We start from the raw sequence: 109,129 nt of genomic DNA on the forward strand, positions 1-109,129 counted from the left end.
GGTGCTGCAGTACACGGTCGCCCACCGCGCCCTGTGGTACAACGCCAAGCTGTTCGACCAGCGTGGCTGGCAGGCGCCGAAGACGTGGGCGGAGTTCAACGCCCTCGGCGAGGAGGCCAAGAAGGCGGGCATCGCGCTGTTCGCCTACCCGGGCCAGGTCGGCCCGTTCTACCAGCTCTGGAACCTGGTCTACAGCGCTGCCAAGATCGGCGGCAACAAGGTGATCGTCGACATCGACAACCTCGCCGACGGCGCCTGGCAGGCCGAGCCCGTCCGGCAGGCCGTCGCGGCGTGGGCCCAGGTGCAGCGCGACTTCGGCGACAAGGCGTACTTCGGGCTCGACCACACCCAGACGCAGGTCAAGCACCTGCAGGACAAGGTGCTGTTCTACCCCTGCGGCTCCTGGCTGGAGAACGAGATGGCCAAGGACCGGCCGGCCTCGTTCGAGTACGCGATCGCCCCGGTGCCCAGCATCACCGCCGCCGACGCGATGCCGTACGAGGCGATCATGATCGGGGTGAGCGAGGCGTTCTTCGTGGCGGCCAAGGGCAAGAACCCGCAGGGCGGCCTGGAGTACCTGCGCCTGATGTTGTCGCGGGAGGGCGCGCGCGGCTACACCGAGCTGACCAAGAACCTCACCGTCGTCAACGGCGTGGTGGACGGCCTGGACCTGACCTCGGCCGTGCGCAGCGCGGCCAAGGCCCAGGAGGCGGCCGGGACGAACATCATCACCGACGCCCGCTTCGAGGGCTGGTACAAGGAGCTGTTCGACCACGGGCAGGTCCAGACCAACTCGGTGATGTCCGGACGCATCACCCCCGAGCAGTTCTGCGCGAACATGCAGAAGAAGGCCGACGAGCTCAAGGCGGACTCCGCGATCGCCAAGCAGACCAGGAGCGTCTGAGCGATGCGGCGGCACGGCTTCGTCGCGGGCTTCCTCGCCCTGCCCGTGGTCCTCTACGCGGTCTTCGTGATCAGCCCGTACGTCCAGGCGTTCCAGATCGCGCTGACCGACTGGCGCGGGGTGTCGGCGAACCTGAACTTCGTCGGCCTGGACAACTTCCGGCGGATGCTCGGCAACGACACGTTCTGGCAGGCGGTCCGCAACCACGCGGTCCTGCTGGTCACGCTGCCGTTGGCGACCATCGCGCTGGCGCTGGTCTTCGCGTACCTGCTCGGCGACTCGGCGGGCACGCCGGGGGCCCGGTTCTACCGGGTGATCTTCTTCCTGCCGCAGGTGCTGGCCGTCGCGGTGGTCGGCGTGCTGTTCAAGGCCGTCTACCGGCCGGACGCGAGCGGCGTGCTGAACGGCGCGCTGGCGAAGCTGGGCGTCGAGCCGGTCGGCTGGCTGACGGACCAGAACCTGGCGCTGTGGTCGATCATCGCGGTGATGGTGTGGCAGGCGGTCGGCTTCTACGTCGTGCTGTTCTCGGCCGGGATGGCGGCCATTCCGAAGGACGTGTTCGAGGCGGCCGCCCTCGACGGCGCCGGGCGGCTGCGCACGTTCTTCTCCATCACGCTGCCCCTGGTGTGGGACACCGTCCAGGTGGCCTGGGTCTATCTGGGGATCGCCGCGTTCGACGGGTTCGCGCTGGTCAACGTCCTGTCGGTGGAGCAGGGCGGGCCGGACGGCGCGACCACCGTGCTGGCCACGGAGATCTACAAAAACGCCTTCTCCTACTCCCGGTTCGGCTACGCCTCGGCCATGGGCGTGGCGCTGTTCTTCCTGACCCTCACCTTCGCCGCGCTGACGTTGCGCGTGACCCGCCGCCAGAAGGTCGTCTACTGAAATGTTCCGAAAAATCAGCATCCAGGCCGTCCTTGGCCTCTGGGCGCTGCTCATCATCGCCCCGCTGCTGTGGACCCTGCTGGCCTCGTTCAAGAGCAACGCCGAGATCTTCGGCGACGCCCTGCAACTGCCCGGCGAGCTGCGCTGGGACAACTGGGCGCGGGCCTGGGAGCGGGCCAACATCGGCCGCTACCTGCTCAACACGGTCATCGTGGTCTTCTTCGGCGTGGCCGGGACGATGCTGCTCAGCTCGATGGCCGCGTACGTGCTGGCCCGCTACCGCTTCCCGGGCAACCGGCTGGTCTACTTCCTGTTCGTCTCCGGCATGGCCTTCCCGGTCTTCCTGGCGCTCGTGCCGCTGTTCTTCGTGGTGGACGGGCTGGGGCTGCTCAACAGCCACGTCGGCCTGGTCCTGGTCTACATCGCCTACTCGCTGCCGTTCACGGTGTTCTTCCTGACGTCCTTCTTCAGGGCGCTGCCGGACGCGGTGGCCGAGGCGGCGATGATCGACGGGGCCTCGCACACCCGCACGTTCTTCCAGGTCATGCTGCCCATGGCCCGCCCGGCGCTGGTCAGCCTGACCATCTTCAACGTGCTCGGCCAGTGGAACCAGTACCTCATCCCGCTGGTCCTGCTGCCCGGCGACAAGAGCCTGTGGGTCATCACCCAGGGCGTGGCCGACATCTCCACCATCGCCGGCTACGAGGCCGACTGGCCCGGACTGTTCGCCGCGCTCAGCATGACGGTGCTTCCCGTCGTGCTGATCTATATCGTCTTCCAGCGACATATCCAGTCCGGGCTGACCTCAGGAGCGCTGAAGTAGGAATGTCTTCAGGAAACCCCACCGTCTTCCGCACGCTCAACGAGCGCGCCGCGCTCACCCTGCTCCTCGAGCACGGCGGCCTCACCCGCGCCGAGCTGGAACTGCACACCGGCCTGTCCAAGGCGTCGGCGGCCGAGGTGCTGCGCCGGCTGGAGAACAGCGGGCTGGCCAGGAAGGCCGGCCTCAAGCCGGGCAACGCCGGGCCGGCCGCGCAGATGTGGCAGCTCGACGGCTCGGCCGCGCGCGTCGCGGGGGTCGATCTCACCACGAGCTCGATCGAGGTGTCGGTCGCCGACCTGACCGGCCGGGTGCTCGGCACCCATCGCACCGAGGCGACCGGCGACGCCCGGCGGCTGCTGGCCGAGACGGTCGCCGCGGCCGGCTTCGAGCTGGACCGGCTCGACCAGGTCGTGGTGGGCGTGCCGGGAGTGGTGGAGGCCGACGGCCGGCGGCTGCGGCAGGCCGTGCAGCTGTCGGGCTGGTCCGGCCTGGACGACCTGCCGGCCAACGTGCGCCTGGAGAACGACGTCAACCTGGTCGCCATCCGCGAGCTCCAGGAGCACGACGACAGCAGTTTCGTGCTGTTCTGGGTGGGCGGCGGGGTGGGCGCGGGGGTCGTGCTCGACGGCGCGCTCTGGCGGGGCGTCACCGGGCGCGGCGGCGAGGTCGGCTCGGTCATCGTGCCCGACCCGGTCACCACCGGCCGCCGCTACGGTCAGGACGGCGGCCCGCTCGGCGCGCTGCTCGGCGCCGAGCCGCTGGCCGCGCTGGCGCAGGCGCACGGCCTGCCCGGCGACCCCACGCTCGCCGCCGTGAGCCGGACGCTGGCCGAGGCCCCCCAGAACTTCCTCGACGACGCCGCCGCGCGGGTGGCGCTCGGCGTGACGGCGGCGATCGGGGTGCTCGACCCGGGCCTGGTCGTGCTGGCCGGGCCGCTGTGCGTCGCGGGAGGCGAGCCGCTCAGGGCGCGGGTCGCCGACCGTCTGGCCTCGACGCCGCTGGTGCCGGTGACCGTCGCCCTCAGCGCCGTGTGCGGCAACGCCGTGCTCGGCGGCGCTCTCAGCTACGCCCTGGACCTGACCCGCGAGCGGGTCTTCCAAGCCGGTACGGCCGGTCGTACCGGTGAATCCAACCCCTAAGGACGCACATGTTGAGAACCCTCGTGATCGCCGCTCATCCCGACGAGCCCGAGATCTACGCGGGCGGCACGGCCGCGCTGCTGGCACAGGCCGGCCACGCGGTGAAGTTCCTGACGCTCACCAACGGCGACGCCGGGCACCACGAGCTGGAGCGCGGCCCGCTGGCGCGCCGCCGCGCCGAGGAGGCGTGGCGCGCGGCCGACGCGCTGGGCGTGGTGGACTACGAGATCTTCGACGTGCACGACGGCATGCTGGAACCCACCGTCGAGCTGCGGTTGCGGGTGCTGGCGCAGATCCGCGCCTGGCGGCCCGACCTGGTGATCGCCCTGCACGCCGACGGCGGCGGCCACCCCGACAACCGGGCCGCCGGGCAACTGGCCGCGCACGCGGTGGAGTTCGCGATGACGCGCAACCTGGAGGTGGGCAAGCCGGCCCTGCGGCGCATGCCGGTGTGCCTGCTGATGACGGACTACGCCTCCGCCCCCGTCCACCGGCCCGACGTGGTGGTGGACGTCTCCTCGGTGCTGACGGCCAAGCTCGACGCGTGCCTGGCCCACGCCTCCCAGTTCCTGGAGTTCGCGCCGTGGCAGCGGGGCTTCCTGGACCAGGCTCCCCCGCCCGGCGACGTGGCCGCCGGACGGGCGTTCGTGCTCGAACACTGGGCGGAGTTCCTGAAGGAGGAGACCTTCCAGTTCGCCGGTTACGGCAGGACGGCCGACCGGGAAGAGGTCGGCCGCCTGCTGGCCGGGACCGCCGCCCCGGCCGCGTAGCCGCCCGGCGTCAGCCGGTGCAGTTCTTGCCGGTGTAGTTCTTGCCGGGGGGCCTGCCGGGGATCGGCTTGGCTATGACGGCGACGGGGATGAAGAAGCAGATCTGGCTGATCGCCAGGACGAGCGTCCACAGAGCCTTGTCGTCGTAGTGGGCGGCCGCCCTGGTGAACAGCTCGTCGGGGACGCGTTCCCCGGCCGGGTTCGCGGTGAGGACGGCCTCCACCAGCTCCAGCGCCACCCGCTCGGCGCCGGAGAAGTAGGGGCGTCCCGCCACGACGCCACGGCGGCCAGGCGCTCGTCCGGCTCCCCCGCCCGGCGCAGCAGGTCGGCCTGCCGGACCGTGTGGTACGTGCTGCCGACGATCTGCCCGGCGCGCAGCTGCACCAGGCCGACGGTGCTCCCCGGGATCGCGCCGTTGCGGGTGGCCTTGGTCATGGCCACGGCGATCTCCCCCAGCTCGGGGAAGAACTGGGCGGGATCGGGCAGACGCGACTGGAGGTTCTCCTGCTCGGTCGTCGTGGACATCGGCTTCCCTTCTTCTGCGATCGGGTCTCGGCGGTCCGACGACACAGCGTCCGGGAATGTGAGGGTCAGACCGCCGTCCAGGGGTGCAGCTTGTCGGGGTTGCGCACCGCCCACAGCCGCTTGATCCGGCCGTCCGCCACGTCGAAGGCCACGACCATCACGGTCACGCCGTCGCGCTGGGCCACCAGGCCGGGGCGGCCGTTGACGGTGCGCTCCAGCAGCGTCATGGCCGGCGCCCAGGTGGCGATCTCGACGGCGTAGCGGGCCACCCGTCCGGCGCCCTCGATCGGCCGCAGCACGGCGCTGACCACGCCGCCGCCGTCGGCGACGCCGACCACGCCGGGGTCGAGCAGGGCGATGAGGGCGTCGATGTCCTTGGCCTCCCACGCCTGCTTGAACTCGCGGACGATGCCGGCCTGCCGGGCCGCCGGCGTCACCGAGGTCCGCGCGGCGTCGATGCGGTGCCGGGCGGAGGAGGCCAGCTTGCGGCAGGCCGCCGGGGTGCGGCCGACGATCTCGGCCACCTCGGCGAAGGGGTAGCGGAAGACGTCGTGCAGGACGAACGCCACCCGCTCGGCCGGCGTCATCGACTCCAGCACGACGAGGAAGGCCATGTTGACCGACTCGTCCAGGGTGACCCGGTCGGCCGGGTCGTCGCCGGCCCATTCCGTGCGGTCGGGCAGCGGCTCGGGGATCCATTCGCCCACGTAGCGCTCGCGGCGGGCGCGGGCCGAGCCGAGCACGTCCAGGCAGATGCGGCCGGCGACCCTGGTCAGCCAGGCGCCCGGCGACCCGATGGCCTCCTGCTGCCCCGGTGACATGGCGTACCAGCGGGTGTAGGTCTCCTGGACGACGTCCTCGGCGTCGGCCAGCGAGCCGAGCAGGCGGTAGGCGAGGTTGATGAGCTGCCGGCGCTCGCTCATGATCGCGTCCAGGCCGGGGTCGGGTGCGGTGGTCATGTTGTGGACGACTCCCTTAGTCGCTTTTGCCCTAGTGTGTCCGACGAGACAGCGCTCCCGGATGTGAGGTCACCGCGCCACCTCACATTTCCGGCGGTCACGTCGTCGGACCTTTCGAAGGCAAGCCCCAGAAGCGGACCGCCGTCAGACGGCGGTCGAGGAGTTCCCCATGTTGCTACGTGTCGCGATCATCCTGCAGACCCTGGCCCTGTTCGCCGCGCCGGTCACCGCCGGGCTGCTGCTGTCGGTGCCCAACGGGCAGCCGCTGCACAGCGCCGCCGCGTACACGGTGTTCGTCGTGGCGGTGCTGCACCTGGTGGCCGCGATCCTGGCGTGGCGGCCGGGCGGCGGGTCACCGAAGCCGATCATGCACGCGGCCGGGTTCCTGGTGCTGGTCAGCGCCCAGGTCGCACTGGGCATCGCGCACGTGACGACCCTGCACGTGCCGCTGGGCGTGCTGCTGTTCGCCGGCAGCGTGCTTCAGCTCAGCCGGGTCTGGACGGCGCGATCCAGCGACCGGGCCAGGCGCACGCTCTCCTCCGTGTAACCGAGAGCGGCGTAGAACCGGCGGGCGGTGGTGTTGAGACGACCCCGACGACCCGGGAGCCTCGCACGGCGACGAAGACCGCCCCCGCCGTTCCCCCGCCGCGGCAACGGACCCGGCGAGCCATCCCTCCGCCGCCCCGGCGGCTCAGCGGGGGTCGCCGGTGAGGATCCACAGGTGGCCGTACGGGTCGCGGAGGCGGCCCGAGCGCAGGCCGTAGGGCCGGTTCTCGATCGGCACGACCGTCCGCGCGCCCTGGGCGGTCATGCGCTCGCCGACGGCGTCCGGGTCGTCGACGACGATCTCCAGGAGCACCGGGGAGCCGCCCAGATCGTCCGGCGAGAGCCAGCCCCAGTCGGCGACGGCGGGCGAGACCCGGAACGCGGCGCCGCCGAGGCGGTGCTCGATGACGGTGGGCCGCCCGTCGTCGCCCGGCGCGGCGCGGAACACCTCCTCGGCGTCCAGGGTGTCCCGGTAGAAGGCGGACGCCCGGTCGGGGTCGGGCACGATGAGGCGGGGAACGAAGTGCAGGTCCATGCGGCCATCGTGGCGGCGCGCGGCGGCCGGGGTCTTGAACATATGGGCACGGACCACGGCAGGTGCCCGGAGGCCCGGGCGTCAGCGTGGGGCGGGAGGCGGCGGGGCCGGCGGGCCTTCGGCGCGTAGCCATTCCGTCGGTGTGCAGCCCGCCATGGCCCGCCACTCCCTGGTCAGGTGCGCCTGGTCGGCGAAGCCCGAGGCGGCGGCCACCTCCGCGAGCGCCGTCCGTCCGGAGCGCGCGGCGGCCACGAGCCGGCGCCGGGCGGCCTCGAAGCGGACCAGCCGCTGGTACTCCTTCGGCGTCACCCCGAACTCGCCGCGCACCGCGCCGCTCAGGTGCCGCCGCGAGCACCCGAGGAGCCGGGCGGCCTCCTCGACCCGGGCGGTCCCGGACAGGGCCGCGAGCGTGGCGCGCGAGCTGCGGCGGCCGGCGCGGTCGCCGTGGCGGGCCAGCCCCGCGAGCAGGCGCTGCTCGACCAGGGCGCGGCGCTGGGCCCAGGACCGGCAGCCCGCCAGCCGCTCCGGCAGGTCGGCCAGCGCCGGGACGACGTCGGCGAGGTCGGCCACTTCCCCGGCCAGCGCCGCGGCGGGCACCCCGAGCAGGGCGGCGGCGCCCGGCGGGGTGAGCGTCAGCCACACCCCGCGCGTGCCTGCCGGCTGCCGCAGCTCGGCCGCGTCGAGGTGCAGCCCGGCCACGGCGGCCCGCAGCCGCCGACCCGGCCCCGGCCGCCCGATCCAGGCGATGTCGACCGGGCCGTCCTCGGGGATCGTGACCGACAGCGTGGACGACGGCAGCCCGCGATGAACCCCGCCCGAACCGGGCCCGAGGTCGTAGGCGGCCAGCGTCGTCACGTACGGCGACAGCGCGGCGGACATTCCATCGGCGCTCACCCTGCCACGGTACGGCCCGCCGGCCGGGCGCAGGTCCCCAGATCCGGCGCGCGGGTGACGGGCGGGCAGGTCGGGGTAGCGGCCAGGGCATGCACACACTCGTCAAGGGACTGATCGCGGGGGCGGCGGGCACCACGGCGCTCAACACCGTCTCCTACCTGGACATGCTCGTCCGGGCGCGGGCCGCCAGCAGCACGCCGCGGCAGGCCGTGGCGAAGTTGTCCGACCTGACGCACACCGACCTCGGCGACGGCGACCGGGCCGCCAACCGCACGGAGGCGCTGGGCTCGCTCATGGGGTACGCGACCGGCGTCGCCTCGGCCATCGCTTACGGCTTCCTGTCCGGACGCCGCAGGTCGTGGCCGGTCGGGGTGCTGGCGCTCACCGCTCTGGCCATGTCCGGCTCGAACGTGCCGCTGACGTTGCTCGACGTCACCCATCCGAGCGAGTGGCCGGCGGGCGCGTGGGTGTCCGACGTCGTCCCGCACCTCGCGTACGGGATCACGGCGTACGCGGCGTACGAGCTGATGCGCTGACCTGGGCGCACCGGGCGGATTCTGTCGGTGGCGGCGGGCATGATCGAGCCGTCCGACCGCGTCCGCACGGAAATGGAGATCCAGGGTTGTCCCCCACGCATCCGCAGGTGATCGGCCACGCCTTTCTCAAGGCCCTCTACGACGACGGCTACTACCCCGACCATGTCGTGGACAAGGGCAGGGCCGTCCTGCTGCGGCTGTGCGAGCGCGTCGAGACCGAGCGGCCCGGCGACCTGGCCGCCCTCTACGCGCTGACGCATGCCGCCACGGAGGAGTTCAACGCGCTCGACGAGGAGTTCCACGAGGCCGGCAGCGAGATCGAGACCGTCGCGCGCGAGGCGATCGCCGAGGAGTTCTGGTTCGTGGCCACCACCTACGGCTTCCCGGAGGCCGACGTCGAGGAGCTGATCGCCACCCGCGAATGGTGAGGCGTCAGGCGTGGGCGTTGAGCCGGGCGTAGGCGGCGGGCGGCATGCCGACGGCGGCCGTGAAGTCGCGGGTCAGGTGCGCCTGGTCGGTGTAGCCCAGCTCGGCGGCGAGCGCGGCCAGGTCGAGGCCCTGCCGCACGCGTTCGGCGGCCTCGTGCAGCCGGAAGCGGCGGATCACCCATTTGGGGCCGATGCCGACATAGTCCCGGAACAGCCGTTGCAGGGAGCGCACCGACCGGCCGGCTCGGGCGGCCAGCTCGTCGACCCTGGTCACGGTCACGTCGTCCTCGGCCAGCCCCACCAGGGCCGCGGCCTCCTCGGCCAGCGGGTCCGGCGCCGGCCCGAGGGCCGACAGGAACGCCTCCACCAGCGCGATGGCGGCGGCCGGGTCCGGCTCGGCCAGCACGCCTTCGACCAGCGCCGGGCCGGCGGCCGGGAACATCTCGCCGATCTTCACGAACCGGCCGGTGAGCTCGGACACCGGGCCGCCGAGGAACGTCCGGAAGCCGCCGGGGCGGAAGCGGGTGCCGAGCGCGCGGCCGGTGCCCCGCATCGTGTACGAGAACCCGCCGTCGATCACCCCCGCGACCCGGTGGAAGTCCTGGGCGATCGTCATGTTCACGGTCGGGTGCGACAGGATGCGCTGCTCGTACGGCTCGGCGAGGTCGGTCCAGGTGACCACCCAGAAGTGGTCGACGTACGCCGCCAGCTCCGGCGACGGCGCCTGGCGCGCGAAGTCGAAGGCGGCCAGCCCCGCGTAGGGGTTGACCCAGCCGCGTTGTCGCGTTTCTACAAGCCGCGCCCGAGGCAGGCGGGACATCATGTCTGCCATGGAAGACATGATGCCGCTGATGACCCGGGCCACCCACCGGACCGCCGGGCTGGTGGCCGCCGTGCGGCCCGAGCAGTTCGGGTCCCCGACGCCGTGCGCGGAGTTCGACGTCAAGGCGCTGATCAACCACATGGAGTGGGTGGCGGAGATGTTCGTGTCGCTGGCGCACGGCGGCGAGCGCACCGAGCAGGGCCCGTACGCGGGCGACTTCCCCGAGCGGGCCGAGCGCATGCTGGCCGCCTGGTCGCGGCCGCAGGCGTGGGAGGGCACGTGCGCCGCGCTGGGCGGCCTGCCGATGACCATGGTGGCCCACCTGTGGCTGGTCGACATGGTCGTGCACGGCTGGGACCTGGCCAGGGCCACCGATCAGGCGTACGAGCCGGACGCCGAGGCGGTCGCCCGTGGGCTGGAGTTCACGGAGCAGACGGTGGAGATGGGCCGGCGGAACGGGGCGTTCGGGCCGCCGGTGGCGGTGCCGGACGACGCCCCGCCGTTCGACCGGCTGCTCGGCCTGATCGGCCGCGACCCGGCCTGGAAGCCCTGACCGGCCCGCCCGCGAAGGAGACGACGGGTCAGCGGGCGGCGGGAACGGGCCGCGCGCCCTCCCGGACGGGCACGGCACGCCGCCCGGCGGCGAAGAGCGCCGCGGCGAGGTACAGCACCTGCTCCGGGATGCGCTCCCACAGCGGCGTGGCCGCCCCGCCCGCGAAGGGCACGTCGGAGACCGCCGCGTAGACGTTCGCCGGGAGCAGGCCGACGAACAGCAGGGCCAGGCAGATCCCGGCCGCCCGGCGGGTGGCGGGCAGCACCAGCCCGATCGCCCCGGCCAGCTCCAGCACGCCGGTCAGGTAGACCACGGCGGCGGGGAACGGCACGAAGGGCGGCACCATGCGCACGAGGTCGCCGTGGTTCGGCATGAAGGTCACCCCTTCAGGGACGAAGTGCGCGCTTCCCGTCATCACCACCATGACGGCCAGCCCGTGCGCCACGGCCGCCTGCCACGTGCCGAACCGCCGCACACCGAGCGCGCCCAGCAGCCGGAAGGCGAGCGTGGCCACCACTAGAACGATCACCGTCACCGGAACACACTCCATTGGATAGTACCGTTATCCGTACTTGGATAACGGTACTATCCAATGACTGTGGAAGCAAGCGCACAACGAAAAGCCGTGCGGGTCAGGACGACCCGCACGGCTTGACGTGCGTCGAACAGGGACGGCTAGATGCCGATGGCGGCCTCGGGCTGCATGAGACGGCGGGCCGCCTCGGTGATCGAGCCCGACAACGACGGGTAGACCGCGAACGAGTGGGCGACCTGGTCGACCGTCAGCCGCTGCTGCACGGCCAGCGACACCGCCAGGATCAGCTCCGAGGCGCGCGGGGCCACGACCACGCCGCCGAGCACGATGCCGGTGTGGGGGCGGCAGAACAGCTTGACGAAACCGTCGTTGAAGCCCTGCATCTTGGCCCGCGCGTTGGTGGCCAGCGGCAGCTTGACCACGTTCGCGTCGATCTCGCCCGCCTCGATCGAGCGCTGCGCCACGCCGACGGCCGCGATCTCGGGGTCGGTGAAGATGTTGGAGGCCACCGTGGCCAGCCGCAGCGGCTGGACGGCCTCGCCCAGCGCGTGCCACACGGCGATGCGGCCCTGCATGGCGGCGACCGAGGCCAGCATGAGCACGCCGGTGCAGTCGCCGGCCGCGTAGACGCCGGGCGCGGACGTGCGCGAGACCTTGTCGACCTTGACGAAGCCGTTGCGGTCGAGCTGCACGCCGGCCTCCTCCAGGCCGATGCCGCCGGTGTTGGGGACCATGCCGACCGTCATCAGCGCGTGGGAGCCCTCGGCCGTGCGGCCGTCCTCCAGGGTCACCACCACGCCGTCGGCCGTGCGCTTGACGGAGGAGGCGCGCGAGCGGCCCATGACGTTCATGCCGCGCCGCCGGTAGACCTCTTCCAGGACCTCGGCGCCGTCGGCGTCCTCGTTGGGCATCATCCGGTCGCGGCTGGAGACCAGCGTGACCTCCGCGCCGAGCGAGCGGTAGGCGCCGGCGAACTCCGCGCCGGTCACGCCGGAGCCGACCACGATCAGGTGCTCGGGCAGCTCCTCCAGGTCGTAGAGCTGCCGCCAGGTGAGGATGCGCTCGCCGTCGGGCTCGGCCCCGGGCAGCACGCGCGGCGTCGCGCCGGTGGCCACGAGCACCACGTCGGCCCTGATCGTACGGTCGCCCGCGCGCACGACCTGCGGATCGACCAGCCGCCCCCGCGCCTTGATGATCTCGACGCCCTCGGCCTCGACCCGGGTCGCGATGTCGGCCGACTGGGCCTGGGCCAGCTCCTTGACCCGCTTGTTGACCAGCGGCAGGTCGACGCCGACCACGCCGGCGTCGCCGTCGGGGCCGCCCGAGAACGACACGCCGAGCGAGGGCGCGTCGAGAAGGGCCTGCTTGCGGACGGAGGTGGCGATCAGCGTCTTGGACGGCACGCAGTCGGTGAGCACGCAGGCCCCGCCCGGCCCGTCCTGCTCGACCATCGTGACCTGTGCGCCTAGTTGGGCGGCCACCAGCGCCGCTTCGTAGCCGCCCGGCCCGCCACCAATGATCACGATCCTCGTCACGTGTCCCATTCTCCCGCACGTGCCCCCGGAAGCCGCAACCGGCCCATGACGGGATCACGCTCCGGCGGACATGGGGGACACATGGGCCTTCCGTGCCCGGCTTGATGGACCGACACGCCGGGTCAGCGTGGCAGGATGGCGCGGTAGCTGGATGACGAGCGGCACCCGGCGAGAGGGGTGGATCGTGGCGTGGCTTTCGGATCAATCAGGGAAGCCGACTGATCTACGGCTTTACGGCTCCTACGGGATGAACATGGACCCCGAGCAGATGGCCATGCGCGCCCCGCACTCCCCGATCTGGGGGGTGGGCTGGCTGACGGGGTGGCGGCTGACCTTCGGCCGCACCGACAGCAAGTGGGAGAGCTCGCTCGCCACCATCGTGGAGGACCCCGACGAGCATGTCTTCGTCGTGCTCTACGACGTGCCGGAGTGGGAGGAGACCTCGCTCGACCAGTGGGAGGGCGCGGTCCGCGGGGCCTACCACAAGGTACGGCTGCGGGTGCAGACCCTCGACGGCGAGGTCGTCGCCTGGTTCTACGTGCTCGACGGCTACGAGGGCGGCCTGCCCTCGGCCCGCTACCTGTGCAACCTGGCCGACGCGGCCGAGCGCGCGGGCGCCCCCGACGACTACGTCAAGGAGCTTCGGGAGCGCCCCTGCACCTCGGCGCCCTAGCGGAGCGGCTCGTCCTTGGTCTCGCGCAGCACAAAGACGTACACGAGCGTGGAGATCAGCGCCAGGGCGGACATGTACCACGGGAACATCCCGGGGTTGCCGGCCTTCTGCAGCGCGGTGCCGATCAGCGGCGCGGTGCCGCCGAAGATCGCCACGGTCAGCGAGTACGGGAACCCGGCCCCCGCCGCCCGCACCCGGGTCGGGAACAGCTCCGAGTTCACCGCGGCCGAGACCGAGGTGAAGCAGCCCAGGAACACCATGCCGATCATCTGCACGACGAGCAGGCTGGCGAAGGAGTCGGTGAGCAGGCCGAGCAGCGGCACCGGAAGAATCAGGAAGCCCAGCCCGAACGCGATCAGCATCGGCTTGCGCCCGATCTTGTCCGACAGCAGGCCGAGCAGCGGCTGCAGCAGCATGAAGAACACCAGCGAGATCGTGCCGACCTGGAGCGACTCCGCCTTGTCGAACGAGACCGTGATCTGCGCGTAGGTGGGCAGGAAGCTGGTCCAGGTGTAGTAGGCGACGGTGCCCGCGATCGTGATGCCGACGATGGTGAGCGCGGACTTCGGGTGGTGCTTGAGGAACTCGAACATGCCCGGCCGCGTGGCCTCGCCGCGCTGGATCTCCTCGGCGACCGCCGAGGTCTCGTCGGCGCCCTTGCGGATCCACAGGCCGACCAGGCTGAGCAGCGCGCCCACCAGGAACGGGATGCGCCAGCCGTAGGAGCTCATGTCCTCCTTGACCAGCGTCGAGGCGAGCACCGCGGCCAGGCCGGAGGCGATGAGCTGGCCGATGGTGGTGCTGACGTACTGGAAGGAGGAGAACAGGCCGCGGCGGCGCGGCGGGGCCGACTCGACCAGGAACGTGGTGGCGGCGGCGAACTCACCGCCCACGGACAGGCCCTGGATCAGCCGGGCCAGCGTCAGGATGACCGGCGACAGCAGGCCCACGGCCTCGTAGGTGGGGGTCAGGCCGAGCAGCAGCGAGCCGCCGCCCATCAGGACGATGGTGAAGGTCATCGCGGACTTGCGGCCGTACCGGTCGGCGAACGCGCCCACCAGCAGGCCGCCCAGGGGCCGCATGAAGAAGCCCACCGCGAACACCGCGAACGAGCTCAGCAGCGGCACCAGGCTGTTGCCGGAGCTGTCGGGGAAGATCTGCGCCGAGAAGACCGTGGCCAGGAACGTGTAGGCGTACCAGTCGTACCACTCGACCACGTTGCCGATGCTGGCCGCCATGAGCTGACGGACCCTGCTCTTCGGTATGCCGAGCGGCGATTGCGCGACGGGGGAGGTCGACACGGCATGTGCTCCTTTTGCTGACACGTGCGAGATGGCTTACTGTGCATTCGGAAGACCGAAACAGTCAAATGTCTGGGCAATTATTTACAAACCCGACACGGAAGCGGTTGCAGGTGGACGTTCTCGACCGGCGGCTCGTGGCCGCGCTGCAGGTGAGCCCGCGCGCCTCGTGGGGCGAGATCGGCAGGGCGGTCGGCGAGCACGAGCGCACGGTCGCCCGCCGGCTCCAGCGGCTGATCGCCGACGGCGTCGTCCGCGTCACCGCGATCTACGACGACCTGCGCACCGGCCACGGCCGCCCCGCGCACCTGCACGTCCAGGTGCGGCCCGGCACGGCGGCCCAGGTGGCCAGATCGCTCACCGACCGGCGCGACACGCGCTCGGTATACGCGCTGACCGGGGCCGCCGACCTGGCCTGCGAGCTGGTGCCGCCGTCCCGGCAGGACCTGCACACCATCCTGTCCCACGACATCAGCGAGATCGACGGCGTGCTCCAGACGCAGACCCAGGTCGTGCTGCACACGTTCACCACCGTGGCCGAGTGGCACGCGCCCTTCCTCACCGAGCAGGAGGTCGCCGAGCTGCGACCCGCGCCGCCGCCCCCCGACCTGCCCGACGAGGACGGCCTGTCGCCGCTGGAGAAGGAGATCGCCGAGCTGCTGGCGGCCGACGGCCGGGCCGCCTTCACCACGATCGCCGAACGGCTCGACCTGTCCGTGCCGACCGCGCGCCGGCGGGTCGGCTCGCTCATCGACCGGCGGTTACTCCTGCCGCGCGCCGAGGTGGAGCCCGCGCTGCTCGGCCTGGAGGTCGAGGCCATGTTGTGGCTGAAGGTGCGGCCGTACGGGCTGGGCGAGACCGGCCGGCGCCTGGCCGAGCACCCCAACGTGCGTTACTGCGCCGCCACCTCGGGCACCCACTCCCTCATCGTGCAGGTGGCGGTGGCCCACGAGGCGGACCTCTATCGTTTCATGACCGACGTGCTCGGCCGGCTCGACGAGATCACCGACAGCGACCTGACCCTCATCACCCGCGCGTACAAGCGCGGTCACCTGCACAAGTCCGGACTGCTCACCCTGGAGAAGACGCCATGACACCAGCCGAGAACGAAGTCGCCGACCTGTGCGTGGAGCTGATCCGCGTCGACAGCAGCAACTACGGGGACGGCAGCGGCCCCGGCGAGCGGGCCGCGGCCGAGGTCGTCATGGCCAGGCTGGACGAGGTCGGCATCGAGGCGACGTACGTCGAGAGCGAGCCGGGCCGCGGCAACGTCGTCACCCGCGTCGAGGGCACCGACCCGTCGCTGCCCGCGCTGCTCGTCCACGGCCACCTCGACGTGGTGCCCGCCAACGCCGCCGACTGGTCGGTCGACCCGTTCGCCGGCGAGGTCAAGGACGGCTACATCTGGGGCCGCGGCGCCGTGGACATGAAGGACATGGACGCGATGATGCTGGCCGTGCTGCGCCAGATGAAGCGCGAGGGACGCCGTCCGCGCCGCGACATCGTCTTCGCCTGGGTCGCCGACGAGGAGGCCGGCGGCGTGTACGGCGCCAAGTACCTCACGGCCAACAACCCCGAGCTGTTCGAGGGCGTGACCGAGTCCATCAGCGAGGTCGGCGGCTACTCGCTGGAGGTCGACCCGTCGCTGCGCCTGTACCTGATCGAGACCGCTCAGAAGGGCCTGGCCTGGATGAAGCTGGTCGCCGACGGCACCGCCGGGCACGGCTCGATGCTCAACTCCGACAACGCGGTCACCGAGGTCGCCAAGGCCGTGGCCCGGCTGGGCGGGCACGAGTGGCCGCTCACCTACACGCCGACCGTGCGCCAGTTCCTCACCGAGGTCGCCGACGCCTTCGGCCTGCCGTTCGACGAGGACGACCCGGCCCCGCTGCTGGACAAGCTCGGCCCGCTGGTGCGGTTCGTCGGCGCGACGCTGCGCCACACCACCAACCCGACCCAGCTCGACGCCGGCTACAAGTCGAACGTCATCCCCGGCCAGGCCACCGCCGTCGTGGACGGGCGGTTCCTGCCCGGCTTCGAGGAGGAGTTCTTCAAGACCGTCGACTCGCTCATCGGGCCGAACGTGCGCCGCGAGTTCGTGCACCACGACATCGCGCTGGAGACGACGTTCGACGGCGCGCTGGTCGAGTCGATGATCGCGGCGCTGAAGGCCGAGGACCCGACCGCGCGGGCGGTGCCGTACTGCATGTCGGGCGGCACCGACAACAAGACCTTCTTCGCCGACCTCGGCGTGCGCGGGTTCGGGTTCGTGCCGCTGCGGCTGCCCGGCGACATGGACTTCGCCTCGATGTTCCACGGCGTGGACGAGCGGGTGCCGGTGGACGCGCTGCAGTTCGGGGTGCGGGTTCTGGACAGGCTGCTCCTAAACTACTGAGATGTGAGCAACGACGCATACACCCTGGCCGTAGAGGCCGCCGCCGCCCTGACCGGCGCGGCCGGCCTCGACACCTTCGACGTGGCCCTCGTCATGGGGTCGGGGTGGGTCCCCGCCGCCGACGCGATCGGCCAGACCGTGGCCGAGATCCCGTTCACCGATCTGCCCGGCTTCCGCGCCCCCGCCGTGGCCGGGCACGGCGGCAAGATCCGCGTCGTGCGCACACCGTCCGGGCGGCACGCGCTGGTCTTCCTCGGCCGCACGCACCTGTACGAGGGCCTCGGCGTCGACGCGGTCGTCCACGGCGTGCGCACGGCGGCCGCGGCGGGGGTGCGCACGATCGTGCTGACCAACGCGGCGGGCGGCCTGCGGCCGGAGACCCAGAACGTCGGCGACCCGGTGCTGATCAGCGACCACATCAACCTGACCGGCGCCAACCCGATCACCGGCACCACCTTCATCGACCTCACCGAGGTCTACTCGCGCCGCCTGCGCGCCCTGGTCCGCGAGATCGACCCCACCCTGGCCGACGGCGTCTACGTGGCCTTCCGCGGCCCGACGTACGAGACGCCGGCGGAGATCCGGATGCTGCGCACGCTCGGCGGCGACCTGGTGGGCATGTCCACCGTGCTGGAGGCCATCGCCGCCCGCGAGGCGAACCTGGAGGTGCTCGGCGTCTCCCTGGTCACCAACCCGGGGGCGGGCCTGTCCGGCGAGCCGCTCAACCACGAGGAGGTCCTGGAGGTGGGCCGCGCCACGGCCGCCCGCATGGGCGTGCTGCTGGCCAAGGTGGTGGACCGCCTGTGACCGCCGGCGACGACCGGGTCCCGCCGGAGGCCGAGGGGGACGTCCCGCTCCCGCCCGTGGACGCCGACCTGCTGCGCCGCGCCCGCCAGTGGCTGGCCCAGGACCCCGACCCCGACACCCGGGCCGAGCTGTCCGGCCTGCTGGAGGACGACGACCTGCCCGCCCTTCGCGAGCGGTTCCAGGCCAAGCTGGAGTTCGGCACCGCCGGCCTGCGCGGCGAGCTGGGCGCGGGCCCCAACCGGATGAACCGGGTCACCGTCATGCGCGCCGCCGCCGGTCTGGCCGGCGTGCTCGGCGCCGGCAAGCACGTCGTGATCGGCTACGACGCCCGGCACAAGTCCGACGTGTTCGCCAGGGACACCGCCGCCGTCCTGACCGGCGCGGGGTTGCACGTCTCGTTGCTGCCGCGGCCGCTGCCCACGCCGGTGCTGGCCTTCGCCGTCCGCCATCTCGGGGCCGACGCGGGCGTGACGGTCACCGCCAGCCACAACCCGCCCAGGGACAACGGCTACAAGGTCTACTGGGGTGACGGCTCGCAGATCGTGCCGCCGGTCGACCGGGAGATCTCGGCCGCCATCGACGCGGTGGGCCGGGTCGACCAGCTTCCCCTCGACGGCCCCGGCACGCTCACCGAGCTGGGCGAGGACATCGTCGACGACTACATCGACGCGGTGACCGCCCTGCCGCTGGGCCAGGCGCGCGAGTTGCGGGTGGCGTACACGCCGCTGCACGGCGTGGGCTCGGGGACGCTGACGGGGGCCTTCCTCGCGGCGGGCTTCGAGACGCCGATGGCCGTGGAGGAGCAGCGCAACCCCGACCCCGACTTCCCGACGGTGGCCTTCCCCAACCCGGAGGAGCCCGGCGCGATGGACCTGGCCGTCGCGCTGGCCGCCAAGCTCGGCTCCGACCTGGTGCTCGCCAACGACCCCGACGCCGACCGGTGCGCGGTCGGCGTGCCGCTGCCCGACGGCACGTGCCGCATGCTGACCGGCGACGAGGTCGGCGGCCTGCTGGCCGAGCACGTGATCACGCACACCACCGGCGACCGGCTGGTGGCCACCACGATCGTCTCCTCGACGCTGCTGAGCAAGATCGCGAAGGCCCACGGCGTGCGCTACGGCGAGACGCTGACCGGGTTCAAGTGGATCGTCAAGGCGGGCGAGGGCCTGGTCTTCGGCTACGAGGAGGCCATCGGCTACTGCGTCGGCTCCGACGCGGGCCTGCCGGTGCACGACAAGGACGGCATCGGCGCGGCCCTGACCGTGGCCGCCGTCGCCGCGGCCGCCAAGCGCGCCGGGCGCACGCTGCTCGACCTGCTCGACGAGCAGGCCGTCCGGTACGGCCTGCACGCGACGTCCCAGCTCAGCTTCCGGGTCGCCGACCTGTCGCTGATCTCCGGCGCGATGGACCGCCTGCGCGCCGCCCCGCCCGCCACGCTGGGCGACCACACCGTCGAGGCCGTGGACGACCTGAGCCGCGGCGACGGCGGCCTGCCCCCGACCGAGGGCCTGCGCTTCCACCTGTCGGACGGCGGGCGCGTCGTGGTCCGCCCGTCGGGCACCGAGCCCAAGCTCAAGTGCTACCTGGAGGTCGTGGTGCCGGTGACCGGCGAGGTGGCGCAGGCGCGCGCGTCGGCCGCCCGCGACCTCGACGGCCTCAAGGCCGACCTGACCGCCCGCCTGGGCCTGTGAACCGGCCTGTGGACCGGTGGGCCCGCGCCGCGGGCCCACCGCCCGGTCACATGTCGGCGCCCGCCGAGAACATGATCGGCCGGACCTCGATCGCCAGGCCCTCGATCTGGCTGTCGGGGATCATCCCGGCCAGCTCGATCGCGCGCTCGCGGCTCTCGCAGTCGACGATGTAGTAGCCGCCCATGTACTCCTTGGCCTCCAGGAAGGGGCCGTCGGTCACGGCCGGCAGGCCGTTGCGGGTGCGGACGACGGCGCTGGTGGACGGGTCGCCGAGCGCCTGCGTGCCGATCATCTCGCCCGACTCCTGGATCGTCTTCATGAACGCGCCGTGGCCGCTCATGATCAGCTCGCGCTGCTCCTCGCTCAGGGTGTCCATGACCTGCTGGTTCACCTGCATGATCAACAGAAACTTCATCGTCTCTCCTCGTGGTCCGGCGGGTTCCGTCGTGCTGGGGTCGGAGCCGGTGCGTCCCTCTCGACATGCCCAGCGAAACTTTTCCGGAAAGCACGTCGAGCGCGCGAGCCGGGCTCCGACCTCCTGGTGAAACGGACGACACCAGGAGGCTCCCGACATGCCGCATCTCACCGAGACCGCCGCCGAGCCCAGGGCCGGGCGGCGCGAATGGGCCGGGCTGGCGGTGCTCGCCCTGCCCACTCTGCTCGTCGCGGTCGACATCAACGCGCTGTTCCTGGCGCTGCCCCGGCTGAGCGTGGAGCTGGGGGCGAGCGCCGTCCAGCAGTTGTGGATCATCGACATCTACGGGTTCATGGTCGCCGGGCTGGTGATCACGATGGGCGGGCTCGGCGACCGCATCGGCCGCCGCCGGCTCCTGCTGACCGGCGCGGCGGCCTTCGGCGTCGCCTCCCTCGTGGCGGCGTACGCGGTCAGCCCGGCCATGCTGATCGCCGCCCGTACGGTGCTGGGCGTCGCCGGCGCCACGCTCATGCCCTCCACGCTCGCGCTCATCACCAACATGTTCCGCGACGCCCGGCAGCGCGGCACGGCCATCGCCGTCTGGGCCACCTGCCAGTTCGCCGGGGCGGCGCTCGGGCCGGTCGTCGGCGGGCTGCTGCTGGAGCACTTCTGGTGGGGGTCGGTGTTCCTGATGGCCGTCCCCGTGATCGCGGTGCTGCTCGTGGGCGGCGTGCTGCTGCTGCCGGAGTTCCGCGACCCGGACGGCGGGCGCATGGACCTGGCCAGCGTCGCGCTGTCGTTGCTGGCGATCCTGCCGGTGGTCTGGGGCGTCAAGGAGCTGGCCGCCTCGTCGGCGTCGGCCGGGCCGGGCGTGCCGCTCGCGGCGATCGCGGTCGGTCTCGCGTTCGGGGCGGCGTTCGTACGGCGGCAGCTCACGCTCGACGCTCCCCTGCTCAACCTGCGCCTGTTCGCCCAGCGTCCGCTCACCCTGATCCTGACCGCGCTCGTGCTGGCGGGCATCGCCATGGCGGGCGCCGGGCTCCTGGTCACCCAGTACCTGCAGTCGGTGCTGGGGTACACCCCGGCGCAGTCGGCGCTGTGGTTCGCGCCCATGGGGCTCGGCGTCGCGCTGGGGACCACGCTGACCCCGGCCCTGACCCGCCGCGTCGCCCCCCGCGCCGCCGTCATGGGCGGCCTGGCGCTGTCGGCCGCCGGGGCGGCGCTGCTCACGCAGGCCGAGGCCGGGCTGCCGGTGGTGATCACCGCCATCACCGTGCTGGCGCTGGGCACCGGCCCGCTGTTCGCCCTGGGGACGGGGATCGTAGTCGGTTCGGTGCCGCCGGAGAAGGCCGGGTCGGCGGCCTCGCTGGCCGAGTCGGGCAACTTCCTGGGCGGGACGCTCGGCCTGGCCCTGCTCGGCACGGTCGCCGCGGCCGTCTACCACCACGCCCTGCCCGCGCACGTGCCCGACGCGGCCAGGGAGACCCTGGCGGGCGCGGCGGCCGTGGCCGGAAGGCTCGCCCCGGCGCAGGCCGCCGAGCTGCTGGCGGCCAGTCACGCCGCGTTCTACAACGGGATCGTGGCGATCGGCCTGGCGGGCGCGGCCCTGTTCGTGCTGGCCGCGCTGCTGACCTCGCTGCTGCCCCGCGCGAACGCGGCGTGAGGGCCGGCTCAGGCCAGGCGGAACTGCAGGTCGATGTCCCAGTTGTTGAGGTCGGGCTCGACCCGCGGGTCCGTCTGGTAGAGCTCCAGCCGGCAGCCCCAGTGCTCGGTGCCGTCCTTCTCGGTCATGTCCCAGGTCAGGCCCTGTTCGGCGGCCCACGTCAGCACCGACTCGATGACGCCGGAGAGCTGGTCGGGGTGGCCGTGGTGGGACTCGGTGACGAAACGGCCCGCGGGCAGCGTGCCCGCGTGGAACTCGCCCTCGCCTTCCACCGGCTCGGTGACGGGCACGCCCGCCTCCACCACCAGCCGGTCCTGCGGCAGGTCGATGCTGTGGTACCGGAAGAACGGGGCGCCGGCCATCGTGTGCCCGCGCTCGGCGAGCCAGCCGATCATCTCGGCGATCCGGTCTCCGACGAGACCGAAACTGGTCATCGTGATGGTCCTGGTGATCCCGAGGTAGGGACGCTCGGGCAGTTCGACGATCTGTGGCATGTGTCTGTCCTCCTTCACCCGTCAGTACGGAGCGGCTGCCCGAAACTCATCGGCAGGCCGAAAGCGGGCACGAGCCGGGGATCGAGAAAAGTGGTCACGCCGGTGACGACCCCGCCGCCGACCTCCAGGACTACCAGGGCGAACGCCTCCCCGTCCCGGTACTGGGCGAAGGCGGGCGAGCCGTTCGCCCAGGCCGGCAACACGCGCCCGTCGGGCGCCGGCCACACCCAGGCGTCCCCGGGCAGCGGATCGCCGAGCGGATCACCGGGACGCGCCGCCGGCCCGAGGTCCATCGCCCGCGCCCGCCGCTGCGGCCCGCGCAACATGTCGAGGCAGACGGACGTGGCGAGCCGGAACAACCACGGACGCAACGGCCCCCGCCCGGGCTCGTACGTGCGCCACGCCCTGACGAACGTCTCCTGCACCGCGTCCTCGGCCTCGAAGCCCGAGCCGAGCATCCGGTAGCAGTAGCCGGTCAGCTCGACCCGGTGGTGTTCCAGCTCGCTCGCCTCCACTAGACCGGGGCCACCTCGATCTGCAGCTCGTGCACCCATTCCGCGCGGTCCTGCGGGCAGTGCAGCGACACCTCTCTCGCCAGGGCGAGCGAGCGGTGGCCGTTCTCCTCGATCCAGTGGGCCAGGGCCTGGAAGGTCGGCCCGGCGGCCTCCATCGGGCCGTGGTGGATGATCGTGGCCGCCGTGCCGATCGCGGGCAGGTCCCTGATCTCGAAGTCGTGGCGGGGGTCCGGGTCCACGTTGACCGGCAGGCAGGCGTGGACCATGACCGAGCCGTCGTCCTCCTGGCGGTAGTAGGCCAGGCCGGGGCCGACCACCCGGACGTCCGCCCGCTCCACGCGGGCGCAGATCTCCTCGAACAGCGGCCCGATCACCGGGCCGACGTCCTTGCTCTCGTAGCTGGCCGCCCTGGCGCTGAGCTGCGCGACCCGGACCGGGTCGACCTTCTTCAGCACGACTTCCGCGGTTCTCATGTGCCCCTCCGTCTCGATGCTGCGGAGTCTCGCCTCGACGCCGCGCAGCCGGGCCAGGTCGGCGCTGATCCGGGCCTCCAGCTGGGCGCGGCGCAGCCGTACCATGCCGTGCAGTTCCTCGGTGCTGACCTTCTCGTCCAGGATCGTCCGGACCTGTTCCAGCGTGAAGCCGAGGTCCTTGATGGCGACGATCCGGTTGAGCCTGGCCAGTTGCGCGGCCTGGTAGGACCGGTAGCCGGTGAGCGGGTCCACGTGCGCGGGGCGCAGCAGGCCGATGGCGTCGTAGTGGCGGAGCATGCGTACGGACACGAGCCCCAGCCGGGCGAAATCTCCGATGCTGAACATGTCCGGTCCAGAAGTAGGGGCTCACACGGTGTCAGAGTCAACCTATGGCGATTTCTAGGGACATGGGGTATTTTCCAGCGTAAGAAGCAACCGAACGTTCGTTAGGTCGCCATGGACGTGGACCCACTGCTCCGGATCAGGACGGCCGCGGTGCGGCTCTTCGCCCAGCAGGGTTACGCCGCCACCGGCATCAGGGACCTGGCCAGGGCGGTGAACCTGACCAACGCCGGCGTCTACCACCACGTCCACAGCAAGGAAGCCCTGCTGGCCGACCTCATGCGGACCGGCCTGCAAGGACTGATCGACTCGACCGCCCGCGTCCTGGCCGGGGCCACGCGTCCCGCCGACCGCCTCGCCCTGCTGATCACCTCGCTCACCGCCCTGCACGCGCTCACCCCCCTGACCAGCCGCGTCATGGACGGCGAGCTCCGCTCCCTGACCCCCGGCTCGCCCGCCCACACCGAGGTCATCGCCCTGCGTGACGCCTACGAGAGCCACTGGAAGAGCGCCCTGGCCGACGGCGTCGCCGAGGGCGTCTTCCACGTCGCCGACCAGAAGCTGACCCGTCTCGCCCTCATGTCCATGTGCACCGGCACCAGCGAGTGGTACCGCCCCGACGGGGACTCGACGCTGGAGCAGGTGTGCGCGGAGTTCGTCACGATCGGCCTGGCCGCCGTACGCGCCGCCGGCCCGGTCGTGGCGCCCCTCGATCGACGCCTGCTGCCCGTCTTCCCGTGGGAGCCGCCGGATGCACACCACGATCCCCGACCTGCTGAGGCACGCCGCTAGCACGTACGGCGAGCGCGAGTTCCTCCGTTTCCCCGCTTCCTCACCCGCCCTCCCGGCGACCTCGCTGAGCTTCGCCGAGGCCGACGCCGTCTCGGGCCGCCTGGCCCGTGCGCTGGCCGCCCAGGGGGTGCGCCCCGGCGACCGGGTGGCCGTCATGCTGGACAACGAGCCGTGGTGGCCGTTGAGCTGGTTCGCCGTCCTGAAGGCGGGGGCGGTCACCGTCCCCGTGAACGTGCGGTACCAGGCGGCCGACCTGGAGCACGTCCTGCGCGACTCCGGCGCGGTCGCCACCCTGACCGGCGCGGAGCACGCCGCGCGCGTGCCGGGCGTGGTGCACCTCGTGGACGAGCTAACGGACGGCCCACCTCTCGACATATCCCTCAGCGCGGACAATGTCGCCAATTTTCAGTACACGTCGGGGACGACCGGCTTCCCCAAAGCCTGCCTGCTCACCCACGACTACTGGGTCAGGACCGCCCGCATCGTCGCCGACCTCGTCCGCCTGCGCGACGACGACGTCCTGCTGATCGCCCAGGCGTACTCGTACATGGACCCGCAGTGGACCACCCTGGTCTGCCTGCTCGGCGGCATCCCGCAGGTGGTGCTCCCCCGCTTCTCCGCCTCCGGCTTCTGGCCCGCCGTCCGGGAGCACGGCGCGACCCTCACGTACGTGCTGGGCACCATGCCCCTGCTGATGCACAAGCAGCCGCCGAGCCCCCTCGACCGCGACAACCGGATGCGGCTCGTGCTCTGCTCGGGCATCGCCCCCGGCCTGCACCGGGCGTTCGAGGAGCGCTGGGGCGCGCCCTGGCGCGAGCTGTACGGCTCCACCGAGAGCGGCTGCGACCTGATGGCCGACCCGGACGCCGACGACACCGTCGGCACCGGCGCGCTGGGCACACCGCCGCCCGGCAAGGAGGTCCGGCTCGACGAGGAGACAGGCGAGATCCTGGTCCGCGGCACACCCATGATGACCCGCTACTGGAACCACCCCGAGGCCACCGCGCACGCCTTCCGCGGCGGCTGGTACCACACCGGCGACCTCGGCATCCGGGACGCGCGAGGCCGCATCCGGCACGCCGGGCGGCTGAAGGACATGGTCCGCAGGGGCGGTGAGAACATCTCGTGCGCCGAGGTCGAGAGCGTGCTCGCCGGGCATCCCGCGGTCCTGGCCGCGGCCCTGGTGCCCATCCCCGACGACCTCTTCGGCGAGCTGCCCAAGGCGTTCCTCCAGCTCCGCCCCGGTCACGCCGCCGACGCCCGCACGGCCGCCGCCGTCATCGCCCACGCCAGGGAACGCCTGGCCCGCTTCAAGGTCCCGGCGTACGTGGAGTTCGTGGAGTCGTTCACGCTCACCCCGTCCGCCCGCATCGAGAAGCGTCACCTGCTCCGCCCCGGCCGCGACCAGCGCGCCGCCCCCGCCATCCCCACGGAGGACCCGGCATGATCGACGTGACCGTACGCGACGAGGTGGCCCTGATCACCCTCGCCCGTCCCGAGAAGCTGAACGCCCTGACCGCGGGCATGCGCAAGGACCTGGCCGCGGCCGTCCGCGAGCACGGCCGCACCGCCAGGGGCATCGTGGTGACCGGCGCCGGCCGGGCGTTCTCGGCGGGCGAGGACATCGCCGAGGCGGCGGGCCGGCCGCTGGAGGCGGAGGTCGAGCTGTTCCACGACATGACCAGGGCCGTGCTGGAGACCCGGGTGCCGGTGGTGGCCGCGGTCAACGGCCTGGCCGTCGGCGGCGCCGCCGAGTGGACGCTCTGCTTCGACACCCGCATCGGCACGCCGGCCGCCGAGTACTTCTTCCCCGAGAACCACCTCGGCCTGTCGATCTCGAACGCCGCCAGCCACCTGCTGCCCCGGCTGGCCGGCGGCCGGGCGCTGCGGCTGGTGCTGGACTCGGCCCGGCTGAGCGCCGCCGACGCGCTGGCGGCCGGGCTGCTGGACGAGCTCGTGCCCGCCGAGGAGCTGGTGGAGGCGGCGATCGCGCGGGTGCGCCACTGGACCCGGCCGGGCACCGCCACCGCCGTGCACCTGGAGCTGCTGCGCCCGCCACTGGCCGAGGTCGAGCGCGCCTTCGAGGCCGAGACCGTGGCCGCCCGGCAGGTGGAGCAGGCGGGCCTGGCCCAGGCCGGCATGACCCGCTTCCTGACCCGCCGAACCCCCTGACCCACCGGCCCTGTCGTCTGCCGGCCCCTGCCCGCGGCCCTCGCCTTCGGGCCGGGGGGCGGTCAGGCGATGACGATGGCGGCGATGATCAGGGCGATCGCGACCACGAGGACGGCGATCGAGTCGTAGGACCAGGTGACCTTGACCGGTGCCGCCGGGGCCGCCGGGGCCGCGCGGCGGTGGGCGGCCTCGGCGCGGTCGCGGATCTGGTCGCCCACGAAGTCGGCGTGGGTCTTGCCGGTGAACGCCTCGGCGGCGGCCTGCTCGGCCTTGCTGACCGTGGCCTCGACCCGGAACCGGCCACCCCGCTGGGGCTTGGGCACCCCGCGCCGCTGCGCCTTGGACCGCTCTCTGGCGCTGCTCATGGGCGTCCACAACCGCAGCACCCGCTCGTCGCCGCCCTCGCCGCCGTAACGGACGGCGATGGAGTGGGTGACCGTCACCTCGCCCACGGACGCCCACGGCAGGAACGTCGTGCGCAGCGGGTTGCGGGCCAGCAGCCCCTCCTCGCCGACCACGGTGGCGGGCCGGACCGCGATGGCGTACACGAGCGCCGTCATCGCCCCGAGCACGGCCAGCGCCACCATGGACGGCTTGCCGTTGTAGTGGGCCGTCAGGTCCCACACGTTGAACGCCACGAAGACCAGCCAGGCGCAGCCCAGCACGAACCCGGTCTTGGACCGGTAGGTGTGTTTCACGGCTGCCACTTGATCTGCGCGAACCCCGGCTTGATCACGCCGTTGATCAGCGCCAGCCGCTCGTCGAACGGGAGGAAGGCCGACTTCATCGCGTTGACCGTGAACCACTGCAGGTCGTCCCAGCCGTAGCCGAACGCCTCGACCAGCTTGGCGAACTCGGCGGACACGCTCGTCGAGCTCATCAGCCGGTTGTCGGTGTTGACGGTGACCCGGAAGTGCAGCCTGCGCAGCAGCCCGATGGGGTGCTCGGCGATCGAGTCGGCGGCCCCGGTCTGGAGGTTGGACGTGGGGCACATCTCCAGCGGGATGCGCTTGTCGCGCACGTACGCCGCCAGCCGCCCCAGCTTGGCCGACCCGTCGCCGGCCACGGTGATGTCGTCGATGATCCGGACGCCGTGGCCCAGCCGGTCGGCGCCGCACCACTGGATGGCCTGCCAGATCGACGGCAGCCCGAACGCCTCGCCGGCATGGATCGTGAAGTGCGCGTTCTCCCGCTGGAGGTATTCGAAGGCGTCGAGGTGCCGGGTGGGCGGGTAGCCGGCCTCGGCCCCGGCGATGTCGAACCCCACGACGCCGACGTCGCGATAGCGCACGGCCAGCTCGGCGATCTCCATCGAGCGCGCCATGTGGCGCATCGCGGTCAGCAGCGTGCCGACCCGGATGCCGCGCCCCTGCGAACCCAGCGTGAACCCTTCGAGCACCGCCTCCACCACCTGGTCGAGGCTCAGCCCCATGGTGGTGTGCTGCTCGGGCGCGAAGCGCACCTCGGCGTAGACCACGCCGTCGTCGGCGAGGTCGCGGGCGCACTCGGCGGCCACCCGGACCAGGGACTCGCGGGTCTGCATGACCGCGACCGTGTGGTCGAAGGTCTCCAGGTAGCGCTCCAGCGAGCCGGAGTCGGCGGCCTCCTCGAACCAGAGGCGCAGATTGTCGGGGTCGGTGGAGGGCAGCCGCCCGTAGTCGATCTCCCGTGCCAGCTCGACGATCGTCTCGGCGCGCAGCCCGCCGTCGAGGTGATCGTGCAACAACACCTTGGGAGCCTGCCGGATCTTGTCAAGCGTGGGGCTCATCTGGCCATGATATGAGCACACTCCTCCGCCGCCGCACACGTCGCGCCCGCCTGTGGACAACCCTCCCGGCACACCCGTGAGGCACGCCACGTCAGTTGGGGCCGGTCAGTCGCGACCGGTCAGTCGGGGCCGGTCAGTCGCGGCCGGCGCTCTCCGGCGTGAAGGCGGGCAGGCACACGGCGACGTACTCGGCGCCGTCGGGGCCCACGCTGTAGCGCACCTTCTCCCCCGGCGACGTCACCACCGACTGGCCGGCGCCGACCTCGACCGTGCCGCCGTCGTGCTCGACGAGCAGGCTGCCGCGCAGGACCACGGTGTACTCGGTGAACGACGGGGTCTGGGCGGGCTCGGCCCAGCCGGGCGGGGCGGTCATGTGGGCGATCGAGACCTGCTCGTCGCCGCTGTTGACGCGCCCCACGTGCTCATCGATGATCTTGCCGCCGGGGACGGGGATGCGGGTAGGGCCCTCGATCTTTCTCACCACGGGCTTCAGTGTGCCACGTCGAGCACCAGCCGGCTCGGCGCGGACTGCTCCTTCACCCGGAAGCCGGCCCGGCGGGCCAGCGCCAGGCCGACGCCCACGCGCCCCTCGAAGTCGCCGGTCCTGACGACGTGGGAGACGTTCCTGAGACCGGCCCGGTAGACGGGCCCGCCCTTCCAGGTGGGGTAGCCGTCGTCGTCGTGGGCGTTGGCGGGGAAGAGGGTGAGCTGCAGGTACGCGCCGCCCTGGACGCCCATGGGCTCGCCGGAGCCGTCCTGGAGGAATTCGTCGACCCATTTCACCTTGTATCCGGGGATGTCGCCCTTGAGGTCGATCACCACCCGGTCGTAGCCGTCGTGGGTCGCGTACCGGACGCCGGTCACCACGGCCGGGTCGAGGCCGTCGCGCTCGACGTCCACCTCGGCGGTGCTGGTGGGGACGTCCGAGGGGGCGCTGCGGGGCGTGGCGGTGCCGGGGCCGGTGTCCGCGGGGGTGTCCAGCCGGGCGGTCTGCGAGGAGGTGCCGCACGCGGTCAGGACGGCGAGGCAGGCGAGCGGGACGGCGAGCCGAAGGCGCGACGACCGGTCGCCGGCCGGGGATGACGGGCGCATGCCCGGTAGATGCCCAGCCCACGGGCCTGCAAGCGGCTCGGCGGCGGATCGGAGCGGGTTTCCCCGGCACTTCCGCGGAGCCGGGACTGCCTCTACGCTGATCAACCTCCAAGGAGTCATACAAGTGAGCAAATCCCACGACTTATCGGCATTTCTGACGTCTTATGGGCCTTCTTTCGCTCGCACGGCCTACCTGCTGACGGGCGACGCGGACAAGGCGCGCGAGCTGGCCACCGCGGCCCTCGTCGCGTCCTGCCGCCGGTGGTCCGCGATCCGCTACCACCGCCCGGCCGACGCGGTGCTGCGCGACCTCTACGGGCGGTTCCTGGGCGCGACGGGCGCGCCCTGGCCGCTCCCGGAGGGCCATCTCCTCGCCGGGCTCGCCCCGCGGACCCGCGCGGCCGTCGTCGCCACCTTCCACGACGGGCTCAGCCTGCCGCACGCGGCCCAGGTCACCGGCCTGTGGACCGGCGCGCTGGACGACGAGCTGCGACGGGCCCGCACCCAGCTCCGCGCCACCCACCCGACCCTGTTCGAGAACCCCCCGGACTTGCCGAAGGACCTCGCGACCCCGTCCGAGGACGGCGACCAGCCGGGGAACGGCGCGATGTCCCTCTTCCCCTGGACGCTCGGCCCCGCTCCCGAACCCACCTCCCCCTGGGCGCTCGGCCCCGCTCCCGAGCCGCCCGCCCCGACGGCGGGCATTCACGACGCCGCCCCCGGGGATCCGGCCCTGCGGGCCGCCCTGCTCGGGCTGGCCGCCGGGATGCCGCGCGCCGACGTCGCCGGCCTCGCCGAGACCGTCCTGCGCCGGGTCGCGGCGCGGCGCAGGATCCGGGCGTCGGTGTGGACGCTCGCCTCCCTCGGCCTGGTCGCCACGATGGTCACGGCGATCGTCGCGGGGCTGTCCGCGGTGGCCGACCGCATGGACGAGGCGACGGACCGCTCCCCCTTCGCTCCCGGGACGCGGGCCCCCGCCCAGGAGATCCGCGACCCGCTGCCCGCCGCGCTCCCCGACCCGGTCCGCTTCGCCTACACGGGTTACTGCCGCGACGCCGAGGCCGACGTCCACGACCCGCAACCCTGCGGCCAATGGGTGCTCACGACCAGGTCGGGCGCGGAGTGGCGGCTGCCGGACGCGCGGGCCGGCTACGACCCGGCCACCGGCGAGTCCATGCCGCTGGCCCTCAGCCAGGACGGACACCGGCTCGTCTACCAGAACCCGCAGGGCCGTTACCTGGTCCACGACCTGCCCACGGGCGTGGTCAAGCGCATCGACGCCACGGCCGGGGACGGCGAGGCGCACATCAGCTCGTCCCGGGACGGCCGCTACTTCGCGCTGTCCTTCGGCGACGCGGACGACAGCGCGGTGCTCGACTTCCGCACGGGCGCGACCCGCACGGTACGCGGCGCGCACGTCGAGATCCTGGCCGTCCACGACGACGGCACCCGCGTGGTCGCCGAACGCCGGGACACCGGCAGCGTCCCCGGCCACGCCTCCGTCAGCACGCTGCGGCTGGACGGCGCGGGCACCCGTACGAAGGGCTTCCGGATCGACCCCGCCCTCATCGAGCACGGCGCCGCGCTCGCCCCGGACGGCCGCTCCCTGGCCCTGGTGACGGCCGACGACCGGCTGGTCACCATGGACGCCCGCACCGGCCGCGTCACCGGCCCGCGCCCCCGCCTGGACGCCGACGGCCTCGAAGTGATCAGGGTGGAGCGCTGGCTGAGCCGCGACAAGGTCCTCGTGCGCCTGTGGGACGAGGAGGACGTCCACCTGGTCCAGGTGGACGTCCGCACCGGCGAGAGCGCCGACCTCGGCGACTCGGCGACGGAGTGGATCGACTACTCCGACCCGCTCGGCGCCCTGGAGAAATGAGGAACCTGGAGAAACGAGGAAGAGGGCCCCGCCCCCGGCGGAACCCTCTTCCCGATCACAGGCGGGTCAGACGGTCTCGAAGACCTTCGCGTCCGCCGCCTCGACCGCGGCGGCCTTGCGCGAGCGCAGCCCGGTGGCCGAGATCACCAGCCCGACCAGGGCCAGCACCAGCGCGACCACGATCGCCGAGCGCAGCGCGCCGATCGACAGCGTCTCGCCGCCGGAGGTCAGCACGGCGGTCACCACGGCCAGCACGATCGCGCCGCCGACCTGGCCGGAGGTGTTGAGCAGCCCGGAGGCCAGGCCCTGCTCGTCGTCGTCCACGCCGGTGGTGGCCTGGATGTTCAGCGAGGGGAAGGACAGGGCGAACGCGATGCCCAGCAGGACCATGCCGGGGAGCACCATGCCGCCCAGGCTCGGCGTCTCGTCGATGCCCAGGAAGATCGCGTAACCGCCGGCCAGGGCCGCGGCGCCGATGACGATCAGCTTGCCGGTGCCGAACCTGTCGGCGAAGTCGCCCATCTTGGTCGAGCTGACCGCGACGAGCAGGCCGGCGGGCAGGAACGCCAGGGCGGTGCCGAGCGCCGACCAGTGGAGCAGGTTCTGGAAGTACTGCATGGCCACGAACTGGAAGGCCACGTACGAGCCCATCAGGATGAGCAGCCCCAGGTTGGCCCGGACGATGTGCCCCGAGCGCAGGATGCCGAGCCGCACCAGCGGGTGCTTCATCCGCAGCTCGGTGAAGACGAACAGGCCGAGCAGCACCGCGACGGCCACCAGCGAGCCGATCGTCTGGAACGAGGCCCAACCGGCCTCGGGAGCCTGCACGACGGTGAAGACCAGCAGCAGCATCGAGGCGGTGATCAGCACGGCGCCGACGAGGTCGTGGCCGCCCTCGGCCCGCTCCTCCCGGCCCTTCGGCAGCACCGCCAACGCGGCGACCAGCGCGATGACCGCGACCGGCACCGGCATGAGGAGCGTCCACCGCCAGCCGATCTCGGTCAGCAGGCCGGAGAGCACGAGGCCGAGCGAGTAGCCGCTCGCGCCGCAGGCGGTGAAGATGCTCAACGCCTTGTTGCGCTCCGGGCCCTCGGGAAACGTGGTGGTGATGATCGACAAAGCGGCGGGCGCGGTGAACGCGGCGGCCACACCCTTGACGAACCGGGCGGCGATCAGCAGGCCCCCGTCGTCCACGACACCACCCAGCAACGACGCGACGGCGAAGACGCCCAGAGCGACCAGGAAGACCCTGCGCCGCCCGAGCAGGTCGGCGGTCCTGCCCCCGAGCAACAGAAGACCGCCGTAGCCGAGCACGTAGCCGCTGACCACCCACTGCAGGGAAGACGTGCTGAGGCCCAGATCGTGCTGGATGGCCGGCAGGGCGACACCGACCATGGAGACGTCAAGGGCGTCAAGGAAGATCACTGCACAGAGCACGGCGAGCGCGCCCCAACGGGATGAGGAAGAGGACATGGGTCAGAACAATACATGCACCAGCATCTAATGCAAGCGCATTTAATGCCGTTGCATGAATCTTCTCGAGATGGTAACCTCCGCGACATGGACGAGGAGTTCGTGGTCGAGACCTGGCATTACGTCCTGGCCAAACACGCGAAGGCCATGTGCGCGCTGGAACGGGAGCTGGGCGAGCAGCACGGGCTCGGGCCCAGCGAGTTCGAGGTGCTCGACCGGATCGTCCACCACGACAGGAAGCTGCGCATCCAGGAGCTCTGCGAAGAGGTCCACCTGAGCCAGAGCGCCCTGTCCAGGGTCGTGGCCAGGCTGGAGAAGAGCGGGCTCGTCACCCGCGGCACGTGCGACTCCGACCGCCGGGGCGTGTTCGTCTGCATCACCGACGAGGGGCGCGCCCGGTACACCGAGGCGCTGCCCACGCAGCGCGCCGTGCTCGCGGGCGTCTTCACCGACGTGCCCGAGGTCCCCGCCGTCACCACCTAGCCGGTACGCGGCCGGGGAGAAGCGGCGGCGGCCGTCCCCGGGCAGGGGTCCGGCCGCCGCGCAGAAGTGCTTCCGGTGGTCAGCCGATGCGGTCGATGACCAGGGGCAGCAGCTCGCGCCCCGACTCGGCGACCTCGTAGCCGCCGTCCAGCGCGTCCAGCGCCCGCTCGAACCTGGCCGTCTCGTCGGCGTGCAACGTCAGCAGCGGCTGGCCCTCGCGCACCAGGTCGCCGGGCTTGGCGTGCAGCACGATCCCGGCCCCGAACGACACCGGGTCCTCCTTGCGCGCCCGTCCGGCGCCGAGCCGCCAGGCGGCCAGCCCCACTGCGTACGCGTCGAGGTGGGCCAGCACACCGGACGACGGCGCCGCCACCGTCATGCTCTCGGCCGCCCGCGGCAGGACCGCATCGGGATTGCCGCCCTGGGCGGAGATCATCCGCCGCCACGCGTCCATGGCCGAGCCGTCGCGCAGCGCGTCGGCCGGGTCCTTGCCGGAGACCCCGGCCGCCGCCAGCATCTCGCGCGCCAGCCGTACGGTCAGCTCGACCACGTCGGACGGCCCGCCGCCGGCCAGCACCTCGATCGACTCCTCGACCTCCAGCGCGTTGCCCACCGCCCGGCCGAGCGGCCGGTCCATGGCCGTCAGCAGGGCGACCGTGCGCACGCCCGCGTCGCTCCCGAGCGCGACCATGGTCTCGGCCAGCTCGCGGGCGCTCTCGGTCGTCTTCATGAACGCCCCGGAGCCCACCTTCACGTCGAGCACCAGCGAGCCGGTGCCCTCGGCGATCTTCTTCGACATGATCGACGAGGCGATCAGCGGGATCGACTCGACCGTGCCGGTGACGTCGCGCAGCGCGTAGAGCTTCTTGTCGGCCGGGGCCAGCCCGGAGCCCGCCGCGCAGACCACCGCGCCCGCCGTGCGCAGGACGTGCAGCATCTGGTCGTTGGAGAGCGAGGCCAGCCAGCCCGGGACGGACTCCAGCTTGTCCAGGGTGCCGCCGGTGTGCCCGAGCCCGCGCCCGGACAGCTGCGGCACGTACGCCCCGCACGCGGCCACCAGGGGCGCCAGCGGCAGCGTGATCTTGTCGCCGACGCCGCCCGTGGAGTGCTTGTCGGCCGTGGGCCGGTCGAGCATCGACCAGTCCATGCGCTCGCCTGACCGGATCATGGCCTGCGTCCAGTCGGCGATCTCGCGCCGGTTCATGCCGTTGAGCAGGATGGCCATGGCCAGGGCGGACATCTGCTCGTCGGCCACGTCACCGCGGGTGTAGGCGGCGATCACCCAGTCGATCTGGGCGGTGGTGAGCTCGCCGCCGTCGCGCTTGGCGCGGATGACCTCGATGGCGTCCATGGTCACGAGCTCCTGCTGAGGTCGTCGGGGCCGAACGCGTACGGCAGGATCTGCGCCATGCGCTTGGGGCCGTCGACGGTCTCGACCAGCAGGTTCTCCCCGCCGAACTCGTACAGGAGCTGACGGCAGCGCCCGCACGGCATGAGCAGCTCGCCGTGGCCGTCCACGCAGGTGAAGGCCACCAGCCGGCCGCCGCCCGACATCTGCAGCGCCGACACCAGGCCGCACTCGGCGCACAGGCCGAGCCCGTACGAGGCGTTCTCGACGTTGCAGCCGGTGACGATCCGGCCGTCGTCGACGACCGCCGCCGCCCCCACCGGGAACTTGGAGTACGGCGCGTAGGCGTTGCGCATGGCCGTCGCGGCCTCGGCGCGCAGGCCGTCCCAATCGATGTTCAATGTTGATCCCCCCGACGGAAGCGTACGCCGTCGGCCTTCGGCATCCGCAGACGCTGCGAGGCGACCAGGAGCACGAGCAGCGTGAGCACGTGTGGCGTGATGAAGACGAACTCGCCCGGCAGCGTCTCCACGGTCCGCCAGAGCCAGAACAGCAGGAGCGCGCCCACCGCCGCGGCGGCGATCACGGTGTAGTCCTTGACGCCCCTGGCCACGATCTCGGCCGGCTGGCTCGGCGCGACCAGCCTGCGGATCTGCAGCGCGAGGTAGACCACCAGCAGCAGCGCGCCGAACAGGAAGAACGTGGTGACCGCGTTGGTCTCGCCGGAGCTGCGCAGCTGCAGGCCGCTGGCGTAGCCGAACAGGGACGAGCCGGCCGCGAGCCCGCCGGGCCGCCAGTTGCCGAAGATCATGGCCGCCAGGCCGATGAAGCCGCGTCCCTGGGTCTGGCCCTCGACGTACTTGTTGGAGACGAACACCAGGAACACGCCGCCGAGCCCGGCGAACGCGCCGGAGATGACGACCGCCAGATACTTGATCCGGTAGACGTTCACGCCCAGCGACTCGGCCGCCCACGGGTTCTCCCCCGCCGACCGCAGCCGCAGCCCGAACGACGTGCGCCAGAGCACCAGGTACGTCACCGGCAGCAGCAGCACGGCCAGGATGACCAGCGCGTTCACGTCGTGGGTGAGCCCGCGCAGGATGCCGGCCAGGTCGGAGAGCAGGAACCAGTGGGTGCTCTCCAGCTTGCCGAGCAGGTCGGGACCGGACGACAACACGGGCAGGCTCACCTCGGGCGCACCCGAGCTGATCGCCGGCGAGGTGGTGATGCCGGCGCCCTTCGCACTGGCCGAGGTGCCCTCGCCGTAGAGGACCTCGGACAGGAAGCGGGTGATGCCGGGGCCGAGCAGGTTGATGGCGACGCCGCTGATGATGTGGTCGACGCCGAACGTGACGGTCGCGATCGCGTGGATCAGCCCGCCGAGCGCGCCGCCGAGCAGCCCGGCGACCAGCGCGGCCACGGCGCCCCACTGGTATCCGGCCCAGCCGGCGAACCAGGTGCCGAGCACCATCATGCCTTCGAGGCCGATGTTGACCACGCCGGCCCGCTCGGCCCACAGGCCGCCCAGACCGGCCAGGCCGATCGGCACCGCGAGCAGCAGCGCCGCGTTGAACGTGCCGGAGGAGGTCAGGTCGTCCTGGCCGGAGATGATCCGCACCAGCGACAGCAGCAGGATGAGCGCGGCGACGCCGAGCAGCGCCAGATGGTATTTGCCGACCCTGCTCATGCTGCCACCTCAACCGGTCTGTTCGTGTCGAGCTGCCGGGCGGCCCGCTGCTCCTCAAGCCGCATGGCGATGCGGTTGGTCACCTCGTTCGCGATGACCACCAGCAGGACGATGACGCCCTGGATGATCGTGATGACCGACGACGGCACGTCCGCGATCTGCAGCGCGCCCTGCGCCCGGTCGAGGAAGGCGAACAGCAGCGCGGCGATCGCGATGCCGACGGGCTTGTTCCTGCCCAGCAGCGCCACCGCGATGCCGAGGAAGCCGAGACCGGCGGTGAAGTTGGAGTTGAAGGCGCCCTTGTCGCCGAGGATCTCGGGCAGGCCGATGAGCCCCGCGATCGCGCCGGACAGCACCATGGCCGCGATGACCATCTTCTTCGGGTTGACGCCCGAGGCGAAGGCGGCCGGCCCGTTGAGCCCGCTGGCCTTGACGTTGAAGCCGAAGCGGGTGCGCTCCAGCACGACCCAGACCACCACGCCGAGCACGGCGGCCACGAGCAGGAAGCCCCACACGCCGCCGCCGCGGGTGGGCGCCGGCAGCCCGAACCAGTCGAAGACGAAGTTCAGGTTGGGGAACATGGCCGACTCGGGCAGCTGCGGCGTGGTCGTGGTGAGCTGGCCGGCGGCCCGCTCACCCGTGAACGGGCCGCGGACCAGGTAGGAGGAGAGGGCGATCGCGATGTAGTTGAGCATGATCGTGGAGATGACCTCGTTGACGCCGCGGGTCACCTTCATGATCGCGGGGATCAGCGCGTACGCGCCGCCCACGACCGCCGCGACGACGATGATCACCAGGATCTGGATCGGCTTCGGCGCGGTGAACGTCGAGCCGATGAAGGCCGCGCAGATGGCCGCGATCCGGTACTGGCCCTCGACGCCGATGTTGAAGAGGTTCATGCGGAAGCCGACCGCCACCGCGAGACCCGCGATGAACAGCGGCACCGCCCTGTTGAGGAAGGTCGCGATGCTGTTGGACACCACGCGCTCGGTCGACCCGAAGTCGAAGAAGGCGGCGAACGCGTCGATCGGGCTGGCGCCCGCCGCGATGATCGCCACGCTGGAGATCGCGATCGCCAGGACGATGGCGACGACGGCGCCTGCGACGGTGAGCAGCGCCCGGTTGAGCCCGGCGGGCATCACGTCTCCTCAGTGCCGGCGATGGCGCCGGTCATGTAACCGCCAAGCCGCTCGGGCGTGACGTCGGAAGGATCGAGTTCGGCCACGAGCCGGCCGCGCAGGATGACCCTGAGCGTGTCGGACAGGCCGATCAGCTCGTCGAGGTCGGCCGAGATCAGCAGCACGGCCAGGCCGGCGGCCCGCGCGTTGCGCAGGTGGTCCCAGATGGCGGCCTGGGCGCCGACGTCCACGCCGCGGGTGGGGTGGGCGGCGATGAGGAACGAGGGCTCGCCGCTCATCTCGCGTCCGACGATCAGCTTCTGCTGGTTGCCGCCGGACAGGGCCAGGGCCAGGGTGTCCACGCTGGGGGTGCGCACGTCGTACTCCTTGACGATGCGCTCGGTGTCGGCCTTGGAGGCGCGGCGGTCGACCCAGATGCCGCTGCGCGCCGGGGGCCTGGTCTGGTGGCCGAGCACCCGGTTCTCCCACAGGGACGCCTCCAGCAGCAGGCCCTGCCGGTGACGGTCCTCGGGGATGTAGCCGATGCCGGCCTCCCTGCGCCTCAGCGTGGACCAGGCGCTGATGTCCACGCCGCCGAGGGTGATCGTGCCGTGGGCGGGACGCATGCCCATGATCGCCTCGATCAGCTCCGACTGCCCGTTGCCCTCGACGCCGGCGACGCCCAGGATCTGGCCCGCGTGGATGTCGAAGGAGACGTCGTCGAGGATCAGGCGCTTGCCCTCTTCGCGCAGCTTGTCGACGTACAGGTCGGCGGAGGTGCCCCGGGGGACGGGACGGAAGCCGTCGGCCTCCATCGTCAGCCGCGACACGCTCAGCGTGACGCTCTCGCGCACGGTGGACTCGCGGGTCTCCGGTGTGGGCAGCTCGCTGCCGACCATCAGCTCGGCGAGCCGGCGGGCGGTCACCTCGGCGGGGTTGACGCTGGCGACGGTGGTGCCGCGGCGGATCACGGTGATCGCGTCGGCGATGTTCAGCACCTCGTCGAGCTTGTGCGAGATGAAGATGACGGTCAGGCCCTCGGCCTTGAGCTCGCGCAGGTTCTCGAACAGCTCCTCGACCTCCTGCGGCACGAGGACCGCCGTCGGCTCGTCGAGGATGAGGATGCGGGCGCCGCGGTAGAGGACCTTGAGGATCTCCACCCGCTGGCGGTCGCCGACGCCGAGGTCCTCCACCAGCGCGTCGGGGTCGACGCGCAGGCCGTGGCTGCTGGCCAGCTCGGCGATGCGGGCCCGCGCCCTGCCGCTGTCGAGCAGGCCGGCCCTGGTGGGCTCGGCGCCGAGGACGATGTTCTCCAGCACGGTGAAGTTGTCGGCCAGCATGAAGTGCTGGTGGACCATGCCGATGCCGACGTCGATGGCGTCGCTGGGGGTGCGGAAGCTGACCTCCCGGCCGTTGACCCTGATCGTGCCCTCGTCCGGCTTCTGCATGCCGTAGAGGATCTTCATCAGGGTCGACTTGCCCGCGCCGTTCTCCCCGACGATCGCGTGGACCGTGCCGGGTTCGACGGTGATGCGGATGTCGTGGTTGGCGACGACGCCGGGGAAACGCTTGGTGATGCCCTCCAGCTCTACGGCGGGTTGCACCGCGGCGAGGGTGTCCGAGCTCATTTCGCCTCTCCTAGAGCATGGGGGGCGGACGGGGCGGATAGCCAGAAGGCCCGAAGTGGGGACTCCGGGCCCTCGGTCGTCCGTTCCTACCCAGATTACGGCTTGGACGGAACCGTGATTTTGCCGTCGACGATGTCCTTCTTGGCAGCGTCGAGCTTGTCCTTGATGTCGTCGATCTCGCCACCGGTGGTGGACAGGCCCACACCGTCGACCTTGAGGTCGTAGACGGTGTTGCTGCCGCCCTTGGCGCCGCCCTGGAAGGCCTTGACGAACTCGAAGACGCCGACGTCGACGCGCTTGAGCATCGAGGTCATGATGACCGACTGGAGGTCGGTCTCCTTGACCGTCTGGCGCTGGTCGGAGTCGACGCCGATGGCCTTCTTCTTGGCCGCGGCCGCCGCCTGGAACACGCCGAGGCCGGAGTCGCCGGCGGCGTGGTAGACGATGTCCGCGCCGTCCTGGTACATCTTCTCGGCCGCGACCTTGCCCTTGTCGGGGGCCTTGAAGCCGGAGAAGTCACCGTCGGGGGTGAGGTACTTGATGTCGATCTTGATGTCCGGCTTGACCGACTTGGCGCCCATCACGAAGCCCGCCTGGAACTTCTTGATCAGGTCGTTCTCGACGCCGCCCACGAAGCCGACGTGGCCGGCCTTCGACTTGGTCGCCGCGGCGACGCCCGCCAGGTAGGAGCCCTGCTCCTCGGCGAACAGCAGGCCGGTGACGTTCGGGGCGTTGGAGGCCGAGTCGACGATGGCGAACTGCACGTCGGGGTACTCGGCGGCGGTCTTCTTGACGTCGTCGCCGTAGGCGAAGCCGACGGCGACGATCGGGTTGTAGCCCGCGTCCGCGAGCTGGCGCAGCAGGTCGCCGCGGTTGGAGCCGTCGGCCGCCGGGCTGAGCTCCTTGATGTCGGCGTTCAGCTCCGTCTTGGCCTTCTCCAGGCCGGCGTAGGCGGCGTCGTTGAACGACTTGTCGCCGCGGCCGCCGACGTCGAACGTCAGGCCGACCTTCAGGCCGCCCTTGGGGGCCTCGCTGCCCGCGCCGGAGCTCGGCTGCGTGCTCGCCGAGGTGCCGCCACCATCGCCGCCGCCGCAGGCCGCGGCCGCCATGAGCATGACGCCGGCTACCGAGCCGACGGCAATCCTGCTGAATCGCTTGCCGAGCAAGGCGACTCCTTCCATTTCCTCCGCCGTCGAACTTCATCGCAGGCGCGAAGAAACGTACGGCACCTGCACGGAAGATAGTTGCTTGACCAGGGCAGACCAAACCGGCACACAGGGTCGCAACCGCTCCGTTATCGACATCAAGCGCGTCCGTGACCTGAATCTGGGTTCAGGCACTTGGGACGGCCTGCGGAAAGTTTTGCCCAAGTTTGGTATGGAAGGGGCCCTTGCCGAGCGGTCGATCATGGCAGAGATTCCGATCAACGGTGGAAATTTCGTATCGGAGCCCCGTATGCAGCCTTGGAAGACACTGGCCGTCCCGCTGGTCGCGATCCTCGCCGTGACCTTGGGCGGGCCCGCCCCGGCGACGGCCGCCACCCCTACCCTCAAGATCGAGAACCACGCCACCCAGCCCGTCTTCTCCCGCGCCGACGCCGTCAAGCAGACGGTCTTCGTCGAGGTGGCCGGGACCGACAGCGACGACGACGGGCAGCCCGACCGCGTCGCCATGGACATCCTGCGCCCCAAGGAGACCGACCAGGGCCTCAAGGTCCCGGTGATCATGGAGGCCAGCCCCTACTACGCCCCCGGCAACGACGTGCCCAACCACCCGGTGGACGTCGACGCGAACGGCAACCCGCTGCCCACCCTGAAGTCCCTGTCGAACAAGCTCGCCGGCGAGCCCTTCGACGGCTACTACGACAACTACTTCGTGCCCCGCGGCTACGCCATCGCCCTGGTCGAGAACGTCGGCAGCGCCCGTGCCACCGGCTGCCCGTCCACCGGCGACCGGAACGAGACCGCCGGCCCGAAGGCCGCCATCGACTGGCTGAACGGCCGCGCCCGCGGCTTCGACGCCGACGGCAACGAGGTCAGCGCCACCTGGTCCACCGGCAAGGTCGGCATGATCGGCGTCTCCTACAACGGCACCCTGCCCAACGCCGTCGCCTCGACCGGCGTCGAGGGCCTGAAGACGATCGTGCCGATCGCCGCCATCTCCAGCTGGTACGACTACTACCGGGCCAACGGCGGCGTCCTGGCCCCCGGCGGCTACCAGGGCGAGGACCTGGACGTCCTGGCCAAGTTCGTGCTGACCAGGGACCGCGGCTTCGAGGTCTGCGGCGCCAAGATGGACGCGCTGACCGCGAGCCAGGACCGGATCACCGGCGACTACGGCCCCCTCTGGGACGCCCGCAACTACCTCAACGACGTGGACAAGGTGAAGGCCAGCGTCTTCCTCGTGCACGGCCTCAACGACTGGAACGTCAAGACCAAGCAGTTCGCCCAATGGTGGTACGCCCTGGCCGAGCGGCACGTGCCGCGCAAGATCTGGCTGCACCAGGGCACCCACATGAACCCCTTCAACCTGCGCACCGCCGAGTGGCTGCGCCAGTTGCACGGCTGGTTCGACTACTGGCTGCAGGGCATCGACTCGGGCATCATGCGCGAGCCGCAGGCCGACGTGGAGATCGGCGTCGGCGAGTGGCAGCAGCACGCCTCCTGGCCGCTGCCCGGGGCCACCACGGTCGCGCTGCACCCGGCCGCCGGCGAACGGCTCGGCCTGCTGCCCCGGCCGCTGTCGCCCGCGGAGTCCTTCGTGGACCAGAGCGCGCGGACGGCCGAGCAATTGGTGGAGGCGACCGGGCCGGACCCGAACCGGCTGGCGTACCGGACCGGCGAGCTGCCCGCCGACGTGCGCATCTCCGGCACGCCGACGGTCTCCGTGCGGGCCTCGTTCAAGGACGGCGCCTCGCCGTACCTGACGGCCTTGCTGGTGGACTACGGCACCGACGTGCGCCCGGACGGCACCCTGCTGTCGACCGGCCAGAGCTACTGCTACGGCGAGGGCGTCCCGGGTGACACCGGCTGCACGACGCTCAGGCGGCTCGGCACGGCGACGACCGCGTACAAGATCGTCTCCAGGGGGTGGCTCGACGTGCGCAACCGCCACCGCGCCGACCGCACCGAACCGTTGCGCCCCGGCAAGGAGTACACCTTCACCTGGGACTTCCAGCCCAAGGACTACCTGTTCAAGAAGGGCCACCGGCTGGGCCTGGTGATCATCTCGACCGACCGCGACTACACCCTGCGTTATCCGGCGGGCACCCGGGTCACCGTGTCGCCGGGACACTCGTCCCTGCGGCTGCCGGTGGTGTTCGGCAGGCTCGGCTGACGTGCCGACGGCCCGCCGCGCGACGCGGCGGGCCGTCGGAGCGGCGCTCAGGCCATGGCGTTGCTGATGGAGTCGATCGGGCCGACGTCCCACAGCGCGGTCAGCGCGGTGGCGGCCATCACCCGCACGCCCATCGCGATCGCCTTCTCGTCGACGTCGAAGGTGCCCTGGTGGATGTCGTACGTGACGCCGTCGGGCGAGCGCGTGCCGAGCCGGGCGAACGCGCCGGGGATCGACTCCAGGTACCAGGCGAAGTCCTCGCCGCCGAGCGACTGCTGGGTGGGCACCACCGCGCCGGCCCCGAGGGCCCGCTCGGCCGCCTCGGCCAGCATCTCGACGCTGACCTCGTCGTTGACGACCGGCGGCACACCGCGCGTGTAGTCCATGACGGCCTCGACGCCGTACGCGCCGGCGACGGACTCCAGCAGGGCCTTGATCAGGTCGGGGGCGGCGTGCCAGGCGTTCTCGTCGAGGCAGCGGATCGTGCCCTCGGCGATGCCGTCGTCGGGGATGGCGTTGGCCGCCGAGCCCGCCTCGACCCGGCCCCAGACGAGGCTGAGCGAGGAGCGCGGGTCGATCCGGCGGGAGAGCGCGGCGGGCAGCTCGGTGAGGATCTTGGCCAGGGCGAAGACCAGGTCGGCCGTCAGGTGGGGACGGGCGGTGTGGCCGCCGGGACCGGAGACCCTGACCACGATCTTGTCGCAGGCCGAGGTGATCGGGCCGCTCCGCAGACCGAGCTGGCCGACGTCGACGCGCGGGTCGCAGTGGAGGCCGAAGATGCGGTCGACGCCGCTGATGCCGCCGTGGGCCATGACCTCAAGGGCGCCGCCGGGCAGTTCCTCGGCGGGCTGGAAGATCAGCCGCACCCGGCCGGGCAGCAGCCCGGCCGCGGCCTGCTGGGCCAGGAAGAGCGAGGTGCCGAGCAGAACGGTGGTGTGCACGTCGTGCCCGCAGGCGTGGCACGCGCCGGGGACGGTGGAGCGGTAGGGCACGTCCTTCTCGTCCTGGAGCGGCAGCGCGTCGATGTCGGCCCGCAGCGCGATGGTCGGCCCGTCGCCGCTGCCCACGTCGCAGATCAGACCGGTGCCGCGCGGCAGCACCGAGGGCGTCAGCCCCGCGGCGGTCAGCCGGTCGGCGATGCGCTGGGTCGTGCGGTATTCGGCGAAGGCCAGCTCAGGATGCATGTGAAGGTCGCGACGGAACGCCACCAGCTCCTGCTCGATCTCCGCCAGGAACGCGTCCAGCTCTCCCCGCAGCTCACGTCCCCGCATATGTCACCATCCATCCCGTCGAGGCCGCGCGTCCCACGCACGGACGGCGGCTCATGACGCTCTCGAAAAAGTCCATCCTGCGGCAGCCACCTGGTTGAGGCGGCCGTTCGGCGAAACAAAAGCCACACCCGTAGGTTTCGGTGCGAGATCGTCAGCACGGGCTTCGCGTTCATCGGTCGCAGCAGCCCGGGTGCACGACGGTAAGCCGCGAGCCCGGTGGCGATGCTTCTGACTTTATCGCTCCCGTGCGCCCTCGCGCCGACAGATACACCAAAAGTTGGCCGACGGCATGCCCGTAACCGCAGGTGGTCACGTTCCGCACATGCCTACCTGATCCGGAAAATAGTCACAAGGGATCATTAGATGGTGACCCGATGTCGCCACTTCCAAACGTGCTCACCGATTTCGAATCCTGTCACCTTCTGTCATGGTCATGACACTTTGGCGCTTGCTGCATTTGTGAAGAATGCGTGTTTCACTCGCTATATGATCACTAATATCCCGTTCGGGGAGAAGTATGCCGGGTTGAGCATCTTCAAGCCGAGCGAGGGGACCCTGGTGGTCGTACCCTCGCTCTCCCTGCCGCAGGACGAGCTGCGCCGCATCACGGCAGCCCGATCGTACGAGGAGCGCCTGCTCTTCCTCCTCCTGACGCTCCGGGAACCCGGGGTCAAGGTGATCTACCTCTCCTCCGCTCCGATCGATCCCGACATCATCGACTACTACCTCGGCTTCCTCCCTGACCCGGACGACGCCGCCAAGCGCCTGGAGCTCATCAGCCTCGACGAGCCCTGGTCGCAACCCCTCACCCGGACGCTGCTGCGCCGACCCGACGTCCTCGACCGGTTACGGTCGGCGATCGACGCCGACACCTGGCTGGTGCCGTTCGTCCTCAGCGAGACCGAGGAGGAGCTGGCCGCGTCACTCAACGTCCCCATCTACGGACCCGCCACCGCGCTGGCCTACTACGGCTCCAAGAGCGGCGCCCGCGAGGTCGGGCACGAGGCCGGCGTGCCCATGGCGCGCGGTTTCGGCGACGTGCACAGCATCATCGCGATCGACGAGGCCATCGACTCGCTCCCCGGCGAACGGGTGATCGTCAAGCTCAACGACGGCTACTCGGGCCTGGGCAACGCCATCGTCGACAAGGCCGACCGCTCGCTGACCCGATTTTCGGCGGCCGGGGAGACCTGGACGAGCTTCACGACGAAGATCAGGGAACGCGGCGCGGTGGTGGAGGAGTTCATCGAACATCGCCCGCTCTACTACCCGAGCGCCCTGGCCCGAATCACGCCCGGCGGGCACGCCGCCGTGCTGGCCACGCACGACCAGGTGCTCGGCGGCCCCAACAACGACGTCTACCAGGGCTGCACGTTCCCCGCCGCCCCCGAGTACCGGCACGAGGTGGGCGAGTCGGCCGAGCGCATCGCCGCCATCCTGGCCGAGCGGGGCGTGGTCGGCCTGTTCGGCATGGACTTCTTCGCCCTCAAGGCCGACGCCGGCTACGCCGCGCTGCTGTGCGAGATCAACCTGCGGATCGGCGGCACGACGCACCCGTACGGCGCGGTGGTGCTGACGACCGGGGCCAGGTACGACCCGGCCACCGGCCTCCTCATGGCCGGGGACCAGCCCAAGTACTACACCGCGACCGACAACTGCTCCTCCTCCTGCCTGCGTGGCCGCACGCCGGGCGAGGTCATGCGCACCGCCCGGCGGCTCGGCATCGGCTTCGACGCCGACCGGCGCACGGGCAACGTCTTCCACCTGCTCGGCGCCATCCCCGAGTACGGCAAGCTGGGCTTCACCTCCATCGGCGACTCACGCGAGGAGGCCGACGAGCTGCACGCGCTCACCCGCCGCCTTCTCTGCGACGCCTGATCCCCGCCTCACGCAGTCCGCGCCACCCGATCACCGCCAGCACCGCACCGAGGATCACGTTGACCCCGATCAGGATCCCGTGCACGACGTAGAAGCCGGTGGGATGTCCGTCGGCCAAGTTAAACCCGAGGTTGATCCACTCGACGATCATGAACACGCCGAGGATGACGAGGAAACCGGCGATCTTTGGTGACATGGTCATCTCTCCAGTATCGAAGGCGGATCATCCGGGGAATGTGTCGCCACATGGGCATTCACACGGAGCTACGCTGAGACCGCCATGTGGACGAAATTTGTGCCGGTTACGGCACTTCTCGCCGCGGTCACGCTCACGAGCGGGACCGCATCCGCCGCCCCGGCGACACCCGTCGGCGGTGACGCGCTGGGAAGCCGTGGGCTGGTGCAACCCAAGGGCGTCAAGGCGCCCCCTGAGAGCAAGGCTACTTCCTACGTCATCGCGGACGTGGAGACGGGTCAGGTGCTCGCCGCGAAGGACGCGCACGGCCGCTACCTGCCGGCGAGCACCCTCAAGACGCTCACGGCGCTGACGCTGCTGCCGAAGCTCGACAAGAACCGCAGGGTCCGGCCGAGCCAGAACGCCTGCAACCAGGAGGGCACGGCGGTCGGGCTGACGCCCAAGATGACGTACAAGGTCGACGACCTGTTCCGGGCGCTGATGATGTCCTCCGGCAACGACGCGGCCATGGCCCTGGCCGAGACGAACGGCGGCGTGGCCCAGACCATGCGCGACATGAACGCCGAGGCCAAGCGGCTGCAGGCGTACGACACGGTGGCCAAGACCCCGAGTGGCCTGGACAAACCCGGGCAGAGCAGCTCGGCGTACGACTTGGCACTCATCGCCCGCGCCGGCCTCGCAAACCCCGATTTCCGGCGATATATCAGTACAAAGGTTGCCAAGTTTCCGGCGCCCAAGGACTACTACGAGATCAGCAACCACAACAAGCTGCTCTGGCGCTACCAGGGCATGATCGGCGTCAAGAACGGCTGGACGTCCAAGGCGCAGGGCAGCTTCGTCGGCGCGGCCACCCGCGGCGGCCACACGATCCTCGTCACGATCATGCGGCATGAGGGTTACTTCTGGGACGAGGTGGCCAAGCTGCTCGACTGGGGCTTCACGGTCAGGGGGAAGGCGACCCCCGTCGGGCAGCTCGTCGAGCCGGTCCCCGACCAGGTGCGGGCCGCGCCGCAGGCGTCGGGGCCGGTGTCGCGGGTGACGCCGGCCGCCCAGCCGCCGCTGCTGGACACGGCGGCCTCCAAGCAGACCGACTCCACCCGGACGGTCGGCTCGGCCGTCATCGGCGGCGGCCTGCTGTTCGGGCTGGTCTGGCTCGGCTTCGGCATCCGCCGCAAGCGCAACAGGTCCCGCCTCTGACCCAACGGGTGGCGGGTCAGGGCCGGGTCAGGGCTCCGACGTCGGGTGCGGGGTCGTGCCCCGGCACTCGGGGCCGGCCGCCTGGCCCGGGTCGGACGCCGGCACCTCCAGCGGGTCGCCGAGCGACGGGATCGGCGACGGGGACGGCGGCGGGCACAACCCCGTGGTGGACGTCCACGCGGCGGCCAGCAGCACGAGCCTGGCCGAGAAGTTCATCCACACCAGCAGCCCCACGATGGCGGCGAACGCGCCGTAGACGGGGTTGCTGAGCGTGGTGCTGAGCAGCAGGCTCGCCACCTGCTTGAGCAGCCCGAACCCGATCGCGCCGAGCAGCGCGCCCCTGACGATGACCTTGAACGGCTCGGCCGGCTTGGCGACCCAGCCGAGCAGGATCACGAACAGCACCCAGTCGGCCACGACGCTCGCCACCACCACGAAGATCCGGAACGCCTCGGTGCTGAGCGGCGAGTCGGCGCCGAAGACGTGGTCGAGCACCTTGTCCGTGACCGTGGTCGCGGCCCCGGACACCAGCGTGGACACGACCAGCGTCGCCCCGAGCAGGATGACCGAGACCAGGTCGCGCAGTTTGCCGAGAAAGTAGTTCGGGGGCGGCACGGTGGTCATCGACATCTCGCGCAGCGCCGCGCGCAGCGCGTCCATCGCGCCGAGCCCGGCGTACAGGAGGCCGAGGAGGCCGATGATGCCCGCCGTCGTGCGGGCGCCGGCGATCTGCTCCAGGTTGAGGTCGGTCGCCATGCCGGGCAGCCGTTCGTTGATGGCGGTCTCCAGCGCCTCCCTGGTCGCGCTGCTGGCGTCGAGGGTGTAGCCGAGCACCGCGTACCCGAGCGCGAGCAGCGGGAAGAAGGACAGGAACGAGAAGTAGGTGACCGACCCGGCCAGCCGGTCGCCTCCCTGGAGCTGGTAGCGGCGCACGGCCCGGACCAGGTGGTCGATCCACAGCCTGCGCACCCGCCAGTGGTCGAGCGTCGTCCGGCCCCAGGCGCGCAGCGACGCGATCCGCTCGTTCAGACTCGCCATCACGCCCTCACCCCGCCCGCCGGAGACGAACGATCACCTGGTCACGGCGTCGGCCGATTCTGCCAGTGACGCGAGGACCGCCGCCAGATCCTGATGGAGCATCTGCCCATCCCGCTTGACGACACGCCCGCCGACCAGCACGGTTTCCACGACACTCGGGTCGGCGTTGAGCACGACGGCGCCGATCGGGTCGTGCGCCGCCGCCATGCCGAGGGTGTCGGTGCGCAGCAGTTGCAGGTCGGCCTGCTTGCCCGGCCGTAACGAGCCGACGACGTCGCCCAGCCCCACCACCTCGGCCCCCTCGACGGTGGCCATGCGCAGCACGTCGCGGGTGGTGAAGCCCATGCCGCCGCCGTCCGGCCGGCCGCGCTCCAGCAGGTACGCCGCCCGCATCAGGCTGAACATGTCACCCGGCGCGCAGCTCACCGTGTCGATGCCGAGACCGGTCGGGGCGCCCGCCGCCCTGGCCCGCCCGCTGACCGGGTAACCGAGGCCGAGCGTCATCTCGTCCACCGGCGAGACCGACACGTTGCCGCCGCTGGCCGCGACGCGCTTGAGGTCGTCGTCGGTGTAGCTGTTGGCGTGCACGTACGTGGTCCGCGGCCCGAGCAGGCCGTTCGCCTCCAGGAACGCCAGGCCGCGAGCGGCGCTGTCCGGGCCGCCGACGCCCATGTGCACGGTGACCGGCAGGTCGAGCTCGCGGGCCAGCCGCCATTCCGCCAGCGCGTGCTCCTCCGCCACGATCTCCGGCCCGAGCGCCGCGACGACCATGGTGACCAGGCCGCCGCCCGTGCCGAAGTGCTCCTCGTGCACCCGCAGCCCCTCGCGGACGAGATCGCCCGGCCGGCCCCCGTGGCACCAGCCGAGCACGGCCCTGATCCCCGACTCGCGCAGCGCCCGCACGGTGGCCTCGGTGTGGGCGGGCGAGAGCTGGATGTGGGACCAGTCGAGCAGCGTGGTGATGCCGGTGTCGAGGCACTCCAGCGCGCCGGCGAGGTTGGCCGCATGGACGTCGGCCGGGCGGTGGGCGGGGGCCAGCTCGCCGAGCACGCGGCTCAGGTAGCCGTCGAAGGCGACGTCGGGGGCGACCGCCCTGATGCCGGCCTGCCAGGTGTGCCGGTGGGTGTCGACGAACCCGGGCAGCACGATCCGCCCGGTCGCGTCGATCACCTCGGCGCCGGGGACGTCGGGCAGTCCGGGGCCCACCTCGGCGAGCACGCCGTCCTCGACGCGCACGTCCACCTGGCCGAGCACCACGGGCTCGGGCTCGGTGTCGATCACGGTGCCGTTCTTGATCAGCAGAGTCTTTGTCATGACGAAAAGCTTAATAAGAAGCTTTTAAGAAAGCAATCTGCCGATGGGTATCCTCGATGGCGTGAAACCGGATGAGATCGACGCGATGGTGCCGCGCTGGGTGGAGTCCGGGCTGTCGTCGTCGCTGATCGCCGGTCTGGAGCTGAGCAAGCGCCTGTCCCGGTTGCACCTGGTCTTCGAGCAGGCGATCAAGGCGGAGCTGGCCGAGCTGGGGCTGACCTACGCCGAGTTCGACGTGCTGGCCGCGCTCGCCCGTACGCCGGCGCCGCACCGGATGAAGCCGAGCGAGCTGTCCAAGGCGCTGCTGCTCACCTCGGGGGGCACCAGCAACGTGCTCCAGCGCCTGACGGCGGCGGGTTACGTCGAGCGGGAGGCCAACGCGGGCGACGCGCGCAGCCGGTGGGTGCAGCTCACGGCCGAGGGGCACCGGGTGGCCCTGGCGGCCCTCGACGCCTCCTCGCGGGCCCACGAGGAGGTGCTGGCCGGGGTGCCGGAGCCGGACGTCAGAGCCGCCGCCGACGCCCTGCGCGAGGTGCTCACCCTCGTCGGCCGCCGCCGCTTCCGCTAGCCAGCCGTCTTCGCCGGTCCGCCGCTTGCGCCGGCCCGCGCACAGATCCGGCCGCCGGGCCGCCGGACGCACCCGTCAGTTCGCGCGCAGGGCGTGGCGGTCGGCCCAGGAGCGGATCGCCGCGGCGATGGCCTCCGGCTGGTCCTCCGGGGCGTGGTGACCCGCCGGGCCCAGGTGCTCGATCTCCAGGGCCGAGATGGTGCGGGCGCACCAGTCGAGCACCTCGCCCTGGATCAGCAGGGTCGGCGAGGAGTCGAAGGTGAGCAGCAGCTTGGGCACGTCGGCGCTGTTCGCCAGCCACTTGTCGTAGCGCTCGACGGCCTGCGCCACGTCGGCCGGGTCGCCGTCGAGCGGGATCGAGCGCGCCCACTGCAGCAGCGGCCGGCGGCTCTCCCTGGTCGCGTACGCCTCCAGGTACGGCCGCAGCTCCTCCTCGCCCAGCGGGTTCAGCACCCCGCCCGTGTACGCCGTGCGCACCAGGAAGTCGTCGTCGAGCACCAGCCGCTCTCCCGCCTCGCTCCTGATCAGCTCGCTGCGGGCGCGCGGCCCCTCGCCCAGCTCGCTCCAGCTCATCGGCCGCACGATGGTCTCGAAGAAGGCCACCCCGCGCACCCGGCCCGGATGCCGCGCCGCCCAGTCGAAGGCCAGCGCGCCGCCCCAGTCGTGGCCGACCAGCACGACGTCCTCCAGGCCGAGCTCGTCGAACCAGGCGTCGAGGTAGCGGGCGTGGTCGGTGAAGCTGTAGTCGAGGTCGGGCCGCCCCGAGCGGCCCATGCCGATCAGGTCGGGCGCGAGCAACCGGCCGGCCCCCACCCCGGGCAGCACGTTGCGCCACAGGTGGGAGGAGTTGGGGTTGCCGTGCAGGAAGACGATCGGCACGCCCTCCCCCCGGTCCTCGTAGTACATGGTCGAGTCCAGCACCTGGGCAACAGGCATGACACGCCTCTTTCGTTCGTCGCACTAACGTTTATGACGCTAACGAAGTTACATCGTTAGTGCGACTAACGCAACGGGATAGGATCGCCGGCATGAGCCACGACATGTCCGACGCCGCCGACCGGGCCGCCCCCGACCGCCTGCGCGGCCTGCCGAGCCGGCTGCTGGCCCACGTCGCGATGCAGGCCGACCGGCTGGTCAGCGACCGGCTCGCGGGCGCCGACGCGCGCAAGTGGCACTACGCGGTGCTCGTCGCGCTGCGCGAGTCCGGCCCGGCCAGCCAGGCCGAGCTGAGCCGGCTCACCGGCATCTACCGCAGCGACATGGTGGCGCTGCTCAACGAGCTGGCCGACCGCGGCCTCGTCGAGCGCGCGCCCGACCCGGCCGACCGCCGGCGCAACGTCATCTCCATGACCGAGCGCGGCCGCGACCGGCTCACCCGGCTCGACGGGCTGGTGGACGACGTCCAGGACGAGCTGCTGGCGCCCCTGACCGGCCCCGAGCGCGACCAGCTCGTCGGGCTGCTCGGACGGCTGCGCGACCATCACTCCGGATCACCCCAATAGTGGGCAAACCCTGGTGAAAGCCAAGGCGTGGGAGCTTGCCGACATACCTCCTGACCAGGGGGAACGCATGGCAGGGCCGCTCCGCTGACCCTAGCCTGTGCTGTGTTGGGACCAAGCCAGGAGGCGTCACGCCCATGACCGAAATCAGCACCGGGCAGATGGTGCGACTCCAGCGCGAACGAAGGGGCATGAGCACGACCGCGCTGGCGACCCAGTCCGGCTGCACCACCCGGCACATCGAACTGATCGAACACGGAAAACGCACCCCCTCGCTGCCCCTTCTCCGCGAGATCGCCAAGGTGCTCGGCGTACGCACCGCCGTGCTCCTGGGCGAGACCCCCCGCGACTCCCACGAACCCAGCAGGCCGCAGATCCGCGACATCGAGCGCGCCCTGTTCGCCTGCCGCGCCGGCGAGCCCGACCTCGAACCGCCCGACGCCGAGCAGCTGACCGAACGCGTGGCGGCGGCGCGCAACGCCTGGTTCACCTCGGCCCGCCGGTACTCGATCCTGATGGCCGCGCTGCCCTCGCTGGTCTCCGACGCCGAGAGCCTGGCGGCCGAGCGCACCCCCGCGGCCTACCGGACGGCGACCGACGCGTACATGCTGGCCAGAGGGGTGCTCAAGCACCTCCAGCGGGTGGATCTCGCGCACCTGGCGGCCGACCGGGCCATGCGTTACGCCGAGGAGTCGGCCGACCCGCTCATGCTCGCCTGGGCCCACTGGAACCTCGGCCAGTCGATGCTCTCCGACGACATGCACCAGATCGCCCACGACGTGGCCCGGCGCGGCATCGAGATCCTCGAACCCCATGTGGCCGGCGGCGACGTACGGCACATCAAGGCGCTCGGCGCGCTGCACCTGCTGGCCGCCATCAGCGCGGCCAGGGGCGGCGACGACGAGCAGGCCAGGGAGACCGTGCGCGGCACCGCCGCCCGGCTCGCCGACCGCGCCGACGACCACTCCGACGCCTACGACCTGGCCTTCTTCGGCCCGACCAACGTCGCCATCCACATGGCCAGCATCGAGAACGACACCGGTCACCCCGAAGCCGTTCTGCGCCTGGCCGACGACATCGACATCCGCAGGACCCCGTCCATCGAGCGGCGCACCACGCACCTGTGCCACGTCGCCCGCGCCTGCGAAGACCTGGGCGACGACGCCGCGAGCCTGGTCTACCTGCTGCGGATCGAGCGCGAGAGCCCCGAGGAGCTCGACCACAAGCTGCTGCTGCGGGAGATGGTGCGCTCGCTGGTGCGCCGCGCGCGGCCGTCGTGGGCGCCGGAGGTGCGATTCCTCGCCGAACGCCACAACATCGACGTGTGAGGCCGCCCACCGAACTCCGAGTTCGGTCCGGCCGAACGGGGAGATCTGTCGCCGCGGTTCGTCACCGAGCGGGTCCGGGGTGGCACTGTGCGTCCATGACCACAACGCCGAGTGCCGACGTCGTCATGGAACGCCTGCTGGAAGAGGCCATGCGCGAGTTCCCCGGCTGGGCGTTCAGCCGGGGACGGTCGGGGTGGACCGCCGTGTCGGGCGGTGTGCGGCTGACCGGCCGGAGCCTGGCCGCGCTCCGCGCCCGCCTGCGCGTACGCCCGCTCGACCGGCGCCCGTGACGACCGGAAGAAGGGCGGCAGGCCGGCCGCCCTTCTCGCGTCACAGCTTGGGCAGGAAGCCCACCCGGTCGCGGACCTCGGCCATCGTCCGCCGGGCCACGGCGGCGGCGCGCTCGGCGCCGACGGCCAGCAGGCGGTCGAGCTCGGCCTCGTCGGCCAGCAGCTTCTCCGTGCGCTCGCGGATCGGCGTGAACGTCTCCACGACCGCCTCGGCGACGTCCTTCTTGAACGTGCCGTAGCCCTGGCCCGCGTAACGGGCGACCAGGTCGGGGATGGGCGTGCCGGTCAGCGCCGACTGGATGCGCAGCAGGTTGGAGATGCCCGGCTTGTTCTCCTCGTCGAACAGCACCTCCGAGCCCGTGTCGGTCACCGCGCGCATGACCTTCTTGCGCAGCGGCCCCGGCTGCTCCAGGACGTCGAGGATGCCCGCCGGGCTGGAGGAGGACTTCGACATCTTCGCCGCCGGGTCCTGGAGGTCGGTGATCTTCTCGACCTCCTTGAGGATGTACGGGTCGGGCAGTGTGAACGTGTCGCCGAAGCGGTGGTTGAAGCGCTGGCCCAGGTCGCGGGTGAGCTCCAGGTGCTGCTTCTGGTCGGCCCCCACCGGGACGGCGTTGGCCTGGTAGAGCAGGATGTCGGCGGCCTGCAGGATCGGGTAGGTGAACAGCCCGACGCTGGCCGCGCTCTCGCCGAACTTGGCCGACTTGTCCTTGAACTGCGTCATCCGGGCGGCCTCGCCCATGCCGGTGAGGCAGATCAGGATCCAGGCGAGCTCGGTGTGCTCGCGCACGTGCGACTGCACGAAGACGGTCGAGCGCTCGGCGTCGAGGCCGGCGGCGAAGAGCTGCGCGGCGGCCACCCGGCTGCGCCTGCGCAACGCGGCGGGCTCGGTCGGCACGGTGATCGCGTGCAGATCGACCACGCAGTAGAAGGCGTCGTGGGTCTCCTGCATGGTGACCCACTGACGGACCGCACCCAGGTAGTTGCCCAGGTGGAATGAGTCCGCGGTGGGCTGGATGCCGGAGAGAACACGAGGTCTGGCCATAGCAGGCAATTGTGTCAGGAATCCTGGTCGGGGGGCGACTCGGCGGCGGCCCGGCGTTTCACCCTGACCCGCGCGATCCGGCGGCCGTCCAGCTCGGTGACGGTCAGCTCGAAGCCCTGGATCTCCACCTGCTCACCGACCGCGGGCAGGTGCCCCAGCATGGCCATCACGAACCCGCCCAGCGTCTCGTACGGGCCGTCGGGCAGCCGTACGCCGGTCTCGGTGGCGAAGTCGTTGAGGTTGGTCAGGCCGTCGATCTCGATCTCGCCGGCGGGCAGGACGACGACGTCCTCCTCGACGTCGTACTCGTCCCTGATGTCGCCGATCAGCTCCTCGACCAGGTCCTCCATGGTGACGATGCCGGCGGTGCCGCCGTACTCGTCGACCACGATGGCCAGGTGCTGGCCCTCGTCGCGCATCTCGTTCAGGGTGCTCAGCAGGCGCTTGGAGGCGGGCACGAACTTGGCGGGCCGGATCGGCACGACCGCGCTGATGGGCTCCGTACGCCCGATCAGCTGGGGGTCGAGCAGGTCGCGCACGTGCACGAAACCGATGACCTCGTCGTATGAGTCGCGGTACACGGGGAAGCGGGAGTGCGGGAGCGCGGCGGCCAGGTTCGCGGCCTCGGCCAGCGGCGTCTCGGCGTCCATGAACTCGACCTCGGTGCGGGGCAGCATGACCTCGCGGAGCTGGCGCTTGCCGGCGGCGAACACCTCGGCGATGAGCTTGCGCTCGTCGGCGGTGAGCTCGGCGTGCCCGACGACCATGTCGCGCAGTTCCTCGGTGGTGACCTCCTCCCGGTCGGCCTCCGGGTTGCCGCCGAGCAGCCGGACGACCAGGTCGGTCGACTTCGACAACATCCAGATGATCGGGCGCGACAGGGCGGCGATCCGGTCGAGGAAGGGCGCGACGAACAACGACAGTCCCTCGGTGCGCTGCAGGGCCAGCCGCTTGGGGGCCAGCTCGCCGAGCACCAGCGAGACGTACGAGATGGCCAGCGTCACCAGCACGAGCCCGAGCACGGGCGCGACCGCGTGCGGCACCCCCCAGCGTTCGAGCACAGGGACGAGCTCCATCCCGAGCCGGTCGGCGCCGAAGGCGGCCGAGAGCATCGTGGCGACGGTCACCCCGATCTGCACCGCCGACAGGAACCGGTTGGGGTCGCGGGCGAGCTTGGCCACGCGCTCGCCCCTCCGGCCGCGCTCGGCCAGCTTGCGGACCTGGCTCTCCCGCAGGGAGACCATCGCGATCTCCGCGCCCGCGAAGAACCCGCCGACCAGGATGAAGAGCAGGACCAGGGCGATGTTCGCCGCGAGGGTGTCAAACATGGTGGTTGGCAGCGTACTCGGCGGGTTTCCCGCGTATGCTGAACGGCAAGCCGTACAAAATCAAACATATGTAAACAGGAGTACACATGAGGCTGTTGGTCACCGGAGGCGCCGGGTACGTCGGCAGCGTCGTCGCCGCGCAGCTCGTGGAGGCGGGGCACGAGGTGACCGTGCTCGACGACCTGTCCACGGGCCACGAGGACGCGGTGCCCGAGGGCGCCGCATTCGTGCGCGAGTCGATCACGAACGCCCACGACGCGCTCGACGGCATGGACGCCGTGTTGCACTTCGCGGCCAAGTCCCTGGTGGGCGAGTCGGTGCAGCAGCCCGGCCGCTATTGGGCGAGCAACCTGGGCGGCACGCTGGCCCTGCTCGACGCGATGCGCGACAAGGGCGTGCGCCGGATCGTCTTCTCCTCCACGGCGGCCACGTACGGCGAGCCCGAGCGCTCCCCCATCGAGGAGGACGACCCCACGCGCCCGACCAACCCCTACGGCGCCTCGAAGCTGGCCGTGGACACCGCCCTGAGCGCCTACGCGGGCGTCCGCGGGCTCGGCGCGGTGAGCCTGCGCTACTTCAACGTGGCCGGCGCCTACGGCCGCTTCCGCGAGCGCCACACGGTCGAGACCCATCTCATCCCGAACGTGCTCAAGGTGGCCACCGGCGAGCGCGACTCGGTGAGCGTCTTCGGCACCGACTACCCCACCGCCGACGGCACCTGCGTGCGCGACTACATCCACGTCGGCGACCTGGCGCGGGCGCACCTGCTGGCGCTGGAGGCGGTCGCCGAGGGCGAGCACAAGATCTACAACCTGGGCAGCGGCACCGGGTTCAGCGTGCAGGAGGTGATCTCGGTCTGCCGCGAGGTCACCGGCCACGAGATCCCGGTCGTCGTCGGCGACCGGCGGCCCGGGGACCCGGCCGTCCTGGTGGCCTCGTCCGCGCGCATCCAGCGCGACCTGGGGTGGAAGGCGGAGCGGGCGGCGCTGCGCGACATCGTCTCCGACGCGTGGACGGCACTTTCCGTGAACGCCTGATGGGGGCGCCGTTTATATGCTGTGATACCGAAATGTGAGGAGCTTTTCACCAAGGGTCACGAAGCTGCTCTTTGGTGCCCTCATCCTGCTGGGCAGCCTCGCCGCGGCGGCCGGGGTGCTCTACGCGACCTCCCAGCCCGCGCCGGCCGCCCAGCCCGTCCCCTCCTGTCCGGGGGCGGACGAGAAGGACCTTTCCCGGCACCAGTAGCCTGATCCGCCGTGTCACTCCTCCCCGAGAGCGGGCCCGTGCGCGCGCTCACGTACGCCACCCTCCTGCGTTCCCTCGGCCGCGGCCTGTTCGTCACGGTGAGCGTGCTGTTCTTCAAGCTGTCAGTTGGACTGTCGGACGGCGAGATCGGGCTGGGGATGACGATCGCCGCGGCCGTCGGGCTCGCCGCCGGGCTGCCCGCCGGGCGGCTGTCCGACGTGGTCGGCCCGCGCGGGGTGGCGATGGCCTTCGCCGCCGCGGGCGGGCTGCTCGTGCCGGTGTACGCGCTGGTGTCGGGGTTCGCCGGGTTCGTCGCGGTGGCCACCCTGGTGACGTTCGCCGAGGCCGGCGAGGGCACCGCGCGGGCGGCGCTGGTCGGGGGCGCGGTGCCGGCGTCCGACCGGGTGCGGGTGCGCGCGTACCTGCGGGCCGTGACCAACGTCGGCTGGTCGGTCGGCGGGCTCGGGGCGGGCGCGGCGCTGCACTTCGACAGCCGTCCCGTGTACCTGGGGATGATCTTCGGGTGCGCGCTCTGCTACCTCGGCAGCGCGGCGCTGACGTACCGCGTGCCGCCCGTCGCGCCGGTCCGGCGCAAGGCGGGCGAGCCGGTCTGGATCGTGCTGCGCGACCGGCCGTACGCGGTGCTGGCACTGCTCAACGCGGTGCTGTTCATGCAGAACGGACTGCTCACCATCGCGATCCCGCTCTGGGTGGCCGGCCGGACCGCGGCGCCCACGTGGACGGTGGCCGCCGTCGCCATGATCAACACGGTCACCGTCACGATCCTTCAGGTGCGGCTCAGCCGCGGCACCGACGACGCGGCCGGCGCGGCCCGCGCCCAGCGCCGCTCGGGCGTGTTCCTGCTGCTGGCCTGCGTGCTGCTGGCCCTGGCCGCCGGGCAGCCGGCCTGGGTGGCGGTCGTCGCCCTGTTCGGCGGCGCGCTGCTGCACGTCTTCGGGGAGCTGCTGCAGGCCGCCGGCTCCTGGGGGTTGTCGTACGAGCTGGCCCCCCCGCACGCCATCGGCCAGTACCAGGGCCTGTACGGGATGGGCCAGCAGGTGTCCAACATCGTCGTGCCCGCCGTCATGACCACGGTCATCGTGGGCTGGGGGCTGCCGGGCTGGCTGCTGTTCGGCGGGGTCTTCCTGGCGGCCGGGCTCGCCGTGCCGCCGGTGACCCGCTGGGCCGAGCGCACCCGCGGGGCCGCGCTGCCCCGCACGACGGCGGACGCGCGCCCCCGCTGAGCCGGGGACGCGCGTCCGGAGGTGTCGCGCCCGGGTTCAGATGAGGCCGAGCTCGCGGACGGCGTCGCGCTCCTCGGTCAGCTCGCGCACGCTGGCGTCGATGCGCTCGCGGGAGAAGGAGTCGATCTCCAGGCCCTGGATGATCTCGTACCGGCCGCCGACCGAACGCACCGGGAAGGACGAGATGAGCCCCTCGGGCACGCCGTACGAGCCGTCGGAGACGACGGCGGCCGAGGTCCACTCGGTGCCGTTGACCCAGTCGTGGACGTGGTCGATCGCGGCGTTGGCGGCCGAGGCGGCCGAGGAGGCGCCACGGGCCTCGATGATGGCGGCGCCGCGCTTGGCGACCGTCGGGATGAACGTCTCGCGCAGCCACTCGCCCTCGACCTGCTCGGCCGCGATCTTGCCGCCGACCTCGGCGTGGAACAGGTCGGGGTACTGGGTGGCGGAGTGGTTGCCCCAGATGGTCATCTTCTTGATCTCGGTGACCGGGACCTGGAGCTTGGCGGCGAGCTGGGACAGCGCGCGGTTGTGGTCGAGGCGGGTCATCGCGGTGAAGCGCTCGGCCGGGACGTCGGGCGCGTGCTGCTGGGCGATGAGCGCGTTGGTGTTGGCCGGGTTGCCCACGACCAGGACGCGGATGTCGTCGGCGGCGTGCTCGTTGATCGCCTTGCCCTGGGGGCCGAAGATGCCGCCGTTGGCGCCGAGCAGGTCGCCGCGCTCCATGCCGGCCTTGCGCGGCATGGCGCCGACCAGCAGGGCGACGTTGGCGCCGGCGAAGGCCACGTTGGCGTCGTCGGTGATCTCGATGCCGGACAGCAGCGGGAACGCGCAGTCGTCGAGCTCCATGGCGGTGCCCTCGGCCGCCTTCACCGCCTGGGGGATCTCCAGCAGGCTCAGCTTGACCGGGACGTCAGCGCCGAGCAGCTGCCCCGACGCGATGCGGAACAGCAGTGCGTAGCCGATCTGACCGGCGGCCCCGGTGACGGTTACCTTGACGGGCGTGGCCATGGCCTTCCCCTAACTCACTGGATGAATTCGTTGGACTTTCGGATGTTACCGCTCGTCATCCGCAGGGCTCCATCGCGGGCACCTTCAGCTCGGGCTGGAAGTCGACCTTCTCGAAGTGGCTGTCCAGGAGCTTCTTGATGGTGCCCTTGCGGTAGAGGTCGGCGATGACCCCCTTGACGGCGGCGCAGGTCTTGGTGTCGCCCCCGCGGATGCCGACCGCGTACCGCTCGTTGTCCAGCTTGGCGCCGATGATCTTGTAGCGCATGTTCTCCCGGCTGGCGAACCCGGCCAGGATCAGGTCCTCGCCGGGCACCGCGTCGACCTTGCCGTTCCTGAGCAGGTCCATGCAGGCCGCGTAGTTGCCGGCGGTCACGGGCTCGACCTTCACCCTGTCCTGCACCTCGCCGACCGTCGGGGTGTCGAGCGCGCAGATCTTCTTGCCCTTGAGGTCGTCGAGCGAGTCGATGCCGGTGCCGGCGCGTACCAGCACGTCGCGGTGGGCCACGTAGTACGGCCCGGCGAACCTGGTCTCGCTCTTGTCCACCGAGTACGTGGCGACGACCAGGTCGACCCTGCCGTCGGCCAGCGCGGCCGCCCGGTCGTTCCGGCCGACCCGGGCGAACCTGGTCTCCTCCGCCCCGAGCGCCGCGGCCACCAGCTTGGCCACCTCGACGTCGAACCCGGTGAAGTCGTCGCCGTTCTGCAGGCCGACGCCCGGCAGGTCGCCCTTGACGCCGACGACGATCTTTCCGGTCTGGGCGACCTTGTCCACCACCGAGGCGAACGTGGGGGGCCGCGAGTTCTTCTTCCCCGTCGGCGCGGGGGTCACGACCTCGCCCTTGAACGCCAGCGGCGACCAGCCGTTCGCCATCGCCGCGACGGCCACGACCGCCAGCATGACGAGCGCGGCGGCCAGCGCCAGCCACACCTTGAGCCGCCGCCGGCCGCCGGACGGCACGGGCTCGCCGAGGGGCCTGACCGCCGGGCCCCGGCCTTGGTCCTGACCCTGATCCTGGCCCTGGCCCCGGTTCTGGCCGGACTGCACGGTCTCCGCACGCCCGGAGACACCGGTCCCGGTGCCGGTCGTGTGCGGGGTGCCGGTCGGATGCGCGGTGCCGGACCCGGTCGTGTGCGGCGTCCCGGTGCCGGTCGAATGCGCTGATCCGGTGCCGGTCGGGTGCGCGGATCCGGTGCCGGTCGTGGCCGGGTGGGCGGGGGTCGTGCCGGACGGGGGGCGGGTGGGGTGGCCGGTGGCCTGCGTGGCGGGACGTTCGGTGATGGACGTGGCCGACACCCGCGTGAACGGCGTCGTGTCGTCGCCGGCCACCTGCACGCCCCTGGTGAGCACCGCCGTCGAGGCCCCGGCCGCCGTGCCGGTCTGCCCGAGCAGGCGCAGCAGGAGCTGGTCGGCCGAGGGACGCTCGTCGGGCGACTTGGCCAGCGCCGAACGCACCACGCCCCGCAGCGGCTCGTGCATCACGTCGACGTCGACCTCGTGGTTCAGGATGCGGTTGAGCACGACGGCGATCGACTTGCCCTCGAAGGCCGCCTTCCCGGTGGCGGCGAAGGCCATGGTCGCGCCCCAGGCGAAGACGTCCGTGAAGGGCCCGATGTCGTCGCCGGCGATCTGCTCGGGCGCCATGTAGGCGGGCGTGCCGATCGCGCGGCTGGTGATCGTGCCGGTCGAGTCGATGATGCGGGCGATGCCGAAGTCGACCACGCGCGGCCCGTCGGCGGCGATGAGCACGTTGTCGGGCTTGAAGTCCCGGTGGACGATCGAGGCGTGGTGGATGGCGGTGAGCGCGGTGGCCGTGCCGATGGCCAGCCGGTCGAGCACCGTGCCGCTGAGCGGGCCGTCGGTCTCGACGATGTCGCGCAGCGCCCGCCCGTCGATGTACTCGCTGGCGATGTACGGCGTGTCGCCGTCGAGGTCGGCCTCCATCACCCGCGCGGTGCAGAAGGAGGCCACCCGCTGGGCCGCCTTGAGCTCCCTGGCGAAGCGCGACCTGGCGATCGTGTCACCGCTGAACTTCACGTGCAGCAGCTTGATCGCGGCCCGCTCGCCCTGCTCGTTGACGCCCAGGTAGACGATCCCCTGGCCGCCCTCGCCGATCCGTCCGGACAGCCGGAACGATCCCAGCAGCGCTGGATCGCCGGCCACCAGCGGCGCGATCTGCGGCATTCGTCTTTCCCCACGTTCACTGAACCCCAACCACGCAAACTTTACGACGCTCAGCAACTTCCCAGGGATCCGTTAACCGTTCGTGACTCACCGGTTTTTGCACAAAGCCCGTACACAGCGTCCATTCGGACCCTGTAACAGCGGTCTTGACTGGTTGGTCGCCGTCCACGGACCGGATCTTCGACGACCTCCTCGCACGCCGCGGACATCAGGCTGCAATCAGGAAATCCCGCTTCCAACCTGGCGTCCCAACTCTGCCGATCGCTACGGTTGATCAACAGGAGAGAGCGCGTTCCCGGTCGCGCCCGAGGAGATCACGTGGACGGAGTGGCGTCCCGCGCCGGCGACGACGATCGTGCGCCGCGCGGCATCAGCCGGTCACTGGCAGCTCACGTCCGCCGCCTGGCGCAGGTCGCCGATGGTCTCCGGCCGCACGGCGACGCTCCCCCACCAGCGATCGACCTCCAGCACCACATGGGGACCCGAGGAGGCGGCGGCATCGCAGTCCGTGACGACCAGGCCGAGGCTCAGCGACACACCCTGCCCGGCGGGGATCGTCAGGGGCAGGGCGCGTCCGTCCTCGCCTCGCGCCGACGTCAACGTCAGGCCCGCTCCCTCCACGCCCACCCCGGTGACCGTCACGGGGAAGCGGCCCTGGTTGTGGAAGTACCGGCTCACCGTGCCCTGGAGACCGGTCGGCCGGCCGAGCTCGTCCTGGGACATCCTGACGGAGGTGTTGCCCAGGCCCGACTCCTCGACGCGCGGGAACAGGGCACCGCTGAACCAGCCGGCCAGGACGAGGAGCACCGTCGCCACGCCGGCGGCGGCGACCGCGCGCCAGCGCCACGCCTGACGGCGAGTGAGCATGCCCACCCGGTGGTCGAGCCGTGCCCAGATCTCCGGAGAAACCACGCCAGCCCCTTCCGTCCCGGAAAGGCGTATTGTGCACCCTTCCCGGGTGGGCCGAAAGGCGTCTCATGGTGATCGCGATCGTCGTCGCCGTCGCGGTGGTGTCGGCGGCGGCAGCCGCGCTCGTCGTGAACAGGCCGATGAGCCGTACCGCCGCGGACCGTTTCGCGGCCCGGCAGCAGGTGGCCTTCACCGCGTTCAACGGCCCGGTGATGCTGCGCCACCTGCAGGTCACCCGGCGCTTGCGGTGGGCGGGGGCGAGTGCGGGAACGGTCCTCATGGCCCTGCCGGTGGTCTCGGGCTATGGCGACCTCCACCTCTCCCTGCCGGTGGTCCCGGGCGACGCCGGCCTCCGCCTCTTCCTGCCGGTGAGCGGCTGGACCCTCGGAGTGCTGGCCGGCGAGCTGTCCAGGGGCGGAGGGCCGAGGCCGCGGACGGTCCGCGCGCCGCGGCTGGACTTCGGGTCACGGCCGCTCGTCACCGTCTGGCGCGTCTGCGCCGGCCTTTCCTGCGGCATCGCGCTCTCTGTAGTGGCACGTTCCTTCCTGGCCGACGTCGGATCCGCCGAACGCGCCGCCGCCGCGTCGACGCTCGCCGTCGTGGTGATCGTCCAGGCCGTGCTGCACGATCTGGGCCGGCCCCTCGCGCGGGGGCCCGCCGATCTGGTCGCTGCCGAGGCCGCCATGAGGTCGGACACGGCCCGAGCGCTGATGGCGGGCGGGAGCGCGGCGGCGTTGTGGGCGGCGCCGCTCTCCGGGCTGCCCGTCCTCCGCGCCGACCTGCTTCTCCTCAGCCACGTGGCGGTCTGGGCACTGCCCCTGCTGGCCTGGATCCTCTCCGGGCGTCCCCGGCCCGGCGGGCCGGGCCGGTGGCGGCCGCCCTGGCGCGCCGTGCCGGCGGCGCTGGTCACCGTCTGTCTGATCACGGCCTGGAACGGCCTCGCGGTCCGGCTCGACCGCTCGTCCCCTCCTCCCGCGCCGCTCACCGAGCCGCTCACCGGGCCGCTCCCCGCGCCGATCGGCTACGCCCACGTGGGCGGCTACCAGTGGCAGCTGCACCTGAGGCGCTCCGGCACCTGGCAGACGATCACCCTCCCCCAGGCCCGCACGGTGGTGCCGATCAGCAATCGGCGGGCGCCGCTGGTGATCAGCGGCGACGGCCTCCGCCTCATCTACCTCGACGCGGCGACCGGCCGTCTCGTGCTGCACGACCTGTCCGCGGGGAACGCCCCGCGCCCGCTGACCGGGCCCGGCGAAGGCGTGCCCGACGCGGCCTTCGGCCAGGACGACCGGCACGTCATCCTGACCTGGCCCGACGGAGTGGACCTGGTGGACGCCGTCACCGGGGCCCGGAGGCGGCTGCCCGGCATCGGCCGCGTGATCGGCGTCGTGCCCGGCAAGGTGGTGGCCACCACCGGCCGGCGGGCCCTGGCGGGCGCCCCCGACACCGAGCTGGTCACACTCGACGCGCGGGGTGCCGTACGCACCAGGACGCCCTTCGACCCGGCGTTGCAGGCGCTGCTCACGCCCGACGGCGACCGCCTGGTCCTCTTCTCGGAAAACGAGGTGCTGACCATGGATCCGCACACCGGCGGCCGGGTGCGGGCGCGCGCGACGCTGGGCGGGCCGGGCGTCGAGGCCGAGCTGGTGCGGTGGACGGAGGACGGGCGCCTGCTCGTCATGCTCGGCTGGGACGATCCCGTCCTGTACCTCGTGGACCTGGAGACGGGGAAGAGCCGCCAGGTGAAGAACGTCCCCTCCCGCCTTGGCGAGGTCGTCGTCGGCAGGCTGGCGTGACGCGCCGCCGGAGGCTTCCTTGGCGGGCGGGGGCCGCCGCCCTGAGCGTGGTGCTGGCCGCCGCGTGGGTCGCCGCGCCCCTGCCGGCGGAGCCCGGCGTGCGGTTCGTCCGCTCCCAGCCGGTCACTGCGACCAAGACGGCCGAGAAGCCGGTGAAGCCCGCGAAGCGCACGAAGTACGCCACCCCGATCCGCTACGCGTACGTCCCGAGCTGCGACGAGTGCGCGCACATGATCCTCGTCGGGGACGGCGCGGAGCGCGGCCGCCTGCCGTACAGCTTCGACGAGACGATGTTCGCCCTCAGCCGGGACGGCCGGCGTGCCGCCTTCCTGCGGGACAGCGACAACACCTACGTCGTGGCCGACCTGCGGACGGGAGCCGTCGAACGCCTCCCCGTCAGACAGCCGCGCGGGACCGTCACGGCGTTCTTCGGAGCTCAGCCACCGCTGTTCTCCCTGGACGGCCGCCACGTGCTCGTCCAGCCCGACCATCTGACCAAGGACAAGGAGGTGACGCTGGAGCCGCCCGTGATCGTGGACGTCGCCCGCGGCACGGCCGTCCGCCTCCCGGACCGCGGGCAGGTCGCCGGATGGACGACGGAAGGTCTCGTCATGAGGAGCGGCGAGCCCTCCCGCCGCTCCCCGGGCCACCTCAGGTCGGTGTGGTACGCCGTCTACTCCCCCAAGGGCGACCTGTTGCGCAGCTACACCATGCCGGGCAACGTGGAGTGGGCCGTCGAGCCGTCCCCCTCCGGCCGCCTGATCGCGTCACGGCACCGGGAGCTCACCCCCGGCGGTGTGCTCCAGCAGGGCGTCGCCCTGTTCGACACGAAGACGGGCGGACACGTGCGCACGGTCGCGCCGCGGCTGGCCACCGGCTGGTGGCTGGCCGCCCTGCTGCGCTGGGAGGACGAGCACACCCTCGCGGTCCGGGCGAAGGGCCCGCTGGGCGAGACCTCCTACCTGGTGCTGGACCTGCGCACCGGGGCCGTCCGCCCGATCGACGTCACCGGCGAGGTGGCCGACTTCATGCTGCAGCCCGCCGAGCTGAGCGTGGTGCTCGGGCGCGTCCGTCAGTAGGGCAGGCTCCAGGTGGTGAAGGACTTGCGCAGGTACGGGTTCTTGAACTTCGGGTACGCGACCGTGCTGACGTCACCGTCCGAGGTGTAGCGCATGTCCGGGTTGTTCTTGAGCCAGTCGAGCCAGGCCGCCGAGCAGAACTGCGCGCAGTCGCCCTTCTTCTCCATGACCCGGATGCGCGGGATGCCGCCCGGGTCGAACGCCTTGCTGAACGGCGACGGCGCGGGCGTGTACCCGGCCAGGAACGCGCCGGCGTGGTTGTAGAGCTTGCCGTGCAGCGCCCACTCCTTCTTGCGCGGCTGGTTGCCGTACGGCAGGGCGATGGAGTTGGGCTTGACCTTGGTCAGGTCGTCGATCTGCTTGGCGATGCCGCCGATCTGGTCCTCCACCTCCTTCTCCGAGCGTCCGTGCAGGTTGACGTGGTCACGGGTGTGGTTGCCGATGTCGAAGCCGTTGTCCTTGAGCCAGCCCAGCGTCTGGGCCTGCTCCTCGCGCACGGTCTTGCCGAACATGTCGCGGGTGACGTAGAAGGTGGCGGCCGGCCGGAAGCCCGGGTGCTTGGCGGCCACCTCGCGCAGGATCGCCACGGCGGTGTCCGGCTGCGGGACGCCCATCTCGTTCAGGGTGAGCTGCGAGGGCGAGGAGTCGTCGAACGTCAGGACCACGGGATGCTTGCCCGCCGGGACGTTGATCTTCCCGGTCACCATCTCCGACGCGCTGATCGGGACGTAGTCCTCCTTGACCAGCCGTTCGAGGTCCGAGCGGAACTGCTGCGGCGTCCTGTCGTCGGTGGTGGCCGGGTTCTTGATGACCCGGTGGAACATCAGCACCGGGATCTGGCCCAGCTCGTTCGCCTTCACCTTGCGCGCAAGCGCGATCTTGGCCGCCTTGCTCTGCTTCAGCTTGGCCGCGGCCTCGGCCTTGCTGTCGGTGATCTTGGCAGTGTCGGGCGGCGAGTCGCACCCGGTCAGGACGACGGCGGCCGCGAGCAGCCCCGCTCCTGTCAAAATACCCAGTCGCATCCGAACCCCCCGAGACGCGTACGACTGTTACAGGTTGGGCCTTACCCAGGTGATCAACTGCGCCACGCCGCGACCTCGTCAAAGAAGGGTCAGGGATTACGAAAAGCGTCATCTGCCGCCGAGGCCGAACCGGCGGGCGACCCGGGCCATCAGCTGCGACATCCGGGACGGGAACGCGTCCGGCTCCGGGACGGTGACCGGCCGGACCCGGCCGTTGTGGATGGCGCCGATGCGCCAGCCATCGCCCGTCCGCAGCACGACGACGGTCTGCCGGGACAGCCGCCGCCTGGGCAGCGTGGACCGCCAGGGCATCAGGACGGAGGCCGTGCCGTGCGCCACCGCCACGTCGGGGGTGAGGAAGCGCACCGACTCCAGGTCGCCGACGAGCGCCGAGCCGGCCAGGACGCCGCGGAAGAGCTTGTCGTGGTTGAGCTCGTGCGCCCGGCGGCCGCGGGCGATCGTGCCGTCGTAGGAGACGTAGTCGGAGTCGTCGGTGAACAGGGCGCCGAACGCGCGGGCGTCCCCGGCGGTCCAGGCCGCCATGAAGTCGGCGAACAGGCGCTGGATCGCGGCGGTGTCGGCGGTGTCGGGCGAGGCGAGGGTGGTCGAACGCATGGCGCTGCCTCCGGAGGTGATATCGTCATTTCGACTGACGAAAAGTACGATACCAGAAAGGTTCGAATGTCGAAACGTGCCGTCATCGGAGAGATCGCCATGGAGCTCCGGCAGCTGCAGCAGAGCTTCGACGCCTTCGACGAGGCCGCCGCGGCCCGGCTCGGCCTCAATCGCACCGACCTGCGCTGCCTCGACGTCGTCCTGGCCGAGGGCCCGGTCGCCGCGGGCGCGCTCAGCCTCGCGCTGAAGCTCAGCCCGGCGGCCGTCACCACCGTCATCGACCGGCTGGAACGCGCGGGCATGGTGGCCCGTGCGCCCGATCCGGGCAACCGCCGCCGCGTCCTGGTCGCCGCCACCGACGCCGCCCGCGCCGCCGAGGCCGAGATCTTCGTCCCGGTCGGCCAGGCCGGCGCGCGGGCGCTGGCGGGCTACGGGCAAGACGAGCTGGCCGTGATCCTGGACTTCCTGCGCACCGCCCGCAGGGTCCAGGAGGAACAGGCGGCCCGGGTCAGAGATTCGTCCTGAGTTCTGGAAAACACGACACAGGGTGTCGGGTTTCCGGGCGAGCATGGTCCCACCGGCCGGCGCCGACCGCGGGCCGGTACGCACGTACAGACAAGGACCTCAATGCGCGAAACCCCGCAGGAGCTCGAAGAGCTCCAGGCGCTCCTCGACGCCTCGCTCTCCCGCTCCAACTCGCACCTGCGCTCGATCGTCACCGAGCGCACCCTGAACGCCGAGCAGCTCACCGGGCTTCTGACCGGCATGCGCGTGCTCGCCGTGTCCACCGTGACGGCGAAGGGCGAGCCGCGGATCAGCGGCGTCGACGGCCACTTCCTGCACGGCAAGTGGCTCTTCGGCACGGCCCGCGGCGCCGCCAAGGCACGCCACCTCGCCGCCCGCCCGGCGGCCAGCGTCGCCCACATGCGCGGGGAGGACCTGGGCGTGTTCACCCACGGCACGGTGGAGATCCTCAACCCGCAGGACGGCGAGCCGGCCGCCGACTGGCCGGCCCTGCTCGCCTACCTCAAGGACTTCTACGGCGCGGACGCCTTCGACTGGGAGAACGACGTGGTCTACTTCCGGCTGCACCCGAGCTGGATGACCGCCTACGCCCCCGACCCGGCCAAGCTCACGCCCTGACCGCCCACGCCCCGACCCGGTTAAGGCTCACGCCCTGACCGCCGGCGCGGGTTCGCGGCCGCGTCACAGGTAGAGCCGCAGCAGGTCCTCCTCGCTCTCGCGGCGGACGATGACCCGCGCCTGCCCGTCGCGCACCGCGACGACCGGCGGCCTGGGCACGTGGTTGTAGTTGCTGGCCATCGAGCGCTGGTAGGCGCCCGACACCGGGACGGCGAGCAGGTCGCCGGGCCGCACGTCGCCGGGCAGCGCGATGTCCCTGACCAGCACGTCCCCGCTCTCGCAGTGCTTGCCGACCACGGTGAACACGCCGGCGGGGGCGTCGGAGGCGCGGTTGGCCAGGGTTGCGGTGTAGGCGGCGCCGTACATGCCGGGGCGGGGGTTGTCGCTCATGCCGCCGTTCACGCTCACGTACCGGCCCTTGATCGTGCCGATCTCGTACAGGGCGACCGTGGACGGCCCGGCGATCGACCTGCCGGGCTCGACGGCCAGGTGCAGGCCCGCGGTCTCCTTCCTGAGCACGGCGAGCAGCTCGGCGGGCGTGGGCGGGGTGGGGTCGTCCGGCGTGTAGCCGATGCCGAGGCCGCCGCCCAGGTCGAGCCTGGTGACGCCGGTCTCGGCGGCGAAGGCGGCCATCCTGGCGGCGGCGGTGCCGAAGCCGTCCAGCTCGAAGATCTGCGAGCCGATGTGGGAGTGCAGGCCGTACAGCTCCAGCGCGGGCTCGGCGGTCACCTGCGCCACCGCGAGCGCGGCGGCGCCGGCGCTCAGCGAGAAGCCGAACTTGGAGTCCTCGCCGCCGGTGGCGATGAAGGCGTGGGTGTGGGGGTCCACGCCCGGCGTCACCCTGATCATCACCCGCTGCCGGACGCCCAGGGAGGCGGCGATCCCGGCGAGCCTGGCGATCTCGGCGAAGGAGTCGACGACCACGCACCCGATGCCCCAGGCCACGGCCCGGCGCAGCTCGTCGGCCGACTTGTTGTTGCCGTGGAAGACGACCCGCTCCGGCGGCATCCCGCCGGCCATGGCCACCGCCAGCTCGCCGCCCGTGCAGACGTCGAGGGACAGGCCCAGCCGGTCCAGCCAGCGCACCACCTCGGGGCAGAGGAACGCCTTGCCGCCGTAGTGCACGTCGCCGTCGGGCAGCGCGTCCAGCCAGGCGCGGGCGCGGGCGGTGAAGTCGGCCTCGTCCAGCACGTACGCGGGCGTGCCGTGCACCCGGGCCAGTTCGACCGCGCCGATCCCGCCGAGCCGCAGCTCCCCGTCATGCCATGTGGCGGTCTGGGGCCAGATGTCCAAACTCATGAGGGGCGAGCGTAAACAACCGCGAGGGCCCGGAGGGTCGAGCATCGACGGATTCGTTGCTCAGGGTCGCATGCCTTCACGAGGCTTGGTGCCGCCTGACGGCCTGGCCACGATGACATGCCATGCGAACACACCTGGTCATCGCCCTGGTGGCGGCCTGCGCGCTCGGCGCGGGATGCGGGAGGTCCACCTCGGGTACGGCGGCGGCCCCCACGCCGCCCTCCTCGGCCGGCAAGAGCGCCAAGGACCTCGTCCCGGAATCCGTACGGAAGTCCGGCGAGCTGCGCATGGCGACCTCGGAAGGCTATCCCCCGATGGAGATGTACAAGCCGGGCACCCAGGAGATGACCGGCGTCGACGCCGACCTGGCCGTGGCGGTCGGAGAGCGGCTCGGGCTGAAGACCCGGATCATCAACGCCTCCTTCGACGGTCTCATCCCCGGCCTGCAGGGCGGCCGGTGGGACATCGCCATGGCCGCGCTCAGCGACCTCGAACAGCGCCGCAAGGCCGTCGACTTCGTCGACTACTTCAACGCCGGCGGCTCGATCATGGTCAAGAAGGGCAACCCCGAGGGCATCAAGACCCTCGAGGACCTGTGCGGCAAGAAGGTCGTCCTGGCCAAGGGCAGCTCCAACCTGGAGATCGGCAAGCGCCAGAACGAGAAGTGCGCCCAGAAGATGGAGATCATGCAGAGCGAGGACGCCCCCACCGGCCTGCTCACCATCGACTCCGGCCGTACCGTCGCCACGATCGTCGACTCCCCCGTGGCCGCCATGTACGCCAAGGAGACCGGCAAGTACGAGGTCCTGGCCGAGCAGTACGACGCCGGCCCCTGGGGCATCGCGATCGACAAGAAGCAGACCGGCCTGCGCGACGCCGTCGCCAAGGCGCTCCAGGAGCTGATCGACAGCGGCGAGTACGGCAAGATCCTGGAGAAGTACGGCACGACGGCCAACGCCGTGCCCAAGGTCACGATCAACACCGGCGCATGATGGAACTCCCGATCGATGCGGTGAAGCCGCCCAGGCCCGGGCGGCTCGTCGCGGCGGTGGTCGCGGCCCTGGTGATGGCGTGGCTGGCCTACACCGTCATCGTCAACCCCAACCTCCACTGGGACGTCATCGCCGAGTTCCTGCTGGACGGCCGCGTGCTCGGCGGCCTGTGGATCACGATCGCGCTCACCGCGCTGTCCATGGTCATCGGCGTCGCCCTCGGCGTGGTCGCCGCCGTCATGCAGTTGTCGGACAGCCCGGTGCTGCGCGGCGCGGCCGGCCTCTACACCTGGTTCTTCCGCGGCACGCCGCTGCTGGTGCAGCTCATCTTCTGGTTCAACATCGGCCTGGTCTTCCCCGAGATCGGGCTCGGCGTGCCGTTCGGCGGCCCGATGTTCCTCCAGTGGCCGGCCAACGAGCTGATCACGCCGTTCACGGCGGCGCTGCTCGGGCTGACCATCAACGAGGGCGCGTACATGGCCGAGATCGTCCGCGCGGGCATCCGTTCGGTGGATCCCGGGCAGCGGGAGGCGGCCGAGTCGCTGGGCATGACGCACCGGCAGATCCTGCGCAGGGTCGTGCTGCCGCAGGCGATGCGGGTGATCATCCCGCCGACCGGCAACCAGTTCATCTCCATGCTGAAGACCACCTCGATGGTCTCGGTCATCTCCGGCGCGGAGCTGCTGACCGTCTCCCAGCGCATCTACCTGGACAACTTCGAGGTGATCGCGCTGCTGGTGGTCGCCTCCACCTGGTACCTGCTGCTCACCACCGTGGCCACCTTCGGCCAGCGTTCCCTGGAGAGGAGGTTCAGCCGTGGCCACTAGCATGGTGAAGATCGAATCGGTCAGGAAGCGCTTCGGCCAGCTGGAGGTGCTGAAGGGCGTCAGCCTCGACGTGCCGGCCGGCGCGGTGGTCTGCGTGGTGGGCCCGTCCGGGTCCGGCAAGTCGACGCTGTTGCGCTGCGTCAACCGGCTGGAGACGATCGACGCGGGCCGGGTGTGGGTCGACGGCAAGCTCATGGGCTTCAGCGAGCAGGGCGGCAAGCTGCACCTGCTGCGGCCCGACGAGCTGTGCCGCCAGCGCCAGGAGATCGGCATGGTCTTCCAGCGCTTCCACCTGTTCCCGCACATGACCGCGCTGGAGAACGTCATGGAGGGCCCGTGCACGGTCAAGCGCCTGTCGAAGGCGAAGGCGGCCGAGCGCGCGAGGACGCTGCTCGACCGGGTGGGGCTGGCCGACCGGGCCGGCCACTACCCCAGGCAGCTGTCCGGCGGCCAGCAGCAGCGGGTCGCGATCGCGCGCAGCCTGGCCATGGACCCCAAGCTCATGCTGTTCGACGAGCCGACCAGCGCGCTCGACCCCGAGCTGGTGCAGGAGGTGCTGCAGGTCATGCGCGACCTGGCGGCCAGCGGGATGACGATGATCGTGGTGACCCACGAGATGGGCTTCGCCAGAGAGGCGGGCGACCACCTGGTGTTCATCGACGACGGCGTGATCGTGGAGGAGGGGCCGCCCCGCGAGGTGCTGTCCTCGCCGCGGCACGAGCGCACCCGCGCCTTCCTCGGGCAGGTGCTGTGAACGGCTCGCTTCTCGGGAAGGGTTCGGCCACGTGAGCCTCGACATGCTGATCAGCGGTGGCCTCGTGGCCGACGGGACGGGCGCGCCGCTGCGCCGGGCCGACGTCGGCGTCCGCGGTGACCGCCTCGTCCTGCTGCCCGGGGGCGGCCCGTCCGACGGCGGCGGGGGGCGGGTGATCGACGCCGCCGGGCTGGTGGTCGCGCCCGGGTTCATCGACGTGCACACCCACTCCGACGCGGTCACCCTGCTCGGGGAGGCGGGCCGGGAGCTGGCCGCCGCGCCCGTGCTCATGGGCGTCACGGTGGAGATCTGCGGCAACTGCGGGTCGAGCCTGTTCCCGGCGCTGCCCGAGCGGGTGCCGGCGCTGCGCCGGTCGAGCCGGGCCGGCTTCGGCGGCGACATCCCGATTTTTGAGGACTACGACGGGTTCGTCGCGGCGCACGAGCGGGCCCCCCGGTCGAACCACCTGACCTCCCTCGTCGGCCACGGCACCCTGCGGGCCGGCGTGCTCGGCTACGAGGACCGCCCGGCCACCCCCGCCGAGCTCGCCGCCATGTGCGCGCTGCTCGACGACGCGCTGGCCGCCGGCGCCGCCGGGCTGTCCACCGGCCTCATCTACACCCCCGGCACGTACGGCGACACCGCCGAGGTGGTCGCGCTGGCCCGCGTCGCGGCCAAGCACGGCAAGCCGTACGTCACCCACCTGCGGGACGAGATGTCGCGCGTCGAGGAGGCGCTGGAGGAGGCCGTCGAGATCGCCCGCAGGAGCGGGGCCGCGCTGCACGTCAGCCACCACAAGACCGCCGGCAAGCACGCCTGGGGCAGGACCCTGCGCACGCTCCCCCGCATCGCCGCGCTGCGCGCCCAGGGCATGGACCTCACCTGCGACGTCTACCCCTACACCGAGGGCAGCACGTCGCTGTCGGCGATGTTCCCCCCGTGGGCCAACGACGGCGGCACCGAGGCGCTGCTCGACCGGCTGCGCGACCCCGGCCAGCGCGACCGGATGCGCGCGGCCATCGAGACGGGCGTGCCGGGCTGGGAGAACACGGTCGGCAACGGCGGCTGGGACCGCATCTCGGTCGCCTGCGCCACCCGTCACCCCGAGGCCGAGGGCCGCACGATCGCCGAGCTGGGCGGCGACCCGGTGGACGCGGCGGCCGAGCTGCTGCTCGCCGAGGACGGCGAGGTGACGATCATCAGCCACTCCATGCGCGAGGACGACGTCCAGCGGGTCCTGGCCAGCGAGTTCGCCATGATCGGCTCGGACGGCGTGCCCAAGCCGGGCCATCCGCACCCCCGGCTGGCCGGCACCTTCCCCCGGGTGCTCGGCCGCTACTCCCGCGAGCAGGGGCTGTTCCCGGTGGAGACCGCCGTCCACAAGATGACCGGCATGGCGGCCGAGCGGTTCGGCCTGGCGGACCGGGGCGTCGTGCGCGACGGAGCGCACGCCGACCTGGTGCTCTTCGACCCCGCGACGGTGGCCGACGGCGCGACCTACGCCGACCCGCTGCTGCCCCCCGCCGGCCTCAGGGCCGTCGTCGTGGCCGGACGGCTCGCCGTGGAGGACAACGAACTCACCGAGGACAGACCAGGAAGGATCATCGGGCGGTGAACGACATCACGCTCGCCGTCGCGACACGGGATCTGGTGACGGGCGAGTTCCACGGCGTCAACGAGGACGCCGAGCTGCCGCTGGCCAGCGTCGGCAAGCTGCTGCTGCTGGCCGAGGTGGCGATGAGCGTCGAGGGCGGCATCCTGGCCCCCGACACGCCCGTGACGCTGCACGACGACGACTACTGCGGCGGCTCCGGGCTGCTCATGTCGCTGTCCGCGCGTGCCTGGACGATCGGCGACCTCGCCCTGCTGACGGCCGCCGTCAGCGACAACACCGCCACGAACGCGCTGCTGCGCACGATCGGCCTGGACCGGGTCAACGCGGCCGCCGCGGCCCTCGGGCTGTCGCGGACCAGGCTGCTCGACCGCATCAGGGAACCGCGCACCCCGCAGGACCCGCCCACGTTCGCGATCGGCACCGCGGCCGAGCTGTCCGGCCTGGCCGCGCTGCTCGCCGGCGAGGGCGGCTGGCAGGCGCTCATGCGCGGCTGGATGCGGCAGAACACCGACCACGGGCTCGTCCCCGCCCTGGTCAGGCACGATCCCGAGGGCGACTGGCTGGCCAACAAGACCGGCACCGACGAGGGCGTCCGGTCCGACGTCGGCATCATGGACGGCCGCATCGCCTACGCCGTCCTCGCCCACGGCCCCGCCGGCAGCGAGCACGACCTGACCTCCGCCGTACGGCGGGCCGGCCTGGACGTCGCCGCCCGCCTCAGCGCAGCGACGGCTCCAGCGAGTTCCTGAGCTGGGCCGAGGCCGTACGCAGGTAGGCCAGGAACGACCGGGCGGCCGGGTTGGGATTGGTCGGCCGCCTGGCCACGCCGATCCTGCGGAACAGGTTCGGCGTGGTCAGCCGGCAGGTGTGCAGCCCGGTCGCGCCCTGCAGGCCGAGGCTCGGCACCAGCGCGACGCCGAGCCCGGCCCGTACCAGGCCGATCGTCACCTCGTAGTGGTCGCTGCGGCAGCGGATCTGCGGCGAGAAGCCCTCCAGCATGCTGGCCCGCTCAAGGATCGACACCGGGTGCTCGGCGCCGAACGTGGTGATCCACGGCTCCTCGGCCAGGTCCGCCAGCCGCACCTTGGGCCGCTGGGCGGCGGCGTGGCCGGTGGGCAGGACCAGGAGCTGCGGCTCGTCGAACAGGTGGACGACCTCCACCCCTTCCGGGCACTGCCACGGGTCCAGCGCGTGCTCGAAGACCACCAGCACGTCGAGCGCGCCGCGCTCCAGATCGGGCAGCAGCTCGTACGGCTGGCCCTCCACCAGGTCGAGCGCCACCTTGGGATACCGGGAGGCGAACCGCGACAGCGCCAGCGGCAGCAGCCGGTACCCGGCGGAGGCGAAGAAGCCGATGCGCAGCTCGCCGGCGTCCACCCTGGCCTGGGCGAGCAGGTCCTTCTCGGCCGCCTCGATGATGTCGACGACCTCCTGGGCGCGGATGGCCAGGCGGCGTCCCGCCTCGGTCAGCCGCAGGCTCTGGGCGTTGCGCTCGACCAGCCCGACCCCCGCCTCCTGTTCCAGCCGGGACAGCTGGTGCGACACGGCGGACGGCGACAACTTCAGCACCCTGGCCGCACCGGCGATGCTGCCCGTCCTGAACACCTCAAGCAGGACACGCAGCCGGTTACTACTCAACACGGGACCAAGAGTACGAGCTCCACCACCTCGCCCCGCGCATAAGATGTTCCCGGTGATCGACTCCACGCACCTGCCGCCGGTCGAGCTGCGTACCGAGCGCCTCCTGCTGCGGCCCTGGCGCCCCTCCGACCGCGAGCCCTTCGCGGAGCTCAACGCCGATCCCGAGGTCATGGAACACTTCCCCGCCACGCTCAGCCGCGAGCAGAGCGACGCGCTCGCCGACACCAGCGACGAGCTGATCGCCCGGCAGGGCTGGGGACGCTGGGCGCTGGAGCGGCTGGACACCGGCGAGTTCATCGGCTTCACCGGCCTGCACCAGCCGTCGTTCGAGGCCCCCTTCATGCCGGCGACGGAGATCGCCTGGCGGCTCAACCGCAGGTCGTGGGGGCACGGCTACGCGAGCGAGGCGGCCACCGCGGCGCTCGGCTTCGCCTTCGACCGGCTCGGCCTGGCGGAGGTGGTCTCCTTCACGGCCACGGTCAATACCCGCTCCAGCGCCGTCATGCGCCGCCTCGGGATGGTCCACGACCCCGGCGGGGACTTCGACCACCCCGTCCTGCCGCCCGGCCACCGGCTGCGCCGCCACGTGTTGTACCGCCTCACCGCGGAGGACTGGCGGCGGACGAGGCACTGACCAGCGGCCCGCCCCGGCGTCCCGTCCCCCACCCAGGCCCAGCGACTCGCCCCGGCGTCCCGTCAGCCGTCCCGGCCCAGCAGGCGGAAGGGCACGTTCTTCTCCTGCCCCAGGACCTCGGCCCGCGCGCCGTACGCAGTGACCGTGGCCGGTGGCGCCTTCAGGGTGGTGACCCGCCTGGCGGACGCGCCGGGGATCGATCCCGTCAGCACCCGGGCGATGAAGAAGCCGCCGGCCACGCGCGCCTCGGCACGCCGGCCGTCCGCCCAGCCGACCTCGACCCGGCGCACGTCCGCCTTGACCCGGCCGGCCACGACGCGGTAGACGTCCTCCTTCCCGGCCCGCTCCGGCTGGGCGTGCAGGGTGTAGGCGTCCACCTGAAGGGCGGCCGGGAAGCCGGTCAGGTCTCCCGGAGCCTCGAACCCCCAGTACGTGAAGATCGCCGGTTCCGTCTCCGTGCACAGGACGAAGCCCTTCCTGCTGCCGACCAGGGCGGTGGACCCGCCCTGGTCCCGGTACTCCACCAGCAGCCGGAAGTCCTCGGCCGTGCCGTGCTCGGGCAGGCGCCGGGTGCCGTTCACGCCGCTGCGAGGCCCTCCGCCGGGCATGCACGCCCGGACGGCCCGCGCCTGCTCAGGGCTGTTGTACGGCAGGCGGTCCACCTCCGCCCCGGTGACCTGACCGGCGCCTCGGGGCGTCGCGACGATCGACGGGGCGACCACCGAGGCGATCACAGAGGCCGCCGCGACGAGCCCGGCGGCCGACCACGACGCTCGCCGTCGTCGCCGGGCGGCGATCCGGGCCTGTCCGGCCCAGGCGAGCGCGTCCACGGGCCTGGCCTCGTCGGCCATCAGGCGCAGCTCCGCCGCGATCCGGCTCTCGTCGGTGTTCATTTCAGGCCCTCCAGGGTGACGGTATCGCTGATCAGCTCGCGCAGCCGGACGATGGCTTGGTGCGTCTGGCTGCGCACGGTCCCCACCGAGCAGCCCATGATCGCGGCGACCTCCGACTCCGGCAGGTCCTCGTAGTAACGCAGCACCAGGACCGCCCTCTTGCGCGCCGGCAGGACCCGCAGCGCCTTGGCGAGGGTGAGGCGCGTCTCGACCTCGTCCGTCCGGTCGTCCGCCGCCCGCTCGGGAGGCTCCAGGACCAGCCGTTCGCGGGACCAGCGCGGACTTCGCCAGCGGCCGACCTGCTCGTGGTACATGACCTTGCGCACGTACGCCTCGGGACTGTCGCGGATCCGCCGCCAGTGCCCGGCGGTCCTGGCCAGCGCCGTCTGGAGCAGGTCCTCGGCGGCGTGCTGGTCGCCGGTCAGGAGGTAGGCGAGCCTGATCAGCCGGTCGGAGCGCGCGACGACGAACTCGGTGAAGTCTCGCTGCGGGTCGGGATGCAAAGGATCTCCTCGGATGTCTCACCTCCCTAGATGCGGACGATCCCGCGGATCTATGGCGCGTTCCCCGTCAGGAAATGCCGCGAAAATTCCGGACATGGACGTAGATGAACGATGATCCAGCTAAGGAGACCGGATGAGAGCCGATCCCGGCACCCGGTTCGTGGAAGTCTACGAATCCACTTATGAACCCATACTCGGGTACGTCCTGCGCCGCTGCCCGCACCCGGAGGACGCCGCCGACGTCGTGGCCGAGACGTTCACCACGGCCTGGCGGCGGATAGAGGAGCTGCCCGAGGGCGACGAGGCCAGGCTGTGGCTGTACGGGGTGGCGCGCCGCGTGCTCGCCAACCACCGGCGCGGCGAACTTCTACGCCTCAGTACTCCTGGACGCCGGCGAGAACATCAAGGCCCTCAGCGAGTACCTCGGGCACCACGATCCGGGTTTCACCCTGCGGACCTACACCCACCTCATGCCGAGCAGCCAGGACCGGACACGGAACGCCGTGGCCGCCGTGTACGCGTCCGGCCCGAAGCTGTGACGGACCCAGAGACGGCCCAGGGCCGTGAAACGGCCTCTACCTAGCAGCATCGCCGCAGGTAGAGGCCGCTTTTTCTCAAGCAGACATCTTCTTCTTGAGGTTCTCGTCCAGGGCGGCCAGGAAGTCCTGGGTGGTGAGCCACTTGGCGTCGCCGCCGACCAGCAGGGCGAGGTCCTTGGTCATCTGACCGCCCTCGACGGTCTCGATGCAGACCTGCTCCAGCTTGTCGGCGAACTCCGTCACGGCGGGGGTGTTGTCCAGCTTGCCGCGGTGGGCCAGGCCACGCGTCCACGCGAAGATCGAGGCGATCGGGTTCGTGGAGGTGGGGTTGCCCTTCTGGTGCTCGCGGTAGTGGCGGGTCACGGTGCCGTGGGCGGCCTCGGCCTCGACGGTCCGACCGTCGGGGGTCATGAGGACGGAGGTCATCAGGCCGAGCGAGCCGAAGCCCTGCGCGACGGTGTCGGACTGCACGTCGCCGTCGTAGTTCTTGGCGGCCCAGACGTAGCCGCCCTCCCACTTGAGCGCCGCGGCGACCATGTCGTCGATGAGGCGGTGCTCGTAGGTGAGCCCGGCCTTCTCGAAGTCGGCCTTGAACTCGGTCTCGAAGACCTCGGCGAAGATGTCCTTGAAGCGGCCGTCGTACGCCTTGAGGATGGTGTTCTTCGTCGACAGGTAGACCGGGTAGTTGCGGGCCAGGCCGTAGCGCATGGAGGCGCGGGCGAAGTCGCGGATCGACTCGTCGAGGTTGTACATCGCCATGGCGACGCCGCCGCCCGGGAAGTCGTACACGTCGAGCTCGATCGGCTCGGAGCCGTCCTTCGGCGTGTACGTGAGGGTCAGGGTGCCCTCGCCGGGGATGACCAGGTCGGTGGCGCGGTACTGGTCGCCGAAGGCGTGACGGCCGACGACGATCGGCTTGGTCCAGCCGGGCACGAGCCGCGGCACGTTCGACATGATGATCGGCTCACGGAAGATCACGCCGCCGAGGATGTTGCGGATGGTCCCGTTCGGGGACTTCCACATCTTCTTGAGCCCGAACTCCTCGACCCGCGCCTCGTCGGGGGTGATGGTGGCGCACTTCACACCGACGCCGTACTTCTTGATGGCGTTGGCGGCGTCGATGGTGACCTGGTCGTCCGTCGAGTCCCGGTACTCGATCCCCAGGTCGTAGTACTTCAGGTCGACGTCGAGGTAGGGAAGGATCAGCTGGTCCTTGATGAACTGCCAGATGATCCGGGTCATCTCGTCGCCGTCGAGCTCGACGACCGGACCCTCCACCTTGATCTTGGGCATGCGAATGGTTCCCCTTCAATGAATGGATGCGTTGAGGCTATCGGACCGTCCCGTCAACCGGCCAAAAGGGACAGGAGCCAGGCCTTGAACGCGTTGTTGTACAGCGCGAGCGAGGTCAGGGCCATGAGGAAGCCGAACGCGATCAGCGTGATGACGTCCGTCTTCTTGTCGCGGACGGCCAGTTGCCCGTCGAACCCGGCGAACCGGAGCGCGGCGGCGACCATCAGCACGCCGCCCAGCGCGAACCCGCCCCAGCGCGGGTCCACCAACAGGATCACGAGCACGGCGGCGACCGCTCCCGCCACGATCAGCGGGAACGGTCCCCAGCGTTCACGTTCGTTCTCTCGGCTCAACGCTCTTCTATTGGCTTCCACTTCTGATCGCGCTCGCCAATGTATTCACTGTCGGGCCGGATCAGCCTGTTGTCGGCATGCTGCTCGATCACGTGCGCGGTCCAGCCGGACATGCGGCTGATCGAGAAGACGGGGGTGAACAGGTCCGTCGGAATGCCAAGGTAGTGGTAGACCGACGCCGCGTAGAAATCGACGTTCGGATAGAGGCCCTTCGTCTCGAAGACGACCTCTTCCATCTCCTTCGACATCCGGTAGTAGGTGTCGTCGCCGGCGGCCTCGGCCAGCTCGGCGGACATGCGGCGCAGGTGCGTCGCGCGCGGGTCCTCGGTCTTGTAGACGCGGTGGCCGAAGCCCATGATCTTCTCGCCCGCGGCGAGCTTGTCGCGCACGGCCTGGGCCACCCCGCCCGGCGGGATCGACTCCAGGGTCTTCATGACCTGCTCGTTCGCGCCGCCGTGCAGCGGGCCCTTGAGCGTGCCGATGGCCGCGACGATGGCCGAGTGCATGTCCGACAGGGTCGCGGCGCAGACGCGGGCGGCGAACGTCGAGGCGTTCATCGTGTGGTCGGCGTGCAGCACCAGGCACTCGTCGAAGATTTCGACCGCACGCCGCTCGGGGGCGCGTCCGGTGACCTGGAGCAGGAAGTTGCCGGCGATGCTGAGCTCGGGGTCGGCCTCGGGGACCGCGCCGCCGGTGCGCGCGGCGTGGTAGCGGGCGACCAGCACGGGCTGCTGCGCGGTCAGGCGGGCCGCCTTGCGCAGGTTCGCGTCGGGGGCGGTGGAGTCCTTGTCGGGGTCGTCGGCGCCGGACAGTGAGACGAGGGAGCGGAGCGCCTCCATGGGTTTCTGCTTCTCGGCGATCTCCGCCACGTTCGCGGCGACCAGCGCGCCCAGCTCCCTGCCCTGGGCCAGGTCGGCGCCGTACGTCTCCAGCTGGGCCCGGTCGGGCAGCCTGCCGTGCTGCAGCAGGTACGCGGTCTCCTCGAACGTCGCACGGCCGGCCAGGTCGTGGATGTCGTATCCACGGTAGAAGAGGCGACCGGCCTTGCCGTCGATGTCGCTCAGCGCTGTGGACGCGGCGACGACATCGGCCAGGCCTTTCGTGGGCTTGTCCGCCATGAGTGTTTCCTCCGCTTATCTTCCTCCGAAGTCTACCCGTGAGCAGGTAAAACCGTCCGCAGAGGTCCAGACCAATTTCACAGGGGATTCTCCTTTCGGCAAAGGAGATTCCGCATCCCCTCGGTTGGGTAAGCCGGAGCTGTAGTAATAGTTACGGCGGGCTACCTGGGGAGGAACTGCCGTGGAGGGGCCGTTCATACGCATCGAGGACACCGGCGACGTGGTCCCGTTGCGCCCCGAGATCACGACGGTCGGGAGAGGCCGGGGTGTGGACATCCGGCTCACCGACCCCAGTGTGTCTCGACTCCATGCCGAGTTCGTCAGACGAGGACCCTACCTGTACGTCGTTGACCTGGGCCTGTCCCGCAACGGCACACGGGTGAACGGCAGGCCGATCGCCCGGAGGGTCCTTGACGACGGAGACGTCGTCTCGTTCGGCGCGGCGCGGGGTCGCATCGGTGGAGTCCCCCGTGAGGACTTCACCCCCGAGGTCGAGCTGCGCAGGGCGGCGGCGCCCGAGCTGACCAGGCGCGAGGTCGATGTGCTGACCTCGCTCTGCAGGCCGGCGCTGTCCGACGAGGCGTTCGTCGCTCCGGCGACGGCGCGCGAGATCGCCGACGACCTGGTCGTGACCGAAGCCGCGGTCAAGCAGCACCTGCTGCGGCTGTACCAGAAGTTCAGGATTCCTGAGGGCACCAACCGCCGCACGCGCCTCGCCAACGAGGTCGTCGCGCTCGGGCTGGTGCGCCCGACCCCTGTGGTGCCACCACAGCGGTCGGCGGGCGCCACGGCTGAGCAGCAGCCGTCGGCGGCCGGTAGGAGGGCTTCCTAGAGGGAGCCAGATCGCGACCGGGGCTTCGGCGAGGGGTTCCGGCAGCGTCGGACCCATCGAGAGATCACCGCGTTCATCTTTGCTGGGCGCGGAACGGGCGACGGCGGGCGACCGCGGGCCGACAGGCCGGTGGCGCGCGCCGTGCTCGACGCCGGTCAGGGAACGTGCCGGCGACGCGCGCTGGTGAGCCATGCGCTCGTCGCCGGAGGTCAGCGTTCCTTCACCGGTGTCGTTCAGATCACCCGGAAACCGTGGCTGGGCTTGCTGGTCCTGTTGGCCCGGTCGACGGCGACCGCGTAGTAGTGGTCGCCGCGCTTGCCGTCGGGGTCCGTCCAGCGGATCTGGCGGTCGGCGGGCACGACGGCGACCAGGTTGCGCGCGTCGGCGAAGGCGTTCTGGCCGGCCTCGTCCGGGAAGCGGAAGATGGCGAACTGGAACGGCTCGTCCCGGCCGGTGGCGACCACGCGCACCTCGACGCCGCCGGTGCGGCGCAGTGCGTACGCCACCACCGGGCGGCGCGGCGGCTCGCCGTTCGCCAGGCGGGGCAGCACGGGCGCGAGCGCGGGCCGCTGGTAGTGGTCGTTGACGGCGGTCGTGATGGAGGCCAGCCGGTCCACCTTGACGTCGTTGGCGTTGTACCAGATGTCGCCGCTGATCTGGGGGTGGGCGCGGTTGAGCGTCAGGTGCCTGGACAGCTCGTCCGGCTTCTGCCACTCGGCGGCCTGGGCCGGGTCGCCCGCCTTGTAGGCCGCCTGCCCGATCCACAGCAGCGTGTTCGTGCCCGCGGCCACGTCCGACCACCACGGGACGAGCTTGGAGTAGTCGGCCGGCGGCTGCCCGATGTACCAGTAGAGCTGCGGCGCGATGTAGTCCAGCCAGCCCTTCTTGACCCAGCCGCGGGTGTCGGCGTGCAGGTTGTCGTAGGACTGGCCGCCGTTGGTCTCGGAGCCGAGCGGGTCGGTGCCCTTGTTGCGCCAGATGCCCGACGGGCTGATGCCCCAGGCGATCTCCGGCTTGGCCTGCAGGACGCGCTGCTGCATCTCGCTGACCATGAGGTCGACGTTGTTGCGCCGCCAGGAGGCCAGGTCGGGGAAGCCGGCGCCGTACTTGGCGAACGCGGCGCTGTCGTCGAAAGCAGTGGTGTTGGTCGGGTAGAAGTAGTCGTCGAAGTGCAGGCCGTCGATGTCGTAGCGGGTGATCGCGTCCATCATCGCGTCCTGGCAGAACTTGCGGACCTCGGGCATGCCCGGGTTGTAGTAGAGCTTGCCGCCGAACGGCAGGATCCAGTCGGGGTTCTTGCGGCCGGGGTGATCGGGGTGCAGCTTGCTCGGGTCGGTCTGCATCGACACGCGGTAGGGGTTGAACCAGGCGTGGAAGGCCAGGCCGCGCTTGTGGGTCTCCTCCACGGCGAACCCGAGCGGGTCGTAGCCGGGGTCCTGGCCCTGGGTGCCGGTCAGGTACTGCGACCACGGCTCGTACGGCGACGGCCAGAACGCGTCGGCGGTGGGCCTGATCTGCACGAACACGGAGTTGAGCTTGCGCTGCACGGCCACGTCGAGCCAGGCCAGGTATTCGGCCTTCTGCTCGTCGGCGCTCAGCCCCGGCTTCGAGGGCCAGTTGATGTTGACCACGGAAGCGATCCACATGCCGCGCATCTGACGCAGCGGGGGGACGTAGTCTGCCTGGGCGAAGGCCGGCAGCGGCACGGCGGACGCGGCGGCGGCGAGAGCGAGACCCTTCAGGAGAGTCCTTCTGCTGGGCATGGGGGGTGGCCTCTCGACAATGGTTGTGTCGAGGGCGACGATGACAGAAAATTACCTTCAGATCAACAACTGTGAAGGAAAATGCCGCATGAGCGCAGAGCTGGTCCGACTTGCGATGACGGTGCTCCAGCCGGGGTTCGAAGGGACGTCGCCTCCCGACTGGCTGCGCCGCGCGCTGGGCGAGGGCCTGGGCGGCGTCATCCTGTTCGCCCGCAACTCCATCGGCGAGCAGCTCGTCCGTTCCGTGCGCGCCGAGAACCCCGGCGCGATCGTCGCGATCGACGAGGAGGGCGGCGCGGTCACCCGGCTCGAAGTGCTCGCCGGCAGCTCCTTCCCCGGCAACCGGGCGCTGGGCGTGGCCGACGACGTCGTGCTGACCGAGCGGGTCGGCCGGCAGATCGGCAGGATGCTCGCCGAACTCGACATCTCGCTCGACTACGCCCCCTCCGCCGACGTGAACGCCAACCCGGAGAACCCGGTCATCGGCGTGCGCTCGTTCGGGCCCGATCCCGAGCTGGTCGCCCGGCACACCGTCGCGTACGTGGCCGGGGTGCAGGGCGCGGGCGTGGCCGCCTGCGCCAAGCACTTCCCGGGGCACGGCGACACGACCACCGACTCCCACCTGGCGCTGCCCACCGTGCACGCCTCGCGGGCGGTGCTCGACGAGCGCGACCTGCCGCCGTTCCGGGCCGCCATCGCGCACGGGGTGCGCTCGATCATGTCCGGCCACCTGCTCGTGCCCGCGCTCGACCCGTCGATGCCGGCCACCCTCAGCCACAGCGCCCTGACCGACCTGCTCAGGGGCGAGCTCGGCTTCGACGGCGTGGTGGTCACCGACGCGATCGAGATGCAGGCCGTGGCCGCCATGTTCGGCCCCGGCGAGATCGCGGTGCGCGCGCTGGCCGCCGGCGCCGACGCCATCTGCGCCGGCCGGGCCGACGAGCGCAGCCTGCACGAGATGCGCGACGCCGTCGTCGAGGCGGTGCGCACGGGCCGGCTGGCGGAGGAGCGGCTGGCCGAGGCGGCCGGCCGGGTGCTCGCCCTGTCCACCTGGTACGCCGAGCGGTCCGAGCTGCGCGAGAAGGCCCGCGCCGACATCGACGAGGGCGTCGGACTGGAGGCCGCCAGGGCCGCGCTGACCACCACGGGCACCGCCGTGCTCGACCGGGGGCCGCTGGTCGTGGAGGTCAACACCCGGCTCAACCAGGCGGTCGATCCCGCCACGCCGACCGGCATCGCGGCGGCGCTGGCCGCCCGGCTGCCGAACACCGCCAGGGTGCGCCTCGACCGCGACGGCGAGCTGCCCGCCTTCGACGACCGTCCCGTGGTGCTCGTGGTGCACGACGCGGCCCGGCACCCGTGGGTGCGCGAGGCGCTGGCGCGGGCGCTGGCCGTCCGGCCCGACGCGATCGTGGTGGACACCGGCATCAGCGACGCGCCCGTCGGGGCCGCCCACCTCGCCACGCACGGCATCTCCCGCGTCTCCGCGCAGGCCGCGGCCGAATGGCTGACCCGTTGAACACCGAGCCCGCGAACCCGGTCGCCACCGTGCGGGCGGTGCTGCCGTCGCTGACCCCGGCGGCGCAGGCCATCGGGCGCATCATCCTGGACGACCCGGGGCTGGTCGTGCGGAGCACGATCACCGAGTTCAGCGCGGTGTCGGGCACCAGCGAGGCCACGATCGTGCGCACCGCGCGGGCGCTCGGCTTCGCCGGTTACTCGCAGATGCGCTTCGCGCTGGCCGCCGCCGTCGCCAAGCAGCCCGAACGCCTGGTGCCCGGCGACCTGGCCCCCGACGACCCGCTGACCGACGTGATCGCCAAGGTGGCGCGGGCGGAGTCCGACGCGCTGGCGGACACCGCGGCGCAGCTCGACCCCGACCAGCTCGGCGAGGTCGTGCAGGCCATCGCGGTGGCCCGGCGGGTGGACGTCTACGGCGTGGCGGCCTCGGGGCTGGTGGCCGCCGACATGTCGCAGAAGCTGCTGCGCATCGGCCTGTCCAGCCATCCGTTCAGCGACGCCCACCTGGCCCTGACCAGCGCGGCGCTGCTGCGGGACGGCGACGTCGCGGTGGCCATCAGCTGCAGCGGCGAGACGCCCGACGTGCTGGTCCCGGCCCGTACGGCGGCCGAGGCGGGGGCGCTGATCGTGGCCATCACCAACAACCCGCGCTCGTCGCTGGCCGACCTGGCCAGCCACACGCTGGTGTCGGCCGGCCGGGAGACCGCCTTCCGGCCCGGCGCGCTGGCCAGCCGGATCAGCCAGCTGCTGATCGTCGACTGCATCTTCGTCGGCCTGGCGCAGCGCACCTACGACCGGGCCGAGGCGGCGATCAGGGCCACCCGCGACGCGACCGACCGCTACCGCAACCGGTGACGGCGGAGACGGCGTCAGGCGCGGGTCACCGAGACCTTCGCCAGGTCGGCCTCGATGCGCGCCGCCGTGGCCAGGAGCTCCGGCAGCAGCCCCGTCCTGACCTGGTGCAGGCTGGTACGGCCGGCGTGCGTGGAGACGTTCACGGCGGCGACCGTCCGTCCGGCGTGGTCGCGTACGGGCGCGGCGAAGGACCGCAGGCCCTCCTCCAGCTCCTGGTCCGCCATCGCCCAGCCGCGCAGGCGCACCTGCTCCAGCTCGGCCCGCAGCGCGTCGGGCAGCACGACGGTCCTGGAGGTCAGCCCGCGTAACGCGGCCCGTCCCAGGTAGTCGTCCAGGTCGCCGGGCGGCAGGGCGGACGGCAGCACCCGGCCCATCGACGTGCAGTAGGCCGGGAAGCGGGTGCCGATGCTGATCGACACGCTCATGATCCGGGCGGTGGCGACGCGGGCGACGTACACGACGTCCTCGCCGTCGAGGACCGCGACCGAGGCCGACTCGTGCACCTCGGCGGCCAGGCGTTCCGGGTGGGGGCCGGCGACCTCGGGCAGCGACAGGCCGGACAGGTAGGCGTACCCCAGCTCCAGGACGCGCGGGGTGAGCGCGAACAGCCGGCCGTCGTTGCGCACGTAGCCGAGGTCGGCGAGCGTGAGGAGGAAGCGCCTGGCGGCGGCGCGGCTGAGGCCGGTCGCCCGCGCCACCTGGCTGAGCGTCAGCTCGGGCGCCGCGGCGCTGAACGCGCGGATCACCGCCAGCCCTCTGGCCAGCGACTGCACATGATCGACCATGGTGATCCGTTGACAGGAGCCGGCAAGGGCGTAGTTTCCGCCATATGGAGCTGTTCGGAGAGAGAATTCCTGTGCGCATGGCGAACACCTAGGAGCAGCCGTGCGTCGCGCTCTCATCATCCTCGCCGCCCTGCTCCTGGCCGCCTGCGGCGGCCCGCCGGGCACCACGGCGGGAGGCGGGGACCGGGTCAACGCCGGAGTGATCGCGATCGTCGACACCGCGCCCATCCACCTCGGCAGGGCCAAGGGCTTCTTCGCCGAGCAGGGCATCGACCTGACGATCATCCCCGTGCAGGGCGGCGCGGCCGGCATCTCGGGGACGTTCGGCGGCTGCCGGTCAGCGGGGGCGAGGTGCGCGTGGCCGGCGAGCCGGTGACCGGGCCGCCGCCGCGCATGGCCGTGGTCTTCCAGGAGGCGGAGTTGGTGACCGGGTCGCCGGCGGCGGGCGGGCTGGCCGACGTGGCCGAGGCCCATCCGTGGCAGCTCTCGGGCGGCATGCGGCAGCGCGTGGCGATCGCACGGGCCGTGGCCAGCTCACCACCCGGTCGCTGCCGCGTTTCGGCGAGCTGCGCGGGCAGGTCTACCGGCGGATCAAGCAGGCGAGAGGGGCACGATGAGCACGGTGCGGGCGGCGGCGTTCGAGGTGCTGCGGCGGTACGGCCTGACGACGATCTTCGGCAACCCCGGCTCGACCGAGGTGTCGCTGCTGACCGGCCTGCCGGACGACCTCCGCTTCGTGCTCGCGCTGCACGAGGGCTCGGTCGTCGGCATGGCCACCGGCTGGGCCGTCGGGCACGCCGAGCCCGCGCTGGCCGTGCTGCACACCACGGCCGGGCTGGGCAACGCGGTGGGCGCCCTCGCCACGGCCAGGGTGAACCGGGCGCCCCTGGTCGTCCTGGTCGGGCAGCAGGACCGGCGGCACCTGGCGCTGGAGCCGTTCCTCGCCGGACGGCTGGCCGGGCTGGCCGGCGACTACCCGGTGTGGACCGACCAGCCGGTGCGGGCGCAGGACGTGCCGGGCGCGCTGGCCAGGGCCTTTCACGAGGCGGTCACGCACCGGGGCCCCGCGCTGGTCGTGGTGCCGATGGACGACTGGGACGCGCCCTCCGCCGGCGAGACCCCCGCCGCCCCGGCCCGGGTGCTGCGGCCCGCCGCCGTGCCCGACGCCGGCCTGGCGCCGCTGGTCGAGCTGCTGGCCGGGGCGCGGTCCCCGGTGATCGTGGCGGGGGCGGGGGCGTCCTGGGGGCCGCTGGTGGAGCTGGCCGAGCGGCTGGCGTGCCCGGTGTTCCAGGAGTCGTTCGGGGCGCTGGCGGGGTTCCCGCAGGACCATCCGCAGTACGCGGGGGTGCTGCCGGCCGACCGGGGGCGGCTGCGGGCCGTGCTCGCGCCGTACGACGTCGTGCTGGCCGTGGGCGCGCCGGTGTTCCGGCAGTACCCGTACGCGCCGGGGCCGCTGGTCGAGCCGGGGACGGCGGTCGCCGTGGTCACCGACGACCCGGCCGAGGCGCACCGGAGCCCGGCCGCCCTGGCCGTCCTGGCCCCGCCCGGGGTCGTCTGCGAGCGGCTGGCGGCGCTGCTGCCGGCCCGTCCCGCCGCTCCGGCGGCCGTTCCGCCGGCTCCCGCTCCCGAGGTGCCCGGCGGGGAGCCGTTGCGGCCCGCGTACGTGCTGCGCGAGCTGGCCCGGCGGCTGCCGCGCGACGTCGTGCTGCTGGAGGAGACCCCGTCGTCCCGTCCTGACCTGCACCGGCTGGTCCCGGCACGGAACCCGCTGGGCTTCGTCTCGGCTGCCATGGGCGGGCTCGGGTTCGCCGTGCCGGCCGCGGTCGGCCTGCGCATGGCGCTGCCCGGACGCCCGGTGGTCGCGGTCGTGGGCGACGGCTCGGCGCTGTACGGCGTGCACGCCCTGTGGAGCGCCGCCCACTACCGGGTGGGCGCGCTGTTCGTCGTGCTCGCCAACGGCCGCTACGCCGTCATGGACCGGCTGGCCGACCAGCACGGCGGCAAGGCCCCCTGGCCGCCGTTCCCGGAGGTGGACCTGGCGGCGCTGGCCAGGTCGCTCGGCTGCCCCGCCCGGCGGGTGGACGGCCCCGCCGAGCTGGGGGCCGTGCTCGACGAGGTGATCCCGTCGCTGGCCGCCCGCGAGGAGCCCCTGCTGCTCGACGTCACCGTGGCCGTGGACCAGGACTTCCGGCCGTGAGCCGTCACCAGGCCGGGGGGCGGCGACCGTCGTCGGCCGCGGGGTCGAAGCAGAGCTCGGGGGTGGCGTCCGGCTTGAAGACCTCGTCGAGGGCCCACCGCTCGTACGGGCGGGCGCACGGCGGCGCGCCGGCGATGGCCAGCTCGCGGGCGTCGAGGTCCATGACGACGGAGTAGACCGTGTGGCACTCCTCGGCCGGGCCGGCGTCGGGGTCGAGGTGGCGGCAGACGCCGTCGGGGAAGGAGTAGTGGTCGCGCAGGGCGGCGACGACGTGTTCGAGGCCGACCGCGCGCTCGGCGGCGGTGTCCTCCAGCAGGTGGCGCACGCGTTCTGGGCGCAGCAGGGTCAGGCCGGACCTGGCCGCCTTCATGTCCTCCACCGGCAGCTCGGCCTCGAAGTGGTTGGCGTGGGTGAGCAGGCCGTCGCGCGGCAGCAGCGCGCCGAACGCGCCCGGAGCCACCTCCAGGTCGATGGCCTCGCCTCCGGCGTCGGCGATGAGCAGGTTGCCCGAGGAGACGCGCGGCACGTCGAGCACCTTGCGGTGGGCCCGGCTCATGCGGTCGGACTGCAGCACCCCGCGCAGCAGGAAGTGGTACGGGACCCCCGCCCCCGCCTGGTCGCGGTCGGACTGCAGGCGGTTGGCGCACACCCCGAGCCCCGCCGAGTTGAGCCCCGACTTGGCGAGCATGCCCGCCTCGGCCAGCGTGAGCACCGCGAACCCCTCGGTGTCGCGGGTGGCCAGCAGGAAGGTGACCGCGCCCTGCTCGGGATGCCAGTCCCAGTTCTGGGCGAGCAGGGTGTGGCCGTCGCGGGTGTACTTGGGCAGGACGGCCAGCGCGGTGCAGCCGTCGTCGTGGTAGCCGGTGCCGTCGAGCAGCTCGGTACGGGCGTTGAGCGCCGCGATGTGCTCGACCGGCTGCCCCGCGCCCGCCGCCAGCCCCTCCAGCATGGCGGCGATGCTCGGGTCGTACGCCCTGGCCACGTCGAGGAAGGTCTGGCCCCAGCGCAGCACGTCGGCCGAGGAGAGGCCGGACTTGTCGCGGAAACGCCGCAGGTAGGTCTCGACGCTCCGCGCGACCAGGTCGGCGGTGCGGTGGCCGACCTCGGCCCCCATCTCCTCGTAGGTGCCCTCGACAGCGATGAGCGGGGTGTCCATGAATCGGCCTTCCGTGATGGGGGTAGGGCTGGCTCTTCTTCCCATTCCCCCCATCAGGGCTGTATCCCCCGATCACTCAGGAACGCTCGGCCGCCTCCACGACGTTGGACAGCAGCAGCGCGCGGGTCATCGGCCCGACCCCGCCCGGGTTGGGGGTGAGGAAACCGGCGACCTCCTCGACGTCGGGCGCCACGTCACCGGCGATCTTGCCGTGGACCCGTGAGACGCCCACGTCGAGGACCGCCGCGCCGGGCTTGACCATGTCACGCGTGATGAGCTCGGGCACGCCGGCCGCGGCCACGACGATGTCGGCCCGGCGCACGTGGGCGGCCAGATCCTGGGTGCCGGTGTGGCAGAGGGTCACCGTGGCGTTCTCGCTGCGGCGGGTCAGCAGCAGGCCGAGCGAGCGGCCGACGGTGATGCCCCGGCCCACCACGACGACGTCGGCGCCCTTGATCGGCACGTCGTACTCCTGGAGCAGCAGCACGATGCCGTGGGGCGTGCAGGGCAGGGGCGCGTCGACCATGTGGACGAGGCGGCCGAGGTTGACCGGGTGGAGGCCGTCGGCGTCCTTGGCCGGGTCCATGCGCTCCAGCAGCGCCATCGTGTCGATCTGCTTGGGCAGCGGGAGCTGGACGATGTAGCCGGTGCAGGCCGGGGAGGCGTTGAGCTCGTCGACGGCCGCCTCGACGTCCTTCTGGGTGGCGGTGGCCGGGAGGTCGACGCGGATGGAGGCGATGCCGACCTCGGCGCAGTCGCGGTGCTTGCCCGCGACGTAGATCTGGCTGCCCGGGTCGTCGCCCACCAGGACGGTGCCCAGGCCGGGCGTGATGCCGCGGTCCTTGAGCGCGGCCACCCGGGTCGCGAGGTCTGCCTTGATCCTGGCGGCTGTCGCCTTGCCGTCGAGTTTCACTGCGCTCATGCCGTCAATCCTTCCATGACTGGTCGGCTTCCCGTCACCGGCCGCGCGTCCGTCCACAGTTTTTCCACAGATGGGAGGCAGGCGGCGTCCGTTGTCCACAGGCCAACGATGACATCGTTGTCATCGATCAAGGAAGGGCATATCGTGTCGGGCGCCGACACCATGCCCGTGTCGGGCGCCGACACCATGCTCTCCGGAGGTTCCCCTTGCGCGCCCGCTCCCCCCTGTCACGCCTCGGCGGCCTCCGCCGGCCCGGCCACCGCGTACCCGGATGACCTGCGTACTCGCCGTCGACATCGGCGGCACCAAGCTCGCCGCCGCGCTGGTCGACGAGGCCGGCTCCCTGCTGCGCTCGGCCACGCGGCCCACGCCGCCCGCCGACGTCATGTCCGCGCTGGCGGCCCTGGTCGCGGAGGTGACCGGCGGGGGCCCGCCGCCGCAGGCCGTCGGCGTCGGCTGCGCCGGCCCGCTCGACCTCACCACGGGCACGGTGAGCCCGGTGAACATGCCGAGCTGGCGCGGCTTCCCGCTGCGCGACGAGCTGCGGCGGCTGACCGGCCTGCCCGTGGTGCTGGCCGGCGACGCCCAGTGCATGGCGCTCGGCGAACACTGGCTGGGGGCCGGGCAGGGCAGCACGTCGCTGCTCGGCGTCGTCGTGTCCACCGGCATCGGCGGCGGCCTGGTGATCGGCGGCGCGCCGCTGCTCGGCCCGGCGGGCAACGCGGGGCACGTCGGCCACATGAGCGTCGATCCCGGCGGCGAGCGCTGCGAGTGCGGCGGCCGGGGCTGCGTCGAGCGCTACTCCAGCGGCCCCAACCTGGCCCGCTGGGCCCTGGAGCACGGCTGGGCGCCCGCGGGCGACCGCGACGCCAGGGCGCTGGCCGCCGACGCGTCCGCCGGGCATCCGGTGGCGCTGGCGGCCTTCGAGCGCGGCGCCCGTGCGCTGGCCGGTCTGATCGCCTCCACGGCGGCCGCGGTCGAGCTCGACACCGTGGTCATCGGCGGCGGCGTGTCGGCGGCCGGCGCGGTGTTGTTCGGCCCGCTGGAGCGGGCGCTCGACGACGTGGCGGGGCTGGCGTTCGTCCGGGCGGTCCGGGTGCGGCCGACCACGCTGGGCGTGCGCGCGGGCCTGGCGGGGGCCGCACGGCTGGCCTGGCGCCTGTCCGGCTAGCGGTCCGGGCGGCCTCGGCGGCGGCCTCCCGGACGGCCTCCGGACTTCGACGCCCTAGCCGCTCTCTTCCTTCTCGGCCGCGGACATGGCGAGCATGTCGTCCACGCACCTGCGCATCAGTTGCTCGAACTGAACGAGGTCCCGGTCGCTCCATTCGGCGAACGCGGAGTCCACGAGCCGCTGCCGGGCCTCGTCGAGCGCGTCCGTGACGCGACGGCCCGCACTGGTGATCACGGCTTCCTTGACCCGCCGGTCCGCCGGGTTCGCACGCCGCTCGACCAGGCCGAGCTCGGCGAGTTTGGCCACCTGCCGGCTGACGGTGGTGTGGTCGCGGCCTGCCCGTTCGGCGAGTTCGACCACGCCGATCGGCCCGAACCGCCGGATTCCGACGATCAGCTTGAACAACGCGCGGTCGAGATCGATGCCCGCCTCGGCCATGAGGACCTCGTCGCGTTGCGGCAGGTTCATGAGCGCGAACAGGTCGACGAGCGATTCGTGCAGGCGCCGGAACGTGATGTGCCGGCGGTGTTGGGAAGCCATGCTCGCCACCGATGCCTTACCTGCCCTTGCGGACGGACGGGGAGGTGCCAAGGATACCGGCCCCCTCCGGCAGGCCCGCGAAGACGCCTCCTTCGCACGGCGAGGATGCAGAGATGTGCTCAGAATACACATAATTTCCGGTGCCGGGACAGCGACACCTGGACCATGCGACAGCGCCATACAAGCCCAGCTCAGCTCGCCTATAACGGTGCTCGCGAAGGCTCCAAGGCACCAGGGGCGGCTTGACGGCCACTCCATCCACGGCACATACTCCGTGCTAAATACACATAATTTCGGATCGGGCGGGACCCCCTGCCCGGCCGACCGTCACCGACGGAGAGTGAACCGTGGCACGCAACGAAGACCTTGAGGTGCTCGTCTGTGGTTCCGGCGCGGCGGGATTGACCCTCGCCATCGATCTCGCCCGCAGGAACATCGCGTTCCGGTTGATCGACAAGGCCCCGCACCCGTTCGCCGGCTCGCGCGGCAAGGGCATCCAGCCGCGCACCGAGGAGGTGTTCGAGGACCTCGCCGTGATCGACCGGATCGTCGCCTCGGGGGGCGAGTATCCTCCCCTGCGCACCTACACCCCCGACGGACCGGTCGACAAGCACGCCGGGATCCCGCCGGAGCCGACGCCCGCCGAGCCGTACCAGATCCCGCTGCTCGTTCCGCAGTTCCTCACCGAGCGCAGGCTGCGGGAGCGGCTGGCCGAACTCGGCCACGCCCCGGAGTACGGCTGCGAACTCGTCGGCTTCGAGCAGGACCCCGACGGCGTGACCGCGCGGATCGCCACCCCGGGCGGGGAGCGGACCGTGCGAGCCGCCTACCTGGTCGGCGCCGACGGCGGATCGAGCTTCGTCCGCAAGGCCCTCGGCATCGAGTTCCGCGGGAAGTCCCTCGGCGTACGGGCGCTCGTGGCCGACGTGCGGGCCGACGGCGCCTCCTCGCGCGTGTGGCACCGCTGGGGCGACGAGCAGCCCGAGCGCAGCGTCTCGCTGTGCCCGCTGCACGGCACCGACCTGTTCCAGTACATGGCCCCGGTCCCCCTCGACATGGACGTCGACCTCTCGGCCGAAGGGCTCACCGCCCTGCTCCACGAGCGCGGCGGCCAGGACGGCGTCGTGATCCGGGAGGTGTCCTGGGCGTCGGTGTTCACGATGCAGGCCCGGCTGGCCGACGCCTACCGGTGTGGGCGCGTGCTCCTGGCCGGGGACGCCGCGCACTGCCATCCGCCGACCGGCGGTCAGGGCCTGAACACGAGCATCCAGGATGCCTACAACCTCGGCTGGAAGCTCGCCGCCGTGCTCGACGGCGCACCGGAGTCACTGCTGGCGACCTACGAGGAGGAGCGCCGGCCGGTCGCCGAGGCGGTCCTCGGCCTGTCCGAGAAGCTGCTGGAAGCGGCCAGGAACCGCGAGATGCGCCGGGGCCGCGAGGTGACCCAGCTCGACGTCGGCTACCCGGACTCGTCCCTGTCGCCGGCCGGCCTGGAGCCCGGCAAGGGCGTGGCGTCCGGCGACCGCGCGCCCGACGCTCCCGTCACCGGCGCGGGCGGGCTGCCCACGCGGTTGTTCAGCCTGTTCCAGGGACCGCACTGGACCCTGCTCGGCTACGAGCCCGGCGCCGCCGCGGTCCCGGCTCCGCGCAGGGGCCTGCGCGTCCACGTCGTCGGCGACGACATCCTCGACACCGGGGGCCACGTCCGGAGCGCGTACGGGCTGGCGCCCGGGCAGTGGGCGCTCATCCGGCCGGACGGATACGTCGCGGCCGTGGCCGGCACCGCCGAACTCGGCACGATCGAGACCTACCTCGACGGCGTCGGCGTCCGTCCCGTGCGGTGACGCGGCGCCTAGTCGCGCTCGGCGAAGCGGGCCTCGCGGCGCTCGATGATCCGGCGGGTGTACGGGATGAGCTCGACGACCCGGCTGCCGAGGTAGGCACCGATGAAGGCGAGGACCAGCAGGACGAACGGGCTGGTCGAGAAGCCGTTCATGGTCACGAAGGCATGCAGGGTCGCGTCGAGCATGGAAACTCCGGGGGAATCAGCACAGCAGGGCGGCAATCAGGGTAACCGGGGAGTGCCGATGCTCGCCGCCAAAACGGATAAAAGGCAACAAGTGATCTCTTGTTGCCCTTTATCCGATGAACCGGTGATCAGTGGAAGAAGTGGCGGGTGCCGGTGAAGTAGAGGGTGACGCCCGCCTGCTCACAGGCGTCGATCACCTCCTGGTCCCGGATCGAGCCGCCCGGCTCCACGATCGCCTTGACCCCGGCCTCGATCAGCACCTGCGGCCCGTCGGGGAACGGGAAGAACGCATCGGAGGCGGCGACCGAGCCGGCCGCCCGCTCCCCCGCCCGGCTCACCGCGAGGCGGCAGGAGTCGACCCGGTTGACCTGGCCCATGCCCACGCCCACCGTGGCGCCGCCGGCGGCCAGCAGGATCGCGTTCGACTTCACCGAGCGCGAGGCGCGCCAGGCGAAGGCCAGGTCGGCCAGCAGCTCGGGCGAGGCGGCCGCGCCGGTCTTGAGCTCCCACGCCGACGGGTCGTCGCCGGCGGCGTCGATCCGGTCGACCGCCTGCAGCAGCAGGCCGCCGTCGACGCGGCGGAACTCCAGCGGCTGGGACGGCCCCTCCGGGCAGCGCAGCAGGCGCAGGCTCTTCTTGGCCCGCAACACCTCCAGCGCCTCCGCGCTGAAGCCGGGGGCCACGACGACCTCGGTGAACACGTCGGCGATCTGCCGGGCCAGCTCGACGGTGACCTCGCGGTTGACCGCGATCACGCCGCCGTAGGCCGAGACGGGGTCGCAGGCGTGGGCCTTGCGGTGTGCCTCGGCCACGTCGGCGCCGACGGCGATGCCGCACGGGTTCTGGTGCTTGATGACGGCCACGCAGGGCTCGGCGAAGTCCCAGGCCGCCCGCCAGGCCGCGTCGGAGTCGAGGTAGTTGTTGTAGGACATCTCCTTGCCGTGCAGCTGCTCGGCGTTGGCCAGGCCGCCGGAGCCGGCGGTGTAGAGGGCGGCGCGCTGGTGCGGGTTCTCGCCGTAGCGCAGGGTCGCCTTGCGCTCGTACGCGACGCCGGTGAACTCGGGGAACTCCTCCTCCCCGCCCGCGTACGGCCCGGCGAACCAGTTGGCCACGGCGACGTCGTAGGCGGCGGTGTGGGCGTAGGCGACACCGGCCAGGCGGCGGCGCTCGTGCAGCGTGAACCCGCCCTCCTCCAGCGCGGTGAGCACGTCGCCGTAGGCGGCGGGGTCGACCACGACCGCGCAGGTGGCGTGGTTCTTGGCGGCGCCCCTGATCATCGCGGGCCCGCCGATGTCGATCTGCTCGACGCACTCCTCGTCGGAGGCGCCGGAGGCCACCGTCTGCTGGAACGGGTAGAGGTTGACCACCACGAGCTGGAACGGGTCGATCTCCAGCTCGTCGAGCTGGGCCACGTGGCTGGGCTTGGTGAGGTCGGCCAGCAGGCCGGCGTGCACGCGCGGGTGCAGCGTCTTGACCCGGCCGTCGAGGCACTCGGGGAAGCCGGTGAGCTGCTCCACCTTGGTCACCGGGATCCCGTGGGACGCGATCGCGGCGGCCGTGCCGCCTGTCGACACGATCTCCACGCCGGCGCCGTCGAGTGCCCTGGCCAGCTCTTCGAGCCCGGACTTGTCGTAGACAGCGATCAGCGCGCGCCGGATGGCGATGCGAGTCACGTGCTTTCCCCTCCTGATTGGTTGCCGATGCGGACGGTGCGTCCGCTGACCGTCCAGCCCTCGCGGGCCATCCGGCCGACGATGTCGACGAGCAGGCGGCGCTCGACGGTCTTGATGCGCTCGTGCAGGACCGGCTCGTCGTCGTCCGGCAGCACGGGCACCGCCTCCTGGGCGACGATCGGCCCCGTGTCGATCCCCGCGTCGGCCAGCATCACGGTGCAGCCGGTCACCTTCACCCCGTGGGCCAGCGCGTCGCGCACGCCGTGGGCGCCGGGGAAGGACGGCAGCAGCGCCGGATGGGTGTTGAGCACGGGGAACGCGTCGAGCGTGGGCGCACCCAAAATCTTCATGAAGCCCGCCGACACCACCAGGTCGGGCTCGTACGATGCGATCCTGTCGGCGAGGGCGGCATCCCAGTCCGCCCGAGTCGCATGATCGCTCAGTTTTTCAACAAATGTCGGGACGTTTGCCCTGGTGGCCCTGGCCAGGCCCTCTATGCCGTCCCGATCCGCGCCCACCGCCACCACGCGCGCACCGTACGACGGGTCGGCGGAAGCGTCCAGCAGGGCCTGTAGGTTGGTTCCAGAGCCGGAGACGAGGACGACGAGCCGCCCAGCCTTTGACACGCACACTCCAAAGAATGGAAACAGGGTGGGGCTGACAGGGTATCTGTTCCTCGCCCGGCGACGCAGAGGAGGTCAGGTGTCGACACCGGTGCAGGCACCGGCGGGTCAGCAGCCCGCCGATTCAGCGGGTCGCCGTGCGATCTGGTTGTCCATCGCGGCGCTGGCCATGACGTTCATGCTGCCGCTCGCCGGCCTGGTCATGGCCCTGTTCGCGCTCATGTCGGGCATCCGCGCGCTGCCGCGGCTGCGCAGCGCCCACAAGCCCACCGGCACGGCCGTCGGCGGCATCACCATCTCCTCCATCGCGCTGGCCCTGTCGGCCATGGCCACGGGGATGCAGCTCTACCTGATGGACGAATACTCCGCCTACCAGGAGTGCATGAAGGGCGCGGGCACGGTCTCGGCCCAGGGCGAGTGCTTCACCCAGTTCAGGGACGCCGCGCAGCGCAAGCTGCCGCCCGACGTCCTCCAGCTGCTCGGGGCGATGCAGTCCTAGACACAGGGCCCGTGGCCCGCACGTCCCACCGGCATGAATCGTCTCAGGCGGCTCGGACCGGCGGCGGCAGCCCTCCTGCTGCTGGCGCCGTGCCGGACGGAGGCCGGGACGAAGGCGCGGCTGCCGCCGCGCGGCGTGCCCGCGTACGCGGCCGGACTGCGGGTCGCCGAGCTTCCTGCGTCGCCGTCCGTCAGGTTCTGGGTGACCTCGCCGGACCGGGCCGGCGTGCTGCTGGACGCCTCGACGCGGGCAGCCGGCCAGTGCGGGCGACAGCCGGAGGGCGTCGTGACGGGCAGCACGGTCCTCGATCTCGCGGAGCCCGGATGGCGCGCGGTGGAGGTGCTGGTCACCGAGCCGGGCAGCTCGGACAACGGCGACGTGGGGACGACGGCGACGGTGGTCGCGGCCTGCGGCGCGCTGCTGGCCGAGGTGTCGTGGTACTGGTCGATCGAGCAGGGCGCCAGGCTCGACCCGCACTGGGTGGGCCAGGGCGAGCAGGCGACGAGGTCCGTGCTCGCCGCGGTGGGCGGCGTCCCGGCGCGGCCCGCCGGCCCCGGCTAGTCGCGGTCCCAGGCGTAGGGGTCGACGTAGATGACGTGACCGCCGCGGTCGTCGGACTCGTCCACGATGTCCTTGCGCGGCGGGCGGGCCGGGCCGGCTGAGGGCTCGGCCGGGCGCGGGCGGGCCTGGGCCAGGGTCTCGGCCTCGGCGGAGGCGTGCTCGTCCTGCCAGTCGTCCCTGATGACCGGGATCTCCTGGGTGTCGGCTTCGGTGGCGTCCATCCAGTGGCCGGGCAGCGGGCGCGGGTCGGACTCGGCCAGGCCCACCTTGCTGGCCGCCTTGGCGATGGCCGCCCCCGCCTTGCGGACCGGCGCGGCGGCCTTGTCGAGCGGCGCGCGGGCCTTCTTGTTGAGCAGCAGCAGGTTGGCCACGCCCGCCGAGATGCCGGCCGCCACTCCCACCTCCAGGGCCACCGACAGGGCCACCTCCCAGGGGGACGGGCCGATCGCCGACAGCCGGCCGCCGCCGATGGGCCCGCCGGACAGCGCGGCCAGCAGGCCGGCGACCAGGCCGGTGCAGACGCCGGTCAGGAAGCCCCACAGGGGGGCGGCCTCGTACGAATGCGAGGGCGAGATGCGGGCCACGAACACGCCCGCCACCGCGCCCGCCGCGAACGGCAGCGCGATCACCGCCATCATCCACGCGGGCACGGGCCCGCTCTCGGGCAGCGCGCCCAGCAACGGCAGGCTCGGCACCGTGCCGAGCTCGACGCCGGTCGGGGCGACCAGCGTGTCCGCGCCGATGGCGAAGCCGGGGCCGGCGATGTAGGAGGAGGCCCAGATCACGGCGTTGAGCAGGTAGAGGAGCTGGAGCAGCAACAGCAGCACGCCGCCGACGAAGCCCGGCGCGAGCACGTTCGACAGCTCCCTGACCTGGCCGAAGTTCAGCACGACCGCGACCAGCACCAGCCCCAGCCCGCAGACCAGCAGCGCCGTGGTGGCGACCGCCGTGCCGACCGTGACGGCCCGCAGCCGCTCGGGCAGCAGCTTGAGCATGATCCGCCACGGGCCGATCATGCGCGCGGTGGCCAGCGAGCCCGCCAGGAAGGCCAGCACGAAGTGGCTGAGCAGCGCCTCGCCGATGAACGGCTGGGTGATCTCGTTGCGCGCCACCAGCGCGATCAGCCCGGCCAGCAGCGCGTACGGCGCCGCCAGCGAGACGCCCGCCTGGCCGACCAGCACGAGCTGCGCGCGGCGGCGGGCGTTGGCCTGCTCACGCGGGCTGTTCTTGGGCAGCCGGGCGGGCAGGCGCAGCCGCAGGTCGGCGTCGCGGGCCATCCAGCGGCCGGCGCGGTAGAGCAGGAAGGCGGGCAGCACCATCAGCCCGAGGGGCAGCAGCCCGACCCGGCCGCCGGGCATCGCGAACCCCGCGTGGTGCGCGGCCAGCCAGAGCTGCGCCGCCGCGCGGAACACGCCGGGCAGGCCAGCGCCGAGCGTGCCGCGCGGCGCGGCGATCCAGCCGACGAGGGTGAGCGTGGTGAGCACGGCCAGGCCGACGCCGAGCGTGCAGGCGGCGGCGAGCATGCCCGACACGGGTAGCGGCCGCCTCGACTCGTCGTCGTCGGTCGAGACCCCGGGGAGCTTGCCGAGCACCGACTTGGGGGCGGTACGCAACTGGTCGAGAATGGCCGTCACAGATGCGATTTTCTCAATCTTTCCCAACCATCGCTTGGTTGACGCGCCGCAGAGGGTCCACTTTGTCGCCCGTGAGACCCCCGCGAACGCGCCTCGCCCCCTTTCCCCGCCCTTTACGCACCGCCCCGGCGGCCTCCGGGACATGGAAAAGCCCCGCATGGCGGCGGCCAGACGGGGCTTTTCCATGCGTGACTAGCGGGACTGCATGATCTCGCGCATCAGGCGGGCCGTCTCGGAGGGGGTCTTGCCGACGCGGACGCCGACCTTCTCCAGGGCCTCCTTCTTGGCCTGGGCGGTGCCGGCCGAGCCGGAGACGATGGCGCCGGCGTGGCCCATCGTCTTGCCCTCGGGGGCGGTGAAGCCCGCGACGTAGGCCACGACCGGCTTGGTGACGTGCTGCTCGATGTAGGCCGCGGCCCGCTCCTCGGCGTCGCCGCCGATCTCACCGATCATCACGATCGCGTCGGTGTCGGGGTCGTCCTGGAAGGCCTGGAGCGCGTCGATGTGCGTGGTGCCGATGACCGGGTCGCCGCCGATGCCGACCGCGGTGGAGAAACCGAAGTCGCGCAGCTCGTACATGAGCTGGTAGGTCAGCGTGCCGGACTTCGAGACCAGGCCGATGCGGCCGGCGGTGGTGATGTCGGCGGGGATGATGCCGGCGTTGGACGCGCCGGGCGAGGCGATGCCGGGGCAGTTGGGCCCGATGATGCGGGTCTTGTTGCCCTTGGCCACCGCGTACGCCCAGAACTCGGTCGAGTCGTGGACCGGGATGCCCTCGGTGATCACGACGCAGAGCGGGATCTCGGCGTCGACGGCCTCCTTGACGGCGGCCTTGGTGTGGGCCGGCGGCACGAAGACGACCGACACGTCGGCGCCGGTCTGCTCCATGGCCTCCTTCACCGTGCCGAAGACGGGCAGGCCCTCGTGCGTGATGCCCGCCTTGCGGGCGTTGACGCCGCCGACGACCTTCGCGCCGGAGGCGAGCATGCGGCGGGTGTGCTTGGTGCCCTCACCGCCGGTCATGCCCTGAACAATGATCTTGCTGTTCTCGGTCAGCCAGATAGCCATGACTCACGCACCTACCGCAGCGAGCTCGGCGGCCCGCTTGGCCGCGTCGTCCATCGTGTCAACCAGCTCGACCCGCGGGAGCGCGGCGTCGGCCAGGATCTGCCGCCCGAGCTGGGCGTTGTTGCCGTCGAGGCGGACCACCAGCGGGTGCGTCACGGCCTCGCCGCGGCTCTCCAGCAGCTTGAACGCCGAGACGATGCCGTTGGCCACGGCGTCGCAGGCGGTGATGCCGCCGAAGACGTTCACGAAGATCGACTTGACGCTCGGGTCGGAGAGGATGATCTCCAGGCCCGCGGCCATGACCTCGGCCGAGGCGCCGCCGCCGATGTCGAGGAAGTTCGCCGGGGACGGCTTGCCGGGGAACGCCTCGCCCGCGTAGGCCACCACGTCGAGGGTGGACATGACCAGGCCGGCGCCGTTGCCGATGATGCCGACGTTGCCGTCGAGCTTGACGTAGTTGAGGTCCTTCTCCTTGGCCTTGGCCTCCAGAGGGTCCTCGGCGGCCTTGTCGGCCAGCGCCTCGTGGTCGGCCTGGCGGAAGCCGGCGTTCTCGTCGAGGGTGACCTTGCCGTCGAGGGCCTTCACCTGGCCGTCGGCCGACAGGATCATCGGGTTGACCTCGACCAGCGTGGCGTCCTCGTCGACGAAGCAGTGCCACAGCTTCTCGATGAGCTCGGCGGCGCCGTCGAGCGACTTCTCGGGCAGCCCGCCGGCCACCGCGATCTCGCGGGCCTTGGCGCGGTCGATGCCGTCGAGGGCCGAGACCGGCACCTTGGCGACCTTCTCCGGCGTGCTGTGGGCGACCTCTTCGATGTCCATGCCGCCGGCGGCGGAGCAGATCGCGAGGAAGGTGCGGTTGGCGCGGTCGAGCAGGAAGGAGAAGTAGTACTCCTCCGCGATCGCGCTGGCCTCCTCCACGAGCACCTTGTGGACCGTGTGGCCCTTGATGTCCATGCCGAGGATGGCGGTGGCCTTCTCGACGGCGTCGGCGGCGTCGTCGGCCACCTTCACGCCGCCGGCCTTGCCCCGACCGCCGGTCTTGACCTGGGCCTTGACGACAACGCGGCCGGTCAGCTCCTCAGCCGCCGCCCGCACCTCCTCCACGGTGTTGGCGACGATGCCGCGTGGCACCGGGATGCCGTAGTCAGCGAAGAGCTCCTTCGCCTGATGTTCGAACAGGTCCACGAGGGTCCGTCCTTGCTTATCCGACTGATGTTCGACGGCCCGGGCAACTGCGCTGACGGTCGCGTCCGCTCGCCGCTCGTGTCGGCTTCGTGCCTCGCTCTCTCACGGCGAGCTCCTACGCTCAGGGGTGCGTGCCGGGCGTTTCCGCCAGTGAAGCCTAGCCCCAAGCTTGACCTGCACAGGTCATCGGGGCACGGTTCTTCCGCTATGTGACGGTGATCTCACTTCACCATGTCCCTCCCTGCACCGAAAGTGCACCAATTTGCCGCCTTATGCGGTGTCTGTCGATATATGGTCGTGATCTTCAATTGGCAGGATTCCTGCTCCCCTCATTCTTGATCTGAAGGAATCGGATGAAGCGAATTATCGCGGGCCTGGCCCTGGCCTCCGCGGCGGCGCTCGTGACCGCGACCCCGGCCCAGGCCGCGCCCGCGGACCCGGCGAAGGCGCTGAAGAAGCAGTACGTCGCCGGGCACGGCGTACGGTTCACCGAGACGTCCCGCTCCTCGATGGACGGCAAGAGCACCGGCGCCACGAAGACGTCCGGCGTTCTGGAGTTCGGCAGGTCCGGAATCGTCGCCTCGGACGTACGTAATCACGGCATCGGCAAGAACGCCGACGTGTTCGCGTCGCTCATGCCGGCCCGGGTCATCACCGTGGGCAAGCACGTATATGCGCAGGGCGGCCTTTACAGCGAGGGCCTGCCCGAGGGCAGGAAGTGGGTCCGCTACCCCGACACCGGCATGCGGATCAGCACCTCCAACCAGATGCTGGACGTCTTCGAGCCCAAGGTGCTGAAGGCCCTCGTCTCCCACGCCGCGAGCACCAAGGGCGGCATCTACCGCGGCTCGGTCACGGTGAAGGAACTGGGCAAGATCTACGGCCAGAGCGTCAACAAGAAGGTCGCCAAGGTCAAGGTCTCGTACCTGCTCGCCGTGGACTCCAAGGGCCTGGTCACCAGGGTCGTCAGCGACTGGACCCTCGACTACGGCATCCTCGGCACCAGCCACAGCACGACCGAGACCCGCTTCACCGGCTGGGGCGTCAAGGTCAAGGTCAAGGCCCCGCCGGCCGACCAGGTGACCGACGTCGCCGACCTCGGCGACGACAGCACGATCCCGCAGAACATCCCGGACGGCTCACTCAACTCCCTGGGCAACGTCAGGTAGCCCCCCTCCTAAGGACCCCTCATGAAGCGAATGCTCGCGGCCGCGGTGACGGCCGCGGCACTCATCCCGGCCGTCCCCGCACAGGCGGCCACGGACCCGGTCGCCGCCCTGAAGCGGCAGTTCGCCCCGGGCCACGGGGTGACGATCTCCGAGACCGCGCGGACCGAGTCGAAGCGCCCGCGCGACGACGAGGTCACCCGCATGGCCGGCTCCGTGCAGTTCGGCGCGTCCGGGCCCGTCGCGGCCGACGTCGTGTTCAGGACGATCGGCGAGGACGACAGCCGGCAACGCTGGATCAGCGTCGGCGGCAAGGTCTACGTGCAGGCGGCCGGCCTGGCCGACGACATGCCCATGGGCCGGACGTGGGTGCTCATGGAGCACCTCAAGGGCAAGGTGATCACCTCGGCCCAGCCGGTCGACGTGCTGGCGCCCAAGACGGTCAAGGCCCTGCTCTCGCATGCCGCCGCCCCCGAGGACGGCCTCCGCCAGGGCGCGCTGACCCTCGCGCAGGCGCGCGGGGCCGGCGCGTACGAAGGCTTCCGCTACCGCCTGGGCCTGAACGCCCAGGCGTTGCCCGACCGCGTCGTCACCGGCCAGAACCTCGCGCCGGGCTCGCGGATCGTCGTCGAGACCCGGCTCTCGGGCTGGGGCGCGAAGGTCAGCGTCAAGGCGCCTCCGGTGGACGAGGTCATCACCTACAAGGACCTGATGGCCGAGAAGCGGGCCAGAGCCGAGAAGCTCCGCCAGGACATCCCCGACGGTTCCACCAGCTCGCTCGGCCTGTTCGACTGAGCCGCCGAGCTGTCGCCACAATCCCCCTCGAACCAAGGACACAACCGCACATGAAGCGAACCCTCACCGGCGTCGCGCTGGCGACGGCCGCCGCCCTGGTGGCCGCCACCCCCGCGCTGCTGGCGGCTCCGGCCCAGGCGGCCGCGCCCAAGAACCCCGTGACCGCCGTGAAGAAGCAGCTCGTCCCCGGCAAGGGAGTGAAGTTCAGCGAGCGCATCAGCGTCAGCGACGGTGTGCGCAGCGAGGTCTTCATCCGGCGCACGGGAACCTTCCAGTTCAGCAAGTCGGGCCTCGCCGCCTCGGACATCACCGCCAAGTTCGCCATCAACCTGTCCGACCTGGGCGAGGACGCGCCGGAGACGCTCAAGGCCCTGGCCACGCCCGAGCGCACGATCCGGATCGGCACCACGTCGTACCTGTCCGGCGGCATGTGGAGCAAGGTCCTGCCCGAGGGCGAGACCTGGTTCAAGGCCCCGCACGGCCCGACGGGCGGCCTCACCGGCACGTTCGGCCAGCCGGTGAACGTCGCCGAGCAGGCCACGCTCAAGACCCTGCTCAAGACCGCCAAGCCGGTGAGCGGCGGCTACGCCGGCAAGATCACCGTCCGCGACCTGCGGAAGATCTCGCCCTGGTACCGGTCGAGCGCGATCGACCCGAGCCCCAAGGCCAAGCAGCTGAAGAGCGTCATCAGCTGGAAGCTCACCGTGAACGCGGCCGGCCTGCCGGTGCGCCTGGTGGCCACGTTCCCGCAGACCGCGATCACCGGCTCGGGCTCCGCGAAGGACGGCGGCGTGCGGGTCGACACCCGGTTCACCGGCTGGGGCGACGCCGTGTCGATCAAGGCTCCGACGGGTGACGACGTCTCCAGCGAGTTCGAGAACGGCAAGGACGACATCTCCTCCCTCGACCTGCCGTTCGGCGTCAGCGTCGCCAAGTAGCACCCCGCCGCCGAGGCCCGCGCCTCTCCCGTCGCCGCTTGGCGGGAGGGGCGCGGCGCCCGGCGGGCGCGCGGGTCAGGCCAGGTCAGGCCAGGCGGGAGTCGCGCAGGGCGGCCCACTCCAGCGAGTGCCTGATGCCCTCCTCGACGGTGAACCTGGTCTCCCAGCCGAGCAGCCGCCGCGCCCGGTCGCTGCGCGTGTACGCCCCCGCCACGTCGCCGGGCCGGGCGGGCGCCTCGACCACGTCGATCGGCCGGTCGACGACCCGGTTGAACGCCTCGGCCAGCTCGCGGACCGTCGTGCCGGCGCCGGTGCCGAGGTTGATCACGTCGGCGTCCAGGGAGTCGAACCGGCGCAGCGCCGCCACGTGCGCGGCGGCCAGGTCCCAGACGTGGACGTAGTCGCGGATGCCCGTGCCGTCGCTCGTCGGGTAGTCGGTGCCGGTGATCGCGAACGGCACGCCGTCCTCGTACGCCTCGATCATCTTGCCCAGGGCGTGGCTGGGACGGCGCAGTTGCAGGCCCGTGCGCATGGCCGGGTCGGCGCCGATCGGGTTGAAGTAGCGCAGCGACAGGATGCGGATCGGGCGGGTGGCGGCGATGTCGGCGAACATGGCCTCGCAGACCGCCTTGGTCCGCGCGTACGGGCTCTGCGGGGCGAGCGGCGAGCTCTCGTCCACGGTGTGGTCCGCGCCGGCCTGGTAGATCGACGCGGACGAGCTGAAGATCATCCGCTCGCAGCCGTTGCGCAGCAGGTGGTCGGTGAGCTCCAGGCTCTTGGCGACGTTCGCGCGGTAGTAGCCGACCGGGTCCGCGACGGAGTCGGGCACGACGATCAGGGCCGCGCAGTGGACGACGGCCTCGATGTCGGGGTGCTCGGCGAAGATCTTGTCGACGAGGGCGCCGTCGTCGATGTCGCCCTCGTAGAAGACCCGTCCCTCGGCGAACTCCCTGCGGCCCGTCACGAGGCTGTCGAGGATCACGGGCTCGATGCCGGCGTCGAGGCACGCCGACCCGATCGTGCTGCCGATGTAGCCCGCCCCACCGGTAATCAATACGCGCATGCCCCGAACCCTACGGGGATGTCACGGGGCCGCGCGCCGTCTCGATGATCTTCGTGGGATCCGGCACGCGGGGACATCGTGCCGATCTCCGGCTGGTCATGTCGGCCCAGTCGTGCGACATTTCCTGGTATGGGCAGGGACGTGCCAGTCGTCGTGTTCAGCCGGGACGATCGCCGGAAATATCGGGAAAAGGTGCGTCGATGTCTCGACGTCTTCGCCCAGATGTTGCGCGAGTCGCGCTTCGAGTTCGACCGCCCCCAGGCCGGCCTGGAGATCGAGCTCAACATCGTGGACGCCCGCGGCGAGGCCGCCATGCGCAACGCCCAGGTGCTGGCCGCGATCGAGCAGCCGGACTGGGCCACCGAGCTGGGCCAGTTCAACATCGAGATCAACGTCGAGCCCAGGGAGCTGACCGGCGACGGCCCGCTGCACCTGGAGGCGGACGTACGAAGGCGGCTCAACCACGCCGAGGAGCGCGCCCGCTCCCAGGACGGGCACCTGGTGCTGGTCGGCATCCTGCCCACGCTGCGCGAGCAGGACATCAGCGAGGGCACCCTGTCGGCCAACCCGCGCTACCGCCTGCTCAACGAGCAGATCTTCGCCGCCCGCGGCGAGGATCTGCACCTGTGCATCGAGGGCGTGGAACGCCTCGACACCCACGCCGACAGCGTCGCGCCCGAGGCCGCGTGCACCAGCGTCCAGCTCCACCTCCAGGTGAGCCCGGAGGCGTTCGCGCCGCACTGGAACGCCGCCCAGGTCATCGCGGGCCCCCAGGTCGCCGTCGCGGCCAACTCCCCCTACCTGTTCGGCAAGGAACTGCACCGCGAGACCAGGATCGCGCTGTTCGAGCAGGCCACCGACACGCGTCCGGCCGAGCTGAAGACGCAGGGCGTGCGGCCGCGGGTGTGGTTCGGGGAACGCTGGATCACCAGCGTCTTCGACCTGTTCGAGGAGAACGTCAGCTATTACCCGGCGCTGCTCCCCCTGTGCGAGGAGGAGGACCCGCGGGCCGAGCTGGACCAGGGCCGCATCCCCCAGCTGCACGAGCTGACCCTGCACAACGGCACCATCTACCGCTGGAACCGGCCGGTCTACGCGGTCGTGGACGGCGTGCCGCACCTGCGCGTGGAGAACCGCGTCCTGCCCGCCGGGCCCACGGTGGCCGACATCGCCGCGAACGCCGCGTTCTACTACGGCCTGATGCGCGTGCTCCCGTCGGCCGAGCGGCCGATCTGGAGCCAGATGTCCTTCCGCACCGCCGAGGACAACCTCGCCGCCGCGGCCCGGCACGGCCTGGACGCCCGGCTGTACTGGCCGGGTCTGGGCGAGGTGCCGGCGGCCGAGCTGATCCTGCGCCGGCTGCTGCCCATGGCGCGCGAGGGCCTGGCCGCGTGGGGGGTGCACACGCCGGTCGCCGACCGGCTGCTCGGCATCATCGAGGGACGCTGCCTGACCGGGCGCACAGGCGCGACCTGGCAGGTCGAACGGGTGCGCGCGCAGGGCGGCGACCGCCACGAGGCGTTACGCGCCATGACGTTGGACTACATCGACCGCATGCACGGCAACGATCCGGTGCACACTTGGGACGTGTGAACCTCGTGCGACCCCGCCTCCTCGTCCTGGCCCTCGTCCTGCTGCTGGCCGGCTGCGGCCTCACCCGGCCCGCGTCCAGGGACGTCCAGGGGGCCGACACGTTCGAGGACGACATCCGGGCCGCGCGCACGCTCACCGAGTCGTTCTGGACGGAGTTCTTCGACCAGCAGGGGATGAGATATCGGCCTATCGCCGACTTCATCCCCTACTCCGGGAGTTCGGGGCCTTCCTGTGGGGGCGAGCCGTCCGTGCCGAACAACGCCTTCTACTGCCCCGAGGGCCACTTCATCGCCTACGACCAGGCCTGGATGGAGTCCCTGTGGAACGACATGGGCGACGGCTCGGTGTACGTGATCATCCCCCACGAGTTCGGGCACGCCGTCCAGGCCCAGCTCAGGACCGGCTTCGAGCTGAACGTCCAGGCCGAGCTGCAGGCCGACTGCTACGCCGGCGGGACGCTGGCGGCCCTGGTCGGCTCAGGCTCCCTGCGTGCCCAGCCCGGCGACGAGGACGAGCTCATGACCAGCCTGGAGGCCGCCGGCGACCCCACGGACGACTGGCTGAACCCCGCCGCCCACGGCACCGCCGAGCAACGCCAGGCCTCCTTCGCCGGCGGCTATGAGAACGGCGTCCGCGCCTGCTGAGGGTGTACGCGCGGGTCAGCCCAGAGGATGATGTGTCTGATCATGACCTGCCTCTACGGTGGGTGCATGCCACTGGAGGAGATCGGCTGGCTGCGCAGAGGCGCGTGCAGGTCCAGCGACCCTGACCTCTTCTTCCCGCTCGCGCCCTCACCGTTGCAGGAGGCCCGCGCGAAGGCGGTCTGCGCCCGCTGCCCGGTCATCGACGAGTGCCGCTCCTACGCCTTACGTGAGGGCGAGACGGAAGGCATCTGGGGCGGCCTCACCCCGCAGGAACGCCGCCGCACCCGCTTCCCCGCAGGCTGGCGCAACTCCGCCGCCTCCTGACCCCGCCCACCGACCACCCCGCCCCCACCGGACGCCGCCGTTCCGTGGTGCGACGTAGCCTGCAAGGGTGCTGTTGCGCTCGATCGCCGTCCTCACCGCCGCCAACGTCCTCAACAACAAGATCGCCCCCAGGCTCGCCCCCCTCACGTCCGCCGCCGCCACCGCCGCGCTCGTGGCCATGGCACGCCGGCACCAGGTGTCGTGGCGTGAGCTGGGGTTCGAGAAGGCGTCCCGCGGAGCGGCCGTCGGCGGCGTGCTGGCGACGGCGGTGGCCGCCGTCTATACCGTGGGCATCGCCGTGCCCCGCACCAGGCCGCTCTTCCACGACGAGCGCGCCCTGTCGCTCTCGCGTGCCCGCGCTCTGGAGGAGGCCCTGATCCAGGTCCCCCTGGGCACGGTCCTGCTGGAGGAGGTCGGGTTCCGCGGCGCGCTGCACGGCATGCTGGCCCGCCGGCACGGCCCGGCCGCCGCCACGGCGCTCTCCTCGGCCCTGTTCGGCCTCTGGCACATCCTCCCGGCGATCGACATGGCCCGCGCGAACCCGGCGCTCGGCGCGCTGACCGCGGGCGAGTCGCCCGGCCGGCTCGACGTCGCGCGGGTGGTGGCGGGCAGCGTGGTGTCGACGGCGGCGGCGGGGGTGCTCTTCTGCGAGCTCCGGCGCCGTGGCGGGCTGCTGGCGCCGTCGATGCTGCACCTGGCGACCAATTCGCTCGGTTACCTCTTCGCGCGGCTCTCCGCAACGACTGCGCGCGACGGCCAGGTAGAGACTTCTTCCAGCGGGGGATGAGGTTTCCACCTCGGCGGATGAGAATCCTTCCTCTCATCTTTGGAACGGTCCAGAGAATTCGCCTCGATGCCCTTACCTTCACCCGAGACGCGCATTGCGGGAGCTCACACCGGCTCTTCGCATGCGTACATCAAGATCAGGACTTCTGATATGCGATGGAGGTACGGAGGTGGTGCTGCATGCGTACGGTGATCGACATCGACACAGGTCTTCTGGAGCTGGCCCAACACGAGCTGGGGACATCGACCCTGAAGGAGACGGTGAACGCGGCCCTGTCGGAAGTCGCAGCAAGGGGCAAACGCCGCGAAGCCTTCGAATACTGGCGTACCCGGGACAATACGCATCTTCTGGATCCATGGATCATGAAGCATGCGTGGTGACCACCGGAGTGCTCTACCTGATCGACAAGAGCGCCCTGGCCCGCATGCCGCATCCAGCGGTCCACCGGGCCCTCGAACCGCTCATCCTCAACAGGACGCTCGCGGTCTGCGAGGTCACGCAACTGGAGGTGCTCTACAGCGCCCGTGACCTCAAGGGCCACCAGCGGGACGCCCGCTACCTGCGGGAGGGCTTCCGCCTGCTGTCCATCGCGCACAAGAAGGTCGGGCCGAGGGCCCTGGAGGTGCAGGCGATGCTCGCCGGAAGGTCGCGCCACCGGGCGGCCGGGTCGGGCGACCTGCTGATCGCCGCCTGTGCCGAGGTGCATCAGGCGACGATCCTGCACTACGACCGGGACTTCGACGTCATCTCCGAGGTCACCGGGCAGCCGGCGCTCTGGGTGGTGCCGCCCGGCTCGATCCCCTGAGCCGGGGGCCGAAAGGCCGGGGTCAGGCCGTGGGCACGATCTGGAAGCCCTCCGCGTAGTGGCCCTCGCCGAACCCGGCCTGCTCGGCCCAGGCGGCGAAGCGGCCACGGACGAAGTCGACGAAGCCCTCGACGTGGGCGACCTGGCTGACATGCGACTGCAAGGCCGCGAGCTTGCGGTCCATGACCGCGGTGACGTCCACCCAGTGGTTGGGGGTGGAGCCGCCGTTCAGCCAGACCTCCCTGACCGTCCACGCCTCCAGGCCCTCCTCGCGCAGCAGCTCGGGGAAGGCGTAGGGGTTGCGGGCGTCGGGGTAGACCGCGTCGAGCGCGGCCCCGCCCACGGCCCGGTGGTCGGGGTGGCTGGGGGCGACGAACTGGTAGTTGCGGTCGGGGTGGTGGGTGAT

General features: G+C 71.6%; 112 protein-coding genes and 1 pseudogene (2 of these 113 cut by a window edge). 58 read left to right on the plus strand and 55 right to left on the minus strand.

The window, feature by feature from the left end:
* The 5 genes in view from ngcE to AB0J76_RS10430 are tightly spaced (at most 8 nt apart) and all read left to right on the plus strand, a layout consistent with a single transcriptional unit that may run on beyond the window.
* Positions 1–904 carry the 3' portion of an N-acetylglucosamine/diacetylchitobiose ABC transporter substrate-binding protein gene (gene ngcE, locus AB0J76_RS10410; protein WP_352325488.1) on the plus strand. It extends 524 nt beyond the left edge of the window, so only the last 904 of its 1,428 coding nucleotides appear in the window; its start codon lies off the left edge, out of view; it ends in the stop codon at positions 902–904.
* 3 nt (positions 905–907) lie between these two features.
* Positions 908–1,789 (plus strand): sugar ABC transporter permease, encoded by an 882-nt coding sequence (locus AB0J76_RS10415; RefSeq protein ID WP_352325487.1) that lies wholly within the window; start codon positions 908–910, stop codon positions 1,787–1,789.
* 1 nt (position 1,790) lies between these two features.
* The gene (locus tag AB0J76_RS10420; protein WP_352325486.1) at positions 1,791–2,612 is read left to right on the plus strand and encodes a carbohydrate ABC transporter permease; all 822 of its coding nucleotides are present in this window, start codon (positions 1,791–1,793) and stop codon (positions 2,610–2,612) included.
* A gap of 2 nt (positions 2,613–2,614) precedes the next feature.
* On the plus strand, positions 2,615–3,751 hold the full coding sequence (locus AB0J76_RS10425; RefSeq protein WP_352325485.1) for an ROK family protein: 1,137 nt from the start codon (positions 2,615–2,617) through the stop codon (positions 3,749–3,751).
* A gap of 8 nt (positions 3,752–3,759) precedes the next feature.
* A complete protein-coding gene (locus AB0J76_RS10430) occupies positions 3,760–4,521 on the plus strand; it encodes a PIG-L family deacetylase (RefSeq protein ID WP_352325483.1) in 762 nt (253 codons plus the stop codon).
* 10 nt (positions 4,522–4,531) lie between these two features.
* Here AB0J76_RS10430 and AB0J76_RS10435 read toward each other — a convergent pair whose 3' ends face one another.
* Together AB0J76_RS10435 and sigJ are read right to left on the minus strand one after the other, a co-directional pair.
* On the minus strand, positions 4,532–4,795 hold the full coding sequence (locus AB0J76_RS10435; protein ID WP_352325482.1) for a hypothetical protein: 264 nt from the start codon (positions 4,793–4,795) through the stop codon (positions 4,532–4,534).
* 316 nt (positions 4,796–5,111) lie between these two features.
* Positions 5,112–6,005: an RNA polymerase sigma factor SigJ gene (sigJ, locus tag AB0J76_RS10440; RefSeq protein ID WP_352325481.1), complete on the minus strand. Its 894-nt coding sequence runs from the start codon at positions 6,003–6,005 to the stop codon at positions 5,112–5,114.
* 169 nt (positions 6,006–6,174) lie between these two features.
* Between sigJ and AB0J76_RS10445 the strand changes: the two genes are divergently transcribed.
* A complete protein-coding gene (locus AB0J76_RS10445) occupies positions 6,175–6,552 on the plus strand; it encodes a hypothetical protein (protein WP_352325480.1) in 378 nt (125 codons plus the stop codon).
* 144 nt (positions 6,553–6,696) lie between these two features.
* Here AB0J76_RS10445 and AB0J76_RS10450 read toward each other — a convergent pair whose 3' ends face one another.
* Together AB0J76_RS10450 and AB0J76_RS10455 are read right to left on the minus strand one after the other, a co-directional pair.
* On the minus strand, positions 6,697–7,086 hold the full coding sequence (locus AB0J76_RS10450; RefSeq protein ID WP_352325479.1) for a VOC family protein: 390 nt from the start codon (positions 7,084–7,086) through the stop codon (positions 6,697–6,699).
* Positions 7,087–7,167: 81 nt separating this feature from the next.
* Positions 7,168–7,980 (minus strand): AraC family transcriptional regulator, encoded by an 813-nt coding sequence (locus AB0J76_RS10455; RefSeq protein ID WP_352325477.1) that lies wholly within the window; start codon positions 7,978–7,980, stop codon positions 7,168–7,170.
* Positions 7,981–8,069: 89 nt separating this feature from the next.
* On the opposite strand from AB0J76_RS10455, the gene AB0J76_RS10460 reads away from it, so the two are divergent.
* Entirely contained in the window at positions 8,070–8,516 is a 447-nt protein-coding gene (locus AB0J76_RS10460; RefSeq protein ID WP_352325476.1) for a hypothetical protein, read from the plus strand.
* A gap of 86 nt (positions 8,517–8,602) precedes the next feature.
* Positions 8,603–8,944: a DUF5713 family protein gene (locus AB0J76_RS10465; protein ID WP_352325475.1), complete on the plus strand. Its 342-nt coding sequence runs from the start codon at positions 8,603–8,605 to the stop codon at positions 8,942–8,944.
* A gap of 4 nt (positions 8,945–8,948) precedes the next feature.
* Here the strand turns inward: AB0J76_RS10465 and AB0J76_RS10470 are convergent, their stop codons facing one another.
* A complete protein-coding gene (locus tag AB0J76_RS10470) occupies positions 8,949–9,776 on the minus strand; it encodes a helix-turn-helix domain-containing protein (RefSeq protein WP_352325474.1) in 828 nt (275 codons plus the stop codon).
* On the opposite strand from AB0J76_RS10470, the gene AB0J76_RS10475 reads away from it, so the two are divergent.
* Positions 9,775–10,320 carry a TIGR03086 family metal-binding protein gene (locus AB0J76_RS10475; protein ID WP_352325473.1) on the plus strand — a complete coding sequence of 182 codons (546 nt, stop codon included), beginning with the start codon at positions 9,775–9,777 and terminating at the stop codon, positions 10,318–10,320. The genes AB0J76_RS10470 and AB0J76_RS10475 overlap by 2 nt on opposite strands.
* Positions 10,321–10,348: 28 nt before the next feature.
* Here AB0J76_RS10475 and AB0J76_RS10480 read toward each other — a convergent pair whose 3' ends face one another.
* Positions 10,349–10,855, minus strand: coding sequence for a hypothetical protein (locus AB0J76_RS10480; RefSeq protein ID WP_352325472.1), 507 nt, complete (start codon positions 10,853–10,855; stop codon positions 10,349–10,351).
* Between the two features lie 140 nt (positions 10,856–10,995).
* On the minus strand, positions 10,996–12,390 hold the full coding sequence (locus AB0J76_RS10485; protein WP_352325471.1) for an NAD(P)H-quinone dehydrogenase: 1,395 nt from the start codon (positions 12,388–12,390) through the stop codon (positions 10,996–10,998).
* 253 nt (positions 12,391–12,643) lie between these two features.
* Between AB0J76_RS10485 and AB0J76_RS10490 the strand changes: the two genes are divergently transcribed.
* Positions 12,644–13,063 (plus strand): gamma-glutamylcyclotransferase, encoded by a 420-nt coding sequence (locus tag AB0J76_RS10490; RefSeq protein ID WP_352325470.1) that lies wholly within the window; start codon positions 12,644–12,646, stop codon positions 13,061–13,063.
* Here AB0J76_RS10490 and AB0J76_RS10495 read toward each other — a convergent pair.
* Entirely contained in the window at positions 13,060–14,364 is a 1,305-nt protein-coding gene (locus tag AB0J76_RS10495; protein ID WP_352325469.1) for an MFS transporter, read from the minus strand. The genes AB0J76_RS10490 and AB0J76_RS10495 overlap by 4 nt on opposite strands.
* 113 nt (positions 14,365–14,477) lie before the next feature.
* Between AB0J76_RS10495 and AB0J76_RS10500 the strand changes: the two genes are divergently transcribed.
* From AB0J76_RS10500 to AB0J76_RS10515, 4 genes are read left to right on the plus strand one after another with little or no spacing between them, the layout of a single operon-like run.
* Entirely contained in the window at positions 14,478–15,458 is a 981-nt protein-coding gene (locus AB0J76_RS10500) for an Lrp/AsnC family transcriptional regulator (protein ID WP_352325467.1), read from the plus strand.
* Entirely contained in the window at positions 15,455–16,759 is a 1,305-nt protein-coding gene (locus AB0J76_RS10505; RefSeq protein WP_352325466.1) for a M20/M25/M40 family metallo-hydrolase, read from the plus strand. Before AB0J76_RS10500 ends, AB0J76_RS10505 begins: the two co-directional genes overlap by 4 nt.
* Before the next feature lie 3 nt (positions 16,760–16,762).
* Complete coding sequence (locus AB0J76_RS10510) at positions 16,763–17,566, plus strand: purine-nucleoside phosphorylase (protein WP_352325465.1); 804 nt, start codon at positions 16,763–16,765, stop codon at positions 17,564–17,566.
* A gap of 56 nt (positions 17,567–17,622) precedes the next feature.
* A complete protein-coding gene (locus AB0J76_RS10515) occupies positions 17,623–19,257 on the plus strand; it encodes a phospho-sugar mutase (protein WP_352325490.1) in 1,635 nt (544 codons plus the stop codon).
* Positions 19,258–19,303: 46 nt separating this feature from the next.
* Here AB0J76_RS10515 and AB0J76_RS10520 read toward each other — a convergent pair whose 3' ends face one another.
* Positions 19,304–19,672, minus strand: coding sequence for a YciI family protein (locus AB0J76_RS10520; protein ID WP_352324881.1), 369 nt, complete (start codon positions 19,670–19,672; stop codon positions 19,304–19,306).
* 157 nt (positions 19,673–19,829) lie between these two features.
* On the opposite strand from AB0J76_RS10520, the gene AB0J76_RS10525 reads away from it, so the two are divergent.
* Positions 19,830–21,335: an MFS transporter gene (locus AB0J76_RS10525; protein ID WP_352324880.1), complete on the plus strand. Its 1,506-nt coding sequence runs from the start codon at positions 19,830–19,832 to the stop codon at positions 21,333–21,335.
* 8 nt (positions 21,336–21,343) lie between these two features.
* On the opposite strand, the gene AB0J76_RS10530 is transcribed toward AB0J76_RS10525, so the two are convergent.
* From AB0J76_RS10530 to AB0J76_RS10540, 3 genes are read right to left on the minus strand one after another with little or no spacing between them, the layout of a single operon-like run.
* Entirely contained in the window at positions 21,344–21,829 is a 486-nt protein-coding gene (locus tag AB0J76_RS10530; protein ID WP_352324879.1) for a GyrI-like domain-containing protein, read from the minus strand.
* 14 nt (positions 21,830–21,843) lie between these two features.
* Positions 21,844–22,344: a sigma factor gene (locus tag AB0J76_RS10535; protein WP_352324878.1), complete on the minus strand. Its 501-nt coding sequence runs from the start codon at positions 22,342–22,344 to the stop codon at positions 21,844–21,846.
* On the minus strand, positions 22,344–23,162 hold the full coding sequence (locus AB0J76_RS10540) for a MerR family transcriptional regulator (protein ID WP_352324877.1): 819 nt from the start codon (positions 23,160–23,162) through the stop codon (positions 22,344–22,346). Before AB0J76_RS10540 ends, AB0J76_RS10535 begins: the two co-directional genes overlap by 1 nt.
* A gap of 111 nt (positions 23,163–23,273) precedes the next feature.
* Between AB0J76_RS10540 and AB0J76_RS10545 the strand changes: the two genes are divergently transcribed.
* From AB0J76_RS10545 to AB0J76_RS10555, 3 genes are read left to right on the plus strand one after another with little or no spacing between them, the layout of a single operon-like run.
* Positions 23,274–23,951 (plus strand): TetR/AcrR family transcriptional regulator, encoded by a 678-nt coding sequence (locus AB0J76_RS10545; protein WP_352324876.1) that lies wholly within the window; start codon positions 23,274–23,276, stop codon positions 23,949–23,951.
* Positions 23,911–25,398 (plus strand): AMP-binding protein, encoded by a 1,488-nt coding sequence (locus tag AB0J76_RS10550; RefSeq protein ID WP_352324875.1) that lies wholly within the window; start codon positions 23,911–23,913, stop codon positions 25,396–25,398. Before AB0J76_RS10545 ends, AB0J76_RS10550 begins: the two co-directional genes overlap by 41 nt.
* Positions 25,395–26,123, plus strand: coding sequence for an enoyl-CoA hydratase/isomerase family protein (locus AB0J76_RS10555; RefSeq protein ID WP_352324874.1), 729 nt, complete (start codon positions 25,395–25,397; stop codon positions 26,121–26,123). Before AB0J76_RS10550 ends, AB0J76_RS10555 begins: the two co-directional genes overlap by 4 nt.
* Before the next feature lie 62 nt (positions 26,124–26,185).
* Here AB0J76_RS10555 and AB0J76_RS10560 read toward each other — a convergent pair whose 3' ends face one another.
* The 4 genes from AB0J76_RS10560 to AB0J76_RS10575 all read right to left on the minus strand — a co-directional run bounded on the left by AB0J76_RS10560 (position 26,186) and on the right by AB0J76_RS10575 (position 28,983).
* Positions 26,186–26,821, minus strand: coding sequence for a PH domain-containing protein (locus tag AB0J76_RS10560; RefSeq protein WP_352324873.1), 636 nt, complete (start codon positions 26,819–26,821; stop codon positions 26,186–26,188).
* A complete protein-coding gene (locus AB0J76_RS10565; RefSeq protein WP_352324872.1) occupies positions 26,818–27,891 on the minus strand; it encodes an adenosine deaminase in 1,074 nt (357 codons plus the stop codon). Before AB0J76_RS10565 ends, AB0J76_RS10560 begins: the two co-directional genes overlap by 4 nt.
* A 133-nt stretch (positions 27,892–28,024) precedes the next feature.
* Positions 28,025–28,375, minus strand: coding sequence for a cupin domain-containing protein (locus AB0J76_RS10570; protein WP_352324870.1), 351 nt, complete (start codon positions 28,373–28,375; stop codon positions 28,025–28,027).
* A 5-nt stretch (positions 28,376–28,380) separates the two neighbouring features.
* Positions 28,381–28,983 (minus strand): hypothetical protein, encoded by a 603-nt coding sequence (locus tag AB0J76_RS10575; protein ID WP_352324869.1) that lies wholly within the window; start codon positions 28,981–28,983, stop codon positions 28,381–28,383.
* Between the two features lie 124 nt (positions 28,984–29,107).
* Here AB0J76_RS10575 and AB0J76_RS10580 point away from each other — a divergent pair, with 124 nt between their 5' ends.
* Positions 29,108–30,862 (plus strand): hypothetical protein, encoded by a 1,755-nt coding sequence (locus tag AB0J76_RS10580; protein WP_352324867.1) that lies wholly within the window; start codon positions 29,108–29,110, stop codon positions 30,860–30,862.
* A gap of 66 nt (positions 30,863–30,928) precedes the next feature.
* Here AB0J76_RS10580 and AB0J76_RS10585 read toward each other — a convergent pair whose 3' ends face one another.
* Positions 30,929–32,287: an MFS transporter gene (locus tag AB0J76_RS10585; protein WP_352324866.1), complete on the minus strand. Its 1,359-nt coding sequence runs from the start codon at positions 32,285–32,287 to the stop codon at positions 30,929–30,931.
* Between the two features lie 135 nt (positions 32,288–32,422).
* On the opposite strand from AB0J76_RS10585, the gene AB0J76_RS10590 reads away from it, so the two are divergent.
* Positions 32,423–32,818 carry a MarR family transcriptional regulator gene (locus AB0J76_RS10590; RefSeq protein WP_352324865.1) on the plus strand — a complete coding sequence of 132 codons (396 nt, stop codon included), beginning with the start codon at positions 32,423–32,425 and terminating at the stop codon, positions 32,816–32,818.
* Between the two features lie 79 nt (positions 32,819–32,897).
* Here AB0J76_RS10590 and AB0J76_RS10595 read toward each other — a convergent pair whose 3' ends face one another.
* From AB0J76_RS10595 to AB0J76_RS10620, 6 genes are all read right to left on the minus strand, one after another.
* Positions 32,898–34,169, minus strand: a complete 1,272-nt coding sequence (locus AB0J76_RS10595; RefSeq protein WP_352324864.1) for a thymidine phosphorylase — start codon at positions 34,167–34,169, stop codon at positions 32,898–32,900.
* Positions 34,170–34,171: 2 nt separating this feature from the next.
* Positions 34,172–34,567 (minus strand): cytidine deaminase, encoded by a 396-nt coding sequence (locus AB0J76_RS10600; protein ID WP_352324863.1) that lies wholly within the window; start codon positions 34,565–34,567, stop codon positions 34,172–34,174.
* Positions 34,564–35,853 (minus strand): ABC transporter permease, encoded by a 1,290-nt coding sequence (locus AB0J76_RS10605; RefSeq protein WP_352324862.1) that lies wholly within the window; start codon positions 35,851–35,853, stop codon positions 34,564–34,566. Before AB0J76_RS10605 ends, AB0J76_RS10600 begins: the two co-directional genes overlap by 4 nt.
* Positions 35,850–36,992, minus strand: coding sequence for an ABC transporter permease (locus tag AB0J76_RS10610; RefSeq protein ID WP_352324861.1), 1,143 nt, complete (start codon positions 36,990–36,992; stop codon positions 35,850–35,852). The genes AB0J76_RS10605 and AB0J76_RS10610 overlap by 4 nt, the downstream gene beginning before the upstream one ends.
* Positions 36,992–38,599 (minus strand): ABC transporter ATP-binding protein, encoded by a 1,608-nt coding sequence (locus AB0J76_RS10615; RefSeq protein WP_352324860.1) that lies wholly within the window; start codon positions 38,597–38,599, stop codon positions 36,992–36,994. Before AB0J76_RS10615 ends, AB0J76_RS10610 begins: the two co-directional genes overlap by 1 nt.
* Before the next feature lie 95 nt (positions 38,600–38,694).
* Complete coding sequence (locus AB0J76_RS10620; protein ID WP_352324858.1) at positions 38,695–39,765, minus strand: BMP family ABC transporter substrate-binding protein; 1,071 nt, start codon at positions 39,763–39,765, stop codon at positions 38,695–38,697.
* A 289-nt stretch (positions 39,766–40,054) separates the two neighbouring features.
* Between AB0J76_RS10620 and AB0J76_RS10625 the strand changes: the two genes are divergently transcribed.
* Complete coding sequence (locus AB0J76_RS10625; RefSeq protein WP_352324857.1) at positions 40,055–41,935, plus strand: Xaa-Pro dipeptidyl-peptidase; 1,881 nt, start codon at positions 40,055–40,057, stop codon at positions 41,933–41,935.
* A 47-nt stretch (positions 41,936–41,982) separates the two neighbouring features.
* Here the strand turns inward: AB0J76_RS10625 and AB0J76_RS10630 are convergent, their stop codons facing one another.
* Positions 41,983–43,206, minus strand: coding sequence for a M20 family metallopeptidase (locus tag AB0J76_RS10630; RefSeq protein ID WP_364389280.1), 1,224 nt, complete (start codon positions 43,204–43,206; stop codon positions 41,983–41,985).
* 486 nt (positions 43,207–43,692) lie between these two features.
* Between AB0J76_RS10630 and AB0J76_RS10635 the strand changes: the two genes are divergently transcribed.
* Positions 43,693–45,084: a peptide ligase PGM1-related protein gene (locus AB0J76_RS10635; protein WP_352326811.1), complete on the plus strand. Its 1,392-nt coding sequence runs from the start codon at positions 43,693–43,695 to the stop codon at positions 45,082–45,084.
* Here the strand turns inward: AB0J76_RS10635 and AB0J76_RS10640 are convergent.
* Positions 45,056–45,286: an SCO4848 family membrane protein gene (locus AB0J76_RS10640; protein WP_352326812.1), complete on the minus strand. Its 231-nt coding sequence runs from the start codon at positions 45,284–45,286 to the stop codon at positions 45,056–45,058. The genes AB0J76_RS10635 and AB0J76_RS10640 overlap by 29 nt on opposite strands.
* A 198-nt stretch (positions 45,287–45,484) precedes the next feature.
* On the opposite strand from AB0J76_RS10640, the gene AB0J76_RS10645 reads away from it, so the two are divergent.
* Positions 45,485–46,477, plus strand: coding sequence for a D-alanyl-D-alanine carboxypeptidase (locus AB0J76_RS10645; RefSeq protein ID WP_352326813.1), 993 nt, complete (start codon positions 45,485–45,487; stop codon positions 46,475–46,477).
* A gap of 27 nt (positions 46,478–46,504) precedes the next feature.
* On the opposite strand, the gene AB0J76_RS10650 is transcribed toward AB0J76_RS10645, so the two are convergent.
* On the minus strand, positions 46,505–47,515 hold the full coding sequence (locus tag AB0J76_RS10650; protein WP_352326814.1) for a YihY/virulence factor BrkB family protein: 1,011 nt from the start codon (positions 47,513–47,515) through the stop codon (positions 46,505–46,507).
* A 33-nt stretch (positions 47,516–47,548) separates the two neighbouring features.
* Positions 47,549–48,829, minus strand: a complete 1,281-nt coding sequence (locus tag AB0J76_RS10655) for an amidohydrolase family protein (protein ID WP_352326815.1) — start codon at positions 48,827–48,829, stop codon at positions 47,549–47,551.
* Positions 48,830–48,890: 61 nt separating this feature from the next.
* On the opposite strand from AB0J76_RS10655, the gene AB0J76_RS10660 reads away from it, so the two are divergent.
* On the plus strand, positions 48,891–49,397 hold the full coding sequence (locus tag AB0J76_RS10660; RefSeq protein WP_352326816.1) for a MarR family transcriptional regulator: 507 nt from the start codon (positions 48,891–48,893) through the stop codon (positions 49,395–49,397).
* Between the two features lie 75 nt (positions 49,398–49,472).
* Here the strand turns inward: AB0J76_RS10660 and AB0J76_RS10665 are convergent, their stop codons facing one another.
* Complete coding sequence (locus AB0J76_RS10665) at positions 49,473–50,333, minus strand: haloalkane dehalogenase (RefSeq protein WP_352326817.1); 861 nt, start codon at positions 50,331–50,333, stop codon at positions 49,473–49,475.
* A 92-nt stretch (positions 50,334–50,425) separates the two neighbouring features.
* Between AB0J76_RS10665 and AB0J76_RS10670 the strand changes: the two genes are divergently transcribed.
* From AB0J76_RS10670 to AB0J76_RS10680, 3 genes are all read left to right on the plus strand, one after another.
* Complete coding sequence (locus AB0J76_RS10670) at positions 50,426–50,899, plus strand: MarR family transcriptional regulator (RefSeq protein ID WP_352326818.1); 474 nt, start codon at positions 50,426–50,428, stop codon at positions 50,897–50,899.
* A gap of 134 nt (positions 50,900–51,033) precedes the next feature.
* Positions 51,034–52,224, plus strand: a complete 1,191-nt coding sequence (locus AB0J76_RS10675; protein ID WP_352326819.1) for a helix-turn-helix transcriptional regulator — start codon at positions 51,034–51,036, stop codon at positions 52,222–52,224.
* Positions 52,225–52,319: 95 nt separating this feature from the next.
* The gene (locus AB0J76_RS10680; RefSeq protein ID WP_352326820.1) at positions 52,320–52,514 is read left to right on the plus strand and encodes a hypothetical protein; all 195 of its coding nucleotides are present in this window, start codon (positions 52,320–52,322) and stop codon (positions 52,512–52,514) included.
* A gap of 40 nt (positions 52,515–52,554) precedes the next feature.
* Here AB0J76_RS10680 and trpS read toward each other — a convergent pair whose 3' ends face one another.
* Both trpS and AB0J76_RS10690 read right to left on the minus strand, forming a co-directional pair.
* Positions 52,555–53,559, minus strand: a complete 1,005-nt coding sequence (trpS, locus tag AB0J76_RS10685; RefSeq protein ID WP_352326821.1) for a tryptophan--tRNA ligase — start codon at positions 53,557–53,559, stop codon at positions 52,555–52,557.
* A 14-nt stretch (positions 53,560–53,573) separates the two neighbouring features.
* Positions 53,574–54,887, minus strand: a complete 1,314-nt coding sequence (locus tag AB0J76_RS10690; protein ID WP_352326822.1) for a hemolysin family protein — start codon at positions 54,885–54,887, stop codon at positions 53,574–53,576.
* An 86-nt stretch (positions 54,888–54,973) separates the two neighbouring features.
* Between AB0J76_RS10690 and galE (AB0J76_RS10695) the strand changes: the two genes are divergently transcribed.
* Positions 54,974–55,924, plus strand: coding sequence for a UDP-glucose 4-epimerase GalE (gene galE, locus AB0J76_RS10695; protein WP_352326823.1), 951 nt, complete (start codon positions 54,974–54,976; stop codon positions 55,922–55,924).
* Positions 55,925–56,143: 219 nt separating this feature from the next.
* The gene (locus tag AB0J76_RS10700) at positions 56,144–57,376 is read left to right on the plus strand and encodes an MFS transporter (protein WP_364389285.1); all 1,233 of its coding nucleotides are present in this window, start codon (positions 56,144–56,146) and stop codon (positions 57,374–57,376) included.
* Positions 57,377–57,412: 36 nt separating this feature from the next.
* Here the strand turns inward: AB0J76_RS10700 and AB0J76_RS10705 are convergent, their stop codons facing one another.
* From AB0J76_RS10705 to AB0J76_RS10715, 3 genes are all read right to left on the minus strand, one after another.
* Positions 57,413–58,387 carry a malate dehydrogenase gene (locus tag AB0J76_RS10705; RefSeq protein ID WP_352325491.1) on the minus strand — a complete coding sequence of 325 codons (975 nt, stop codon included), beginning with the start codon at positions 58,385–58,387 and terminating at the stop codon, positions 57,413–57,415.
* A 55-nt stretch (positions 58,388–58,442) separates the two neighbouring features.
* Positions 58,443–60,569, minus strand: a complete 2,127-nt coding sequence (locus AB0J76_RS10710; protein WP_352325493.1) for a serine/threonine-protein kinase — start codon at positions 60,567–60,569, stop codon at positions 58,443–58,445.
* Positions 60,570–60,947: 378 nt separating this feature from the next.
* Positions 60,948–61,481: a hypothetical protein gene (locus AB0J76_RS10715; protein WP_352325495.1), complete on the minus strand. Its 534-nt coding sequence runs from the start codon at positions 61,479–61,481 to the stop codon at positions 60,948–60,950.
* Between the two features lie 65 nt (positions 61,482–61,546).
* On the opposite strand from AB0J76_RS10715, the gene AB0J76_RS10720 reads away from it, so the two are divergent.
* Positions 61,547–63,274, plus strand: coding sequence for a hypothetical protein (locus AB0J76_RS10720; protein WP_352325496.1), 1,728 nt, complete (start codon positions 61,547–61,549; stop codon positions 63,272–63,274).
* A complete protein-coding gene (locus AB0J76_RS10725) occupies positions 63,271–64,353 on the plus strand; it encodes a hypothetical protein (RefSeq protein ID WP_352325497.1) in 1,083 nt (360 codons plus the stop codon). The genes AB0J76_RS10720 and AB0J76_RS10725 overlap by 4 nt, the downstream gene beginning before the upstream one ends.
* Here AB0J76_RS10725 and AB0J76_RS10730 read toward each other — a convergent pair.
* Both AB0J76_RS10730 and AB0J76_RS10735 read right to left on the minus strand, forming a co-directional pair.
* Positions 64,347–65,375 carry a polysaccharide deacetylase family protein gene (locus AB0J76_RS10730; protein WP_352325498.1) on the minus strand — a complete coding sequence of 343 codons (1,029 nt, stop codon included), beginning with the start codon at positions 65,373–65,375 and terminating at the stop codon, positions 64,347–64,349. The two genes, AB0J76_RS10725 and AB0J76_RS10730, sit on opposite strands and share 7 nt — an antisense overlap.
* A gap of 108 nt (positions 65,376–65,483) precedes the next feature.
* The gene (locus AB0J76_RS10735; RefSeq protein WP_352325499.1) at positions 65,484–65,990 is read right to left on the minus strand and encodes an SgcJ/EcaC family oxidoreductase; all 507 of its coding nucleotides are present in this window, start codon (positions 65,988–65,990) and stop codon (positions 65,484–65,486) included.
* Between the two features lie 66 nt (positions 65,991–66,056).
* On the opposite strand from AB0J76_RS10735, the gene AB0J76_RS10740 reads away from it, so the two are divergent.
* Positions 66,057–66,515: a MarR family transcriptional regulator gene (locus AB0J76_RS10740; protein ID WP_352325501.1), complete on the plus strand. Its 459-nt coding sequence runs from the start codon at positions 66,057–66,059 to the stop codon at positions 66,513–66,515.
* 102 nt (positions 66,516–66,617) lie between these two features.
* Positions 66,618–67,133, plus strand: coding sequence for a pyridoxamine 5'-phosphate oxidase family protein (locus AB0J76_RS10745; RefSeq protein WP_352325502.1), 516 nt, complete (start codon positions 66,618–66,620; stop codon positions 67,131–67,133).
* A gap of 63 nt (positions 67,134–67,196) precedes the next feature.
* Here AB0J76_RS10745 and lysA read toward each other — a convergent pair whose 3' ends face one another.
* Entirely contained in the window at positions 67,197–68,432 is a 1,236-nt protein-coding gene (lysA, locus tag AB0J76_RS10750; RefSeq protein ID WP_352325503.1) for a diaminopimelate decarboxylase, read from the minus strand.
* Positions 68,433–68,554: 122 nt separating this feature from the next.
* Between lysA and AB0J76_RS10755 the strand changes: the two genes are divergently transcribed.
* The 5 genes from AB0J76_RS10755 to AB0J76_RS10775 are packed head-to-tail and all read left to right on the plus strand — an operon-like array spanning position 68,555 to position 73,369.
* Entirely contained in the window at positions 68,555–69,424 is an 870-nt protein-coding gene (locus tag AB0J76_RS10755; protein WP_352325504.1) for an ABC transporter substrate-binding protein, read from the plus strand.
* On the plus strand, positions 69,421–70,251 hold the full coding sequence (locus AB0J76_RS10760) for an amino acid ABC transporter permease (RefSeq protein WP_352325505.1): 831 nt from the start codon (positions 69,421–69,423) through the stop codon (positions 70,249–70,251). Before AB0J76_RS10755 ends, AB0J76_RS10760 begins: the two co-directional genes overlap by 4 nt.
* A gap of 1 nt (position 70,252) precedes the next feature.
* A complete protein-coding gene (locus tag AB0J76_RS10765; protein ID WP_352325514.1) occupies positions 70,253–71,005 on the plus strand; it encodes an amino acid ABC transporter ATP-binding protein in 753 nt (250 codons plus the stop codon).
* A gap of 31 nt (positions 71,006–71,036) precedes the next feature.
* Positions 71,037–72,620 carry a D-aminoacylase gene (locus AB0J76_RS10770; protein WP_352325506.1) on the plus strand — a complete coding sequence of 528 codons (1,584 nt, stop codon included), beginning with the start codon at positions 71,037–71,039 and terminating at the stop codon, positions 72,618–72,620.
* Positions 72,617–73,369 (plus strand): serine hydrolase, encoded by a 753-nt coding sequence (locus AB0J76_RS10775; RefSeq protein WP_352325507.1) that lies wholly within the window; start codon positions 72,617–72,619, stop codon positions 73,367–73,369. The genes AB0J76_RS10770 and AB0J76_RS10775 overlap by 4 nt, the downstream gene beginning before the upstream one ends.
* Here AB0J76_RS10775 and AB0J76_RS10780 read toward each other — a convergent pair.
* Positions 73,338–74,261 (minus strand): LysR substrate-binding domain-containing protein, encoded by a 924-nt coding sequence (locus tag AB0J76_RS10780; RefSeq protein WP_352325508.1) that lies wholly within the window; start codon positions 74,259–74,261, stop codon positions 73,338–73,340. The two genes, AB0J76_RS10775 and AB0J76_RS10780, sit on opposite strands and share 32 nt — an antisense overlap.
* A 52-nt stretch (positions 74,262–74,313) precedes the next feature.
* On the opposite strand from AB0J76_RS10780, the gene AB0J76_RS10785 reads away from it, so the two are divergent.
* Positions 74,314–74,895: a GNAT family N-acetyltransferase gene (locus AB0J76_RS10785; RefSeq protein WP_352325509.1), complete on the plus strand. Its 582-nt coding sequence runs from the start codon at positions 74,314–74,316 to the stop codon at positions 74,893–74,895.
* Positions 74,896–74,957: 62 nt separating this feature from the next.
* Here AB0J76_RS10785 and AB0J76_RS10790 read toward each other — a convergent pair whose 3' ends face one another.
* Positions 74,958–75,788, minus strand: a complete 831-nt coding sequence (locus AB0J76_RS10790; RefSeq protein WP_352325510.1) for a hypothetical protein — start codon at positions 75,786–75,788, stop codon at positions 74,958–74,960.
* The gene (locus AB0J76_RS10795) at positions 75,785–76,291 is read right to left on the minus strand and encodes a SigE family RNA polymerase sigma factor (protein WP_352325511.1); all 507 of its coding nucleotides are present in this window, start codon (positions 76,289–76,291) and stop codon (positions 75,785–75,787) included. Before AB0J76_RS10795 ends, AB0J76_RS10790 begins: the two co-directional genes overlap by 4 nt.
* A gap of 133 nt (positions 76,292–76,424) precedes the next feature.
* Between AB0J76_RS10795 and AB0J76_RS10800 the strand changes: the two are divergent.
* Positions 76,425–76,655 (plus strand): annotated as a pseudogene (locus tag AB0J76_RS10800) (sigma-70 family RNA polymerase sigma factor); the annotation flags it as partial.
* Between the two features lie 250 nt (positions 76,656–76,905).
* On the opposite strand, the gene AB0J76_RS10805 reads toward AB0J76_RS10800, so the two are convergent.
* Genes AB0J76_RS10805 through AB0J76_RS10815 form a run of 3 tightly spaced genes read right to left on the minus strand, consistent with a single transcriptional unit; the run spans position 76,906 to position 79,594 of the window.
* Positions 76,906–78,123: an NADP-dependent isocitrate dehydrogenase gene (locus tag AB0J76_RS10805; protein ID WP_364389291.1), complete on the minus strand. Its 1,218-nt coding sequence runs from the start codon at positions 78,121–78,123 to the stop codon at positions 76,906–76,908.
* Positions 78,124–78,176: 53 nt separating this feature from the next.
* On the minus strand, positions 78,177–78,476 hold the full coding sequence (locus AB0J76_RS10810) for a DUF3017 domain-containing protein (protein ID WP_352328566.1): 300 nt from the start codon (positions 78,474–78,476) through the stop codon (positions 78,177–78,179).
* The gene (locus AB0J76_RS10815; protein ID WP_352328565.1) at positions 78,473–79,594 is read right to left on the minus strand and encodes a citrate/2-methylcitrate synthase; all 1,122 of its coding nucleotides are present in this window, start codon (positions 79,592–79,594) and stop codon (positions 78,473–78,475) included. Before AB0J76_RS10815 ends, AB0J76_RS10810 begins: the two co-directional genes overlap by 4 nt.
* Before the next feature lie 181 nt (positions 79,595–79,775).
* Between AB0J76_RS10815 and AB0J76_RS10820 the strand changes: the two genes are divergently transcribed.
* Positions 79,776–80,426 carry an FHA domain-containing protein gene (locus tag AB0J76_RS10820; RefSeq protein WP_352328563.1) on the plus strand — a complete coding sequence of 217 codons (651 nt, stop codon included), beginning with the start codon at positions 79,776–79,778 and terminating at the stop codon, positions 80,424–80,426.
* Positions 80,427–80,659: 233 nt separating this feature from the next.
* On the opposite strand, the gene AB0J76_RS10825 is transcribed toward AB0J76_RS10820, so the two are convergent.
* Positions 80,660–82,189, minus strand: a complete 1,530-nt coding sequence (locus tag AB0J76_RS10825; protein ID WP_352328561.1) for a family 10 glycosylhydrolase — start codon at positions 82,187–82,189, stop codon at positions 80,660–80,662.
* A gap of 88 nt (positions 82,190–82,277) precedes the next feature.
* On the opposite strand from AB0J76_RS10825, the gene AB0J76_RS10830 reads away from it, so the two are divergent.
* Positions 82,278–83,708: a glycoside hydrolase family 3 protein gene (locus AB0J76_RS10830; RefSeq protein WP_352328559.1), complete on the plus strand. Its 1,431-nt coding sequence runs from the start codon at positions 82,278–82,280 to the stop codon at positions 83,706–83,708.
* Complete coding sequence (locus AB0J76_RS10835; protein ID WP_352328557.1) at positions 83,693–84,565, plus strand: MurR/RpiR family transcriptional regulator; 873 nt, start codon at positions 83,693–83,695, stop codon at positions 84,563–84,565. Before AB0J76_RS10830 ends, AB0J76_RS10835 begins: the two co-directional genes overlap by 16 nt.
* Positions 84,566–84,579: 14 nt before the next feature.
* On the opposite strand, the gene AB0J76_RS10840 is transcribed toward AB0J76_RS10835, so the two are convergent.
* Positions 84,580–85,350: an IclR family transcriptional regulator C-terminal domain-containing protein gene (locus tag AB0J76_RS10840; RefSeq protein ID WP_352328555.1), complete on the minus strand. Its 771-nt coding sequence runs from the start codon at positions 85,348–85,350 to the stop codon at positions 84,580–84,582.
* Positions 85,351–85,450: 100 nt separating this feature from the next.
* Between AB0J76_RS10840 and AB0J76_RS10845 the strand changes: the two genes are divergently transcribed.
* Together AB0J76_RS10845 and AB0J76_RS10850 are read left to right on the plus strand one after the other, a co-directional pair.
* On the plus strand, positions 85,451–85,726 hold the full coding sequence (locus AB0J76_RS10845; protein WP_364389295.1) for a hypothetical protein: 276 nt from the start codon (positions 85,451–85,453) through the stop codon (positions 85,724–85,726).
* A gap of 237 nt (positions 85,727–85,963) precedes the next feature.
* Positions 85,964–87,547 (plus strand): thiamine pyrophosphate-dependent enzyme, encoded by a 1,584-nt coding sequence (locus AB0J76_RS10850; protein ID WP_352329180.1) that lies wholly within the window; start codon positions 85,964–85,966, stop codon positions 87,545–87,547.
* Between the two features lie 4 nt (positions 87,548–87,551).
* Here AB0J76_RS10850 and AB0J76_RS10855 read toward each other — a convergent pair whose 3' ends face one another.
* Positions 87,552–88,703, minus strand: coding sequence for a C45 family peptidase (locus tag AB0J76_RS10855; protein WP_352329178.1), 1,152 nt, complete (start codon positions 88,701–88,703; stop codon positions 87,552–87,554).
* A gap of 76 nt (positions 88,704–88,779) precedes the next feature.
* Positions 88,780–89,625 (minus strand): bifunctional methylenetetrahydrofolate dehydrogenase/methenyltetrahydrofolate cyclohydrolase, encoded by an 846-nt coding sequence (locus AB0J76_RS10860; RefSeq protein WP_352329176.1) that lies wholly within the window; start codon positions 89,623–89,625, stop codon positions 88,780–88,782.
* A 271-nt stretch (positions 89,626–89,896) separates the two neighbouring features.
* Between AB0J76_RS10860 and AB0J76_RS10865 the strand changes: the two genes are divergently transcribed.
* Positions 89,897–90,796, plus strand: a complete 900-nt coding sequence (locus AB0J76_RS10865; RefSeq protein WP_352329174.1) for an ROK family protein — start codon at positions 89,897–89,899, stop codon at positions 90,794–90,796.
* Positions 90,797–90,850: 54 nt separating this feature from the next.
* On the opposite strand, the gene AB0J76_RS10870 is transcribed toward AB0J76_RS10865, so the two are convergent.
* Complete coding sequence (locus tag AB0J76_RS10870; RefSeq protein ID WP_352329172.1) at positions 90,851–91,336, minus strand: MarR family transcriptional regulator; 486 nt, start codon at positions 91,334–91,336, stop codon at positions 90,851–90,853.
* 347 nt (positions 91,337–91,683) lie between these two features.
* Between AB0J76_RS10870 and AB0J76_RS10875 the strand changes: the two genes are divergently transcribed.
* Positions 91,684–93,180, plus strand: a complete 1,497-nt coding sequence (locus AB0J76_RS10875; protein WP_364389298.1) for an FAD-dependent oxidoreductase — start codon at positions 91,684–91,686, stop codon at positions 93,178–93,180.
* A gap of 8 nt (positions 93,181–93,188) precedes the next feature.
* Here AB0J76_RS10875 and AB0J76_RS10880 read toward each other — a convergent pair whose 3' ends face one another.
* From AB0J76_RS10880 to purN, 3 genes are all read right to left on the minus strand, one after another.
* Complete coding sequence (locus tag AB0J76_RS10880) at positions 93,189–93,365, minus strand: hypothetical protein (protein ID WP_352323910.1); 177 nt, start codon at positions 93,363–93,365, stop codon at positions 93,189–93,191.
* A gap of 128 nt (positions 93,366–93,493) precedes the next feature.
* The gene (purH, locus tag AB0J76_RS10885) at positions 93,494–95,038 is read right to left on the minus strand and encodes a bifunctional phosphoribosylaminoimidazolecarboxamide formyltransferase/IMP cyclohydrolase (protein ID WP_352323909.1); all 1,545 of its coding nucleotides are present in this window, start codon (positions 95,036–95,038) and stop codon (positions 93,494–93,496) included.
* On the minus strand, positions 95,035–95,664 hold the full coding sequence (gene purN / locus AB0J76_RS10890; RefSeq protein ID WP_352323907.1) for a phosphoribosylglycinamide formyltransferase: 630 nt from the start codon (positions 95,662–95,664) through the stop codon (positions 95,035–95,037). Before purN ends, purH begins: the two co-directional genes overlap by 4 nt.
* A gap of 76 nt (positions 95,665–95,740) precedes the next feature.
* Here purN and AB0J76_RS10895 point away from each other — a divergent pair, with 76 nt between their 5' ends.
* Both AB0J76_RS10895 and AB0J76_RS10900 read left to right on the plus strand, forming a co-directional pair.
* The gene (locus AB0J76_RS10895; RefSeq protein WP_352323906.1) at positions 95,741–96,160 is read left to right on the plus strand and encodes a hypothetical protein; all 420 of its coding nucleotides are present in this window, start codon (positions 95,741–95,743) and stop codon (positions 96,158–96,160) included.
* Between the two features lie 33 nt (positions 96,161–96,193).
* Complete coding sequence (locus tag AB0J76_RS10900) at positions 96,194–96,721, plus strand: hypothetical protein (protein WP_352323904.1); 528 nt, start codon at positions 96,194–96,196, stop codon at positions 96,719–96,721.
* On the opposite strand, the gene AB0J76_RS10905 is transcribed toward AB0J76_RS10900, so the two are convergent.
* The 3 genes from AB0J76_RS10905 to sucC form a co-directional block, all read right to left on the minus strand.
* Positions 96,718–98,355: a DUF6350 family protein gene (locus AB0J76_RS10905; RefSeq protein WP_352323903.1), complete on the minus strand. Its 1,638-nt coding sequence runs from the start codon at positions 98,353–98,355 to the stop codon at positions 96,718–96,720. The genes AB0J76_RS10900 and AB0J76_RS10905 overlap by 4 nt on opposite strands.
* Positions 98,356–98,547: 192 nt before the next feature.
* Positions 98,548–99,423, minus strand: coding sequence for a succinate--CoA ligase subunit alpha (gene sucD / locus AB0J76_RS10910; protein WP_125644468.1), 876 nt, complete (start codon positions 99,421–99,423; stop codon positions 98,548–98,550).
* Positions 99,424–99,426: 3 nt separating this feature from the next.
* Positions 99,427–100,608 (minus strand): ADP-forming succinate--CoA ligase subunit beta, encoded by a 1,182-nt coding sequence (gene sucC, locus AB0J76_RS10915; protein ID WP_352323902.1) that lies wholly within the window; start codon positions 100,606–100,608, stop codon positions 99,427–99,429.
* Positions 100,609–100,961: 353 nt separating this feature from the next.
* Between sucC and AB0J76_RS10920 the strand changes: the two genes are divergently transcribed.
* The 3 genes from AB0J76_RS10920 to AB0J76_RS10930 are packed head-to-tail and all read left to right on the plus strand — an operon-like array spanning position 100,962 to position 103,507.
* Positions 100,962–101,777 (plus strand): hypothetical protein, encoded by an 816-nt coding sequence (locus AB0J76_RS10920; RefSeq protein ID WP_352323901.1) that lies wholly within the window; start codon positions 100,962–100,964, stop codon positions 101,775–101,777.
* 21 nt (positions 101,778–101,798) lie between these two features.
* The gene (locus AB0J76_RS10925) at positions 101,799–102,569 is read left to right on the plus strand and encodes a hypothetical protein (protein ID WP_352323900.1); all 771 of its coding nucleotides are present in this window, start codon (positions 101,799–101,801) and stop codon (positions 102,567–102,569) included.
* A 50-nt stretch (positions 102,570–102,619) separates the two neighbouring features.
* Positions 102,620–103,507: a hypothetical protein gene (locus AB0J76_RS10930; protein ID WP_352323899.1), complete on the plus strand. Its 888-nt coding sequence runs from the start codon at positions 102,620–102,622 to the stop codon at positions 103,505–103,507.
* 85 nt (positions 103,508–103,592) lie between these two features.
* Here the strand turns inward: AB0J76_RS10930 and galE (AB0J76_RS10935) are convergent, their stop codons facing one another.
* Positions 103,593–104,570: a UDP-glucose 4-epimerase GalE gene (galE, locus tag AB0J76_RS10935; protein ID WP_352323898.1), complete on the minus strand. Its 978-nt coding sequence runs from the start codon at positions 104,568–104,570 to the stop codon at positions 103,593–103,595.
* Positions 104,571–104,762: 192 nt separating this feature from the next.
* On the opposite strand from galE (AB0J76_RS10935), the gene AB0J76_RS10940 reads away from it, so the two are divergent.
* The 6 genes from AB0J76_RS10940 (at position 104,763) to AB0J76_RS10965 (ending at position 108,723) form a co-directional block, all read left to right on the plus strand.
* The gene (locus AB0J76_RS10940; RefSeq protein ID WP_352323897.1) at positions 104,763–106,163 is read left to right on the plus strand and encodes a glutamate--cysteine ligase; all 1,401 of its coding nucleotides are present in this window, start codon (positions 104,763–104,765) and stop codon (positions 106,161–106,163) included.
* Entirely contained in the window at positions 106,160–106,807 is a 648-nt protein-coding gene (locus AB0J76_RS10945; RefSeq protein ID WP_352323896.1) for a neutral zinc metallopeptidase, read from the plus strand. The genes AB0J76_RS10940 and AB0J76_RS10945 overlap by 4 nt, the downstream gene beginning before the upstream one ends.
* A gap of 66 nt (positions 106,808–106,873) precedes the next feature.
* A complete protein-coding gene (locus tag AB0J76_RS10950) occupies positions 106,874–107,131 on the plus strand; it encodes a WhiB family transcriptional regulator (protein ID WP_352323895.1) in 258 nt (85 codons plus the stop codon).
* A 67-nt stretch (positions 107,132–107,198) separates the two neighbouring features.
* Positions 107,199–107,918, plus strand: a complete 720-nt coding sequence (locus tag AB0J76_RS10955; protein ID WP_352323893.1) for a CPBP family intramembrane glutamic endopeptidase — start codon at positions 107,199–107,201, stop codon at positions 107,916–107,918.
* 179 nt (positions 107,919–108,097) lie between these two features.
* Positions 108,098–108,298: a type II toxin-antitoxin system VapB family antitoxin gene (locus tag AB0J76_RS10960; protein ID WP_352323892.1), complete on the plus strand. Its 201-nt coding sequence runs from the start codon at positions 108,098–108,100 to the stop codon at positions 108,296–108,298.
* Positions 108,274–108,723, plus strand: a complete 450-nt coding sequence (locus tag AB0J76_RS10965) for a PIN domain-containing protein (RefSeq protein ID WP_352323891.1) — start codon at positions 108,274–108,276, stop codon at positions 108,721–108,723. The genes AB0J76_RS10960 and AB0J76_RS10965 overlap by 25 nt, the downstream gene beginning before the upstream one ends.
* A gap of 22 nt (positions 108,724–108,745) precedes the next feature.
* Here the strand turns inward: AB0J76_RS10965 and AB0J76_RS10970 are convergent, their stop codons facing one another.
* Positions 108,746–109,129, minus strand: the 3' portion of a protein-coding gene (locus AB0J76_RS10970; protein ID WP_352323889.1) for a PIG-L deacetylase family protein. Its footprint extends 336 nt past the window's final position; the window shows 384 of its 720 coding nt (coding positions 337–720); its start codon lies off the right edge, out of view — the gene reads right to left on this strand; the stop codon is at positions 108,746–108,748.

The organism is Nonomuraea sp. NPDC049624 (assembly GCF_040675255.1).
Lineage (GTDB): Bacteria > Actinomycetota > Actinomycetes > Streptosporangiales > Streptosporangiaceae > Nonomuraea.

What these genes read in the sequence shown, in the direction of transcription:
- AB0J76_RS10415 (WP_352325487.1), top strand. Translation starts at nt 908, where the DNA reads ATGCGGCGGCACGGCTTCGTCGCGGGCTTCCTCGCCCTGCCCGTGGTC.
- AB0J76_RS10420 (WP_352325486.1), top strand. Translation starts at nt 1,791, where the DNA reads ATGTTCCGAAAAATCAGCATCCAGGCCGTCCTTGGCCTCTGGGCGCTG.
- AB0J76_RS10425 (WP_352325485.1), top strand. Translation starts at nt 2,615, where the DNA reads ATGTCTTCAGGAAACCCCACCGTCTTCCGCACGCTCAACGAGCGCGCC.
- AB0J76_RS10430 (WP_352325483.1), top strand. Translation starts at nt 3,760, where the DNA reads ATGTTGAGAACCCTCGTGATCGCCGCTCATCCCGACGAGCCCGAGATC.
- sigJ (WP_352325481.1), bottom strand. Translation starts at nt 6,005, where the DNA reads ATGACCACCGCACCCGACCCCGGCCTGGACGCGATCATGAGCGAGCGC.
- AB0J76_RS10445 (WP_352325480.1), top strand. Translation starts at nt 6,175, where the DNA reads ATGTTGCTACGTGTCGCGATCATCCTGCAGACCCTGGCCCTGTTCGCC.
- AB0J76_RS10450 (WP_352325479.1), bottom strand. Translation starts at nt 7,086, where the DNA reads ATGGACCTGCACTTCGTTCCCCGCCTCATCGTGCCCGACCCCGACCGG.
- AB0J76_RS10460 (WP_352325476.1), top strand. Translation starts at nt 8,070, where the DNA reads ATGCACACACTCGTCAAGGGACTGATCGCGGGGGCGGCGGGCACCACG.
- AB0J76_RS10475 (WP_352325473.1), top strand. Translation starts at nt 9,775, where the DNA reads ATGGAAGACATGATGCCGCTGATGACCCGGGCCACCCACCGGACCGCC.
- AB0J76_RS10470 (WP_352325474.1), bottom strand. Translation starts at nt 9,776, where the DNA reads ATGGCAGACATGATGTCCCGCCTGCCTCGGGCGCGGCTTGTAGAAACG.
- AB0J76_RS10490 (WP_352325470.1), top strand. Translation starts at nt 12,644, where the DNA reads ATGGACCCCGAGCAGATGGCCATGCGCGCCCCGCACTCCCCGATCTGG.
- AB0J76_RS10505 (WP_352325466.1), top strand. Translation starts at nt 15,455, where the DNA reads ATGACACCAGCCGAGAACGAAGTCGCCGACCTGTGCGTGGAGCTGATC.
- AB0J76_RS10520 (WP_352324881.1), bottom strand. Translation starts at nt 19,672, where the DNA reads ATGAAGTTTCTGTTGATCATGCAGGTGAACCAGCAGGTCATGGACACC.
- AB0J76_RS10525 (WP_352324880.1), top strand. Translation starts at nt 19,830, where the DNA reads ATGCCGCATCTCACCGAGACCGCCGCCGAGCCCAGGGCCGGGCGGCGC.
- AB0J76_RS10530 (WP_352324879.1), bottom strand. Translation starts at nt 21,829, where the DNA reads ATGCCACAGATCGTCGAACTGCCCGAGCGTCCCTACCTCGGGATCACC.
- AB0J76_RS10540 (WP_352324877.1), bottom strand. Translation starts at nt 23,162, where the DNA reads ATGTTCAGCATCGGAGATTTCGCCCGGCTGGGGCTCGTGTCCGTACGC.
- AB0J76_RS10545 (WP_352324876.1), top strand. Translation starts at nt 23,274, where the DNA reads ATGGACGTGGACCCACTGCTCCGGATCAGGACGGCCGCGGTGCGGCTC.
- AB0J76_RS10550 (WP_352324875.1), top strand. Translation starts at nt 23,911, where the DNA reads ATGCACACCACGATCCCCGACCTGCTGAGGCACGCCGCTAGCACGTAC.
- AB0J76_RS10555 (WP_352324874.1), top strand. Translation starts at nt 25,395, where the DNA reads ATGATCGACGTGACCGTACGCGACGAGGTGGCCCTGATCACCCTCGCC.
- AB0J76_RS10565 (WP_352324872.1), bottom strand. Translation starts at nt 27,891, where the DNA reads ATGAGCCCCACGCTTGACAAGATCCGGCAGGCTCCCAAGGTGTTGTTG.
- AB0J76_RS10575 (WP_352324869.1), bottom strand. Translation starts at nt 28,983, where the DNA reads ATGCGCCCGTCATCCCCGGCCGGCGACCGGTCGTCGCGCCTTCGGCTC.
- AB0J76_RS10590 (WP_352324865.1), top strand. Translation starts at nt 32,423, where the DNA reads ATGGACGAGGAGTTCGTGGTCGAGACCTGGCATTACGTCCTGGCCAAA.
- AB0J76_RS10595 (WP_352324864.1), bottom strand. Translation starts at nt 34,169, where the DNA reads ATGGACGCCATCGAGGTCATCCGCGCCAAGCGCGACGGCGGCGAGCTC.
- AB0J76_RS10605 (WP_352324862.1), bottom strand. Translation starts at nt 35,853, where the DNA reads ATGAGCAGGGTCGGCAAATACCATCTGGCGCTGCTCGGCGTCGCCGCG.
- AB0J76_RS10610 (WP_352324861.1), bottom strand. Translation starts at nt 36,992, where the DNA reads ATGCCCGCCGGGCTCAACCGGGCGCTGCTCACCGTCGCAGGCGCCGTC.
- AB0J76_RS10615 (WP_352324860.1), bottom strand. Translation starts at nt 38,599, where the DNA reads ATGAGCTCGGACACCCTCGCCGCGGTGCAACCCGCCGTAGAGCTGGAG.
- AB0J76_RS10625 (WP_352324857.1), top strand. Translation starts at nt 40,055, where the DNA reads ATGCAGCCTTGGAAGACACTGGCCGTCCCGCTGGTCGCGATCCTCGCC.
- AB0J76_RS10630 (WP_364389280.1), bottom strand. Translation starts at nt 43,206, where the DNA reads ATGCGGGGACGTGAGCTGCGGGGAGAGCTGGACGCGTTCCTGGCGGAG.
- AB0J76_RS10635 (WP_352326811.1), top strand. Translation starts at nt 43,693, where the DNA reads ATGATCACTAATATCCCGTTCGGGGAGAAGTATGCCGGGTTGAGCATC.
- AB0J76_RS10640 (WP_352326812.1), bottom strand. Translation starts at nt 45,286, where the DNA reads ATGACCATGTCACCAAAGATCGCCGGTTTCCTCGTCATCCTCGGCGTG.
- AB0J76_RS10650 (WP_352326814.1), bottom strand. Translation starts at nt 47,515, where the DNA reads ATGGCGAGTCTGAACGAGCGGATCGCGTCGCTGCGCGCCTGGGGCCGG.
- AB0J76_RS10655 (WP_352326815.1), bottom strand. Translation starts at nt 48,829, where the DNA reads ATGACAAAGACTCTGCTGATCAAGAACGGCACCGTGATCGACACCGAG.
- AB0J76_RS10665 (WP_352326817.1), bottom strand. Translation starts at nt 50,333, where the DNA reads ATGCCTGTTGCCCAGGTGCTGGACTCGACCATGTACTACGAGGACCGG.
- AB0J76_RS10670 (WP_352326818.1), top strand. Translation starts at nt 50,426, where the DNA reads ATGAGCCACGACATGTCCGACGCCGCCGACCGGGCCGCCCCCGACCGC.
- AB0J76_RS10675 (WP_352326819.1), top strand. Translation starts at nt 51,034, where the DNA reads ATGACCGAAATCAGCACCGGGCAGATGGTGCGACTCCAGCGCGAACGA.
- AB0J76_RS10680 (WP_352326820.1), top strand. Translation starts at nt 52,320, where the DNA reads ATGACCACAACGCCGAGTGCCGACGTCGTCATGGAACGCCTGCTGGAA.
- trpS (WP_352326821.1), bottom strand. Translation starts at nt 53,559, where the DNA reads ATGGCCAGACCTCGTGTTCTCTCCGGCATCCAGCCCACCGCGGACTCA.
- AB0J76_RS10690 (WP_352326822.1), bottom strand. Translation starts at nt 54,887, where the DNA reads ATGTTTGACACCCTCGCGGCGAACATCGCCCTGGTCCTGCTCTTCATC.
- galE (WP_352326823.1), top strand. Translation starts at nt 54,974, where the DNA reads ATGAGGCTGTTGGTCACCGGAGGCGCCGGGTACGTCGGCAGCGTCGTC.
- AB0J76_RS10705 (WP_352325491.1), bottom strand. Translation starts at nt 58,387, where the DNA reads ATGGCCACGCCCGTCAAGGTAACCGTCACCGGGGCCGCCGGTCAGATC.
- AB0J76_RS10710 (WP_352325493.1), bottom strand. Translation starts at nt 60,569, where the DNA reads ATGCCGCAGATCGCGCCGCTGGTGGCCGGCGATCCAGCGCTGCTGGGA.
- AB0J76_RS10720 (WP_352325496.1), top strand. Translation starts at nt 61,547, where the DNA reads ATGGTGATCGCGATCGTCGTCGCCGTCGCGGTGGTGTCGGCGGCGGCA.
- AB0J76_RS10730 (WP_352325498.1), bottom strand. Translation starts at nt 65,375, where the DNA reads ATGCGACTGGGTATTTTGACAGGAGCGGGGCTGCTCGCGGCCGCCGTC.
- AB0J76_RS10735 (WP_352325499.1), bottom strand. Translation starts at nt 65,990, where the DNA reads ATGCGTTCGACCACCCTCGCCTCGCCCGACACCGCCGACACCGCCGCG.
- AB0J76_RS10740 (WP_352325501.1), top strand. Translation starts at nt 66,057, where the DNA reads ATGTCGAAACGTGCCGTCATCGGAGAGATCGCCATGGAGCTCCGGCAG.
- AB0J76_RS10745 (WP_352325502.1), top strand. Translation starts at nt 66,618, where the DNA reads ATGCGCGAAACCCCGCAGGAGCTCGAAGAGCTCCAGGCGCTCCTCGAC.
- lysA (WP_352325503.1), bottom strand. Translation starts at nt 68,432, where the DNA reads ATGAGTTTGGACATCTGGCCCCAGACCGCCACATGGCATGACGGGGAG.
- AB0J76_RS10755 (WP_352325504.1), top strand. Translation starts at nt 68,555, where the DNA reads ATGCGAACACACCTGGTCATCGCCCTGGTGGCGGCCTGCGCGCTCGGC.
- AB0J76_RS10760 (WP_352325505.1), top strand. Translation starts at nt 69,421, where the DNA reads ATGATGGAACTCCCGATCGATGCGGTGAAGCCGCCCAGGCCCGGGCGG.
- AB0J76_RS10765 (WP_352325514.1), top strand. Translation starts at nt 70,253, where the DNA reads ATGGTGAAGATCGAATCGGTCAGGAAGCGCTTCGGCCAGCTGGAGGTG.
- AB0J76_RS10790 (WP_352325510.1), bottom strand. Translation starts at nt 75,788, where the DNA reads ATGAACACCGACGAGAGCCGGATCGCGGCGGAGCTGCGCCTGATGGCC.
- AB0J76_RS10805 (WP_364389291.1), bottom strand. Translation starts at nt 78,123, where the DNA reads ATGCCCAAGATCAAGGTGGAGGGTCCGGTCGTCGAGCTCGACGGCGAC.
- AB0J76_RS10815 (WP_352328565.1), bottom strand. Translation starts at nt 79,594, where the DNA reads ATGGCGGACAAGCCCACGAAAGGCCTGGCCGATGTCGTCGCCGCGTCC.
- AB0J76_RS10825 (WP_352328561.1), bottom strand. Translation starts at nt 82,189, where the DNA reads ATGCCCAGCAGAAGGACTCTCCTGAAGGGTCTCGCTCTCGCCGCCGCC.
- AB0J76_RS10830 (WP_352328559.1), top strand. Translation starts at nt 82,278, where the DNA reads ATGAGCGCAGAGCTGGTCCGACTTGCGATGACGGTGCTCCAGCCGGGG.
- AB0J76_RS10835 (WP_352328557.1), top strand. Translation starts at nt 83,693, where the DNA reads ATGGCTGACCCGTTGAACACCGAGCCCGCGAACCCGGTCGCCACCGTG.
- AB0J76_RS10840 (WP_352328555.1), bottom strand. Translation starts at nt 85,350, where the DNA reads ATGGTCGATCATGTGCAGTCGCTGGCCAGAGGGCTGGCGGTGATCCGC.
- AB0J76_RS10850 (WP_352329180.1), top strand. Translation starts at nt 85,964, where the DNA reads ATGAGCACGGTGCGGGCGGCGGCGTTCGAGGTGCTGCGGCGGTACGGC.
- AB0J76_RS10855 (WP_352329178.1), bottom strand. Translation starts at nt 88,703, where the DNA reads ATGGACACCCCGCTCATCGCTGTCGAGGGCACCTACGAGGAGATGGGG.
- AB0J76_RS10860 (WP_352329176.1), bottom strand. Translation starts at nt 89,625, where the DNA reads ATGAGCGCAGTGAAACTCGACGGCAAGGCGACAGCCGCCAGGATCAAG.
- AB0J76_RS10865 (WP_352329174.1), top strand. Translation starts at nt 89,897, where the DNA reads ATGACCTGCGTACTCGCCGTCGACATCGGCGGCACCAAGCTCGCCGCC.
- AB0J76_RS10870 (WP_352329172.1), bottom strand. Translation starts at nt 91,336, where the DNA reads ATGGCTTCCCAACACCGCCGGCACATCACGTTCCGGCGCCTGCACGAA.
- AB0J76_RS10880 (WP_352323910.1), bottom strand. Translation starts at nt 93,365, where the DNA reads ATGCTCGACGCGACCCTGCATGCCTTCGTGACCATGAACGGCTTCTCG.
- AB0J76_RS10900 (WP_352323904.1), top strand. Translation starts at nt 96,194, where the DNA reads ATGAATCGTCTCAGGCGGCTCGGACCGGCGGCGGCAGCCCTCCTGCTG.
- sucD (WP_125644468.1), bottom strand. Translation starts at nt 99,423, where the DNA reads ATGGCTATCTGGCTGACCGAGAACAGCAAGATCATTGTTCAGGGCATG.
- AB0J76_RS10920 (WP_352323901.1), top strand. Translation starts at nt 100,962, where the DNA reads ATGAAGCGAATTATCGCGGGCCTGGCCCTGGCCTCCGCGGCGGCGCTC.
- AB0J76_RS10925 (WP_352323900.1), top strand. Translation starts at nt 101,799, where the DNA reads ATGAAGCGAATGCTCGCGGCCGCGGTGACGGCCGCGGCACTCATCCCG.
- AB0J76_RS10930 (WP_352323899.1), top strand. Translation starts at nt 102,620, where the DNA reads ATGAAGCGAACCCTCACCGGCGTCGCGCTGGCGACGGCCGCCGCCCTG.
- galE (WP_352323898.1), bottom strand. Translation starts at nt 104,570, where the DNA reads ATGCGCGTATTGATTACCGGTGGGGCGGGCTACATCGGCAGCACGATC.
- AB0J76_RS10950 (WP_352323895.1), top strand. Translation starts at nt 106,874, where the DNA reads ATGCCACTGGAGGAGATCGGCTGGCTGCGCAGAGGCGCGTGCAGGTCC.
- AB0J76_RS10960 (WP_352323892.1), top strand. Translation starts at nt 108,098, where the DNA reads ATGCGTACGGTGATCGACATCGACACAGGTCTTCTGGAGCTGGCCCAA.
- AB0J76_RS10965 (WP_352323891.1), top strand. Translation starts at nt 108,274, where the DNA reads ATGGATCATGAAGCATGCGTGGTGACCACCGGAGTGCTCTACCTGATC.